Annotated in this window: 77 protein-coding genes, 3 tRNA genes and 1 pseudogene (1 of these 81 running past the window's edge); 44 read left to right on the forward strand and 37 right to left on the reverse strand. The window is 61.5% G+C overall.

Annotation, left to right across the window (positions count from 1 at the left end):
• Nucleotides 1-762, reverse strand: the 5' portion of a protein-coding gene (locus BHV64_RS11240) for a M23 family metallopeptidase (protein ID WP_149886066.1). 261 nt of this gene lie to the left of the window's left edge; only the first 762 of its 1,023 coding nucleotides appear in the window; it begins with the start codon at nucleotides 760-762; its stop codon lies off the left edge, out of view.
• A gap of 96 nt (nucleotides 763-858) precedes the next feature.
• On the opposite strand from BHV64_RS11240, the gene alaS reads away from it, so the two are divergent.
• Together alaS and gpmI are read left to right on the forward strand one after the other, a co-directional pair.
• Nucleotides 859-3,483, forward strand: coding sequence for an alanine--tRNA ligase (gene alaS / locus BHV64_RS11245; protein WP_193559071.1), 2,625 nt, complete (start codon nucleotides 859-861; stop codon nucleotides 3,481-3,483).
• Nucleotides 3,484-3,635: 152 nt separating this feature from the next.
• Complete coding sequence (gpmI, locus tag BHV64_RS11250) at nucleotides 3,636-5,162, forward strand: 2,3-bisphosphoglycerate-independent phosphoglycerate mutase (RefSeq protein WP_195635863.1); 1,527 nt, start codon at nucleotides 3,636-3,638, stop codon at nucleotides 5,160-5,162.
• A 51-nt stretch (nucleotides 5,163-5,213) separates the two neighbouring features.
• Here gpmI and BHV64_RS11255 read toward each other — a convergent pair whose 3' ends face one another.
• The 5 genes from BHV64_RS11255 to BHV64_RS11275 form a co-directional block, all read right to left on the reverse strand.
• The gene (locus tag BHV64_RS11255) at nucleotides 5,214-5,705 is read right to left on the reverse strand and encodes a prolyl-tRNA synthetase associated domain-containing protein (RefSeq protein ID WP_118406852.1); all 492 of its coding nucleotides are present in this window, start codon (nucleotides 5,703-5,705) and stop codon (nucleotides 5,214-5,216) included.
• Nucleotides 5,706-5,708: 3 nt separating this feature from the next.
• Entirely contained in the window at nucleotides 5,709-6,758 is a 1,050-nt protein-coding gene (locus BHV64_RS11260) for a glycosyltransferase family 2 protein (RefSeq protein WP_288115969.1), read from the reverse strand.
• 3 nt (nucleotides 6,759-6,761) lie between these two features.
• Nucleotides 6,762-7,706, reverse strand: coding sequence for an NAD(P)-dependent oxidoreductase (locus tag BHV64_RS11265; RefSeq protein WP_138265522.1), 945 nt, complete (start codon nucleotides 7,704-7,706; stop codon nucleotides 6,762-6,764).
• 87 nt (nucleotides 7,707-7,793) lie between these two features.
• On the reverse strand, nucleotides 7,794-8,531 hold the full coding sequence (locus BHV64_RS11270; protein ID WP_288115971.1) for a tRNA threonylcarbamoyladenosine dehydratase: 738 nt from the start codon (nucleotides 8,529-8,531) through the stop codon (nucleotides 7,794-7,796).
• A gap of 9 nt (nucleotides 8,532-8,540) precedes the next feature.
• Entirely contained in the window at nucleotides 8,541-9,161 is a 621-nt protein-coding gene (locus BHV64_RS11275; RefSeq protein WP_149887740.1) for a TatD family hydrolase, read from the reverse strand.
• A 335-nt stretch (nucleotides 9,162-9,496) separates the two neighbouring features.
• Here BHV64_RS11275 and BHV64_RS11280 point away from each other — a divergent pair, with 335 nt between their 5' ends.
• The 7 genes from BHV64_RS11280 to BHV64_RS11310 all read left to right on the forward strand — a co-directional run bounded on the left by BHV64_RS11280 (nucleotide 9,497) and on the right by BHV64_RS11310 (nucleotide 16,422).
• Nucleotides 9,497-10,852 (forward strand): Na(+)-translocating NADH-quinone reductase subunit A, encoded by a 1,356-nt coding sequence (locus BHV64_RS11280; RefSeq protein ID WP_015546001.1) that lies wholly within the window; start codon nucleotides 9,497-9,499, stop codon nucleotides 10,850-10,852.
• Between the two features lie 20 nt (nucleotides 10,853-10,872).
• Nucleotides 10,873-11,982: an NADH:ubiquinone reductase (Na(+)-transporting) subunit B gene (gene nqrB / locus BHV64_RS11285; RefSeq protein WP_015546002.1), complete on the forward strand. Its 1,110-nt coding sequence runs from the start codon at nucleotides 10,873-10,875 to the stop codon at nucleotides 11,980-11,982.
• An 11-nt stretch (nucleotides 11,983-11,993) separates the two neighbouring features.
• Nucleotides 11,994-12,845 carry an NADH:ubiquinone reductase (Na(+)-transporting) subunit C gene (gene nqrC / locus BHV64_RS11290; protein WP_138265519.1) on the forward strand — a complete coding sequence of 284 codons (852 nt, stop codon included), beginning with the start codon at nucleotides 11,994-11,996 and terminating at the stop codon, nucleotides 12,843-12,845.
• Between the two features lies 1 nt (nucleotide 12,846).
• Complete coding sequence (locus BHV64_RS11295) at nucleotides 12,847-13,494, forward strand: NADH:ubiquinone reductase (Na(+)-transporting) subunit D (protein WP_217727092.1); 648 nt, start codon at nucleotides 12,847-12,849, stop codon at nucleotides 13,492-13,494.
• Between the two features lie 11 nt (nucleotides 13,495-13,505).
• On the forward strand, nucleotides 13,506-14,114 hold the full coding sequence (gene nqrE / locus BHV64_RS11300; protein WP_044053949.1) for an NADH:ubiquinone reductase (Na(+)-transporting) subunit E: 609 nt from the start codon (nucleotides 13,506-13,508) through the stop codon (nucleotides 14,112-14,114).
• Between the two features lie 25 nt (nucleotides 14,115-14,139).
• Nucleotides 14,140-15,402, forward strand: coding sequence for an NADH:ubiquinone reductase (Na(+)-transporting) subunit F (nqrF, locus tag BHV64_RS11305; RefSeq protein ID WP_044053950.1), 1,263 nt, complete (start codon nucleotides 14,140-14,142; stop codon nucleotides 15,400-15,402).
• A 384-nt stretch (nucleotides 15,403-15,786) separates the two neighbouring features.
• Entirely contained in the window at nucleotides 15,787-16,422 is a 636-nt protein-coding gene (locus BHV64_RS11310; protein ID WP_147620120.1) for a hypothetical protein, read from the forward strand.
• Between the two features lie 149 nt (nucleotides 16,423-16,571).
• Here BHV64_RS11310 and BHV64_RS11315 read toward each other — a convergent pair whose 3' ends face one another.
• The 9 genes from BHV64_RS11315 to BHV64_RS11355 all read right to left on the reverse strand — a co-directional run bounded on the left by BHV64_RS11315 (nucleotide 16,572) and on the right by BHV64_RS11355 (nucleotide 31,850).
• Nucleotides 16,572-18,158 carry a beta-N-acetylhexosaminidase gene (locus BHV64_RS11315; RefSeq protein ID WP_288115975.1) on the reverse strand — a complete coding sequence of 529 codons (1,587 nt, stop codon included), beginning with the start codon at nucleotides 18,156-18,158 and terminating at the stop codon, nucleotides 16,572-16,574.
• Nucleotides 18,159-18,233: 75 nt separating this feature from the next.
• Nucleotides 18,234-20,450, reverse strand: a complete 2,217-nt coding sequence (locus tag BHV64_RS11320) for a DUF5689 domain-containing protein (RefSeq protein WP_217727024.1) — start codon at nucleotides 20,448-20,450, stop codon at nucleotides 18,234-18,236.
• A gap of 63 nt (nucleotides 20,451-20,513) precedes the next feature.
• On the reverse strand, nucleotides 20,514-22,946 hold the full coding sequence (locus BHV64_RS11325; protein ID WP_288115977.1) for a BACON domain-containing protein: 2,433 nt from the start codon (nucleotides 22,944-22,946) through the stop codon (nucleotides 20,514-20,516).
• A gap of 30 nt (nucleotides 22,947-22,976) precedes the next feature.
• Complete coding sequence (locus BHV64_RS11330) at nucleotides 22,977-24,494, reverse strand: RagB/SusD family nutrient uptake outer membrane protein (protein WP_022062085.1); 1,518 nt, start codon at nucleotides 24,492-24,494, stop codon at nucleotides 22,977-22,979.
• Nucleotides 24,495-24,505: 11 nt separating this feature from the next.
• On the reverse strand, nucleotides 24,506-27,610 hold the full coding sequence (locus BHV64_RS11335; protein WP_288115983.1) for a SusC/RagA family TonB-linked outer membrane protein: 3,105 nt from the start codon (nucleotides 27,608-27,610) through the stop codon (nucleotides 24,506-24,508).
• Nucleotides 27,611-27,618: 8 nt separating this feature from the next.
• The gene (locus BHV64_RS11340; RefSeq protein WP_015546008.1) at nucleotides 27,619-28,575 is read right to left on the reverse strand and encodes an endonuclease/exonuclease/phosphatase family protein; all 957 of its coding nucleotides are present in this window, start codon (nucleotides 28,573-28,575) and stop codon (nucleotides 27,619-27,621) included.
• A 13-nt stretch (nucleotides 28,576-28,588) separates the two neighbouring features.
• Nucleotides 28,589-30,337, reverse strand: coding sequence for a DUF5689 domain-containing protein (locus BHV64_RS11345; RefSeq protein WP_288115987.1), 1,749 nt, complete (start codon nucleotides 30,335-30,337; stop codon nucleotides 28,589-28,591).
• A 382-nt stretch (nucleotides 30,338-30,719) separates the two neighbouring features.
• A complete protein-coding gene (locus BHV64_RS11350; protein ID WP_288115988.1) occupies nucleotides 30,720-31,382 on the reverse strand; it encodes a hypothetical protein in 663 nt (220 codons plus the stop codon).
• A gap of 147 nt (nucleotides 31,383-31,529) precedes the next feature.
• Nucleotides 31,530-31,850, reverse strand: a complete 321-nt coding sequence (locus BHV64_RS11355; RefSeq protein WP_288115990.1) for a hypothetical protein — start codon at nucleotides 31,848-31,850, stop codon at nucleotides 31,530-31,532.
• 311 nt (nucleotides 31,851-32,161) lie between these two features.
• Between BHV64_RS11355 and BHV64_RS11360 the strand changes: the two genes are divergently transcribed.
• Nucleotides 32,162-33,838 (forward strand): DUF6377 domain-containing protein, encoded by a 1,677-nt coding sequence (locus tag BHV64_RS11360; RefSeq protein ID WP_288115992.1) that lies wholly within the window; start codon nucleotides 32,162-32,164, stop codon nucleotides 33,836-33,838.
• Between the two features lie 91 nt (nucleotides 33,839-33,929).
• Here the strand turns inward: BHV64_RS11360 and BHV64_RS11365 are convergent, their stop codons facing one another.
• The gene (locus BHV64_RS11365) at nucleotides 33,930-34,607 is read right to left on the reverse strand and encodes a potassium channel family protein (RefSeq protein WP_195635883.1); all 678 of its coding nucleotides are present in this window, start codon (nucleotides 34,605-34,607) and stop codon (nucleotides 33,930-33,932) included.
• A gap of 132 nt (nucleotides 34,608-34,739) precedes the next feature.
• On the opposite strand from BHV64_RS11365, the gene BHV64_RS11370 reads away from it, so the two are divergent.
• Together BHV64_RS11370 and def are read left to right on the forward strand one after the other, a co-directional pair.
• Nucleotides 34,740-34,813, forward strand: a tRNA-Met gene (locus BHV64_RS11370).
• A 101-nt stretch (nucleotides 34,814-34,914) separates the two neighbouring features.
• On the forward strand, nucleotides 34,915-35,523 hold the full coding sequence (gene def / locus BHV64_RS11375; protein WP_149887958.1) for a peptide deformylase: 609 nt from the start codon (nucleotides 34,915-34,917) through the stop codon (nucleotides 35,521-35,523).
• Nucleotides 35,524-35,537: 14 nt separating this feature from the next.
• Here the strand turns inward: def and BHV64_RS11380 are convergent, their stop codons facing one another.
• From BHV64_RS11380 to BHV64_RS11390, 3 genes are all read right to left on the reverse strand, one after another.
• Nucleotides 35,538-35,705, reverse strand: a complete 168-nt coding sequence (locus tag BHV64_RS11380) for a hypothetical protein (protein WP_288115995.1) — start codon at nucleotides 35,703-35,705, stop codon at nucleotides 35,538-35,540.
• Between the two features lie 184 nt (nucleotides 35,706-35,889).
• On the reverse strand, nucleotides 35,890-37,746 hold the full coding sequence (locus tag BHV64_RS11385) for a biotin/lipoyl-containing protein (protein ID WP_138265510.1): 1,857 nt from the start codon (nucleotides 37,744-37,746) through the stop codon (nucleotides 35,890-35,892).
• A gap of 157 nt (nucleotides 37,747-37,903) precedes the next feature.
• Complete coding sequence (locus tag BHV64_RS11390; RefSeq protein WP_217727009.1) at nucleotides 37,904-38,956, reverse strand: AI-2E family transporter; 1,053 nt, start codon at nucleotides 38,954-38,956, stop codon at nucleotides 37,904-37,906.
• A 365-nt stretch (nucleotides 38,957-39,321) separates the two neighbouring features.
• Between BHV64_RS11390 and BHV64_RS11395 the strand changes: the two genes are divergently transcribed.
• The gene (locus BHV64_RS11395) at nucleotides 39,322-42,594 is read left to right on the forward strand and encodes a TonB-dependent receptor (RefSeq protein ID WP_217727007.1); all 3,273 of its coding nucleotides are present in this window, start codon (nucleotides 39,322-39,324) and stop codon (nucleotides 42,592-42,594) included.
• Nucleotides 42,595-42,652: 58 nt separating this feature from the next.
• Here BHV64_RS11395 and BHV64_RS11400 read toward each other — a convergent pair whose 3' ends face one another.
• Nucleotides 42,653-43,255 (reverse strand): HAD family hydrolase, encoded by a 603-nt coding sequence (locus BHV64_RS11400; protein WP_217727005.1) that lies wholly within the window; start codon nucleotides 43,253-43,255, stop codon nucleotides 42,653-42,655.
• Between the two features lie 157 nt (nucleotides 43,256-43,412).
• Here BHV64_RS11400 and BHV64_RS11405 point away from each other — a divergent pair, with 157 nt between their 5' ends.
• On the forward strand, nucleotides 43,413-44,456 hold the full coding sequence (locus BHV64_RS11405; protein WP_217727003.1) for a DUF2776 family protein: 1,044 nt from the start codon (nucleotides 43,413-43,415) through the stop codon (nucleotides 44,454-44,456).
• A gap of 203 nt (nucleotides 44,457-44,659) precedes the next feature.
• Here the strand turns inward: BHV64_RS11405 and BHV64_RS11410 are convergent, their stop codons facing one another.
• Complete coding sequence (locus tag BHV64_RS11410; RefSeq protein WP_015546020.1) at nucleotides 44,660-46,876, reverse strand: sodium-translocating pyrophosphatase; 2,217 nt, start codon at nucleotides 46,874-46,876, stop codon at nucleotides 44,660-44,662.
• A 121-nt stretch (nucleotides 46,877-46,997) separates the two neighbouring features.
• Nucleotides 46,998-47,486 (reverse strand): large conductance mechanosensitive channel protein MscL, encoded by a 489-nt coding sequence (gene mscL / locus BHV64_RS11415; RefSeq protein ID WP_022062070.1) that lies wholly within the window; start codon nucleotides 47,484-47,486, stop codon nucleotides 46,998-47,000.
• A 171-nt stretch (nucleotides 47,487-47,657) separates the two neighbouring features.
• On the opposite strand from mscL, the gene BHV64_RS11420 reads away from it, so the two are divergent.
• Genes BHV64_RS11420 through BHV64_RS11450 form a run of 7 tightly spaced genes read left to right on the forward strand, consistent with a single transcriptional unit; the run spans nucleotide 47,658 to nucleotide 55,968 of the window.
• Entirely contained in the window at nucleotides 47,658-49,109 is a 1,452-nt protein-coding gene (locus tag BHV64_RS11420; protein ID WP_217727002.1) for a sodium:solute symporter, read from the forward strand.
• The gene (locus BHV64_RS11425; RefSeq protein WP_288116001.1) at nucleotides 49,099-52,086 is read left to right on the forward strand and encodes a golvesin C-terminal-like domain-containing protein; all 2,988 of its coding nucleotides are present in this window, start codon (nucleotides 49,099-49,101) and stop codon (nucleotides 52,084-52,086) included. The genes BHV64_RS11420 and BHV64_RS11425 overlap by 11 nt, the downstream gene beginning before the upstream one ends.
• A 10-nt stretch (nucleotides 52,087-52,096) precedes the next feature.
• Nucleotides 52,097-52,744, forward strand: coding sequence for a GNAT family N-acetyltransferase (locus BHV64_RS11430; RefSeq protein ID WP_044054672.1), 648 nt, complete (start codon nucleotides 52,097-52,099; stop codon nucleotides 52,742-52,744).
• A gap of 34 nt (nucleotides 52,745-52,778) precedes the next feature.
• Nucleotides 52,779-53,228 (forward strand): GatB/YqeY domain-containing protein, encoded by a 450-nt coding sequence (locus BHV64_RS11435; RefSeq protein ID WP_015546025.1) that lies wholly within the window; start codon nucleotides 52,779-52,781, stop codon nucleotides 53,226-53,228.
• A 1-nt stretch (nucleotide 53,229) separates the two neighbouring features.
• Nucleotides 53,230-54,138, forward strand: coding sequence for a hypothetical protein (locus tag BHV64_RS11440; protein WP_015546026.1), 909 nt, complete (start codon nucleotides 53,230-53,232; stop codon nucleotides 54,136-54,138).
• On the forward strand, nucleotides 54,135-55,328 hold the full coding sequence (locus tag BHV64_RS11445) for an MFS transporter (protein WP_015546027.1): 1,194 nt from the start codon (nucleotides 54,135-54,137) through the stop codon (nucleotides 55,326-55,328). Before BHV64_RS11440 ends, BHV64_RS11445 begins: the two co-directional genes overlap by 4 nt.
• Complete coding sequence (locus BHV64_RS11450; protein ID WP_118406233.1) at nucleotides 55,318-55,968, forward strand: CatB-related O-acetyltransferase; 651 nt, start codon at nucleotides 55,318-55,320, stop codon at nucleotides 55,966-55,968. Before BHV64_RS11445 ends, BHV64_RS11450 begins: the two co-directional genes overlap by 11 nt.
• Here BHV64_RS11450 and BHV64_RS11455 read toward each other — a convergent pair.
• On the reverse strand, nucleotides 55,939-56,304 hold the full coding sequence (locus BHV64_RS11455; protein WP_015546029.1) for a DMT family protein: 366 nt from the start codon (nucleotides 56,302-56,304) through the stop codon (nucleotides 55,939-55,941). The genes BHV64_RS11450 and BHV64_RS11455 overlap by 30 nt on opposite strands.
• Before the next feature lie 45 nt (nucleotides 56,305-56,349).
• On the opposite strand from BHV64_RS11455, the gene BHV64_RS11460 reads away from it, so the two are divergent.
• Complete coding sequence (locus BHV64_RS11460) at nucleotides 56,350-57,150, forward strand: SDR family NAD(P)-dependent oxidoreductase (protein ID WP_171024688.1); 801 nt, start codon at nucleotides 56,350-56,352, stop codon at nucleotides 57,148-57,150.
• On the opposite strand, the gene BHV64_RS11465 is transcribed toward BHV64_RS11460, so the two are convergent.
• Together BHV64_RS11465 and BHV64_RS11470 are read right to left on the reverse strand one after the other, a co-directional pair.
• Nucleotides 57,147-57,806, reverse strand: a complete 660-nt coding sequence (locus BHV64_RS11465) for an HAD family hydrolase (protein WP_015546030.1) — start codon at nucleotides 57,804-57,806, stop codon at nucleotides 57,147-57,149. The genes BHV64_RS11460 and BHV64_RS11465 overlap by 4 nt on opposite strands.
• Before the next feature lie 63 nt (nucleotides 57,807-57,869).
• Nucleotides 57,870-60,359 carry a DUF5686 family protein gene (locus BHV64_RS11470; protein ID WP_217726994.1) on the reverse strand — a complete coding sequence of 830 codons (2,490 nt, stop codon included), beginning with the start codon at nucleotides 60,357-60,359 and terminating at the stop codon, nucleotides 57,870-57,872.
• 82 nt (nucleotides 60,360-60,441) lie between these two features.
• Between BHV64_RS11470 and ybaK the strand changes: the two genes are divergently transcribed.
• On the forward strand, nucleotides 60,442-60,933 hold the full coding sequence (ybaK, locus tag BHV64_RS11475; protein ID WP_015546032.1) for a Cys-tRNA(Pro) deacylase: 492 nt from the start codon (nucleotides 60,442-60,444) through the stop codon (nucleotides 60,931-60,933).
• Nucleotides 60,934-61,224: 291 nt separating this feature from the next.
• Here the strand turns inward: ybaK and rfbB are convergent, their stop codons facing one another.
• Genes rfbB through rfbA form a run of 4 tightly spaced genes read right to left on the reverse strand, consistent with a single transcriptional unit; the run spans nucleotide 61,225 to nucleotide 64,581 of the window.
• A complete protein-coding gene (rfbB, locus tag BHV64_RS11480) occupies nucleotides 61,225-62,283 on the reverse strand; it encodes a dTDP-glucose 4,6-dehydratase (protein ID WP_288116005.1) in 1,059 nt (352 codons plus the stop codon).
• Entirely contained in the window at nucleotides 62,280-63,140 is an 861-nt protein-coding gene (gene rfbD, locus BHV64_RS11485) for a dTDP-4-dehydrorhamnose reductase (RefSeq protein ID WP_015546034.1), read from the reverse strand. Before rfbD ends, rfbB begins: the two co-directional genes overlap by 4 nt.
• Nucleotides 63,137-63,700: a dTDP-4-dehydrorhamnose 3,5-epimerase gene (gene rfbC / locus BHV64_RS11490; protein ID WP_015546035.1), complete on the reverse strand. Its 564-nt coding sequence runs from the start codon at nucleotides 63,698-63,700 to the stop codon at nucleotides 63,137-63,139. Before rfbC ends, rfbD begins: the two co-directional genes overlap by 4 nt.
• Nucleotides 63,697-64,581, reverse strand: a complete 885-nt coding sequence (rfbA, locus tag BHV64_RS11495; RefSeq protein WP_015546036.1) for a glucose-1-phosphate thymidylyltransferase RfbA — start codon at nucleotides 64,579-64,581, stop codon at nucleotides 63,697-63,699. Before rfbA ends, rfbC begins: the two co-directional genes overlap by 4 nt.
• A gap of 160 nt (nucleotides 64,582-64,741) precedes the next feature.
• On the opposite strand from rfbA, the gene BHV64_RS11500 reads away from it, so the two are divergent.
• Genes BHV64_RS11500 through BHV64_RS11510 form a run of 3 tightly spaced genes read left to right on the forward strand, consistent with a single transcriptional unit; the run spans nucleotide 64,742 to nucleotide 67,850 of the window.
• Nucleotides 64,742-65,134: a WbuC family cupin fold metalloprotein gene (locus BHV64_RS11500; protein ID WP_149885882.1), complete on the forward strand. Its 393-nt coding sequence runs from the start codon at nucleotides 64,742-64,744 to the stop codon at nucleotides 65,132-65,134.
• Nucleotides 65,131-66,219, forward strand: a complete 1,089-nt coding sequence (locus BHV64_RS11505) for a nucleotidyltransferase domain-containing protein (RefSeq protein WP_288116008.1) — start codon at nucleotides 65,131-65,133, stop codon at nucleotides 66,217-66,219. Before BHV64_RS11500 ends, BHV64_RS11505 begins: the two co-directional genes overlap by 4 nt.
• Before the next feature lie 50 nt (nucleotides 66,220-66,269).
• Complete coding sequence (locus tag BHV64_RS11510; RefSeq protein WP_288116010.1) at nucleotides 66,270-67,850, forward strand: hypothetical protein; 1,581 nt, start codon at nucleotides 66,270-66,272, stop codon at nucleotides 67,848-67,850.
• A gap of 91 nt (nucleotides 67,851-67,941) precedes the next feature.
• Here the strand turns inward: BHV64_RS11510 and BHV64_RS11515 are convergent.
• A tRNA-Lys gene (locus BHV64_RS11515) sits at nucleotides 67,942-68,017 on the reverse strand.
• 279 nt (nucleotides 68,018-68,296) lie between these two features.
• Here BHV64_RS11515 and BHV64_RS11520 point away from each other — a divergent pair.
• The 9 genes from BHV64_RS11520 to BHV64_RS11560 all read left to right on the forward strand — a co-directional run bounded on the left by BHV64_RS11520 (nucleotide 68,297) and on the right by BHV64_RS11560 (nucleotide 82,270).
• Entirely contained in the window at nucleotides 68,297-69,487 is a 1,191-nt protein-coding gene (locus BHV64_RS11520) for a saccharopine dehydrogenase family protein (protein WP_015546040.1), read from the forward strand.
• Between the two features lie 427 nt (nucleotides 69,488-69,914).
• Nucleotides 69,915-71,054 (forward strand): carboxynorspermidine decarboxylase, encoded by a 1,140-nt coding sequence (gene nspC, locus BHV64_RS11525; protein ID WP_288116023.1) that lies wholly within the window; start codon nucleotides 69,915-69,917, stop codon nucleotides 71,052-71,054.
• A 33-nt stretch (nucleotides 71,055-71,087) separates the two neighbouring features.
• The gene (locus BHV64_RS11530) at nucleotides 71,088-72,380 is read left to right on the forward strand and encodes a cysteate synthase (protein WP_022062338.1); all 1,293 of its coding nucleotides are present in this window, start codon (nucleotides 71,088-71,090) and stop codon (nucleotides 72,378-72,380) included.
• 151 nt (nucleotides 72,381-72,531) lie between these two features.
• A complete protein-coding gene (locus BHV64_RS11535) occupies nucleotides 72,532-74,514 on the forward strand; it encodes a TonB-dependent receptor plug domain-containing protein (protein ID WP_288116026.1) in 1,983 nt (660 codons plus the stop codon).
• Between the two features lie 188 nt (nucleotides 74,515-74,702).
• Nucleotides 74,703-76,403: a glutamate formimidoyltransferase gene (gene ftcD, locus BHV64_RS11540; protein WP_149885879.1), complete on the forward strand. Its 1,701-nt coding sequence runs from the start codon at nucleotides 74,703-74,705 to the stop codon at nucleotides 76,401-76,403.
• Between the two features lies 1 nt (nucleotide 76,404).
• Complete coding sequence (locus BHV64_RS11545) at nucleotides 76,405-78,444, forward strand: urocanate hydratase (protein WP_217727508.1); 2,040 nt, start codon at nucleotides 76,405-76,407, stop codon at nucleotides 78,442-78,444.
• Nucleotides 78,445-78,475: 31 nt separating this feature from the next.
• Nucleotides 78,476-79,957 (forward strand): histidine ammonia-lyase, encoded by a 1,482-nt coding sequence (gene hutH / locus BHV64_RS11550; protein WP_022062334.1) that lies wholly within the window; start codon nucleotides 78,476-78,478, stop codon nucleotides 79,955-79,957.
• Nucleotides 79,954-81,198, forward strand: a complete 1,245-nt coding sequence (hutI, locus tag BHV64_RS11555; protein ID WP_195579894.1) for an imidazolonepropionase — start codon at nucleotides 79,954-79,956, stop codon at nucleotides 81,196-81,198. Before hutH ends, hutI begins: the two co-directional genes overlap by 4 nt.
• 226 nt (nucleotides 81,199-81,424) lie before the next feature.
• Entirely contained in the window at nucleotides 81,425-82,270 is an 846-nt protein-coding gene (locus BHV64_RS11560; RefSeq protein ID WP_118406243.1) for a bifunctional methionine sulfoxide reductase B/A protein, read from the forward strand.
• Between the two features lie 206 nt (nucleotides 82,271-82,476).
• Here the strand turns inward: BHV64_RS11560 and BHV64_RS11565 are convergent, their stop codons facing one another.
• Nucleotides 82,477-83,325, reverse strand: coding sequence for a glycosyltransferase family 2 protein (locus tag BHV64_RS11565; RefSeq protein ID WP_288116029.1), 849 nt, complete (start codon nucleotides 83,323-83,325; stop codon nucleotides 82,477-82,479).
• Nucleotides 83,326-83,647: 322 nt separating this feature from the next.
• Here BHV64_RS11565 and BHV64_RS11570 point away from each other — a divergent pair, with 322 nt between their 5' ends.
• Complete coding sequence (locus BHV64_RS11570; RefSeq protein WP_217727505.1) at nucleotides 83,648-84,526, forward strand: DMT family transporter; 879 nt, start codon at nucleotides 83,648-83,650, stop codon at nucleotides 84,524-84,526.
• A gap of 66 nt (nucleotides 84,527-84,592) precedes the next feature.
• Here the strand turns inward: BHV64_RS11570 and BHV64_RS11575 are convergent, their stop codons facing one another.
• From BHV64_RS11575 to BHV64_RS11585, 3 genes are all read right to left on the reverse strand, one after another.
• Nucleotides 84,593-85,429 (reverse strand): endonuclease/exonuclease/phosphatase family protein, encoded by an 837-nt coding sequence (locus BHV64_RS11575; protein WP_044053960.1) that lies wholly within the window; start codon nucleotides 85,427-85,429, stop codon nucleotides 84,593-84,595.
• Between the two features lie 64 nt (nucleotides 85,430-85,493).
• A complete protein-coding gene (locus tag BHV64_RS11580; protein WP_149887318.1) occupies nucleotides 85,494-86,657 on the reverse strand; it encodes a MalY/PatB family protein in 1,164 nt (387 codons plus the stop codon).
• A gap of 59 nt (nucleotides 86,658-86,716) precedes the next feature.
• Entirely contained in the window at nucleotides 86,717-87,637 is a 921-nt protein-coding gene (locus tag BHV64_RS11585) for a helix-turn-helix domain-containing protein (protein WP_022062328.1), read from the reverse strand.
• A gap of 154 nt (nucleotides 87,638-87,791) precedes the next feature.
• On the opposite strand from BHV64_RS11585, the gene BHV64_RS11590 reads away from it, so the two are divergent.
• From BHV64_RS11590 to BHV64_RS11600, 3 genes are read left to right on the forward strand one after another with little or no spacing between them, the layout of a single operon-like run.
• Nucleotides 87,792-88,805: an efflux RND transporter periplasmic adaptor subunit gene (locus BHV64_RS11590; RefSeq protein WP_015546053.1), complete on the forward strand. Its 1,014-nt coding sequence runs from the start codon at nucleotides 87,792-87,794 to the stop codon at nucleotides 88,803-88,805.
• Nucleotides 88,802-91,852: an efflux RND transporter permease subunit gene (locus BHV64_RS11595; protein ID WP_217727504.1), complete on the forward strand. Its 3,051-nt coding sequence runs from the start codon at nucleotides 88,802-88,804 to the stop codon at nucleotides 91,850-91,852. Before BHV64_RS11590 ends, BHV64_RS11595 begins: the two co-directional genes overlap by 4 nt.
• Nucleotides 91,852-93,141: a TolC family protein gene (locus BHV64_RS11600; RefSeq protein WP_195525694.1), complete on the forward strand. Its 1,290-nt coding sequence runs from the start codon at nucleotides 91,852-91,854 to the stop codon at nucleotides 93,139-93,141. Before BHV64_RS11595 ends, BHV64_RS11600 begins: the two co-directional genes overlap by 1 nt.
• Before the next feature lie 52 nt (nucleotides 93,142-93,193).
• On the opposite strand, the gene BHV64_RS11605 is transcribed toward BHV64_RS11600, so the two are convergent.
• The 3 genes from BHV64_RS11605 to BHV64_RS11615 form a co-directional block, all read right to left on the reverse strand.
• The gene (locus BHV64_RS11605) at nucleotides 93,194-93,397 is read right to left on the reverse strand and encodes a DUF6132 family protein (RefSeq protein ID WP_015546056.1); all 204 of its coding nucleotides are present in this window, start codon (nucleotides 93,395-93,397) and stop codon (nucleotides 93,194-93,196) included.
• A gap of 273 nt (nucleotides 93,398-93,670) precedes the next feature.
• Nucleotides 93,671-93,744: transfer RNA gene (locus BHV64_RS11610), tRNA-Asp, on the reverse strand.
• Nucleotides 93,735-94,142 (reverse strand): hypothetical protein, encoded by a 408-nt coding sequence (locus BHV64_RS11615; protein ID WP_288116033.1) that lies wholly within the window; start codon nucleotides 94,140-94,142, stop codon nucleotides 93,735-93,737. Before BHV64_RS11615 ends, BHV64_RS11610 begins: the two co-directional genes overlap by 10 nt.
• A 325-nt stretch (nucleotides 94,143-94,467) precedes the next feature.
• Here BHV64_RS11615 and BHV64_RS11620 point away from each other — a divergent pair, with 325 nt between their 5' ends.
• The 5 genes and pseudogenes from BHV64_RS11620 to BHV64_RS11640 all read left to right on the forward strand — a co-directional run.
• Nucleotides 94,468-95,043, forward strand: coding sequence for a hypothetical protein (locus BHV64_RS11620; protein ID WP_217727502.1), 576 nt, complete (start codon nucleotides 94,468-94,470; stop codon nucleotides 95,041-95,043).
• Nucleotides 95,044-95,409: 366 nt separating this feature from the next.
• On the forward strand, nucleotides 95,410-96,699 hold the full coding sequence (locus tag BHV64_RS11625; RefSeq protein WP_288116035.1) for a site-specific integrase: 1,290 nt from the start codon (nucleotides 95,410-95,412) through the stop codon (nucleotides 96,697-96,699).
• 2 nt (nucleotides 96,700-96,701) lie between these two features.
• Nucleotides 96,702-97,652 (forward strand): hypothetical protein, encoded by a 951-nt coding sequence (locus BHV64_RS11630; RefSeq protein ID WP_288116037.1) that lies wholly within the window; start codon nucleotides 96,702-96,704, stop codon nucleotides 97,650-97,652.
• A 178-nt stretch (nucleotides 97,653-97,830) separates the two neighbouring features.
• Nucleotides 97,831-98,154 (forward strand): DUF3853 family protein, encoded by a 324-nt coding sequence (locus BHV64_RS11635; RefSeq protein WP_288116039.1) that lies wholly within the window; start codon nucleotides 97,831-97,833, stop codon nucleotides 98,152-98,154.
• Nucleotides 98,144-98,504, forward strand: a pseudogene (locus BHV64_RS11640) (VapE domain-containing protein); the annotation flags it as partial. The gene BHV64_RS11635 and the pseudogene BHV64_RS11640, both read left to right, overlap by 11 nt.

The following is a 98,504-nucleotide window of genomic DNA, read 5'->3' on the forward strand; positions in this document are numbered from 1 at the left end:
CAGCACCTGCTTGCCGTAGCCGCCGTTGAAGCCGCTGGCCGAGGCTGTTTCGACCACGGCGTCGCCCGTGGCGTAGACCGGAGTGCCGCGGTCGCAGCCGAAGTCGATGCCCGTGTGGGGGCGGATGTAGCCCAGCACGGGGTGCATGCGGCGCGCGCTGAAGGCGCCGATGTGGTTGTTGTGCAGCGCCGAGCGGTCGATGGGCCAGATGGCCGGGACGGCTGCCGAGAGCTGCTCCTTGTTCTTCGAGAACTGCTGCAATTCGTCGAACGACACCGATTCGAGGTAGATCGTCCGGGCCAGCGCGTCCAGCTGCCGCCATGTCCCGACCATCAGCGGGGCGTAGTCGTCGGCGGCGAGCGGGGCGTATTTCGAATCGGGGTAGGGTTGCCACACGCCCGGGATCGAGAGCGTGTCGGTCGAGAAGAGCGAGCGGTAGACGTAGTTGTCGCGGTGGCGTATTTCGTCGACGCGCTGCTGGGCGGTGCGGATGCGGTCCTGGAGAATGCGGTATTTGATCACCGTCTCGCGGTTGTCGCGCAGGATGCGGTACATCTTGGGCGTGTAGAAGAAGTAGGAGAAGAGGACGTTGGCGATCGACACGAGGATGAATCCGATCAGGATCTTGCGGATCAGGCGGTAGGTGCGGAGCCGGAACGGGGCCGTCATCACGCCGTGCGTGAGAACCTGCGCCTCGTGTGTCAGCTCCTCTGCGCCTGTCCGAAGCGTTTCGGTTCCGAATCTGTGTCCTTTTTCGCCCATCGCGGAAAAATCTCCTTTAATAGGATGCAAATTTAGTTTAAAATGTGTAATTTTGCAACCCGAAATCAAGAACGTGAAAATAGGATAAATCAATATATCATGGAGTCAAATAAAATTCGTCAGGCCTTTCTCGACTTCTTCGAGTCGAAAGGGCATGCTATCGTGCCTTCGGCCCCGATGGTTGTCAAGGGCGACCCCACGCTGATGTTCACCAACGCGGGCATGAACCAGTTCAAGGACATCTTCCTGGGCAACGCCCCCCGCAAGTATCCGCGTGCGGCCGATACGCAGAAATGTCTGCGCGTTTCGGGCAAGCACAACGACCTGGAGGAGGTCGGCCACGACACCTACCACCATACGATGTTCGAGATGCTGGGCAACTGGTCCTACGGCGATTACTTCAAGAAGGAGGCGATCGAGTGGGCCTGGGAACTGCTCCACGGCGTCTACGGACTGCCCGCCGAGCGGATGTACGCCACGGTGTTCGAAGGTTCGGAGGAGGACGGCGTGCCGTTCGACCAGGAGGCTTACGACTACTGGCTCCGGTACCTGCCCGCGGACCATATCATCCGCGGCAACAAGCACGATAATTTCTGGGAGATGGGCGAGACGGGACCCTGCGGACCCTGCTCGGAAATCCACTTCGACCTGCGCGACGAGGCGGAGATCGCCGCCAAACCGGGCCGCGAGATGGTCAACGCGAGCCATCCGCAGGTGATCGAGATCTGGAACCTCGTCTTCATGCAGTTCAACCGCAAGGCAAACGGCTCGCTGGAGGAACTTCCCGCGCGCAACGTCGACACGGGCATGGGCTTCGAGCGCCTCTGCATGATCCTCCAGGGCAAGAAGTCGAACTACGACACCGACGTTTTCCAGCCCACGATCGGCCGCATCGCGGAGATGTCGGGCAAGAAATACGGCGAGGACCGGAAGGCCGACGTGGCCATGCGCGTGATCGCCGACCACCTGCGCGCCATCGCCTTCTCGATCGCCGACGGCCAGCTGCCGTCGAACGTCAAGGCGGGCTATGTCATCCGCCGCATCCTGCGCCGCGCCGTGCGCTACGGCTACACCTACCTCGGCTTTACCGAGCCGACGCTCTGCCGCCTGGTTCCCGGACTGGTCGGGCAGATGGGCGGCCAGTTCCCCGAGCTGAAGGCCCAGCAGGGACTGATCGAAAAAGTGATCGAGGAGGAGGAGTCCTCGTTCCTGCGCACGCTCGCCACGGGCATCAACCTGCTGGACGGCGTGATCTCCAGAACCAAAGGCGAAGGCAAGGAGCTTATTTCGGGCAAGGACGCCTTCGAACTCTACGATACGTTCGGTTTCCCGATCGACCTCACGGAGCTGATCGCCCGCGAACAGGGCGTCGGCGTGGACCTCGCCGCCTTCGAGAAGGAGTTGCAGGCCCAGAAGGAGCGTTCGCGCAACGCCGCCGCCGTCGACACCGACGACTGGGTGGAGCTGTTCCCCATCCGCGAGAGCGTCTTCACGGGCTACGACACGCTGACCGAGAAGGTCCGCATCGCACGCTACCGCCGCGTCACGTCGAAGGGCAAGACATCGTACCAGCTGGTTTTCGACCGCACGCCGTTCTACGGCAACTCGGGCGGCCAGGTCGGCGACATCGGTATGATCGAGAGCGCCAACGAGCGTATTCCTGTCGTGGCCACCGAGAAGGAGAACGGCCTGATCATCCATATCGTGAACCAGCTCCCGGAGAACCCCGCGGCTGAATTTACGGCCCGGGTGGACCCCGAAAAGCGGCAGGCCGCAGCCAACAACCACACCGCCACGCACCTTATGCACGAGGCGCTGCGCAAGGTGCTCGGCGCGCATGTCGAGCAGAAGGGTTCGCTGGTGACGCCCGAAATCCTGCGTTTCGACTTCTCGCATTTCCAGAAGGTGACGCCCGAGGAGCTGCGCAAGGTGGAGCAACTCGTCAACCGGGCCATCCGCGCCAACTATCCGCTCGTGGAGAACCGCGAGGCTACGAAGGAGGAGGCCGAGAAGTGCGGTGCGATGATGCTCTTCGGCGAGAAATACGGCGACAAGGTCCGCATGGTCCGCTTCGGGTCGTCGGTCGAACTGTGCGGCGGTACGCACACCGGCGCCACGGGCAATATCGGCTTCTTCAAGATTCTCTCGGAGAGCGCCATTTCGGCCGGCGTGCGCCGTATCGAGGCCGTCACGGGCGAGCAGGCCGAGAAGGTGCTCTATGCCGCCGAGGACACGATGCGCAACATCGCCGAATACCTCAATAACCCGCAGGTCGTGCAGGCCGTGAAGAAGATGCTCGAAAGCAACGAGACCCTCTCGAAGGAGGTCGAGTCGATGCGCCGCGAGCAGGTGGCCCAGTGGGCCGACAAGATCGCCGCATCGACGCCCGAGCGTCACGGCATGCAGCTTTTCGCCACGCAGACCGACCGCCGTCCCGACTTCGTGAAGGACCTGGCCTACAACCTGCGCCAGCGTTCGCCCAGGCTGGTTTTCGTCGTGGGTTCCGTCTGGGACGGGAAGCCGACGCTGACGGTGATGCTGGGCGACGAGATCACGGCCTGCGGCGTGAATGCCGGAGCCGTCGTGCGCGAGGCCGCGAAGCTGATGCAGGGCGGCGGAGGCGGACAGGCCTTCTTCGCGACGGCCGGCGGCAAGAATCCCGACGGTTTGCAGGCCGCCATCGACAAGGCCGTGGAGCTGATCGGGGCGCAGGTGAAATAATTGTGTGGTCTCCGTCCGCATTCCGGTCGCGATGCGATAAGCCCTTCCCGAGGGAAGGGTTTGGGATGGGGTCAGACTTGTAAACGGCGCCACAGGCGACGAATGCAGCCTCCGGAGGCAATAAAACGGTAGTAATTAAAACAGAGTAAGATATGAATAACAAGGTATTACTTATGATCCTCGACGGCTGGGGAAACGGCCGTCACGATAAGGCGGACGTCATTTCGACCGTGCATCCCGAATACATTTCGGCCATGACCGAAAAATACCCCCATGCCGAACTGCGCACCGACGGCGAGAACGTCGGCCTGCCCGACGGACAGATGGGCAACTCGGAGGTGGGACACCTCAATATCGGCGCCGGCCGCGTCGTTTATCAGGACCTCGTGAAGATCAACCGCGCCTGCCGCGACAACTCGATCATGCAGAACCCGGAGGTGAAAGCCGCGTTCGAATACGCCAAGAAAAACGGCGTGAACGTGCATTTCATGGGCCTCGTGTCGGACGGCGGCGTGCACTCGTCGCTGGAGCATCTTTTCAAACTCTGCGACATCGCCGCCGAATATAAGATCGAAAATACGTTCGTGCACTGCTTCATGGACGGCCGCGACACCGACCCGCGCAGCGGCAAGGGCTTCGTCGCCGACCTCGAAAAGCACATGGCCGCATCGACGGGCAAGGTGGCCACGGTCATCGGCCGTTATTACGCCATGGACCGCGACAAACGCTGGGAGCGGGTGAAAATCGCTTACGACGCGCTGGTCGACGGCGTCGGCGAGAAGGCGTCAGACATGGTCGAGGCCGTGCAAAAATCCTACGACGAGGGCGTTACGGACGAGTTCATCAAGCCCGTCGTGCGCGTCGACGCTGCCGGACAGCCCGTCGGCATGATCCGTCCGAACGACCTGGTGATCTTCTTCAACTACCGCAACGACCGCGCCAAGGAGCTTACCATCGTGCTGACGCAGGAGGATATGCCCGCCGAGGGAATGCACACCATGCCGCTCTACTACTGCTGCATGACCCCCTACGACGCCAAGTTCACGGGCCTGCACATCCTTTTCGACAAGGAGAATGTGCCCGACACCATCGGCGAGTGGGTTTCGAAGCAGGGCCTCAAACAGCTGCGTATCGCCGAGACCGAGAAATACGCCCACGTGACGTTCTTCCTGAACGGCGGCCGCGAGGAGAAATTCGACGGCGAGGAGCGTATCCTCGTCGCCTCGCCCAAGGTGGCGACCTATGACCTCCAGCCCGAAATGTCGGCCCCGGAAGTGGCTGAAAAACTGGTCGCTGCGCTGGGTGAAAAGAAATTCGACTTCATCTGCCTGAACTTCGCCAATGGCGACATGGTGGGCCACACGGGCGTCTATGAGGCGATCGTGAAGGCCGTGAAGGCTGTCGACAAGTGTGTCTCCGAGGTCGTGGAGGCCGCCAGGGCCAACGGCTACGAGGTGGTGATGATCGCCGACCACGGCAACGCCGACAACGCCGTCAATGCCGACGGTACGCCCAACACGGCGCACTCGCTCAATCCGGTTCCCATCGTGGTGGTGTCGGACCGCGTGAAGTCCGTCCGCAGCGGTATTCTGGCCGACGTGGCTCCCACGGTGCTGAAGCTGATGGGGCTGGAGCAGCCTGCCGAAATGACGGGCAAAGCGCTGGTGGAGATGAAATAACCGCTCCCTGCATTGCGAAAAACCCCGGCCGGAAGGCCGGGGTTTTTAGTTTCAGTAGAGTTCGATGAATTCGTAGGAGTTGCCGACGGCGGCGAGGTATTTCAGAAACTCCTCCTGCGGGATGACCACCGTCGCGCGGTTGTCGTTGGGGTGGAACGAGTAGGCGGGGCAGTCGCGCAGGTTGACGTCGAGGAACAGGTGGACGTGGTTCTCCGGGTCGTTGATCAGCCCGAAGGGCGAGACCGAGCCGGGCCGCAGTCCCAGCCAGCGTTCCATGCGCTCGGGCGAGGCGAACGTCAGTTTGCCCTGGCGCAGGCGGGCTTCGAGGTCGCGGATGGCCAGCGACCGCTCCGAATCGAAACACACGAGGTAGTGGCGGTCGCCCTTGTGGTTGCGGAAGAAGAGGTTCTTGCAGTGTTTCGAACCGTCGTCGCGCCACCACTGGCGGGCGATTTCGATGGTCGGGGCCTCGGGGTGTTCATACCATTCGTAGCGGATGCCGCGGGCGTCGAGAAAGTCGAAAACAGGTTGTTTGCGGTCCATGATTCAGGCGTTAAAACGTCCGCGCAGGCGCAGCGACGACCTGCGCAGCGCGATTCGGAGATAGAGGAGCGTGCGACACTCCCTTCCCTTCAGAATGCGGTCGAGCAGCGGGCGTTTCAGCAGCGGATGCCAGCGGGGCGCGTAGGTCTCTGCGCCGAACAGCTCCGGGCGGGCGGCAATGGCTCCGAGGACGCTCCGGCGGTCGCCGAAACGGATGTTGTTTGCGGCCCGTAGCAGCGTGTCGCGGACCAGATTCTGCCGCAGGGCGAAGAGGTATGTCTTGTCCGTGATGCCGAAGCGTTCGGCCAACTGCGGGATGAAGCGGTCGAGCCGCTCGGCGGCCTCGACGAGTTCGCAGGCCGGCATGGGGCGTGTGCTGAGCGTGTTCCGTCCGCGGCGCATGTAGTGCATGTAGAGGCCGCTGCGCCAGACGACCGACTGCATCCGGCTGATGCAGGTGAAGAAGAAAAGGTGGTCTTCGCGGGAGCAGAGGTGTTCGATGAAGCGGATTCCGAGGCGGCGGAGCGTCTCCGTGTGGTAGAGTTTGCAGACGCTGCATCCGTCCTGCAGAAACCGCTGTCCCACGGCTGCCGAAGGATCGTCGCCGATGGCGAGCGCCCCGTCGTCGTAGCTGAAAAACGCCTCGTTCGGCCCCGGCGGCTCGGCCTCCGAAAAGTCGAGCAGTATGCCTTGCATGACGATCGTTCCCGGACCCGGGGCGGGATCGCGGAAAAATTCGGCCAGAAACTCCTTTTCGGCCCAGTCGTCGGCGTCCATGAAGGTGATGAAACGCCCGCGGGCGTTGTCGATGCCCGCATTGCGGGCCGCCAAGACCGACGCTTCGTCGAGCGTCAGGGTGCGGATGCGCCCGGGGTGTTCCGCGGCGTAGCGGGCGCAGCGTTCCCGCGAATCGTCCGACGAGCCGTTTTCGACCAGGATGAGTTCGAAATCGGTGTAGCTCTGGGCCAGCAGGCTCTCCACGCATGCGCCGAGGTGGGGCGCTGCATTGTGGACCGGGATTACGACCGTGAGGTTGGGTTCGGACTGGGACATCGGCTATTGGTTTTGAGGAGTATAGAAATCCCGGATATTCCGTGCGATGCACTCCACGAGTATTTCGATCGCCTCGACGGGCGACCAGGCGTTGTGGGGCGAGAGCAGCAGGCGGTCCGGTTCACGGACCGAGAGCAGGGGATTGCCCGCTTCGAGCGGTTCGTGCGTGAAAACATCAAGCCCCGCCCCGGCGAGCCGTCCGGCGTCGAGGGCCGCGGCCAGCGCCGCTTCGTCCACGATGCCGCCGCGCGCCACGTTGATCAGGATGGCCGAAGGCTTCATCAGCGCCAGTTCGCGCGCGCCGATCAGATTGCGCGTGCGGTCGTTCAGCGGGGCGTGGACCGACACCACGTCGGCCCATCGGAGCAGTTCGTCGAGCGGCTTTTCGGGATAGGGTTCCTCGCGCACGACGCCCGAGGTCGAGGTATAGGCGATGCGGCATCCCAGCGCCTCGGCGACGCGGGCGACGCTGCGGCCGATGTTGCCCAGCCCGACGATGCCCCATTTCGAGCCGTAAAGCTGGTGTGTGGTGCGCCCGAAGTGGTATTGCAGGGGCGATCCTGCATATGCGGTCTTGACGTAGCGGTCGTAATAGACCGTCTGTCGCAGCAGGCCGATGGCCGCGCCGATGGTGGTCTCCGTCACGGCGTGGGTCGAGTAGCCCACGGCGTTTTTCACTGCAATGCCCAGTTCGGCCGCGGCCTCGAGGTCGATATGGTTCATGCCGGTCGCCGCCACGCAGATCAGCCGCAGGCGGGGGAGCTGCCGGAGGGTTTCGCGGCGGAAAACCACCTTGTTGGTGATCACCACGTCGGCTTCGCGGCAGCGGTCGGCGACCTCTTCGCGGGCCGTGGTCCGATAACCCGTGTAGTTGCCCAGCGCGCGGATGGACCCGAGGTCGGCGTCGCCGAGCGAGTATTCGTCCAGAAATACGATGTTCGGTTGCATATCCTTTGTGTTTTTGTAAATTGCGTTCGGCGGCGCGGACTCGGTTCCCGGATGCGGATTCGGTCCGCCGCCCTTTGAAGAGGGCTTTCAGCCCTCCAGTTCGCCGATTAAATCCCTGATCACCACGGAAGCGCATCCGATTCCGAACAGCGCGGGGATGTAGGAGATCGTTCCGACGTTCGACTTCTTGTTCTGCTCCTCGCAGAGGATTATGGCTCCTTCGCGCATCGGCTCGGGAGAGAATACGGCCCGGAACCCCCGGCGGATGCCGATCTTGTGGAGCCGCTTGCGCAGCATGTGGGCCAGCGGGCAGTGGTGGGTTTTCGAGATGTCGGCGATTTCGAGTTTGGTGGGGTCGGTTTTGGCTCCGGCGCCCATCGAGCTGACGAGCGGCAGCCCGCGCTCCAGCGAGGCGGCGATCAGCGCCAGTTTCGGCGAGAGGGTATCGATGGCGTCCACCACGTAGTCGTAGCGCGCGGCGTCCAATAAGATATAGGTCTCCTCGTCCTTGATATATTTGTCGACCACCGTGAGTCCGATTCCGGGGTTGATGTCGCGCAGGCGTTCGGCCAGCACCTCGGCCTTCGGGCGGCCGACGGTCGAATGGAGGGCCACCAGCTGGCGGTTGATGTTGGTCGCGTTCACCGTGTCGGCGTCGGCGACGGTCATGCGTCCCACGCCCGCCCGGGCGATCATCTCCGCGGCATAGGCTCCCACGCCGCCCAGCCCGACCACGAGCACGTGGGCGTTGCGCAGCAGCTCCAGTTTTTCGCTGCCGAGCAGCAATTCGGTTCTTTCCAGCCAGTTATGCGTATGCATTTCCATTTGTCATTGTCATTTGTCGCCCTTCGTCCGGCCCGGTCCTTCGTACTCGCCGCCTGTGAATATTCGTTTGTAATTATCTAAAATTGCCCGTTGCAGCTCCTCCTCCGGCACCCCTTTCGCCTCCGCCGCCCGGGCGTAAATTTCCGCGATGGGCACGGGGCTGTCGTCGGTCTCCAGAAAGAGCTGCGAAAGCGGCGTCTCGCGCAGCGCCGCAAGGGTCTTGGGCGATGCGAACGTGCGTTCGCCGAACGAGAGGCAGTAACCTTTCGCTAGGGCCTGCCGCGCCTGCTCGGGCGAGCCGATGAAGCCGTGGAAAATCACGGCCCGGGGTTCCGAGGCCGCCAGTTCGCGCATCAGCGGCTCGAAGGCCCTGACGCAGTGGAGCACCACGGGTAGTCCCCGCTCGCGGGCCAGCCGCAACTGCGTCCGCAGTGCGGACAGCTGGGCCGCACGGTCGGCGCCTCGCACGAAATCCAGTCCCGTTTCGCCCACGGCCTGCGCCCCGCCGAGACGCTGGCCGAGCGTTGCGGCGTCCTGCGTCGCGGCGTCCCACGGGTGCACGCCCGCCGTGCGGAGTTCGATCCCCGAACCGGTCGGGCGATGGGTGTGTATGTTGACGTAAGGGAGCATCCGGATTGCAAATGTAGGAATTTTAGCGGGAGCATTGCGAATTTGGAGCCAATTTTTTAACCTTCGCTTCCGGCTGCCGGCCGGCGGGACGCGGGGATGTTTTCCGGAGGTTGTTTTCGCTCCGGATTCTTTCGAAATTCTTTCGCATCGGAAGCATTCGTAAGGCCTTTATTTTGTCCCGAAAGCGGGCGCTCCAAATCTTAATTAAATTTAAGAAATAATGGTTTGCGCATGGGGAATTTCGGGAAAAATTTCGTACTTTCGCACGCGAATTAATTGTTAGCTCACTAACAGCCGAACTTGAATTCCAAACATAACAATCAAAATCATTAACCATGTCGAAAATCATTACACTACGCAAGGGTTTAGACATCAATCTGGTGGGCAAACCCCAGGAGTCGCTCGCGGACGCGCCGCAGGCTTCGGAGTATGCCCTCTCGCCCCTCGATTTCGAGGGCGTGACTCCCAAGCTGCTGGTTAAGGAGGGCGATCGGGTGAAAGCCGGCACGCCGTTGTTCTTCAACAAGTACAACGAACGCGTGCTCTTCACGTCGCCCGTCAGCGGTACGGTGGCTGCCGTCAACCGCGGAGAGAAGCGCAAGGTCCTCTCCGTGACGGTGACTCCCGACGCCTCCCAGGAGTACGAGGAGTTTGAGAAGACCGACCTCGGGTCGGCTTCGCGCGAGCAGATCGTCTCCCTGCTGCTCCGGTCGGGCCTTTGGCCGATGATCGTGCAGCGCCCTTACGGCATCATCGCCGACCCCAGCGACACGCCGAAAGCGGTCTTCATCTCCGCCTTCGACTCCGCGCCGCTGGCCCCGGATTACAATTTCGTGCTGAAAGCCGAGCAGAAGAACCTCCAGACGGGTATCGACGTGATGCGCAAACTCACTCCGGGCAAGGTGCATCTCTCGGTGCGCGCCAAGGCCGAAGGGCAGATGCCCTCGCTCAAGGGCGCCGAACTCCACGCCTTTGCGGGCAAACACCCCGTCGGCAACGTCGGCGTGCAGATCCACCACGTGGACCCGGTGAACAAGGGCGAAGTGGTGTGGACGGTCAACGTCCAGGATCTGGCCATCATCGGCCGCCTGTTCAACGAAGGCCGCGTCGACATGACGAAGATCATCGCCGTGGCCGGTTCGGAGATCGAGCGTCCGCAGTACGTCCGCATGGTGGGCGGCGCGAAGGTCGACTCCCTGGTCAAGGGCAACGTGAAGCGACAGAAGGAGGGCGACAGCGTCCGCTTCATCTCGGGCAACGTGCTCACGGGCACCCGGACCGCGCCGGACGGCTTCATGGGCTTCTACGCCAATCAGCTGACCGCCATCCCCGAGGGCGACAAGTACGAACTGCTGGGCTGGGCGATGCCCCGTTTCGGGAAGTTCTCCGTGTCGCGCGCCTATTTTTCGTGGCTCTGCCCGAAGAAGGCCTACAACCTCGACACCAACATGAACGGCGGCGAGCGTCCGTTCGTCGTGACGGGGCTTTACGAGCAGTACCTGCCGATGGACATTTACCCGATGTACCTGCTGAAGGCGTGCCTCGCGGGCGACATCGAAAAGATGGAGAACCTCGGCATCTACGAGGTCACCGAAGAGGACTTCGCGCTGTGCGAGTTCGTCGATCCCTCGAAGATCGAGATTCAGCAGATCATCCGCGACGGTATTAACTTAATGATCAGGGAGGCTTAAAGATGGGACTTCGTAAATTCATGGACAATATCAAGCCCACCTTCTCCAAGGGAGGCAAGCTGGGCTTTCTGGAGTCGACGTTCGATGCGTTCGAGACGTTCCTCTTCGTACCCAACACCACGACCTCGAAGGGCGCGCACATCCGCGACTGCAACGACATGAAACGTACGATGATCATGGTCGTCGCGGCGCTGATGCCGGCTTTTCTGTTCGGTTGCTACAACACGGGCATCCAGGTCGGACTCGAAGGCTTCACGGCCTTCTTCTACGGACTGGTCCGCGTGCTGCCGATGGTCTGCGTTTCCTATATCGTGGGTCTGGGCATCGAGTTCGGGTTCGCGCAGGCGCGCGGCCACGAGGTCAACGAGGGTTTCCTCGTCACGGGTCTGCTGATCCCGATGATCTTCCCGGTGTCGACGCCGCTCTGGATGGTCGCGCTGTCGACGGCTTTCGCCGTGGTCTTCGGCAAGGAGGTCTTCGGCGGTACGGGCATGAACGTCTTCAACCCCGCGCTGCTGGCGCGCGCCTTCGCCTTCTTCGCCTACACCCCTTCGATGTCGGGTGAGACGGTGTGGTACTCCGACTGGACGATGATGGGCGCGCAGGTCGACGGCATCACCGGCGCTACGGCCCTCGAACAGCTCGGCACGACCGGCGCGATGAACTACTCGCCGCTGGACGCCTTCCTGGGCTTCATCCCCGGATCGTTCGCCGAGACTTCGACGCTGGCCATCCTTCTCGGAGGCGCCATCCTCCTGTTCACGGGCATCGCCTCGTGGCGCACGATGGCGTCGGTGTTCGTCGGCGGACTGGCGATGGGTTACCTCTTCCAGGCGCTCGGCGTGACGACCTATCCCGCCTGGTATCACCTGATCGTCGGCGGCTTCGCCTTCGGTGCGGTCTTCATGGCCACCGATCCCGTGACTTCGTCGCAGACCAACACGGGCAAATACATCGTCGGCCTGATGACCGGCGCGCTGGCCGTGCTGATTCGCGTGGTCAACCCGGCCTATCCCGAGGGCATGATGCTTTCGATCCTCTTTATGAATGCGCTGGCGCCGCTGGTCGACTACTACGTGGTCGAGGCCAACATCTCGCGCCGCCGCAAACGTGTCAAACTCGCAAAATAGGGGAGACTGTTATGGCAACGAAAAAATTCAAATGCAACGTCTGCGGCTACATCCACGAAGGAGACGCCGCGCCCGCTAACTGCCCCGTCTGCGGAGTTCCCGCCTCGGAATTCACCGAGCTGAAGCCGGAGAAGAAGGGCCTGTTCAGCGACAAGAACGGCAATGCCTATATTATTATGTACTCGACGGTGATGGTCGTCATCGTGGCCACGCTGCTCGCGCTGGCCGCGCTGGGACTCCAGAAACGCCAGTACGAGAACGAACTCAACGAGAAGAAGCACGCCATCCTCGCGTCGCTGTCGGCCGGTGACCGGTCCTACGACGAGTTCATCGACGCCTATGTCGTCGACAAGGACGGCAGGCGCGTCGACGGCGAGGATGTCTTCGCGCTGCTCAACGACCTGCCGGGAACCTTCGAGGCGGGCAAGTTCCCGATCTTCGAGGCCCGGGACGGCCGGGTGGTCATTCCCGTGACCGGCATGGGTCTCTGGGGACCCGTCTGGGGCTATGTGGCTCTCGAGAAGGACATGAACACCGTCGCCGGCATCATCATGGCCCACAAGGGCGAGACCCCGGGTCTCGGCGCCGAGATCGCGACGCCCAAGTACCAGGCCAATTTCGTCGGCAAGACGATCTTCGACGGCGACAAGTTCGTTTCGGTGACGCTCCGCAAGGGCGGCGCCAAGGACCCCGCGCACGAGGTGGATGCCATTTCGGGCGGTACGAAGACCTCGGACGGCGTGACGGCGATGCTCTACAACAGCCTGGAGAACTACCTGCCCCTGCTGGAGGCCAAGCGCAACGCTGCGGCTCCCGCTCCGGCCGAAGTGTCTAACGAAGAAAACGTAGAAAACAATGAGTAAGATGGAAAAAGAGCCTTTGTTTTCGGCAAAGAACCTCAAATACCTGATCGGTCCGTTCTCGGCGAACAACCCGGTCATCGTGCAGATCCTCGGTATCTGCTCGGCGCTGGCCGTCACCGTACAGCTCAAGCCCGCCATCGTCATGGCCCTGTCCGTGACGGTCGTCACGGCCTTCTCGAACCTGGTGATGTCGCTGCTGCGCAACGGCGTTCCCTCGCGCATCCGCATCATCGTCCAGCTGGTGGTCATCGCCGCGCTGGTGATTCTCGTCGACCAGGTGCTCAAGGCTTTCGTCTACGAAGTCTCGAAGCAGCTGTCGGTCTACGTCGGACTGATCATCACCAACTGTATCGTCATGGGCCGCATCGAGGCCTTCGCGCTGGCCAACAAGCCCTGGGCGTCGTTCCTCGACGGTATCGGCAACGGTCTGGGCTACGGTCTGATTCTGGTCATCGTGGCCTTCTTCCGCGAGCTTTTCGGTTCGGGCAGCCTCCTGGGCTACCGGATCATCCCCGAGAGCTGGTACATGGCCGAGGGCGGCTTCTATTCGAACTGCGGACTGATGCTCTTCCCGCCGATGGCGCTGATCATCGTGGGCTGCATCATCTGGGTGCACCGTTCGCGCAACAAGGACTTACAGGAAAAATAGGAGGATAACGTATGGAATCATTGAATATCTTTATCCGGTCGATCTTCATCGACAACATGGTCTTCGCCTTCTTCTTCGGCATGTGCTCCTACATCGCCGTGTCGAAGAGCGTGAAGACGGCCCTGGGACTCGGCGCCGCCGTTACGTTCGTGATGGTGATGACCGTTCCGCTGAACTACCTCTTGTACGAATATGTGCTGAAGGCCAATGCGCTCGTCGAGGGCGTGGACCTGAACTTCCTGTCGTTCATCGTCTTCATCGCCACCATCGCGGCGTTCGTGCAGCTGGTGGAGATGATCGTCGAGAAGTTCTCGCCGACGCTTTACAGCCAGCTGGGCATCTTCCTGCCGCTGATCGCCGTGAACTGCGCCATCATGGGCGGCTCGCTGTTCATGCAGCAGAAGGTCGACGGCGGCGAACTGACGTCGCTCTGGCAGACGATCGTCTACGGACTCGGCTCGGGACTGGGCTGGTGGCTGGCGATCGTGATGATGGCCGCCATCCGCGAGAAGACGACCTATTCGCACATCCCCGCGGCGCTGAAAGGCCCCGGCATCGCCTTCATCATCACCGGTCTGATGGGTATCGCCTTTATGATTTTCTCGGGCATTCAGTTCTAACCTTTAAAAAAAGAGATTCCGATAAATGACTACAACGATTTTAATAGCGATTGCGGCCTTTCTGGCCATAACGCTCGTGCTGGTCGCACTGCTTCTCTATGCGAAGGCGAAACTGACCTCCTCGGGCGACGTCGTGATCGACATCAACGGCGGTGAGAAGGTCATCACGACCGAAAGCGGTTCGACGCTGCTTTCGACGCTGGCCAACAACAAGGTGTTCCTGCCTTCGGCGTGCGGCGGCGGCGGCTCGTGCGGCATGTGCAAATGTCAGGTGCTCGAAGGCGGCGGCGACATTCTGCCCACCGAGACGGGCTTCATCTCGCGCAAGCTGGCCAAGGACCACTGGCGTCTCGGCTGCCAGGTGAAGGTCAAGGAGAATATGAAAATCCGTGTTCCCGAGGCCGTGCTGGGCGTCAAGAAGTGGGAGTGCACCGTGGTCTCGAACCGCAATATCTCGACTTTCCTCAAGGAGTTCGTCGTGAAGCTGCCCGAAGGCGAGAACCTCAAGTTCCGCAGCGGCGGTTACATCCAGATCGACATTCCGAAGTACGACGCCATCAAGTTCTCGTCGATGGACGTGGACGAGAAGTTCCGCGCCGACTGGGACAAATTCAAGATGTGGGATCTGGTGACGACCAACCCCGAACCGACGTTCCGCGCCTACTCGATGGCCAACCATCCGGCCGAGGGCAACATCATCATGCTCAACATCCGTATCGCCACGCCTCCGTTCGACAAGGCCACGGGCGGTTTTATGAAGGTCAACCCGGGTATCTGCTCGTCGTATGTCTTCTCGCGCAAGCCGGGTGACAAGATCACGATTTCGGGTCCTTACGGCGAATTCTTCCTGCCGGACAATCTGCCCTCGACGCAGGAGCTGATCTTCATCGGCGGCGGTGCGGGCATGGCTCCGATGCGCAGCCACCTGATGCACCTGTTCAAGACCGAAAAGACCGACCGTCCGGTGTCGTTCTGGTACGGCGCGCGTGCGCTGAAGGAGGTTCCCTATCTCGACGAGTTCCACCAGATCGAGAAGGATTTCCCCAACTTCTCGTTCAATCTGGCCCTCGACCGTCCCGATCCCGAGGCGGACGCCGCCGGAGTGAAGTACACGCCGGGCTTCGTGCACAACGTGCTCTACGAGAACTACCTCAAGAACCACCAGGCTCCCGAGGACTGCATCTACCTCATGTGCGGACCTCCGATGATGATCGCTTCGGTCGTCAAGATGCTCGACAACCTCGGCGTGCCGCCGGAGAATATCTTGTACGACAACTTCGGCAGTTAGTGAGTGCAATGACCACCAAAACGCCGTAGGCGAATAAAAGAGGAAGGACGGAAGATCGAATTGATTCGAAACTTTCGTCCTTACTCTTTTATTGATCCCGCAGGGATTGTCGGTTCATTGCCGAACGCCGTCGAAGTCACGGAGCGCGGTTATCGCGAGCGGAGGCGAGCGATGCGACGTAACTTGCGTTCGGTGTGAGGATTCATTGCCGAACGCCGCCGAAGTCACGGGCGGCGGGGCGAAAATCGGCGATGACGGAGGCGGGATGGTGCGGCGACGGGATGGTGTACGGCGGATGAGGGCGCGAATGGAACTTTCGGAGCCTCGGAATTTGGCGGATCGGAAATAAAACCGTAAATTCGGATAAACTTCAAATAGGGTGCTATGAGACTTGTCCTGGCGTTTGTCGCATTGTTGCTGTCGCTTCCCTTATCCCCGCAGGCAAGGCCGAAGGGATATGAGTTGGACTATTATCGGGTTCGTCTGGAATCTGTCGAGACCGATGGCGCCCGGGGCGGCGTTATCGGCAATCCCGAGAATGAGCAGGGATTCACCACGCCCGGCTACCGGGATTCCACGATCCGCGTCGTTTTCACCTTCGAGCCGACGCATGTCGATTTTTCCCTGACCAACGAGAGCGATTCCGACTTCGGAATCATCTGGGACGAGGCCGTCTTCGTGGATGGAGTTTCGAATGCCGCAGAGGGGGTGTTTCACCGGGGTGTGAAGCTGCTCGACAGACACGACGCGCAGGTTCCTTCCGTGGTCGTGAAGGGAAGCTGTGTTTCGGAGTCGCTTGCCGTCAAGAACCGGGTTTTTTACAGTCGCGACCTCAAACGGTGGGTATTCGAGAATCTCCTGCGGGATGCGGATAAGCTTACGCAGATAAAAATACTGTTGCCGATCGAAACCGCCGGAGGGCGTCGGGACTACCTGTTCGTGTTTTCCGTCCACTGGGAGAACCGGAAGGTCCGGGCCGAGTTCGATACGGGCCGGTGGTTTTACGTATCGGAGAAATAGCCGCTTTCGGCCGGGACGCTTTCGCGTGCCGACGTTCCCATGGCTGCGTCCGGGGCGTTGCCGGGGCTTTGGGCGGGCGGCGCATGGAAAAACACCCCGCAGGTCACAGGACCTGCGGGGTGTTCGGCTTCGGAAGCGCTGCCGGCGCGTCATTCGATGCCCTCGAACAGATAGGGGGCGTAGTTGTAGCCTTCGGCCTTGTAGACGGCGACCAGTGCCGGAATCCGGCGCACGAAATCGTTGTAATCCTTGCGGTCGTTGGCCCAGCCCGTCTCGGCGAGAGCCGCCATGCGCGGCAGGACCATGTGCTGTGCGTGGCGGATGTCCGCGATGTACTCCGTCCAGAGGTTGCACTGCACGCCCCTGATCCGTTTCTGGTCGGGCAGCGTGAGCCGGTCGCAGGGGTCGAGGCGGTAAGCCTGCCGCACCGAGACGTAGCGGGTGTTGCCCAGCGGTTCGTAACGCTCCGGGTCGGAGGTCTGGCTGTAATCGAAGTAGCAGTACCATTTCGGCGTCATAATCACCGGGTTTCCCCGCTGTGCGGCCTTGATTCCGGGGTCGCTTCCGTTCCACGACATGATGTTCGCGGTTTTCGAAATGCCGCCCTGGAGGATTTCGTCCCAACCGATGATCTCCCGGCCGTGGGTATGCATCCAGCGTTCGATGCGGTGGATGAAGTAGCTCTGCAACTGGTATTCGTCCTTGAGCCCCTCCTCGCGGATGCGCTGCTGGCAGAGGGGGCACGCCTTCCAGCGTCCTTTGGGACACTCGTCGCCGCCGATGTGGATGAGCTTCGAGGGGAACAGCGCGAGCACCTCCGTGAGCACTTTCTCGATGAATTCGAACGTCGTCTCCTTGCCCGCGCAGTAAACGTCGTCGCTGATGCCCCAATGGGTCCATACGGCATAGGGACCTCCCGTGCAGCCGAGCCACGGATAGGCGGTCAGCGCCGCCAGCCCGTGCCCGGGCATCTCGATTTCGGGAATCACCTCGATATGGCGCTCTGCGGCGTAGCTGACGATCTCGCGGATCTCCTCCTGCGTGTAGAACCCGCCGTAGGGTTTGCCGTCGTAAACGCCCTCTTTGTTCTTGTCGTAGCGTCCGACGAGCGTTTCCGCACGCCGGGACCCGATCTGGGTGAGCAGCGGATATTTTTTGATCTCGATCCGCCAGCCCTGATCGTCGGTCAGATGCCAGTGGAATTTGTTGATCTTGTGCAGCGAGAGGATGTCGATGTAGGTCTTCACGTCCTCGACCGGGAAGAAATGGCGGCAGACGTCGAGCATCGCCCCGCGGTAGGCGAACGTGGGCTTGTCGCGGACGACGCAGGCGGGAATCTCTCCTCCGGCGACCAGCTGCTGGAGGCTGCGAAGCCCGTGCAGCACCGCCTGGGGCGTCGATGCCGTGACCGTTATGCGCTGTCTGCCGACTTCCAGAAGGTACTCTTCGGCTTCGTAGCCCGGTTGCAGTTGCAGCGTCACGGCATGTTTTTCGGGTGCGGCGGTGACGGCGGGGTCGGTTCCGGGGAGCTTGCCGACGGCGCGGGCGAAAATCTCCGCGGGCGTGCGCAGCTGTTCGTCCGTGATGACGACGGGCGTTCGGGGCGTCAGCCGGAACGATCCCGGCAGTTCTTCGACCTCGGCGGGGCGGGGTACGATGCGGACGCGTCCGTCGCAGGCTGCGAATCCCGGCAGACAGGCCTGGACGGCGAAAATCAGGAATAGAAGGTGTTTCACGGTTTGGATTCTGGTTGAGCGGTTAGGGAAGCCCCGCCTGCAAAACGTTTGCAGGCGGGGTGCTTCCGGATAGGGTTATTTGTTGTAACGTACGCCGATGTAGGAGAAGGCGATCTCTCCGGTGGTGATGGTCTGGTCGTCGAACTCGCCGTCTTCCTTGCCGCCGGCTTTCTTGTTCGCGGCCGAGAAGCGGATGCATACGTCGTCCTTGCCGAGCAGTTCGAGCGGCAGAGGTACGTTGATGTACTTGTAGCCGGCGCACTGCCAGTAGAGGGTGTAGTTCCAGTTCACGATGTCGGGGACCTGGAATTCGGTGATCGGGTTCCAGTCGTCGCGGTTGTTGTCGCCGTGTTCCGACCAGTCGACCCTGATGTAGCGGGGGCCTCCGATGCTGCGGTTCTGCATGGCTACCTGCATCGAGAGCACATCGGTCGAGATGCCCTGCGTCGAGAAGTGGAGCAGCCATGCTTCGCTGCGGTCGGTTTCGGTGTTCCACCACTGGCACTTGTTGGTCCAGGCCGAGAATTCCGCGCTCGTCAGGTTTCCCTTGCCGTCGTGGTTGGTTCCGGGGTCAGAACACATTTGTTTGCCGTTTTCGACGACGCCGTTTCCGTTGATGTTGCCTTTATTGGTGCCGCCCCAGGGTTTCTCTTTGTCGGGGTTGGATTCGTTGCCGATGGGGCCGAGGTAGCTCGGGTCGCTCACGCCCCAGCCTGCGTCGCCCGATTTCTCGTCGGGATGGGTGAAGGTCAGGTAGCCGTTGTCGCCGGTCGTGGGGCGGAAGATGTGGCTTTCGAGCTTGCCGTAGCGGTATTCGGTCAGGAGGGCCGAGAAGCTGTTCTCGAAATCCTTCTCCAGCGCGATGTCTTCGCGGGTGAGGTGGCGGATCTGGTAGCGGCCGATGTCGCCCATGTCCTTCGATCCCATCCAGACGAAGCGGTCGTGGGTCTCGTGAACCAGTACGCCCGAGATGTTCCCCGAACCGTAGGGCAGCATGCTGCCGTCGCGGCGGTATTTGCAGGTGGTGTTGGTCAGCATGTAGAAGCTGTCGCCGTTCTTGTCGCGCACCAGCATCGGGTATTTCGTTTCGCGGTTGGCATTGGTGCTGCGTGCATAGCCTTCGTTGATCGGCGTCAGGCTGCCTTTGCGTACGGGAAGTTCGCAGTCGGCCAGCGTTACCCAGGTGTATACGTCCATGTCGGTCAGCTCGTTGTAGCGCTTCACCTTCTGCGGAATGTCGGCCGCCGAGCCTGACACCGAGGACATGACCATCGCCGAGGTGACTTTCTTGAGAATGTAGCGTTCGGGGTTCGACTCCGCTTCGACCGTGACGCCCTTGAGCAGGATGCGGACCTTGCTGTAACGTTCGAAGATGTTGTCGTCTTCGGTCACGGTCTTGATCATAAAGCCCTGCGAACCGTCGAGGCTCTGGATGTAGGCCGTGCGGTAGGTCTCGGTGTAGTCGATCGAGGTCTGTCCCGTCATCATGTTCTCGCCGTTGTTGCCGTTGCCGATGTCGCTGATGATGCGTCCCTCGATGTAGACGTCCTTGTTGACGATGCCCACCAGGTCGCGCACCTCGCTGAACGAGATTTCGTGCCCGAACTCGTTCTTGGCGTTGGCCTGCGTGAGGTAGACCGTCGAGGAGATGGTCCGGTTCCACCCGTCGCGGTAGCTGAGGGTGATGCGGGCGTTGCGCAGGGCTTCGGGGTCGGCGTTGGGGTCGGTCTGGAGAATCAGGAACCCGTTGCTGATGTCGAGGTCCGAAATCCATCCGCCCTCGTCGGCGCTCGTGTAGACGATCGACTGCCGGAGGTCCTCCAGTTCGAGGTTGGTGGAGAGCTGCGCCGTCGCCTGTCCGCCGTCGCCGAGCACCATGATGCTGCGGGTCGAGAAGTCCAGTTTCGGGGTGATGAAGCCCTCCTGTTTGATGTATACGGTATCCGCGCGGTTGTGGGTCCAGAGGCGGATGCCCTCCATGCGGGGGAAGCCGTCGTTGGTCGTGGCCTGGAATTTGAAATAGTCGTCGCCCGTGAAATGCGTTCCGCGGCCCTCGGTGTCGAGCGTGAGCCATCCGTTGTCGGGATTGATCAGTTCGATGTCGTAGGGTTGGTTGGCGAGGACCGGAATGCTCCCCGTGCCGCCTTTCCAGGGGGCTATGATCTCTTTCTTGTAGGGGCCGAACTCGGAGACGCGGGTCTCTTCGCCGTTGTCTTTTTCGCAGGCCGTGAGCGCCAGCCCGCCCAGCAGCGGGAGCAGCAGCCTTCGGTACAATGATTTTATCTGTTTCATCGTGGTCTGAATTTGGTTTCGCGCATCGGCGGGGGAGGGACGCGCCCTCCCCGCCTGAGCGGTTTATTTGTTACTCTTTACGGCTATGGTTCCGAAACGCATCGGCGAACGCTTGTTGGCCGCCATGTCGGATGTGATCGTGCCCGTGTCTCCCTGGTCCACCGTGGCGGTGTTCGAGGCGATGCACTGCGTGCTCCGGGCCTTGATCAGCAGCGTGACCTCCGGGCGGTTGCGCAGGGCGTCCGGCAGGATGAACACGCGGTCGGCGTAGCCCGGGACGGCGCAGTAGGAGAGGTCTTTGCCGCCTGCTCCCTGCCAATAGACGAACGGCCGGCAGCAGAAGCCCGATTCGGGCAGCACGGTGAAGTTCACCCCGTCGGTCGAGTACTCCACCTGCCAGTAGACGGGGCCGTAGATGCTCGTGCCGCCGGCGTTGCCCTGCGAGTTGGTGAAGTTGAGCGAGAGGTTTGCGCCGGCGCCCTCGGTCGAGAATTTCAGCGCCACGGCGTAGCCCGTGTTTTCGGCGAAGTCCCACCAGTAGGTGTTCTCGAATTTCAGGGCGTTCTTGTTGTTCAGCCCGGCGCTGGTCGTGAGTCCGTTGTACTCGTTGTCCAGGAGGTATTTGGCTGCGGGGTCGGTGCACCAGAGCGAGCCGTTGCCCCTATCCGGGGCGATCGTTCCGTCGGCGTTGGTCCTGACCTCGGCGTTGTTCCAGTTCCACTCCACGAGCGTCTGGCGGATGGAGCTCGATTCCGAAGCGGCGAGGTCGATCTCCTCCTTTTCGAGCACGCGGACCGAGTAACGGCCGATGTACCCCTCGTTGGTGTAGCCGTAGCGGGGCTGGAGGTCGTGGACGATGACGCCGCTCAACGTGCCCTTGCCTTTGGGCATGCCGCTGCCGTCGCGCCGCCAGGGAGTCTTGTTGTTGACCAGCATCGAAATCGCGCCGCCGTCCTTGTCACAGAGCGTTCGGGGCACGCAGCTGGTGTGGTTGGCCGTTCCGAAATAGCCTTCGTTGACGTTGGTGTAGCTGCCGTCGGGCAGGGCGAATTCCACCTCCCGGAGCGAGACGTAGGTGTAAATGTCCTCGTCGGTGAGCTGGCCGATCGACTTCTCCTTGCGGATGAGGTCGCTGGCCGTTCCGGGCGTCTGGCTGACGATGTTGGCCGCCGTCAGTCCGCTGAGCGTGTAGCGTTCGGCGGCCTCCTTGGTGAGGGTCACGCCGTTGAGCGAGATTTTCACCTGCGAGTAGCGTTTCAGCGTGTTGTCGTCCGCCGCGTCGAATTGCAGGCGGTATCCGTAGCTGCCGTCGAGCATCTGCACGTAGGCCGTCTTGGCGTTCACCGTGTAGTCGGTGGCGTTGCGTTCCGTGTTGGGCGTCGTCTCCACGTTGGCGTTGTCCTTGTCGCTGATCACGATGCCCTCGAAGCTGGCTTCGGGATTGTTGATCACGACCTGTCCGCTCTCGCCCTTGATCAGCGTGCGGTAGTCGGCTTCGTAGGTCTGTTCGACGACGAACGGCGCCGCGGGCGTAAGCTCTCCGGCCGTTCCCGGCAGCGAGAAGGCGATCGACGCGCTGCGCGGGCCTTCCGAGTCGTTCTCCTTCACGTCGAACGACAGCACTTTATCTTCGAGCGTGATGTTCTCGATCCAGTCGGCCGACGCGCCTTCGTAGGCCGGCGTGCAGACCACCTTGCCGAGCAGGCTGCCCAGGTTGTGCTTCAGTTCGACCTTGATGGTCGTGGCCTTGCGTGTGGTCTTGGCGCGGTCGGGCGTGAAGGTCATGCAGGCCTCTTCGGTCGCCTGCGTGACGGTCAGCGTGACGGCGTGTTTCTTCTCCTTGGCGTCGATATAGGTCAGCGTGATCGCGGCCTGCCGTTTGCGCGGCGAGTTGTTCTTCAGGGTGCTGAACGTGACGGCGTCGGTTCCGACGGCCAGGTTTTCGATCCACTCCTCGTCCGGCTCGGGCGTTTCGTCGTCGTCCTCGTCGGGAATCACCGAATAGACGATGGTGTCCCGGATCTGTTTGTAATCCTCCCGGAGGTTGTTGTCAAGCCCGATGCGGAGGTCCCAGGGGTTGCTGAAAATCTCGATGCGGCTCTCCTCCAACGACAGGATGGGGTCTTCGCCCTCCTGCGTCATGCGTACCGCCTGTTCGAGTCCGCCGCGGGTGAAGATGATGTCCACGGTGCGCGGCACGCCGTAGTTGGCGCCGTATTTGAACAGTACGGGGGTGTTCCCCGAGCCGTTCAGGCGGTTGATGGAGGCCCATTCCACGTCTTCCGACAGACGGACCGACCATTCGCCGGTGGAATAGATCCGCACCTGGGTGGAGCCGGCGTCCGAAGTCAGCGTGTATTTGTTGGAATCCACATTCAGCGGCAGGTCCATGTCCGAATCCATTTCGCATCCGGTCAGCAGGAGCAGCGCCGTGACGAGGGGCAGGATGCCCGTGCGCCACGCTTTGTAGATGCTGTCTGTAAGGTTATTTTTCATCGTTGTGTTTTTTTGTTCGTTCCGTCGGCCTTACATGCCGTATTCGTTATAGGCCTTGTTGTCGAGTGCGCCGCCCGAATAGACGACCTCCTTGTCGGGGATCGGGTAGTATTCGTGGCAGGGGAGCATGTTGTCCTTGAGCGTCGGGTAGTTGGTGTATTCGTAGGTCATCTGATACCAGATTCCCCAGCGTACCAGGTCGAACTTGCGCTGGAATTCACCCAGCAGTTCGCGTCCGCGCTCCTTCTGGATCTCCTCCAGAAGCGCATCTTTGTTCTTGAAGACGTAGGCGGTGGTTCCGGCGCGTTCCCGGACCATGTTCAGGTAGCGGACGGCCTCGTCGGAGTCCTCCGTCTCGGCGTAGCACTCCGCCATCATCAGGATGGCGTCGGCATAGCGGAATACCTTCTGGTTGGAGAAGTCGGCGGTGTTCTGCATCCCCGGACACCAGAATTTCGGGCCGAGCCACGGACGGGTTCCCACGCCCGAGAAGGGCTTGCCGTCGTATTCCCACGCCATGTTCAGCGTTTTGCGCTTGTCGTTGCTTTTTTTGGTCTGGAGACCGTCGCAGAAGTAGCTGTTGGGGCGCATGGAGGTCCAGGTGGTCATGCCCGTGCCCATTTCGGGAATCTCCACGCCGTCGTAGATGCCCTTGCCGTTGTGGTACGGAGTGGTGATGGCTGCCACGTTGGTCGTGACGGACAGTCCGCCGGGCGTGTAGGTGCGCTGCACCTCGAAGATCGACTCCGGGGTGTTCTTGTTGCGGAACATGATGTCTTCGAGCGGATACTGTTGCAGGTCGCCGTAGATTTTCTCCAGTTCGCCGAGCGCCTCGAGGGCGTCGTCCCAGCGGTGGTTCCACTGCGCGAGCTTGGCAATCATCATCCAGCCCATCGCGGCGCCCATGCGGTTGTCCGCGACCTCCGACGAACGCACCTGGTCCATCGAGGGCACGTAACGCTGCAATTCGTCGATCAGGTAGTCGCGGGTCTCCTTTGCCGACATGCGGCCCATGTGGGCGATCTCCTGCATCACCTGTTGGTCGGCGACCTCCTTGGTGTAGAAGGGCACGTCGCCGAAGATGCAGGTCAGCAGCCAGTAGTAGAACGAGCGGATGACCACGCCTTCGGCCAGCAGCGGCAGCTTGTCGGCTTCCGAAGACTCCTTGATGTCGTTCAGGGGCGAACGTTCGATGGCGGCGATGGTCGAGTTGCAGTACATGACGCCCTTGTAGCACTGGGTCCATATCTTCTGGCCGTTGAGCGGCTTCGCGGGGGATATGTCGAGCTGGGCGTCCTTGGTCCCCGAAGCGATGTACATCAGGTCGGTGACGCCTTCGGTCATAATCAGGAAACAGTAGTCGTAGATGCTGTTGATCGGTATGTAGCAGGCGTTCAGGCCCGCCAGGCATTGCGCCCGGGTCTTGTAGTACTCCTTGGGTCCTACGAACGACGTGGGGTGTTCGTCCAGGTCGCACGCGCTGAACAGCAGGGCGGCGGTTGCCGTGGCTGCCAGCAGGTATTTTTTCAGGAAACTGTATGATTTCATGGTCTTGGCTGTTAGTATCTGATCTGGAGGCTGAAAATAATGGTCCGGGGCTTGGGGTAAGCGCCGATGTCGACGCGCCGCAGGGCCGAGTTGGAACTCGATGTCGAAACGTCCGGGTCGAATCCGTTGTATTTCTTCCACAGGTAGAGGTTCTCGCCGCTGACGCTTACGCGGATGTCGCGCAGGCGGTTTTTGGTGACCTTGCGCATGTCGAACGTGTAGCTCGCGGAGATGTTCTTCAGCCGCAGGTAGCTTGCGTCGTGCACCAGCCGGTCGCTGGGCAGGGCGTCGTAGCTGCCGGCCATCGGCAGGTTCGAATTCGGGTTGCGGACCGGATGCCAGGAGTTCTGCATGTACTTGTATTGGTTGGTATAGGGCGAACCGTTGCCCATCCAGAGTTCGGCGACGTTGTAGATCTTGCCGCCGATCGAGTAGTTGAAGAAGAAGCTGAATGTGAAGTTATGGATGTTGAACGTGTTCTGGATACCGCCGTAGAGGTCCGGGTCGGCCGATCCGAGGTAGACCAGGTCGTCGCTGTTCAGCGCTCCGTCGTGGTTGATGTCCTGATAGCGGGCGTATCCGGGCTTGAAGGTGTTGCCGCTGGCCGAGGCGTAGGCCTTGGTGATCTTGTTGCGCTCGACCTCTTCCTGGTTGTGCCATACGCCGCCGTAGCGGAATCCCCAGAGGGCGTTGAGCGTGTAGCCCTTCTTGTAGCCGTACATCATGTAGGTGGTTCCCGACGACGACGGCGACGAGTAGGCTGTCACGAAGTCTTCCGAGGCGATGTCGTCCACCATCTGCCTGTTGCGCGACAGGGTGAGGGTCGTCGACCACTGGAATTTCGGACGGACGATGTTGCGGCTTTCGACGGTGAGTTCCCACCCCTTGTTGGTGGTGCGTCCGGCGTTGGCGAAGTAGTTGGTGTAACCCGTCTGCGAGGCTACCTGTACGGTCAGCAGCAGGTCGCGGGTCTTGATCAGATAGGCGTCGGCCGTGACGTTGAGCCGTCCGTCGAACAGCGAGATGTCGGCTCCGAGAGTATACTGGTCGGAGGTTTCCCACGTCAGGTCGGGTGATGCCAGACGCGACGGGTAGACCGCCAGTTGCTGCGTGCCTCCCATCAGGTAGCCGCTCGTCGAGTTGCCGACGGCTGCCAGCGAACGGTAGGCCGAGATGGCGTCGTTACCGGTGCGTCCGAGGCTGGCGCGCAGGGCCAGTTCGTCGATCCACTTGGCTTTTTGCAGGAACTTCTCGTTGGCGATGTTCCAGCGGAGGGCCGCCGAGGGGAAGAATCCCCATTTCTTGTTGGCGGCGAAGTTCGAGGCGCCGTCGTAACGGGCCGTGAACGTAACGTAGTAACGCTCCTTGTAGTTGTAGTTCAGACGTCCGAACACCGACATCTTGGTCCAGTCCGTGTGGTTGGTGCTGATCGAGGTGTTCTGCTTGTCGGGAACCGCGGCCATGTTGTTCCAGGTGAGTTCGTCGAGCGTGTAGCCGCGCCCGGTGATGCTCAGGTTGTTGTCGTACTTGATCTGCGCGGTGTATCCGCCCAGCACGTCGAAATTGTGGCCGCTCTTGGGGCGCAATTCGTAGTAGACCGTATTTTCGCTTGAGAAACTCGTGTCGTCGTACTCGTCGCGGCTGGCGTAACCGCCTTCGTTCTCCTTCTTGGCCGGCAGGTATCCCGGCTCGTAGTAGCGTCCGTGGCGCTGGTAGGAGTAGTAGGTGAACTGGCTGCGCAGCTTCAGCCCCTTGACGGGGGTCACTTCGACGAATGCGCTGTTGTTGAGCGAAATGCGCCGGGCGTTCTTGAGGCAGTGGTCGAGCATGATGCGCGGGTTGTTGAATTTCTGTCCCGAGTACCACAGGTCGTTCATGTCGGATGTGGGGGAGAGGAACGGGCTGAGGAACACGGCGGCGTTCCACCAGTTGGTTCCGCCGATGGTGGCCAGGTTTTCGTCCTGATCGCGGTAGGTGTAGCTCAGGTTCAGTCCGGCCTTGAGCCATTTGGCGAACTCGTGGTCGACCTTCAGGCGCGCCGAGTAACGTTTCAGCCCGCTGTTGTCGATGATTCCCTGCGTTTCGTTGAATCCGGCCGAGGCGTAGTAGGAGCTTTTCGCGGAGGCTCCCGAAATCGAAAGGTCGTAATTCTGATAGAGCGCCGTGCGCGTGATGGTGTCGATCCAGTTCGTGCCGACGCCTTTGGCCTCGGGGTTGGGGAAGGGGTATTTCGACATCGGCGAGTCGGGTTCGATTTTATCGTTGCCGTCGGCGCTTGAGAAGAAATAGGCGTAGTCGTTGCGGTAGCGGGCGAACTCCGTGGCGTCCATGATGTCGAGCTGACGCGGGAGCTGCGAAAATCCCAGGTCGGTCTTGAAGGAGATGTTGGGTCGTCCGTCCATGCCGCGGCCCTTCTTGGTCGTGATCACGATCACGCCGTTCGAGCCGCGCGCGCCGTAGATGGCCGTCGACGAGGCGTCCTTCAGCACCGAGATCGACTCGATGTCCGCGGAGTTGATGTCGTTCAGGTCGTGAATGCCGTCGATGACGCCGTCGACGATGATCAGCGGTTCGTTCGATGCCGAGATCGAGCGCGTGCCGCGGATACGGATCGAGGTCGTGGCGCCCGGCTCTCCGGTCGTGGCCATGATGTCGGCGCCGGCGATGCGGCCCTGGAGGGCCTGGTCGATCGAAACCACCGGCACGTCCTTGATGTCGCTCATCTTGACGTTGGCCACCGAACCCGTCAGGTCGGTTTTCTTCACCGTGCCGTAGCCGATCACGACCACTTCGTCGATGGTCTGCTTGCTCTGTTCGAGTTTCACGTCGACCTTCGTGCGCGCGCCGACCTTTTCGGTTTTGGCTTCATAGCCGATGTACTGGAAGGTCAGCGAAGCGCCTTCGGGAACCTGGATCGAATAATCGCCCGTGGCGTTGGTGCTGGCGCCGTTCGTCGTGCCCGTCACCAGTACGGTCGCGCCGATCAGCGGCTCGCCGCTCTGGTCCGTAACCTTGCCCGTTACGGTATGTTTGGTTCCGCTTTTCTGCGCGAAGGCAGGCGCTGCCGTCAGCGCTCCCGAAACCAGCAGGATCAGTAATATGATATATTGTTTCATGCGAATTTTTATTTAAGTGCAACTCCTGATGCTTGCTTCCCGGAGGGGTAGTGGCGGAATTCGATCATCACCGGGTAGTGGTCCGAATGCGTGGCGGTAAATTCGTCGTAGATGATGCGCGAGTCGGTTATTTCACGCATCACGGCCTGCGAGGCGTAGATGAAGTCGATCCGCCGTTGATCCGCCGTCGATTCGCCGTTGTAGGGGGTGGGAACGGTGTGGAAGAACTGGCTGTGGCGGTCGCGCAGGGCGTCGCAGTAGCCGCTCTTGAGTACGATCGAATGCGTCTCGAAATAGGTGTTCGCGGGCATCGCGTCGGCATCCTTGGGCGAATAGGAGTTGAAGTCGCCCGCCATCAGCCACAGCGGTTCCACCGGATAGCGGCGGATGGTGCTGTCGAGGATGCAGTTGATCTCCCGGTCGCGGTAGGTGTTGCCCGTCCCGGCTGCGCCCTGCCCGTTGGGATAGGTTCCGAAGGGATAGAGGTGCAGCACCACGACGTTGATGTCCTTGATGCGGGTGTGGATGGCTCCGTGCCAGAGGGGAACGTCTTCGAGCAGGCGGTTGCGCAGTTCGATGGGGTATTTCGACGTCAGCCCCACCGGAAATCCGCTCTCCTTGCAGAGTATGGCGTAGGGGTGCCCGTAGCGGCCGGCAAGGGCCGTGAGCGACTCCTCGGTGAATGCGTTGCACTCGCAGAGGGCCATGAAGTCGGGGTCCTTCTCCTTCACCCAGTCGACGAAGTTGTCGAAGTTCTGGGCTTTGTCGAGTTTCATGCCCTCGAGAATATTGTAACTGATGAAACGCAGGGTTTCGGGCTGGACGCTCGTTCCCGGATCGGTCGTCAGTTCCTCGTCCGGTGCGGCGGGATCGTCGTCGCAGGCGGGCAGCAGGGCCGTGGCCGTGAGCAGCGTCGCCCCGAAAGCCAGCCGGCGCAGCATCTGTATCGTGTCGTATGTTTTCATGTCGTTCGCTGGTTTATTTGTTGTAACGCAGGGCTGCGTAGGAGACGGTGAATGCGTTGGCTACCTGTCCGTTGGATGCGATGGTCGCGGTGTCGTAGGTCGTCGCCGTGCCGATCTTGTTCTGCACGGGGCGCAGGCGGATCCATGCCACGCTCTGTCCCAGAATCTCGGTGGGAACCTGCATCCACACGTTCTTGTCGCCCGAAAGCTGCTCGAGCTGCATGTTGCCCCAGTTGCCGTTGTCGGGAACCGTGAAATCGGTGAGCTTCTTCCAGTTGTCGCCGTCGAGCGAATATTCCGCCGTCCAGTAGCGCAGTCCGCCCTGTGCCGAGTGGTAGCGGCAGGTGAAGACGAAGGAGCATTGCGTGGAGCTGACGCCCTGCGTCGAGAACTCGAAGATCAGGGAGTTTCCCGTGTTCTTCGCCGTGTCCCACAGCTGTTTGTGGCCCCACGAGGCGTTGTTGATGGTCAGCCCGTTTTCGGCGGCCCGGTAGGCGCTGCCGACGGCCAGCCAGGCGTAGGTGCTCATAAACGAGAGTCCCGAACCCGTCGTTGCGGCCACGCAATGCGCCTGACCGCTGTCGGTTGCCGGATGCGGATACTGCGGGAATGCGTAAGCGCGGGGGTCCTTGCTGCCGTCGGGACTCCACTCCACGGCCACGGCCGAGAAGACGTTGTCGGCCGACTCGTCCAGCGCGATGTCCTCGCGCGTCACGTTGCGGATCTGGTAACGGCCGATGTCGCCGCCCCGCTCGAAGAAGGTGTAAGGCTCGTGTACGATGATGCCGGTGATCGTTCCCTCGCCGTCGGGCATCTCCTTGAAACGCCAGTCGCAGCCGTGGTTGGTCATCAGGTAGATCATGTCGCCGTGACGGTCGAGTACGGCCGCGGGGTAGTAGTTGTTGAAACTGTTGGTGTAGTTGATGTGCACGGGGATGAAACGTCCGGTGCGCACGGCCATCTGGCAGCGTTTGAGCGTCACCTGGGTGTAGATGTCGGCGTCAGTCAGCTGGTCGATGAAGCGTCGTTTCGCGGGCAGCTCTTCGGCCGTTCCGGCCTCTTTGGTGACGATGTGGTCCTGCGTCACGCCGCTGAGCGTGTAGCGTTCGGGGTTGCTCCGTTTGGTCAGCGTGAGGCCCTTGCACCAGAGTTTGAGTTTGTCATATCGTTGCAGGTTGTTCTGCTGGGCGTCGGTCGTGACGAGGGCGAGACCCAGCGAGGCGTCGGCGTTCTGCATGTAGGCCGTGCAGTCGTTGATGCCCAGATCGGGTTTTGCCGCGGCCTTGAGCATGGGGCTTCCGGCCATGTTGGGCGAGGCCCAGTCGCTGATGACCGTGCCGCTTACGGCGATGTCCTGATCGAGGGTGATCTCGCCTTCCGCCTCCGCGATCAGCCCGCGCAGCTCCTCGAAGGTCATCTCGCGGGTCTCCGCCGTACCGCCCGGGATACCCTGATAGGCTGTGAAATAGGTTGTGTGATCTTCGCCCCAGTCGTCCTGAAACCGGAGCCGGAACCGCGCCGTGCGAGGCTCGAATTTCTTGTTGTCGGCGATCCGGAACCGGAAATATTTGAAATCCTGGGCGTAGCTGACGCTGTCGGCCCACGGTTCGGCAGCGGAATTCTCGTCGTAAACGACCGTCCAGTAGATTTTTTTGGACAGCGGAATGTTGGTGTCGATCGCAACGGAGTCGATCGTGCTAACGGACGAATATTGTTTTCCGATGTACTTGAACTCCAGGAGCGGCGTCGTGCCGTACTGCATCAGGTAAATCGTGTCGACGACCTGCTGGCGGGCCGATGAGACGAGGATGGTTCCCTTGCGGGGAAGCGAGTTGTTGGTCCGGTAATTGAGGTTGAGCGAGCCGCCCGTTTCGCCGCTGTCGGCGCCGTCGACCGAGACCCAGAGTCTGGTCTCGGGCGTGAGCCGCGCCTGCCACGGTCCGGAGGTCTCTACCTTGATGGTGCGGGAGCCTGCGTCGCTGGAGACGAAGACTTCGCTGCTGACGCCTTTCGAGCCGATAGCCGGCTCCGTTTCATCCTCGCTGCACCCCCCCCCCGAGCAATAGGGCCGAGGCGGCGAAGGCGCAGATCAGGCTGAAGCGCTTGGTGTAGAATTTTTTCATCGTATGTCGTAGTTTGGGTTTTTAGTGTCGCGGGGCATTCTGTACCCAGGGGAGTTTGCCGAACAGCTCTTCGAAATCGTACCATTTCAGGCGCAGCACGTAGAGGTTGTCGATGAAGATGCGTGTGTTGCCGCTCTCCATCTCGTATTTGCCGGCCATCAGTTCCATGCGCGTGTTGCTCGTAAAGGGATTTTTGGGGTGGGAGAAGATGATGAACTCCTGCTGGGAGTTTTTCCACATGGCCGTCGGAAGCTCCGCAGCCGTGGGATCGAGGTGTCCCACACGGACGGTTTTCTCGGTGGTTCCGTCGGCGAACTGCCCGCCTCCCGTGATCCGCACAGTCAGTTCGTCGTTGTCTTTCGTGCCGTCGGCCGCCGCATAGGCGATGGCGTTGAAACGGACCATGGCGGCCGTGTCGTTCCGGATGCCCGGATCGTACGGGGTCAGCAGGTTGGCTCCGTGTCCGGCGTCGTCGCCGAGCTTGACGTAGCCGTTTTTGCCGTAGCAGTAGGCCGTGCCTCCCTCCTGTGCGGGCGTCGATTCCAGCCCCATTTTCTTCTGGTCGGCGGTCCAGCTGTCGATCGGCGTTTCGCCCCGGGTCTCCAGAGGTTCCGCCGAACCGTACTTCAGCCGGTCGAAGTTGCCCTCGTAATCTTTGGTGTATTTCGGGAATCCCTGCACCACAGCGATGAATTCATTGAGAAATTCGACGTCGGTGTGCAGCGAGATGCACCCTTTCCGTTCTACGTAGGACTCCGTGTGCGGGGTGATCAGCAGGACCAGTTCGTCGATTCCGGGCCTGACGCCGCGTTTGATTTCGTCGACGTTGAGTCACTCCTCGGCCGGCAGTTCTCCGGACTCTTCCTTTTCGCCTTCGAATCCGACCTGATAAGCCACATTGCTTCTGATATAGATGGACCTTTTGAACGGAGTGGCGTCCTGCTCTTTCGACGCTCTGACGGGGATGTGCAGGGTTCCCGTCAGCGCTTCTTCGAACTCGGGCGAGTTCGACCACTCGATGTGTTCCCTGCGGGAGTAGTCCTTGTCGTCGTCGCAGGCTGTGCCCAGAGATACCGTGCCGGTCAGCAGCAGTACCGCGATCAGCGGGGTGACGCTCCTCTTCGGGATTTTCAGAGATAGAGTTGTTCTCATAGCATTTAGGTTAATTGGTCTGAAAAAGTTTGGAAAATTTTAGCTAAATTTCGGGTGAATATTGAAAATATTTTCATTACAAAGATAGCCCTTAATAAATATGCGGAAAGGGCCTTGCGCGAAAATGTAAATGAATGTAAATCTTATCTTGTTTATTGTCAGCATGTTCGATTTTTGCACCCCCCGTGCGTTATGTAAATGCTGAAACTTTGATATTTTACTTTTTAATACATTTGTAATACGCAGACCCTTTCTTCTGATTTGCTTTTGTGTTATTAAAACGCTATGTTTGCATTAAACCGAAACCTGAAATGAAAATCCTCCTTCTTGCCGCAGCGTTGTTCTCCGCGCTGTCCGCGGCTCCGGCTTCCCCGGGTGAAAAGACCGACCTGCAGGAGCTGTTCCGCAGTCTCGATCGGGTGATCGCCCGCAGCGGCGAGTACACGGCGCGGCGCGAATCCCGCATTGATTCGCTCAAGCGCGCTCTGACCCGCGACGGGCTTTCGCTGCGCGAGCGTTTCGACCTGACCGAGCGGCTCGCCGAAAATTACAACTCCTACCAGAGCGACTTCGCGCTTCTCTACCTCCGGCGAACTCTTGCGCTGGCCGAGGAGACCGGCGACAACGACCTGATCATGCGTGCCCGCTCCGGGATTGCGCTCTGTTACAGCCTGGGCGGACGTTTCTACGAGGCCGAGGAGATCTTGAGCGGCATCCGCGACACGGTGCACGTCAGCCGCCGGGCGCTGCAATCCTATTATGTCGCCCGGCATCGCATGAACCGCGAACTCTACGCCCTGACCGAGCCGGGCGAACGCCGCGACCTTTTCCGCCGGCGCGAGCACTATTATGCGGTCAGCGCGGCGGAAATCAGCGAGGACACCTTCACGAGCCTGTACTACGGGTATATGGATGCCATCGTCCGCAAGGACTGGTCCGAGGCTTCGACCCTCTGCGACAGCCTGCTGGTCTCGGTCCCTTCCGATTCCCACTCCTACGCCAAGGCCGCCAACCACAAGGCGCAGCTCGAGGGGAAGGCGGGGCGTCCCGACGAGGAACTCGCCTGGTTCATACGTTCGGCCATGGCCGACATCCAGTCCGCCGTGCGTGACCACGGGTCGCTGTGCACCGTCTCCGAGGAGCTTTTCAACCGGGGCGACGTCGATCGGGCGATGGATTATATCCGCGTGGCGATCCGCGACACGCGTTTCTTCAACTCCCCGAGCCGCTCGTGGCGCGACATGGCCATCCTGCCGCAGATCGAGGCGGCTTACAGCGAGCGCAACGCCCGCCTGCACACGATGTACATCGTGCTGATCGTCGTCATCCTGCTCTTTTTCGTCTCGGCCGTCGCCGCGGGGCTTTACGTGCTGTCCCGCAACCGGAAGCTCTGCGCCGTGCAGCAAACCCTCCGCGAGTCGAACGACAAACTCAACGGTCTGGCCCGGAGCCTGCGCGAGACGAACGACCGCCTGAGCGCGCAGAACCTCCGGATCGCCGATGCCAACCGGATCAAGGAGGTCTATATCGGGGGCTTTCTCCAGACGATTTCGGAATATATCAACAAACTCTCGGGTACGTATCAGTATGTCAACAAGATGCTGCGCGACGACCGGATCGCCGAACTTCGCCGCGAATGCGCCCGCAGCAACATCCGCAACGACGAGCTGAAGGAGTTCTATGCGCTTTTCGACAAGACCTTCCTCGGGCTTTTTCCCTCGTTCATCGACGAGATGAACGGCCTGCTTGCCGACGAGGCCCGCACCGAGGGGCGTCACGACGGCGAGCTGACCACCGTGCTGCGCATCTACGCGCTGATCCGCCTGGGCATCACCGACACGGCGACCATCGCCGCGCTGCTGCACTGTTCGATCCGCACCGTCTACAACTACCGCTCGTTCACCCAGCGGCACTCGCGGCCCGACGTCGGCGACCTGGAACAGCGTGTGCAGCTGATCGGGTTGAACGGGATCGCCGCCCGGTCCTGACGGAGCCGCGTGTGCCGAAAAGCGTAAAATAACGCTGTTCCGGCAATTTTAACCTCCCGGCCGTAACAACGGCCGGGAGGTTTACAGAAGGCTACTCCCCCTTCTTATGGGTGTACTCCTGCAGGACATAGGTCGTGAAGATCGGAAAGAACATCATGCCCAACGACGGAAGCAGCACGCAGAAGACCTTGCCGACGGCCGTGACGGGGAAAATCTCCGCACCGACGGTCGTGACGTTCATCCACGCCCACCAGAGCGCATTGCCGAAGCCGTGGAGCTTGGGATTGACGAGCACCTCGTAGTCGTAGAACACCAGCCCGGAGATATAGGTAAAGATGACGACGGTGAAGATATAGGCGAAAAAGAGCCTCCGCATCCTGTTTTCGGAGACCAGCCACCGCACGATGATCACCATGGCCAGGAAGGCCCGGAGCAGCGGGATAAGCCCGACGAGCACGCCCCAGTCGTGGGTCATGCCGACGCCGCTCCACGCCAGGATGTTCAGGTAGGGTACGGAAAGCAGCAGGAACGGCAGGTTGCGCCAGAAAAAACGGCCCGGACGTTCGGCAGCGGCCCAGCGGACGAAGAAATCGCACAGGAAAACGAGGCAGACGACGAACTGGATCGCAAGATAGGTGCGGGACACGTGGACATGGTCGCCGGCAATGATCTCCCACGAGAGGGCCACGAGGAGCACCAGTCCGGCGATGAGTTTGACAACACCGAGCGCATCACGGATTCCGGCACGCGCCGATTGGGTAAGAGACATAGATTGCGGTTTTTCCGTAGTGCGCTCAAAATCAATGCCACAACCCGGAATCATAAATTTTACGGCGTTTTTTTGCCGAAAGATTTTGCACGATTGAAAATTTCTATTACCTTTGCACTCGCTTTCAGCAATGGCGGGTTAGCTCAGCTGGTTAGAGCGCATGATTCATAATCATGAGGTCCCGAGTTCAAGTCTCGGACCCGCTACGGAAGGAAACGGAGGTCTAAACGATCTCCGTTTTTTCGTTATCCGGAAAAACCCGGGCGAATTACCGGGAAAAGGCATATTCACAGAAACAGCGGCTATCATGGAAAAGAAAACGATACTGGCGGCCTGCGCGGCCGCAACGCTGGCGTTCGCCGGATGCTCCGGAGGGTTCAGCGCCGCAGAGGAGGAGACCATTCACGCCGGGAAGGGAGAAATCATGCGCATACTGACCGTCGGAAACCCGGCCGACTCGCTCGTCCTGCGTCAAAAGGCCGCTCCGGTGACCGGGCGGATGCTGCGGACAGACGACTACGCCGTCCTGCGCCGCAGGATGCTCGCGACGGTGCAGGACCCGCAGAACACGGGCGTAGGCATCGCCGCCCCGCAGGTGGGGATTCTCCGGCGGATGATCGCCGTGCAGCGTTTCGACAAGCCCGGAGAGCCGTTCGAATTCTACCTGAACCCGGAGATCGTCGAATCGTCGGCCGAAACCGCCCCGGGACGGGAAGGATGTCTCTCGATTCCGGGATTAGCGGGCAGGGTGGTGCGGGCGCAACGGATCGTATTGCGCTACCGCGACGAGCGGTTCGCCGAAAAAACGGAGACGATCGACGGATTCACGGCCGTAATCTTCCAGCACGAAACAGACCATCTCGACGGAATTCTCTACACCGACCGGACGGACGAAGCCCCCACGCCGGAAGAGTAGTCTCGCCGCACCGGTCAGACCAGTTCGCGGAGGTGTTTCAGATTGCTCGTGGCCGTCGCCACGGGCGCGACGGTCATGTCGTCGCACAAGACGCCGCAGATTTTCAGCCGGCGGTCGGAGGAACGTCCGGTCGGAACGTTCGCGCAGCATCGGAAGCAAGGCCCGCAAGGCGTCCTCCACATCCCCGGCAAGCCCCGGTCCGCCCCGGGCGCGGCGGCCGATGCGCTCGGGACAGCGTACTGCAATGCGGCAGGCAGCATCGTCGCGGAAGCCTCCGGGATCACGACCGAAGCCTCCGAAAAAAAGTTCCGCCCGCAACGCACCGGGCGCTGCGGACGGAATGGCGTCCGGAAAAAATGGATCGTGTTATTCGATCTCCATCAGAACGGCGTCGGTAGCCACGGTCTGCCCCTGACGGACCAGAATCTGCTTGACCGTACCGGCGAAATCGCTCGTGATGGCGTTCTCCATCTTCATCGCTTCGAGAACGGCGACCTCCTGTCCGGCCTTCACCGCGTCGCCGACCTTCACTTTGAGTTCGATGATGCGGCCCGGCAGCGGAGCCGTCACGACGTTGCCCGTGATCACGGCCTGCGTCTCTCCGGCGGGCGTCTCCCCGGCCTTGGCGGCAGGTTCGGCCGGCTTCGAAGCCTCGTAGGCCTTCACCTTCATATTGGTCAGGAACGTCTTGGCGACCAGCGGGAACAACTCCAGCAGCAGCACCTCCTTTTCATCGGCGGCGAGCTTCACGCCTCCGGCTTCGGGAAGCTCGGGATTGGGCTGCATCTGGTATTTCGAGGTGTCGTAGGGAGTCTCCTCGCGCACGCCGCAGATCTTGAACCGGAACTCGGGGTCGATCTTCACCGGCGTCTTGCCGTACTCGCCCTTCACGAGGCCCACGAACTGCGACGACTTGTTGGTGTACATCGGACGTCCGGCCTTCTCGTCGAGGGCGCAGTTGACGGCCTGCGCACCCACGATCTGCGAGGTGGGGGTCACCAGCGGCGGCAGACCCGCGGCCAGGCGCACCGAAGGGATCAGCTCCATGGCGCGGGGCAGGATCTCCTCGGCCTTGAGCTGCTTGAGCTGGGCCACCATGTTCGAATACATGCCGCCGGGAATCTCGGCCTTCTGCACCAGTTCGTTCGGAGCCGGGAAGCCGAAATAGGCCTCGATCTTGCGGCAGGCGTCGATCGTGGCGTTCTCGTCGTCGTGCTGCGCCGCGGCGATCGCCCGGTCGAACAGGGCGTCGATCTCGGCGGGAAGCGTGTCGGTCACCGGGTTGAACGCCTTCGGCTCGGGTTTCTCGACGCCGAAGACCGACTGGTTCAGCTCCTTGCGGATGTCCCGCAGCTGGGTGTTGATCTTGGCCACGGCCTCCATGTTCACGCCCGTTTCGATGCCCAGCTTCTTGCAGAAAACATGGATCAGCTCGATGGCCGGGGCGCCCGTGCCTTCGGCGAAGTACCAGCAGTTGGTGTCCACGACGTCGACCCCGGCGATGATGGCCGAAAGCACCGAAGCCAGTCCGTAGCCCGGCGTGCAGTGGGTATGGAAATCGACGGGAACCGAAAGGTTCTTCTTCAGCAGGCGCACCAGCGTGGCGACGCGGCGCGGCGGAATCAGCCCCGACATGTCCTTGATGGTGATCATGTCGGCGCCCAGTGCGGCCATCTGGCGGGCCTTGTCGAGGAAATAGGCGTCGGTGAAGACCGGTTTGGGGGCCGATTTGCCCGTCAGCCTGGCCCAGAAACCCGGTTCGGGGTATTTCGGGTCCACGGTGTAGCAAACCGCACAGTCGGCGATGCCGCCGTACTGCTTGACGTATTTGACGGTCGATTTTACGTTGTCGACGTCGTTCAGGGCGTCGAAGATCCGCATGATGCCCAAACCGCTCCGGATCGAGTTGCGGCAGAAGCCGTCGATGATTTCGTCCGTATAGGGCGAGTAGCCGAACAGGTTGCGGCCGCGCGAAAGGGCCGTGAGTTTCGAGACATCGCCCACTGCCTTGTGGATGGTTTCGAGGCGCGTCCACGGATTCTCGTTGAGATAACGCATCACCGAGTCGGGGACGGCGCCGCCCCACACCTCCATCGCATAGAAATTGGCATCTTTGTAGAACGGCAGGCAGCGGTCGATCTGCTCCTGGTTCATACGCGTCGCGAAGGACGACTGCTGGCCGTCACGCAACGTAAGGTCTCTGATTTTGAGATTTCTCGCCATTTTATAATATCATTTAAGGGTTCTTTGGCACGAATCCATTGTTATTCGAATAACAAAGGTAATAAACCCTCACGAATATGCAACTTTTTTCCGGGGAATTTTCAGGAAAAACGCCCCGGCCGCTTTCTTTCCGTAAAAAAGACGGGAAACAGAACGATCATCCGCCCGATCTGCCGCCGGGCTGGAACAGTTCCCGGTCGGGAAGCCCGTCGAGGTATCTGCGTTTGAAGACATTGACGCAGAAGACAAACATCGCCAGCATCAGCGGCCCGAAGATGACGCCCATAAAGCCGAAGAGCGACAGACCGATGAAGACCCCGAAAATGGTGATGAGCGGGTGTACGTCGGCCATCTTCTTCTGCATGACCATCCGCACGAGGTTGTCCACCTGCGTGACGACCAGCGTGCCGTACATCACCAGCCCGACGCCCTGCCCCCAGTTGCCGTCGAGGCTCATGTAGGCCGCCAGCGGCAGCCACACGAGGGCCGTGCCGACGATGGGCAGAATCGTGGCGAAGCAGGTCAGCACGCCCCAGAAAAGCGGCTCGGGAACGCCGAAGGCCAGGTAACCGACATAGGCCACCACGCCCTGCGAGACGGCCAGCAGCGGAATGACGATGGCGTTCGAGCGCACGATCATGTGGATTTCGCGCATCACGCTGCGCGCCGCGCGGCGGTCGAACGGCAGGATTTCGCGGCAGTAGGTCTCCATGCGCAGGCCCCCGATCAGCATGAAATAGAGCACGAAGAGCAGCACGACGAGGTTGACGGCGAAATTCACGATGCCGCCCACGAGCCACTGCCCCGCCCTGGGAAGGTAGCCCAGCACCGATTGCAGGTTGCTCTCGGACCAGAGGTCGTAGCCGGTTTTCTGCTGGATGAGTCCGGCGACGTGCCGGACGGGCGTGATGACCGACTGCGGATCAAGGGCCACGCCCTGGATTTTGTCGACGACCATCCAGACGATCAGGCTGATCGGAACGAGGAAGAAGAAGATCGCCTCGCCGAGCAGCAGCGACGCCGCAAGGCTCCGCCGCCACCGCCGCCGTTCGCTCAAGAACCACATCTGACGCCGCAGCAGCACGTAGATCGTCACGGCCCCCAGCAAACCGCCCAGAAACGGCGTCAGCTCGACGAAGATCGTAAGGCCCAGCCCCGCGATAAGCACGAAAAGCGAATAACGCCAGTATTTTTCACGCACCGAAAGCATACCCCGGCCCCGCGCAAGGAACGTGCCGCAGGCTTCCGGACCGGGAGGCCGGAATGTTGAAATATCGTCGACTGAAAATTTGCGCTATTCTATTGCGGCTCACAAATATTTGATATATATTTGCGTCATGGAAAGAATGGCCGAAATCGTCTGCACAGACACCCCGGAAATGAGTTCCCACGATTGGCGAAAAGCTCTTTCAGGACACACATACGACTGACGAGGGATGTTCCTGCAACAGGAATGTCTCTCGCCGTTTTCTCAAAACGGCCGAATCCGGAAACCGAAACGCCGCGAAAAAGAAAACAAACGATCCATCTACAACGAAACCCAAAAAAATCCCTTATTCACAAAAACCAACGTTTATGAAGAAATTTTTCCTTCTCATGCTCTCGGTCTTCGCATTTTGCGCAGCCGATGCGCAGGTGACGACTTCGGGAATGAACGGCACGGTGACCGACGCCGACGGACAGCCGCTCGCCGGCGCCACGGTCATCGCCGTGCACACCCCTTCAGGCACGCAGTACGGCGCCGTGAGCGACAAGAACGGCGGCTACAACCTGCAAGGACTGCGCACGGGAGGTCCCTACACGGTGACCTTCTCGTTCGTGGGCTGCCAGAGCGTCGAATTCCCGGGACTGATGCTGTCGCTGGGCCAGACCCTCAAGCGCGACGCTTTCCTCAAGGACAGCCAGCAGCTCGAAGCCGTGGTCATCACGGCCGACGGCAAGAACAGTTCGATGAACGTCAACCGCGCAGGGGCGGTCACCAGCATCTCCAACGAGCAGATCGAACTGATGCCTACGGTCAACCGCAGCATGAACGACATCATGCGCCTCACGCCGCAGGCCTCGTCGACCACCTCGGGACTGGCCATCGGCGGCGGCAACTACCGCCAGTCGTACGTGACGGTCGACGGCGCGGCGTTCAACAACATGTTCGGCATCGGCGGCAACCTGCCCGCAGGCGGTTCGCCCATTTCGCTCGACGCGCTGGAGCAGGTGTCGGTGTCGATAACCCCCTTCGACGTGCGCCAGAGCGGATTCACGGGCGGAGCGATCAACGCCGTCACCAAGTCGGGAACCAACGACCTGAAGGTCTCGGCCTACCTCTACTCCAAGAGCGACCAGCTCCAGGGCGACAAGTACGACGGCGGCAAACTGTCGCTGAGCGAGATGCGGAACAACACGCTCGGATTCAGCGTCGGCGCCCCGATCGTCAGGAACAAGCTCTTCGTGTTCGCCAACTTCGAGCGCGAGTGGAACACCACGCCGGGCAACTCCCGGCTGGCCCGCACGAGCGAAAGCCAGGATTTCGGCAAAGCCCTGCAATACAACCGCCCGACGACCGCGAAACTCGACGAGATGAGCCAGTTCCTGATCGACAACTACGGCTACAACCCCGGCGCCTACCAGAACTATTCGGTGAAGACGCCCGGCTACAAGCTCATGGCACGCGTGGACTGGAACATCAACCGCAACCACGCGCTGAACGTGCGGTTCAGCCGGACGCAGAACAAGTATTCGTCGGCCCCGTCGTCATCCATTTCGCCGCTCAACGCCGGCAAAGTGTACGACAAGGACGTTTACGGCCGCACCTCGGTCTACGCCATGTATTTCGGAAATTCGCGCTACTATCAGGAGCAGAACTTCACGTCGGTGGCCGCCGAACTCAACTCCCGCTTCATGGACAGCCGCCTGACGAACACGCTGCGCTACACCTATTCGCACCAGTACGAGCCGCGCAGCTACGACGGCGGCATCTTCCCGACGGTGGACATTCTGAAGCCTGCCGAGAACGGCGCGAGCGCCCTGTACGCCTCGTTCGGACTCGATCCCTTCACCGAAGGCAACCTGCGCGAAGTGTCGACGCACATCCTGACCGACGAGATCGGCTACACGCTGGGCAAGCACCGGCTGGTGGCCGGTTTGCAGTTCGAGCACAACCTGACCACGAACGGCTACTTGCAGGGCGGCGCGGGATACTACGTCTACGAAAGCTGGGACGACTTCAAGAACGACAAGGCCCCGCTGGCGTTCCGCATCGCACACGGCAACAACGACGACCTTTCGCAGGCGTTCCCCCAGTTCTCCCACATGCAGTACTCGGTCTACCTGCAGGACGAGATCAACGTAAGCGAGCGTTTCAAGGCGACGGTCGGAGTGCGTTTCGAGGTTCCGGTCTATCCGTCGATCTCGGGCAACGAAAATAAGGACTTTACGGAGATCTTCGCCGACCACGGCGGCTACAAGACCTCGGACATGCCCAAGGCGCGTCTGTCGGTGGCTCCCCGCGTGGGCTTCAACTGGGACATGACCGGCGAGCGCAAGTATATCCTCCGCGGAGGTACGGGCGTGTTCAACGGCCGCCTGCCGTTCGTATGGCTCGTATCGGTGGCCGGAAACAGCAACACCATCCAGAACGGACTCACGCTTTACAGAAACGAAAAGGGCGACAACATGCCCAAATTCCACACCAATGTCAAAGACATGCTGGAAGACGTGTACAAGGGAACCTACAAGGGACATGACCTGGCGGCCAACACGCAGCCGACCATTCTGGACAAGAACCTCAAAATGCCTTCGACGTGGAAAAGCTCGCTGGCGCTGGACCTGAAACTTCCGGGCGACGTCAACCTCAATATCGAGGGGATCTACAACAAGGACTTCAACTCGGTGACCGTCACCAAACTCGGCATGGTCGAGAAAGAGGGCGGCATCCGGCTCCCGGGCGAACCCGAGGCGCGCACCTATTGGGAAAGCGGCAATATCAGGAATAAGGACGGCGAGACCGTCAATCCCTACCTGATCAACAACACCGACGACGTGGACGGCTACTACGCTTCGGTCTCGGCGCAGGTGTCGAAAACCTGGGGCTTCGGTCTCTCGCTGACGGCGGCCTACACCTATTCGAGCGCCAAGAACGTGATCGACGGCATCGGCGATCAGGTGACCTCGGCATTCAGCACCAACACGTTCAACAAGAACGGTTCGAACGTGCCCGAACTGGGTTACGCATCCTACGTGTCGCCCCACCGCATCCTGCTCAACGTCGGCTACCGCCTCGCGCACAAGAGCGGCGCGTCGAACTTCGGGCTTTACTACGAGGCGTTCCGCCAGGGATATATCGGTTCGTACTCCTATTCGCGCTACTCCTACACGATGTACGTGCAGAGCGGCAAGTACCAGAACCCCGTGACGAATGACCGCGGCGCGGTGAACCTGATCTACATTCCGACCCGCGAGGAACTCGACGGCATGCCGTTCACGTCGGACGAGAACAGGGAGGAGTACTGGAAATTCATCCGGAACGACGACTATCTCTCGAAGCACACCGGCGAATACTCGAAGCGCGGCGGCGCCGTGATGCCCTGGCAGCACATGCTGAACTTCCGCTTCTCGCAGGACTTCTACGTCAACGTCAAAGGCCGGCGCAACACGATTTCGCTGGGACTCGATGTCAACAACATCGCCAACATGCTCAACCGCGACTGGGGCAACGTCAAACGGATCAGCACGACCAACATCCTGAAATACGAGAACGGCGCCTACACGTTCAACAAACCCACATGGTCGAAGTACGCCGGCACGATTTCGACCTGGTCGGCGATGTTCAGCATCCGCTACACCTTCAACTGATCTCCCGGAAGAGGCTCAAAAAGGAAGAGACCGGTTTGCGCCGGTCTCTTTCTTTTGTTTATATGCAGTCCGATTGCAACAACCGCCGGCGCAGGGCGTCGCACGCCGCGTCGGGATCGCGGTGATCGAAGACGAAGCCGTGAATGCCCAGAGCGGCGGCCGCCTCGATGTTCATCTCCCGGTCGTCGATGAAAAGCGTCTCGGAAGGGGTCAGGCCATAGCGTTCGAGCAGAATCTCGTAGATGCGCGGCTCGGGTTTCACGGTGTGCTCCTCGCAGGAGACCACCTCGCCGTCGAAAAGCCCGTAGACGGGGAAGCGGCGCAGGAAGTCGATGAACTCGCGCGACATGTTCGAAAGCACGTAGAGCCGATAGCCCGCCGCTTTCAGGTCGCCGACGAGCCGTTCGGTCGGCTTCACGGGTTCCTGCAGGTCGACGGCCAGCCGAAGGACGGCGGCACAGGTCTCCACGGGGCGGCCGGTCATCCCGCTGATGGTGGCGGTCACCTCTTCGAGCGTCGACGTGCCGCGGTCGTACTCCTCCCAGAAGAGCGGCATGCGCGGGGTGCGGAGAAAACTGAAAAATTCGAGCAGTTCGGGGGTGCACTTGCTTTTATCACGGGCGAAAAGGACTCCGCCAAGGTCAAAAACGATGTTTTTCATAGGGACAAAGATACTAAAAAGTCGAATGGGGCGCAACACAAAATCGCGCGCAACTCCGTAAAACCTTCCGACTGGTAAAAGGATCGTTACGACCCCAAAGATACTAAAAATTTTGTTGGTGCGGGATTTGCAGGGTGTCCGGAAAACAATCAAGCCTATGAATCACGGTATAAGCATCCTTTTCCGCGCCATTCCGCTCGCAATGGCCGCCTTCTGCTTCGCTTACGGAGCCTATATTTTCGCGGCCGGAACCGACGCGGCTCGTCTGACGGCAGGTCCCGTCGTCTTCTACCTCGGGTCCATCTGCATCGCGCTCTACTGCACCGCCGCAACGATCATCCGCCAGATCATCGGGACCTACACGGCGGCGGCGAAATACCTCTTCCCGGCGATCGGCTACACGTTCGCCGTGCTGACGCTCATCAGCGGCGCATTCATCATCGCCTCGCACTGGCCCGGGGCGCTGGTCACCGGACACGTCGTCTGCGGACTGGGACTGATCACGGCCTGCGTGGCCACGGCGGCGACCTCGTCGACACGCTTCAGCCTGATTCCCAAAAACTCCGCCGACGACTCCTTCTCGGTCAACCCGGCCGGATTCACCCGCGCCGAGTCGTCGCTGCTGATCTTCATCGTCTCGGCAATCGCCGCCATCGCCTGGGTCTGGTGCATCCTGCTCTATGTGCGCGGAACGCTTCCGGCACACATCGTCGCCGGGAGCGTGATGTTCGGAATCGCCTGCGTCTGCACGTCGCTCATCGCGCTGGTCGCCAGCATCGCCCGCCAGGCCCGCGGCAGCTACACGATGGCCGAAAAAGGCAAATGGACGGGACTCGTGCTGACGATGGGTTCGCTGGCATTCGTGCTGGGGCTGATCCTGATTTTCGCCTATTGGGACCATCCGATCAACTTCGTGGGATTCGTGCTGATCGGTCTGGCGCTGATCTGCTGGAGCATTTCGAGCAAGGTGATTCTGCTGGCGAAAATCTGGCACGCCGACTTCCCGCTGGCCAACCGCATTCCGATCATCCCCGTGCTGACGGCGCTGGCATGCCTGTTCCTCGCGGCGTTCCTCTACGAGGAGGCCGCATTCCAGGCCAAATTCTTCGTCCCGGCGCGTGTGCTGTCGGGATTCGGCGCCATCTGTTTCACGCTCTACTCCATCGTCTCGATCCTCGAAAGCGGAGCCAGCAAGAAGTAATTAAAAATTCATTTTAAGGAAGAGCAGATTTTGCGCCCCTATTTTTGATCAGTGCGACGCAGATGCAAAAGCACCTATCGTGATTTTTGATTATCGCGGAGCAGATTTCGGCTTAACGCAGTTCGGCCCGGACGGGACATACAGAGGTATTTCCCGTTCGGGCCGGACAAGGCAGGGCGAAAGGCGCCCGTGAGAATCGAAAATCAGAATAAATGGAAGGCGACCGTAAGCCCCGCCATCACGATCGCGACCATCGACATCAGTTTGATGAGAATGTTGAGCGACGGACCCGACGTATCCTTGAAGGGATCGCCGACCGTATCGCCCACGACCGTGGCCCGGTGGCAGTCGGAACCCTTGCCGCCGAAGTGCCCCTCCTCGACCATCTTCTTGGCATTGTCCCAGGCGCCCCCGGCATTGGCCATGAAGACCGCCAGCACGAAACCGGAACTCAATCCGCCGACCAGAAGGCCCATTACGCCCGCCACCCCGAATACCAGTCCGACAACGACCGGAGCGGCGATGGCCAGCAGGCTCGGAAACAGCATCTCACGCTGCGCACCGCGGGTCGAAATGGCGACGCAGCGCGCGTAGTCGGGCGTTCCCTCGCCCGTGAGGATGCCCTTGATCTCGCGGAACTGGCGGCGCACCTCCTCGACCATGCTCTGCGCGGCGCGGCCCACGGCGTTCATCGTCAGCCCGCAGAAGAGGAACGACATCATCGCGCCGATGAAGACGCCGATCAGCACCGTGGGGTTCATCAGCGACACGCGGTAATATTCCATGAAATCGAGAATCGAGGCGTCCTGCACGAAGCGCATCGTCCCGTCGGACATTTCGAGCATCGTCACCCCGTTGTGGATCAGACCGATGCGGATCTCCTCGATATAGGAAGCCAGCAGCGCGAGGGCCGTCAGGGCCGCCGATCCGATGGCGAAGCCCTTGCCCGTGGCGGCCGTGGTGTTGCCCAGCGCGTCGAGCGCGTCGGTGCGTTTGCGGACCTCGGGGCCGAGGCCGCTCATCTCGGCATTGCCGCCCGCATTGTCGGCGATAGGCCCGTAGGCGTCCGTGGCCAGCGTGATGCCCAGCGTCGAGAGCATGCCCACGGCCGCGATGCCGATGCCGTAGAGACCCATCGACATATTCTGCGGAGCCATCATATTCTCGATGTCGAAGCCGATGGCGCAGAGGTAGGCAAGGATGATCGCCACGCCGATCGTCACGACGGGGATGGCCGTGGAGATCATTCCCGAGCCGATGCCGGCGATGATGACCGTCGCTGGGCCTGTCTGGGCGCTCCCGGCGATCTTCTGCGTCGGTTTATAAGAATGGGAGGTAAAGTATTCCGTGGCCTGCCCGATGACAATGCCCGCCACGAGGCCCGTGATGACCGAGAACGAGAGTCCGACCCAGTTCTCGACGCCCAGCAGGCAGAGGATGCCGAACGTGGCGGCGGCGATCAGCAGCGAGCTGAAATTGACGCCCACGCCCAGCGAACGGAGCAGTTCGCGCATCGTGGCCCCCTCCTTCGTGCGCACGAGGAAGATGCCGAGGATCGAGAGCAGGATGCCCACCGCGGCGATCAGCATCGGGGCCATCACGGCCTTGATCTGCAACGCCTCGGAACCGGCCGAGGAGAAGGCCGCGGCGCCCAGCGCCGCCGTGGCGAGGATCGAACCGCAGTAGCTCTCGTAAAGGTCGGCGCCCATGCCGGCCACGTCGCCCACGTTGTCGCCCACGTTGTCGGCGATGGTCGCGGGATTGCGCGGATCGTCCTCGGGGATGCCCGCTTCGACCTTGCCCACCAGGTCGGCGCCCACGTCGGCCGCCTTGGTGTAGATGCCGCCGCCGACACGCGCGAACAGAGCCTGCGTCGAGGCGCCCATGCCGAAGGTCAGCATCGTCGTGGTGATGACCACGAGCTTCTGCGGCCCGGCGACCTCGACGAAATGGTTCAGAATGACGTACCAGAACGAAATGTCGAGCAGGCCGAGGCCCACGACCACCAGTCCCATCACCGCACCGCTGCGGAATGCGACCTTCAGGCCGCGGTCCAGCGACTGCCGCGCGGCATTGGCCGTACGGGCCGAAGCGTAGGTCGCGGTCTTCATGCCGAAGTAGCCCGCAAGCCCCGAGAAAAAGCCGCCGGTGATGAAGGCGAAGGGAACCCAGCCGTTCTGCACCCCGGCGCCGTAGGCCAGCCAGGCGAAAAACAGCGCCAGCACCGCGAAGACGATGCCGACGACCTTGTACTGCTGGCGCAGGTAGGCCATGGCGCCCTTGCGCACGTGCGCGGCGATCTCGCGCATGCGCGGCGTACCCTCGTCCTCGCGCTTCATCAGGCGGTAAAACGCCCATGCGAAGGACAGGGCGACGACGGACGCGGCAGGCACGATCCAGAAAATCGAAGGAATGTTCATATCATAAATTATAGTTAGTTGGTTGTATGCCTCTGCAAACTAATCAAGTAAGGTGAAAACAAATATAAGAAAATATCCCGGCCTCAAAAAGCCGGGCTGTTTGGTTCCGGGATTTTCCCGCTTATTTCTTCTGCTCTTTCAGCAGGTCGCGGATTTCGGTGAGCAGCAGCTCCTCCTTCGTCGGTGCGGGCGGTTCGGGAACGGGAGCCGGAGCCTCTTCCTTTTTCTTCATCAGCCGGTTCATCAGCTTGACCATCAGGAACACGCAGAGCGCCAGGATCGTGAAATCCACGCACTGCTGGATGAATGCGCCGTAGTTCCAGTAGATCGGTTCTGCCGCTGCGGCAGCCTGCGCGGGATCGCCTCCTCCGGTCACCATGTCGCCCACGGAGTGCATGGCGTTCGACGTCACGTCGCGGACTTTCGAGATGTCGAGCCGCAGCTGCGAGAAGTCGGTGTTTCCGATCAGCGCGCCGATGGGCGGCATCAGGATGTCGTTCACGAGCGACGATACGATTTTGCCGAACGCGCCGCCGATGATCACGCCGACGGCCATGTCCATTACGTTGCCTTTGAGGGCAAACTCCTTGAATTCTTTGAGAAATGCCATATCGTTTAAGGGTTTGATGTATAATTAGTAGCAAAAATAACTGTTTTTTCCGGAAATCCAATACGACATACGATCTTCCGCATCCTGTTTTCGGGTTTATAAAATCCGCGCTTACCCGCCTTCGTGTCCGTCTTTTTTTATACCTTTGTGATTCGAACCCAAATACAAGTTATGACTCCTGCCGCCGTTACCGCCACCGTCCTGGGCTACATAGCCGTCCTTTTCGCCGTCGCATGGGCCTCGGGCCGCCGTGCCGACAACGCCGGCTTCTTCACCGGCAACCGCCGCACCCCGTGGTACATGGCGGCTTTCGCCATGATCGGCGCCGCGATGTCGGGCGTGACCTTCATTTCGGTCCCCGGCTCGGTCGCCGCCGACTCGTTTTCCTACATGCAGATGGTCGCGGGCTTCACGGTGGGGCAGTTGATTGTGGCTTTCGTCCTGATTCCCACGTTCTACCGCCTGCGGGTCGTCTCGCTCTACGAGTACCTCGATAACCGTTTCGGCGTAAAGTCACACCGCACCGGGGCGTGGTTTTTCTTCATTTCGAAGATGCTGGGCGCCGCGCTGCGCGTCTATGTGGTCTGTGCCGTGATGCAGCTGCTGGTCTTTTCGCACTACGGCTTCCCGTTCTGGGGCAACGCCCTCGTCACGATGTTTTTCGTCTGGCTCTACACCCGGCAGGGCGGCGTCAAGTCGCTGATCTGGACCGATACGCTCAAGACTTTCTGCCTCGTGGCGAGCCTCGTGCTGTCGATCGTCTTCATCATGCGGGGGCTGGGTCTCTCGTTCGCCGATACGGCCCGCGAGGTTTCCGCTTCGCCCATGTCGCGCATTTTCTTCTTCGACGATCCCGCTTCGGGCCGCTATTTCTGGAAAATGTTCGCCGCGGGTATCGTCCTGCTGGTGGCCATGACCGGACTCGATCAGGACATGATGCAGCGCAATTTGAGCTGCGCCACGCCGCGCGACTCGCAGAAGAACATCGTGCTGACGGCTGTGAGCCAGATTTTCGTGATCTTTCTGTTCCTCGTGCTGGGCGTGCTGCTCTATTTGTACATGGAGCGCAGCGGCATGGCCGCACCCGCCAAGAGCGATCAGGTCTTTTCGCTGGTCGCTGTCGAAGGCGGATTGCCGCTTATCGTTGGCATTCTGTTTGTTGTAGGACTTATTTCAAGTACTTATTCAGCTGCCGGGTCGGCCCTCACGGCTCTCACGACCTCTTTCACGGTGGATATGCTCGAAGGCACGAAACGCTATGGCGACGCACGCCTCACGCGCATCCGCCGCGGGGTCCACGTGGCGATGGCGCTCGGGATGGCCGGCGTGATCCTGGCCTTCGAGTACTGGGCCGACGACAGCGTCATCAATCTGGTCTACAAGGTCGCCAGCTATACCTACGGTCCGATTCTGGGCATGTTCGCCTTCGGGATGTTCACGCGCCTGAAGGTCCGCGACCGCTGGATGCCGCTGGTGGCCCTCGCGGCCCCGGCATTGAGTGCGCTGGTGCAGTGGTGGGCGCTGAAGACCTGGGATTATCAGATTGGTTTCGAACTGTTGATTTACAATGCCGCCTTTACGATGATCGGCATGCTGCTGCTTGTGAAACGCCATGAAAAATAAGGTTTTATACACTCTTATCTCACTCTTTGCTTTAGGTAATGTCTCCGCCGCGGAAATCGGTTCCGCGACGCGGCAGGAGATCGGCCGGACCCTTTCGCGCATCGTTTCGCGCGAGGTGACGAGCGGTTACCAGAAACCGGAGCCGATCACCGTGCGCGTTCAGGCCGTCAAGGCCTCGCGCAGCCGGGTGCGGATCTACGCCACGGCGGCGTTGGCCAACTATCCCTTCCGCGAGGAGAACCTGCGGGCCATGCGCGACTCGGTGCGCGCCCTGCTGCCGCATGAGTTCCGCAAGGCCGCCGTCGAACTTTACACCGACGGCCGCGAGGCCTCCGAGTTGATTCCGCTGGCCTGCCGCAACGCCACGCAGCTGCGCAAAGCGGTCGATAAGAAGAAGATCGTGCTTTTCACCAACCGCTCCGGGCGTCCGCTCGTGACGCGCCTTTCGGCTCCCGAGACCCCCGGACGGGGACTTTCGGGACGCCATATCGCCCTGTGGCAGAGCCACGGACGCTATTTCGACCAGACGGAGAACCGCTGGAAATGGCAGCGTTCGGCGCTCTGGCAGACCTGCGAGGACCTCTATACGCAAAGTTATGTCTTGCCGTACCTGGTTCCGATGCTCGAAAACGCCGGGGCATGCGTGCTGCTGCCGCGCGAACGCGACGTGCAGAAATACGAAGTGCTGGCCGACAACGACGCCGCCGGGCAGTATGCGGAGGAGGGGGCGTGGGAGAGCGGCGGCGCGGGCTTCGCGCACCTCCGGCAGGTCTATCATACGGGCGAAAATCCCTTCCGCGACGGCACGACGCGCCGTGTGCGGACCGTGACCGGCGGGGCCACGGTCCGTGCCGTGTGGCAGGCCGACATTCCCGAACGGGGCGAATATGCGGTTTATGTGAGCTATGAATCGACGCCCGAAAGCGCCGACGACGCGCATTATACGGTTCGCCACCTCGGCGGCGAGACCTCGTTTGCCGTCAATCAGACGATGGGCGGCGGGACGTGGATTTACCTCGGGCGTTTTCCCTTCGCCGCCGGACGGCAGGAGGTCGTGACCCTTTCGAACCGTTCGCGGACGGGCGGGCGCATCGTCTCGGCCGACGCGGTGAAGATCGGCGGCGGCTACGGCAACGTGGCCCGCACGTCCTGCGACTCGCTGCGCCTGCCCGGCGCGGAGCATGCCGGGGAGACCAGCGGTTACCCGCGTTTCTGCGAGGGTGCGCGCTACTGGCTTCAGTGGGCGGGATTTCCGGAAGAGGTCTATACGCCGAAAAACAACACCGACGACTACAAGGACGACTACATGTCGCGCGCCCATTGGGTCAATGCCCTGATGGGCGGCTCGGAGCGTCTGCCCGACTCCGCGGGGCTGCGCATTCCGGTCGACATGGCGCTGGCGTTCCACTCCGACGCCGGGGTGCGCGACGGCGACGGCATCATCGGCACGCTGGGCATCTTCTTCACCCGCGAGAACAAGGGCAAATTCCAGGGCGGGGCCGACCGCTACCGTTCGCGCGACCTGACGGACCTCGTGCAGACGCAGATCGTCGAGGATATCCGCCGCACCTGCGAACCGGCCTGGAGCCGCCGCGGGATGTGGAACCGCGCCTACTACGAAGCGCGCGTGCCGGGCGTCCCGACGATGCTGCTCGAACTCTTGTCGCACCAGAATTTCGCCGACATGCGCCTGGGGCACGACCCGCGCTTCAAGTTCCTCGTGAGCCGGGCTGTTTACAAGGGTATCCTGCGTTATGTCAGTTCGCAATACGATCTGCCCTATGTGGTCCAGCCGCTGCCGGTCGAGGCTTTCGCCGCGGAATTCGCCGCCGCCGGCGAGGTCGCGCTCTCGTGGAGCCCGGCGATGGACCCGCTCGAAGCGACCGCCGCGCCGACGGGCTATGTGGTCTACACGCGCGTGGACGACGGCGGTTTCGACAACGGCCGCTATGTCGACAAACCCCGCCTGACCGTCCGGCAGGAACCGGGGCGCATGTACAGTTACCGGGTCACCGCCGTCAACGAGGGCGGCGAGAGCTTCCCGAGCGAGACGCTCGCGGCCTGCCGCGTGCCCGACGAAAAGGGCTGCGTGCTGATCGTCAACGGGTTCGACCGCGTGAGCGCCCCGCAGAGCGAACGGAACGATTCGCTGGCCGGATTCCGCATGGACCTCGACGGAGGCGTTGCGGACCGGCAGGACATCGCCTTCATCGGAGCGCAGCGCGTCTTCGACCTCGCGCAGGCCCGCTGCAACGTCGACAGCGTCGCCCTCGGGGCCTGCGCGTGCGACTGGGAGACCGACGTGATCGGCGGCAATACGTTCGACTATCCGGCCCTGCACGGGCGTTCCGTCGCGGCGGCGGGCTACTCGTTCTGCTCGGCGTCGGCCCGGGCCGTGGAGCGGGGCGAGGTGTCGCTCGAAGCCTATCCGGCCGTCGACCTGATTCTGGGCAAGCAGCGCACCACGCCGCTGGGCCGCGGTGTGTGCGAGGCGGCCTTCCGGACCTTTCCGCCGGAGTTGCAGGCCGTCCTGCGGCGTTATCTGGCCGGCGGCGGAGGGCTTTTTGCATCGGGAAGCTACGTGGCGGCCGACCTCTGGGCCGAAGGGACCCCGGAGGAGGGGCGCGCGTTCGCCCGGGAGGTGCTCCGCATCGACTCCGACGGGGGACATCCCTCGGAGCGCGGACGGGTGCGGGTTATGACTTCGGACGCGTCGTTTTCGCGCGGCGAATACCGCTTCAATACCGAGTACCGCCGCGACCGTTACGTCGTCGAGCGGGCCGATGCGCTGAAGCCCGCGGGTGCGGGGGCTTTCGCCGTGATGCGTTACGACGACAGCGGCCGCACGGCGGCCGTGGCCTGCGATGCCGGAGGACGGACTTTCGTCGCGGGGTTCCCCTTCGAGTCGATCCCCGACGGCGTGCAGCGCGACCGGCTGATGCGCGACGTGCTGCGGTTTTTGTTTTCCGATAAATAAAATGGAAGCAGTGGAACTGAAATTGAGAACCGAACAGCCTGCGGATTACCGCGAGACGGAGAACGTTACGCGGGAGGCGTTCTGGAACCTCTATTCGCCCGGATGTTGCGAGCACTACCTGTTGCATGTCATGCGTGACAGTCCGGCGTTTGTGCCCGAGTTGGATCTCGTGGCCGAGCGCGATGGGCGAATCGTGGGCAATGTCGTTTCCTTGCGCGCGGTTCTCCACGGTGACGACGGAACGGACTGTGAGGTGTTGAGCCTCGGGCCGATTTCGGTCCTGCCAGAGTGCCAGCGTCAGGGCATCGGCGGCCGGCTGATCTCCCGGACCCGCGAACTGGCCCGGGAACTGGGATTTCGGGCCTTGCTGCTCTGCGGCGACCCGGATTATTATTTGTATCAGGGCTTCGTTCCCGCCGAGATGCTGGGAATCCGCACGGCGGATAACATGTATGCCATGGCCCTGCACGTCTGTGAACTGTACGACGGTGCGTTGTCCGGCATTCGGGGGCGCTATGTCGAGGATTCGATTTACGACATCGACCCCTCCGCCGCCGAGGCTTTCGACCGGGAGTTTCCTGCGAAGGGGAAAGTTGTCGGAACGGAGTCGCAGCGGCGTTTCGACGAGATTGTCGTCGTGCGGCGGCCTGCGGAGTGAGAAATTGGTTGTTTAACTTAAAAATAAGAAAGTCATGTCGTTGGAACAGCAGATTTCGAAAGGAATCATGGAGGCCATGAAGGCCAAGGACACGGTGCGCCTGAGCGCGCTGCGCAATGCGAAGAAATACATCATCGAGGCCAAGACCGCAGGTCCGGAGATCGCCGAACTGCCCGACGCCGACGTGCTGAAGATCATCTCGAAGCTCGCCAAGCAGGGAACCGACTCGGCGGCGATCTTCTCCGAGCAAAACCGTCCCGACCTGGCGTCGGAGGAGCTGGCCCAGGTGGCCGTTTTCCAGGAGTTCCTGCCCAGGCAGCTCACCCCGGAGGAACTGACCGCCGAGGTCAAGGCCCTGATCGCCGAGGTCGGCGCCACGTCGATGAAGGAGATGGGCAAGGTGATGGGCGTGGCTTCGAAGAGGCTCGCGGGCCGCGCCGACGGCAAGGACATTTCGGCCAAGGTTAGGGAGCTGCTGGCTTAAAATGCACCTGCTGGAACACCTGCACCGCAACGTGAAGACCGTCGCCATGCCGACGGCCATGGTTGTCGGGGCGTTGCTGTGCCGTCCGATCTCGGCGCTGGAGGAGCTGTCGGGGCAGATGATCACCCCGACGCTGATCTTCCTGATGCTGTTCGTCACCTTCTGCCGCGTGAAACCCAGCCAGATGAAGCCTTCGATGCTCCATGTGTGGCTGCTGCTGGTTCAGACGGTGGCCTGCATCGGGGTTTTTCTGCTGCTGCGTCCGCTGGACCTCATTCTGGCGCAGGGGGCGATGGTCTGCGTGCTGGCTCCCGTGGCGATGGCCGCGGTGGTCATCGGCGGCATGCTGGGGGCCAACGTCGCCACGATGGCTACGTACAGCCTGCTCTGCAACATGGCCGTCGCGCTGCTGGCGCCCGTGATTCTGACCTTCACGGGGACGGGGGCGTGCACCTTCGCGCAGATCCTGGCCCGCATCGCGCCGCTGCTGGTGATGCCGTTCGCCGCGGCGCAGTTCTGCCGGCTGGTCATCCCGAAGGCGGCGAAATGGGTCGGCGACCACAGCCAGATCTCGTTCTATATGTGGCTGGCGTCGCTGCTGGTCATCATCGGCCGCACGACGGCCTTCATCATCGACCTGCGCGACGCTTCGCTCGCGACGGAACTGTGGCTGGCCTTCGCCGCGCTGGCTATCTGCCTCGGGCAGTTCAAGGTGGGGCGCATGCTGGGCCGCCGTTACGGCGACGCTCCTGCGGGCGGACAGTCTCTCGGGCAGAAAAACACGGTCCTCGCGGTGTGGATGGCCCAGTCGTTCCTCGACCCGATCTCCTCGATCGCCCCCACGGCGTACATCGTCTGGCAGAACTTCGTTAACTCGTATCAGATATGGAGAAAGGACCGCGGGAAATGAACCGGGCGGGCAGGACGGTCTATCCGATCCTGCTGATGGTCTGCGCCACCCATCTGCTCAATGACATGATGCAGTCCGTCATTCCGGCGGTCTATCCGCTCCTTAAGGAGAAATTTGGCTTCACGTTTGCCCAGATCGGCCTCATCACACTGGTTTTCCAACTAACCTCGTCGCTTCTGCAACCTGTCGCCGGGCGGCTGGCCGACCTCCATCCGCGGCCCTATTCGCTGGCCGCGGGGATGTGTTTCACGCTGTGCGGACTGCTTGCGCTCGCCGCCGCTCCCGGCTTCGCCCTGATTTTGGTGTCGGTCGGACTGATCGGCTGCGGTTCGTCGGTCTTCCATCCCGAATCCTCGCGCGTGGCCCAGCTCGCCTCGGGAGGTCGCAAAGGGCTGGCGCAGTCGATCTTTCAGGTCGGCGGCAATGCCGGAAGCGCCATGGGGCCCCTGCTGGCCGCGCTGATCGTGATTCCGTTCGGGCAGGCTTCGATCGGTTGGTTCGCACTGGCCGCGCTGCTGGCTATCTTCATCCTCGTAAAGATCGGGAACTGGTACAAACGGCAACTGGCTTTGGCAGCCCGCAGGCCCGCCGTTGCGGCGGATACCACGGGGCCCGGACTCTCGAAACGTAAAATTCGGAATGCGCTCATTATCCTGGGCGTACTGGTCTTCTCGAAATATTTCTACATCGCCTCGATGACCAACTATTTCACCTTTTTCCTGATGGACAAATTCTCGATGTCGGTGCAGGGAGCGCAGTATGCGCTTTTCGCTTTCCTTGCGGCTTCGGCGGCGGGGACCTTCATCGGCGGGCCGGTCGGCGACCGCATCGGACGTAAATATGTGATATGGGGCTCGATCCTCGGTGCGGCGCCCTTTACGCTGATGCTTCCCTATGCCGGCCTGACCGGTACCATCGTGCTGGCCGTCATCATCGGACTGGTCATCTCGTCGGCCTTCTCGGCCATTCTGGTCTATGCCACCGACCTGATGCCCGGCAAGGTCGGCATGATCGCCGGGGTCTTCTTCGGGCTGATGTTCGGACTGGGCGGCCTCGGCTCGGCCTTCTTCGGGTGGCTGGCCGACCGGACGAGCATCGAATTTATTTTCCGGGTCAGCACCCTGCTGCCCCTGCTGGGCATCATCACGGGCTTTTTACCCAACATAGAATTGAAAAGAGATGAAAAATAAGATATATCCCCGCGAGGGGGACCGGCAGACGGTCTATCTGAAAGAGGTCGTCAGCGACCCGAATATCGAGGTGGGGGAGTGGACGATCTACAACGATTTCGCGGCCGACCCCGTCGATTTCGAACGCAACAACGTGCTGTATCACTATCCGGTGAACGGCGACCGGCTGGTCATCGGGAAATTCTGCTCGCTGGCCTGCGGCGCGCGGTTCCTCTTCAACAGCGCCAACCATACGCTCAAATCGCTGTCCACCTATCCGTTCCCGATCTTCTGGGGCGAGGAGTGGGGCATCGACAAGTCGGAGGTGGCCTCGGCGTGGGACAACCGGGGCGACATCGTTGTCGGCAATGACGTGTGGATCGGTTACGAAGCGGTCGTGATGGCGGGCGTTACGATCGGTGACGGGGCGATCGTCGCCTCACGGGCCGTTGTGACGCGCGATGTGCCGCCCTATGCCATCGTCGGAGGCGTTCCGGCCAAGGTCATCAAATACCGCTTCGATCCGGCGACGGTCGAAAGCCTGCTTGCGATAAAATGGTGGGAGTGGCCTGCGGAGACGATCCGCCGGGCTTTGCCGCTGATCCGCGGCGGGAAGGCCGAAGAGCTGGCGCTATTTGCGGAAAATGAAATAGACGGCTAAAACCAGGCAGAGGAATCCCGCGAGGTGGTTCCAGCGCAGGGTGTCGGATTTCATAAAGACCAGCGCGAAGACGGTGAAGACCGAGAGCGATACGACCTCCTGAATCACCTTCAGTTCCCAGATCGAGAACGGACCTCCGAATTCGGCGCTGCCGATGCGGTTGGCGGGGACCTGGAAGCAGTATTCGAACAGCGCGATGCCCCAGCTCAACAGAACGATGGCCGTCAGCCCGAAGCGTTCGAGCCGCGATTTGAAGGCGATATGCCCGTACCATGCCAGCGTCATAAAGGCGTTGGAGACGACGAGCAGCAGAACGGTGGCGAGACCCCGAAACATAGGATACAGATTTTTAAACCGCGCAAAAGTAGCAAATTATTCGATATGATCTCCTCCCGGCAGCGAAAATACGCATTGGTGACCGGCGCTTCGTCGGGAATCGGCCGCGAATATGCCGCGCAGCTGGCGGCAAAAGGGTATGATTTGGTAATGGCGGGCAACCGCGACGAAGAGAATCGCGCCGCGGCCCGGGAAATTGCGGCGCGTTACGGCGTGCGCACGCTGCCGCTCTGCATGGACCTTTCGGAACCGGATGCCGCCGTGAAACTCCATGCCGAAACCTCGGCGCGCGGCATCGAAATCGGGGTGCTCGTCTGCAATGCGGGCGTCCTGCTGTTCGGTCCGCTGGCCGCAGCCCCACCCGAACGCATCGGCCGCATCGTCACGCTCCATTGCACGACGCCCGCGCTGCTGTGCCGTCTCTACGGGGAGGAGATGCGGCGACGGGGCGAGGGGTATATCCTCGTGATGTCGTCAGCGACGGCGTGGATGCCTTATCCGACGATTGCGGCCTACGCCGCGACGAAAAGTTTCCTGCGCACCTTCGCCCGGTCGCTGAATTTCGAGTTCCGCAAATACGGCGTCCGCGTGACGGGTGTTTTCCCGGGGGCGGTCGATACGCCGCTGTACGATCTGGACGCCGCCTGCCGCCGCCGGCTGCTTCGCTGGGGCGTCATGTCTGCGCCGCAGGAGGTGGCGCAACATGGCCTCCGGGCCTTGTTCCGGGGCCGTAGCAGCTGCATTCCGGGTGTTTTCACGAAAATCTGCGTCTGTGTCTGCCGGCTGGTTCCGGCGTGGCTGATGCGGTGCGTGCTGCGTATTCCCGCCGTCGCCCGGCTGTTTTAGGCCAGCAGGGCGCCGATGTCGTCGATGTCGGCGAATGAGTCGATGATCCGGTCGGCCTGCGGTTCGCGCTCCAGCTCTTCGCGCGGCAGAGTGGTCGTGAGGGCCACGATCCGGCCTGCGCCGGCCCGCCTCGCTGCTTCGAATCCCGCTCGCGCATCCTCGAAGATCACGCAGTCGGCGGGCGAAACGCCCAGCGCCGCAGCCGCCGTGAGGTAGATCTCCGGGTCGGGTTTGCAGCGCGACACCATGTCGCCCGAGATCGCCGCATCGAAATAAGGCCGGATCGCACAGCTGTCGAGCACGAAATCTACGTTGGCCTTGCATCCCGACGAACCCACGGCGCACGGAATCCCCGCCGCACGGAGCCGTTCGAGCAACTCCTTCAGCCCTTCCACCGGGCGGATGTCCGGGGCGTATATTTCGCGGTAGATGGCTTCCTTCTCGTCGGCCAGCGCCGCGAGGCCCTTTTCGCGGATCACCTCCTCGGGCATCACCAGCCGCATGATGTCGTCGTTGCCCATGCCGAACCCGTTGGCGAGTTTCTCTCTCCAGTCGGTGACGCCGTAGCGGGCGCAAAAGATTTCGAAGGCCCGGATGTGTACCGGGGAGTTGGCGACCAGCGTGCCGTCCATGTCGAATATAGCTGCTTTCTTCATCGTCGGTTTCGTTTTCAGGGCCTAAAGATAGGCAAAATCCCCGACACGCACGGCTTGCGCCGGTCAGAATTTGAGTTGCAGGCTTAAATTGACGGCGAAGTTCTGAATCTCCTGTCCGGGTTTGGGACCTCGGTGTGTGAGCCGCCAGATGCAGTCCACGCGGAAGAGCCTGAAGATGTTCTCCACGCCGAATCCGGCCTCGACATAGGGGTCCGACACCGAGGTCATGCCCGCGGGGAAGAGAAGGTCGGCCTGCGTTCCGGCCGTCGACCCGTTGTTTTCGCGCGAAAGCGTGCCCCACACGCCCTTGCAGACCAGCACCTCGCGCCATTTCAGCTTTTTGATCAGCGGCAGGCGGCCCAGCAGCACGCCGTTGAAGTGGTGCTCCCAGAACCACGACATCCATGCGTCGGAGGCGAACTCGTAGAAATTCATGCACGAGAAGGCGTAGGGATCGTAGAAATAGGTGCCGTTGCCCTCGTGGAGTTTGAGCAGCTGGTAGGGGACCTTGCCGAAGATGCGCCCGCCCTGCACCGTGATGTCCGAATACCCCACGGGCGGCAGTTCCGGACGGTAGCGGATGCCGCCTTCGAGGCGGTAGTATTCGTAGCTGCCGTGCAGCGCGTCGGGAATCCCCGCCGAGAATCCGAGCGTCAGGATGGGGTAGACCGAACCCATCGACTGCTTGTCGAAGGGCATGCGGTAGACCGTTTCGTTTTTCGAGAGCCGCAGGCCGACGTGCACCGCGGCGTCGGAAACCGAGTTGACGGGCACACCGTCGGGCCGCAGCATCGGCACGTAACGGTTGGCGAAGATGCGCTGCATGCGCGCGCCGGCGAAGGTGCTCACGCCGTGACACCACTCGTGTTCGTAGACCGCCTCGCCGCGGTTGACCATCGAGAGCCGCTGGTCGCCGCGCGAGAGTATCGACGAGAGAATGTTGCTCTCGGTCAGCGCGTTCTGCCCGGCGCCGAGCTGCATCACGTCGTGCCGTGCCGTGAGGGTCAGTTTGCGCGTGAGGTGGCGGTTGAAGGCCACCTCGACGCTGCCGCCGCCCTTCACCTCCTCGTCGCGCGTGCCGTAGGCCACGTAGCCCCCGACGCGCACCGTGCGGCTCACGTTGGTCGTCGTGCGCCCGCCCAGCTGCATGCGGAAGCCTTCCAGCTTGTTGAAGCTGGCCAGTTTGTAGTAGGGACCGATGCCGATGTATTTCGTATTCCAGTAGCCGACGATCACTGTGTTGATGAGGGTGTAGATGTTGCGGTACAGCGGCACGTGCTGCACCGAGTCGACCATTGCGTAGATGCCTTTCTCCTTTTCGCTCAAACTGTAAGGGCGCACCTGCTCCCAGAACTCCTCCCGGCGGTGCCCGGGTTCCTCGTCGCGCACCACGACGTTGTTGTCCATGCGCAGCACCTCGTCGGGGATCGGCTCGCCGATGCGCACGTCGCTGTAAGCCACCTCGCGCGTGCCGATGAACGAGGTGAGTTTCGACGAATCGGCCGTCGAGACGGAGAATTCCGCCGACACGCGGTCGCGGACGCGAAACCAGCGTCCCTTGTCCGCCGGACGGTTCTCGTTGTCGAGCATCAGGTGCCTGATCCAGTTGACGTTCACGCCCTTGGGCATGCGCGCCGAGGCCGACTGGAGGGCGTAGGACGCCGAGTCGATGTTGACCTCTCCGTCGAGCACCGGGGTGGTGAGGCGCTTGGGGTGGAAGCGGATTTTGTAGACCTTGCGCCCCTCGGTCACCATGCTGTCCACCAGGAAATAGTTGTAGAACGCGCGTCCCCCGTCGGAGAGCGGGCTGGCGAAGCGCACGTTGAAGATGTCGATGAAGTTGTCGTAGAAATTCACGTCGCCGTGCATGCCTCCCGTGAACTGGGCCGCGGCGAAGTTGTCCTCGACGCCCGAGATGCGGCTGGCGCGGATCACCTCGCGCTTGAATGCCGGACGGCTGCTGCGGTAGAGGTCGGCCGTGGACTCGGAGATCATCGCCGGGAGATAGGCCTGGCCCGTGAGCGCCGAGGTGTCGACGTAATCGAAGACGAACCCGAAGTTGCGCTGGAGACGGCGGCTCCGGAACTGCGGCCTGATGTTCGTGAGGTCCAGCTCCATCTTGGTGTAGGTGCGGCAGCTGTACGTGTCGTACCGCTCGGGGTCGTTCAGCGGCTTGTTGCGGATCACGCCGTCGAGAATGGGGTAGGCGGGGTTTTCACCGGGGGTGATGACCACCTGTCCGATGCCGAACTCCACGGCTTCGAGGGCGAAATCCACGTGGTTGAAGGTCCCGGGCGTCAGCGGCAGGGTCCGTGTGGCGTAACCGACCATCGAGGCCTGCACGCGGCTCACGGTGTCGCGGGTTTCGAGGGCGTAGATTCCCTGCTCGTCGGTGGTGATTCCCGTCGTGGTTCCGGGGAATACGACGCTGACGAATTGCAGGGGCTTTCCGTCCGCGGCGTCGGTCACCTGCCCGCGCACGCGCGTGGTCTGCGCCGAAGCGCCTGCGGCCCAGAGAAGTCCTGCCAGAAATATGAGTGTCCGTTGCGCCATGATCGGGCAAATGTAGCAAAAATGCACACATTCGGGTAATTTAAACTACCTTTGCGGCAGATAAGAAGATAAAGGGAACAATATGGCACATCCCAAAGTCGAAAAGACGAATGCCGCGCGGCTGCTCGACCGCGCGAAGATCGCATACGAACTGGTTCCGTACCGGGTGGACGAAGAGCACCTCGCCGCGACGCACGTCGCCGAACAGCTGGGCGAGGATATAGCGACCGTTTTCAAGACCCTCGTTCTGAAGGGCGACCGTACGGGCTATTTCGTCTGCGTCGTGCCCGGCGACCACGAAGTGGACCTGAAAGCCGCGGCGAAGATCTCCGCCAACAAGAAGGCCGATCTGATTCCGATGAAGGAGCTGCTGCCCGTGACGGGCTACATCCGCGGGGGCTGTTCGCCGATCGGCATGAAAAAGGCCTTTCCGACCTACATCCACGCCACGGCCGCCGGCCTGCCTTTCATCTATGTCAGTGCGGGGGTGCGGGGGCTGCAACTCAAGGTCGCCCCTTCGGACCTGGCGGCCTGCGTCCGGGCGACGTTCGCCGAGATCAGCCGCAAAGGGTAGGTTTGATAAATACGGAGTTTTTCGTGGTTTTTTCTGAACGGAGTTATCGCATCTGCTTCCCGCCGCCACAAGCGGAGACTGATCCCGACTCGATGCCGCAGCCGTGAAACGCAGGGCGGCCTAAAAGCGCGAGCGGAGGGGGCGGTTTGTTTACAAACCCGCGAATAGTCGCCCGGAGCCAGCGTTAGGCCGCCCAAAGTAGGCGAAGGCATCTGTCGGAGAGTTTTTGGTACTTTTTGCGATCAAAAAGTACATAAGCCCCGGATCGTGAAACGATCCGAAAATATGCGTCTACCGCCCGGTATACATTTCCTGATAGTACCGCTCGTATTCCCCCGAGGTGATGTCGTCCATCCACTCCTGGTTGGCGAGGTACCACCGCACGGTCTTCTCGATGCCCTCCTCGAATTGCAGCGAAGGCTCCCAGCCCAGCTCCTCCTTGAGTTTGCGCGAGTCGATGGCGTAGCGCAGGTCGTGCCCGGCCCGGTCGGTGACGTAGGTGATCAGCTTCTCCGAAGCCCCTTCGGGCCGTCCCAGCAGGCGGTCCACCGTCCGGATGATCACCCGGATCAGGTCGATGTTCCGCCACTCGTTGAAACCGCCGATGTTGTACGTCTCGCCGTCGCGTCCCCGGTGGAATATCGTGTCGATGGCCCGGGCGTGGTCCTCGACGTAGAGCCAGTCGCGGACGTTTTCGCCCCGGCCGTAGACCGGCAGCGGCTTTTCGTGGCGGATGTTGTTGATGAACAGCGGTATGAGCTTCTCGGGAAACTGATAAGGCCCGTAGTTGTTCGAACAGTTCGTCACCACGGCCGGGAATCCGTACGTGTCGTGGAACGCCCGTACGAAATGGTCCGACGAGGCTTTCGACGCCGAGTAGGGCGAGTGGGGGTCGTAGCGGGTCTGCTCGGTGAAGAGCGTCCCGTCGAACGGCAGCGCCCCGTAGACCTCGTCGGTCGAGATGTGGTGGAAGCGTCTGCCTTCCCATGTGCCGTTCCAATGCTCCCGTGCGGCCTGCAACAGCGTCAGCGTCCCCATCACGTTGGTCCGCGCGAAAGTGAACGGATCGCGGATCGAGCGGTCGACGTGGCTTTCGGCCGCGAGATGGATCACCCCGTCTATGTCGTACTCCGCGAAGAGGCTGCGCATGGCGTCGTAGTCGCAGATGTCGCCTTTGACGAACGTGTAGTTCGGACGGTTCTCGACGTCCCGCAGGTTCGCGAGGTTGCCGGCGTAGGTCAGGCGGTCGAGGTTTATGATCCGATAGTCGGGGTATTTCCCGACGAACAGCCGCACGACGTGCGAGCCGATGAATCCGGCGCCGCCGGTGATCAGGATATTGCGTTTCATCGCAGCATGTTTTTCAGACAGTAGAGCATCGACTCCCGCCAGTGGGGGATTTCCAGCCCGAACGTCTCTTTGATTTTGCTTTTGTCCAGCACCGAGTAGGCCGGGCGGGCGGCCTTGGTCGGGAATTCCGCCGTGCGGCAGGGGCGGATGCGGCATTTGTCGTGCCCGGCGGCGGCGGCGATCTCCGCGGCGAAGTCGTACCACGACGCCACGCCCTCGTTCGAGAAGTGGTAGAGGCCCTCGTTCCCGGCGAAATAGCCGCCTTCGACGATCGAGAAGATCGTCATGGCCAGGTCCCCGGCGTAGGTCGGGGTCCCCGCCTGATCGAAGACCACGTTCAGACGCTCCTTTTCGGCCGTCAGCCGGAGCATCGTTTTCAGGAAGTTGTTCCCGTATTCGGAATAGAGCCACGCCGTGCGGAAGGTCAGGTATTTGCACCCCGACTCCGCGACGGCCCGCTCCCCGGCGAGTTTCGTGCGCCCGTAGACGCCCAGCGGTGCGGTCGGGGCGTCTTCCGTGTAGGGCAGGTGTGCCGTGCCGTCGAAGACGTAGTCCGTCGAGACGTGGATCAGCGTCGCGCCGTTCGCCTCCGCGGCCCGGGCGAGGTTCTCCGCCGCCCCGCGGTTCAGCCGGTCGGCCGCCTCCTCGTCCTCCTCGGCGCGCTCCACGTTGGTGTAGGCCGCGCAGTTCACGATCACTTCGGCGCGGGTCTGCGCCACGGCCTGCCGGACGGCCCCGGCGTCGGTGACGTCGAGTTCGGCCACGTCGGTAAAGGTGTAGTTGTTGGGCGATACGGCGCTCAGCCGCTGCATTTCACGGCCCAGCTGGCCGTTGGCGCCCGTTACGAGTATGTTCATGGTCTGTCGTATTCGAAAAGTTCCGGTGCGTCGGCCAGCTTCGGGTGCCGGCGGTCTTTCTCCGAGAGGAGTATTTCGCCGGCCGGAAGCCGCCAGTCGATCGCGAGCGCGGGGTCGTCCCACGCGATGCCGCCCTCGCTGCCGGGGGCGTAGTAGTTGTCGCATTTGTATTGGAAGACGGCCTCGTCGCTCAACACGGCGAATCCGTGGGCGAATCCGCGGGGGATGAACAGCTGCCGCTTGTTCTCTCCGTCGAGCAGCGCGGCGACGTGCCGTCCGAAGGTCGGCGATCCGCGGCGGATGTCCACCGCCACGTCGAGCACGCGGCCCCTGACCACGCTCACCAGCTTCGCCTGGGCGTATTCCCCCTTCTGGAAATGCAGGCCCCGGACCACTCCGTAGCGCGATTTCGACTCGTTGTCCTGCACGAACCGCACCGGCCCGACCAGTTCGTCGAACCGCCGCTGCGAGAAACGCTCCATAAAATAACCCCTTGCGTCCCCGAACACCTCCGGTTCGAGAAGCACCACGCCGGGGATCTCCGTTTTTATCGCTTTCATCGTTTCGATTCTTCGATTACCTTCAACAGATACCGTCCGTACTGGTTCTTGAGCATCTGCCCGGCCAGTGCGCGCATCTTCTCCTCCGTGATCCAGCCGTTGCGGTAGGCGATGCCTTCGAGGCAGGCGATTTTCAGTCCCTGCCGCTTCTCGATCACCTCCACGAAGATCGAGGCTTCGGCCAGCGAGTCGTGCGTGCCCGTGTCGAGCCATGCGAATCCCCGCTGGAGGGTCTGCACTTTCAACGCTCCGCCGGCGAGAAACGCCTGGTTCACCGAGGTGATCTCCAGTTCGCCGCGCGCCGAGGGACGGATGGATTTGGCCACCTCCACGACCTTGTTGGGGTAGAAGTACAGCCCCACCACGGCGTAGTTCGACTTCGGATGCGCAGGCTTCTCCTCGATCGAGAGGCAGTTGCCCGCGGCGTCGAACTCCGCGACGCCGTACCGCTCGGGGTCCTCGACCCGGTAGCCGAAGATCGTCGCCTTGCCCGCTTCCTCCGCGCTGCGCACGGCCTCCCGGAGCATGCCCGTGAAGCCCGCTCCGTGGAAGATATTGTCGCCCAGCACCAGACAGACCGAATCGCCGCCGATGAACTCCTCGCCGATCAGAAACGCCTGCGCCAGCCCGTCGGGCGAGGGCTGTTCGGCGTACTCGATGCTTACGCCGTAGTCCGAGCCGTCGCCCAGCAGCCGCCGGAATCCCGGGAGGTCGGCCGGCGTCGAGATCACGAGTATCTCGCGGATGCCGGCCAGCATCAACGCCGAAATCGGATAATAAATCATGGGCTTGTCATAAATGGGCAGCAGTTGCTTGCTCACACCTTTCGTGATGGGATACAGGCGCGTGCCCGAGCCTCCGGCTAATACGATACCTTTCATTTTCTTGCGTCGTTGACGTCGCCCGCGGGCCTTTTCTCCGGGTCTTCGGGCGGATAATTTCGATCGAAGGTACGGTTTTTTTGCGAAAATCCGATCTCCGTGCCTGTTTTTTTGCAAAGTATCGCTATCTTTACCGGGACTAATTCAAACCATAGACAGTATGATTCTCGACGATAAACTTCTGGACGAAGTGACCGCCCGGGCGAAGACGAGCGAACGCCTGCGGATGAATTTCAACCTTCACGACTCGCTCGACGCCAAGGCCCAGCGTCTGCTCAACGCCCTGGAGCCGGGCACGGCGCTGCCCGTGCACCGCCATCCCCACACGGACGAAACCTATGTCATCCTGCGCGGCCGCTTCGACGTGATTTTCTGCGACGAGCACGGCCGCCAGACGCAGCGTTTCGCGCTCGACCCGCTGAAAGGCGTCTACGGCATCCACGTCCCCAAAGGGCAGTGGCACACGCTGGAGGTTCTCGAAAGCGGCACGGTGCTGTTCGAGGTCAAGGACGGTCCCTATGCGCCGTTGGCGCCGGAGGACATGGTGCGATGACGCGGGCCGCCGAACGACTGTTCGCCCTCGTGCGGGCGACGCTGCGCAACCGTATGGACGACGCATCGCTGTTCGAGGGGACCGACGCGGCGCAGTGGCGTGAAATCTACGACCTCTCCTCGGTGCAGGGCGTGCTGGCCCAGGCGTGGGACGGGATGCAGCTCCTGCCCGAAGCGATGCGGCCGCCCAGGGCGCTGCGCCTGCAATGGGCCGTCAACGTCGAACGGATCGAAAAGGTCTACCGCCGGCAGGAGCGGGCCATCGCCCGCCTCGCGGCGTTCTACCGCGAGCATGCGATCCCGATGATGCTGCTCAAGGGCTACGGCCTGAGCCTTTTCTATCCCGTTCCGGAACACCGTCCCTGCGGGGACATCGACATCTGGCTTTTCGGGCGTCAGCCCGAGGCCGACAAGCTGGTCGCCCGGGAGTGGGGCGTTCCGGTCGACGTGCACAAGGAGCACCACACGACGTTCGACGTCGACGGCATCATGGTCGAGAATCATTACGACTTTGTCAATAAGGAGACGCACGCCTCCAACGCGCGTCTCGAACGGCTGTTCAAGCAGTATGCCGCGCAGCCCGGCGAGTCGGTCGCCGTTGCGGGCGTAGCCGTCTACCTGCCTTCGGAGCAGCTCAACGCCCTGTTCCTGCTGCGCCATGCCGCCGTGCATTTCGCGGCGATCAACATCGGCCTGCGGCATGTTCTGGACTGGTGCGTCTTCGTCGCGCACTGCCACGACCGGATCGACTGGCCGGCGCTGTACGCCGTGGCCCGGGAGACCCGGATGGTCGGGTTCCTGAACTGCCTCAACGCCCTCTGCGTCGACTGCCTGGGGCTGGAGGCCCCGTCGCTCCCGGATTTCGAACGCGACGCCGAACTCGAAAAGCGGGTGCTGGACGAAATCCTCTCCCCGGCGTTCTCCGGCGAGCAGCCCGAAGGGTTGCTGCGCGTGGTCCGGTTCAAGACCCGCCGCTGGTGGGCGAACCGCTGGAAACACCGGCTGGTCTTCGACGAGGGTCTTGCCGGCGCCTTCGTGCGTTCGGCCTGGGCGCACCTGAAACGTCCCCGATCCATCGCACACTGACGGGAGCCGGCTTATGCCGGCTCTTCCGTTTTACCGCATAACCCGATCGCATGATGAAGAAAAAGAGCCACCCGGAATTCGTGCGTGCCCTGAAGGCGCGGAATCTCAAAATCACGGTCGTCGGAACATACGAAAACTGCCTCTCCCGGGTTGCCGTAAGATGCGACGTATGCGGTTGGGAGTGGGCGCCGGTCGGGGGTAGCCTGTTGCGCGGCCACGGCTGTCCCAAGTGCGCGGGAACCATGCGGAAATCCCACGCGGAGTTCGTGGAGGAGCTAAAATCCCGAAGGGATGACGTGATCATCGTCGGCCCGTATGTGAAAGCGCTCGAAAAGACCCGGTTCCGGTTCCTGAAATGCGGACACGAATGGGACGTGACCCCTGCGCATATACTTAACGGCCGGGGATGTCCGCTGTGCGCGCATTCCCGCCGGGGAGCGTCCCAGCGACTGACGATGGAGCGTTTTTTGAAACGCCTCCATAAAATCGACCGGAATCTCGTCGTCCGGGAGGGCGGGAAATATGTAAACTATACGACGCCGATCCCTCTCCGCTGCAACGCCTGCAAATACGAGTACGAAGTAAAGCCGAGCGATGTTCTGCACGGCGGCGGCTGTCCGAACTGCCACAGGGCATGCACCTCCTTTCCGGAACAGTTTATCCGCCACGCCTTTGTCCGCATGCTCGGCGAATCGGAAGTCCTGTCGCGGGACAAGACTGCGGCAGGAGTCGAATTGGACGTCTGCATTCCCGCCTTGAGGGCGGCCGTGGAACCCGGTTCGTGGTACTGGCACCGGAATCTGGTGGAGAGGGATCGGGAAAAGCGTCTGCTGTGCGAAAGGAAAGGCATCCGGCTGATAACCGTATATGACCATTATGATGAAACGGCCGTTCCTTTCGACGATTGCCTGGTGACTCCCTGCGACCTTGCCTCCCGCCGGAATATGGACAAGCTGGTTGCGGTGACGAAAACCCTTTTCGGGGCGTTCGGGCTGGATTCGAACCTCGCCGCGGGCGAATGGGAGACGATCCGGAGGAGGGCCGAACTGGATTCGCGGCGGATGACCACCGAAGAATTCCGGGCGGAGCTGGCCGGGATCAATGATAAAATCGAGGTTATCGGCGAATACACGAGGGCCTCTGATAAAATCAGGGTGCGGTGCAAGGTCTGCAATCACGAGTGGTCCGTTGCGCCCACGACCCTGCGCCGGGGTTCGGGATGCGCCAGCTGTGCCGGCAGGTTGAAACTCTCGCATGAACGGTTCGTCGAAAGATTGAACCTGTTGCATCCGGAGATCGTCCCTCTGACCGAGTATGTCAACAGCCAGACCCGCATGACATTCGAGTGCAGGGCCTGCGGCCATGTATGGTCGGCGCAGGCGTATGGCCTCATCACGAAATCCCGCTCTTCCGGCTGCCGGAAATGCTCCGTTAGGGCGATGCTGCGACGACGAAGCCGGAAGGTAAGGTGCATCACCACCGGTGAGGTGTTCGACACGCTTCGGGAAGCCGCCGCCAAATACGGCGTCAGCCGCTCGGCGATCAGCCAGTGTTGCAGCGAGCCTCCGAAACTCAAACGTGCCGGCGGCCGGGAGTGGGAATACGTCGACCTGCTTTCCGGAGAGCGTTGACCTGACGCGGCCGATGCGCGGGAACCGGCCGGATAAAACCGGTCTCTCCTTCCCGAAAACGAAAAAAGGAAGGCCTCGACCTTCCTTTCTCTGGTGATCCCGCTGGGGCTCGAACCCAGGACCCCAACATTAAAAGTGTTGTGCTCTACCAGCTGAGCTACGGAATCTCCGTGTGCCAAAATGGGAATCGTTTCCGTTTTGGTGGTGCAAATGTACGGATTTATTTTTAAAATCCAATACCCGGCCTGCAAATTTTGCGCAAAAGTGTGTTTTTTGCCTTTCCGGCTGCCGGCTGCCGCCTGCAGGCGATAGGCGTCCGGGCATCTTCCGGCGGTTTCGGCCGGCCGGGATCGTGAAATTTGGCGCGCGGATTTTGTTTTGCCGAAATAAAAGGATATTTTTGTAGGCGTTAAGATGAAATCTAACTTTTAAAACCGAATAATTCTATGTGTAAAGCGCTGATAATCGGAGCCGGCGGCGTCGGAACGGTGGTGACGCAGAAAATCGCGGCCAATCCCGTCTTCACGGACGTGATGCTGGCCAGCCGTACCAAATCCAAATGCGACGCCGTTGCGGCCGCCATCGGCGGCAACCGCGTGAAGACCGCCGAGGTCGACGCCGACAGCGTGCCGCAGCTGTGCGAACTGTTCCGCGCGTTCAAACCCGACATCGTGGTCAACGTGGCGCTTCCGTACCAGGATCTCACGATCATGGACGCCTGCCTCGAATGCGGCTGCAACTACCTCGACACGGCCAACTACGAGCCGAAGGACGAGGCGCATTTCGAATACTCGTGGCAGTGGGCCTATCAGGACCGCTTCAAGGCCGCGGGACTCACGGCGATCCTCGGCTGCGGTTTCGACCCGGGCGTGACGGCCATCTTCACGGCCTATGCCGCCAAGCACCATTTCGACGAGATCCACTACCTCGACATCGTGGATTGCAACGCGGGCAACCACGGCATGGCTTTCGCCACGAACTTCAACCCCGAGATCAACATCCGTGAGGTGACCCAGAAAGGGCGTTATTACGAGAACGGAGAGTGGGTGGTGACCGAGCCGCACGAGATCCACAAGCCGCTCAATTATCCGGGCATCGGCGAGCGCGAGTCGTACGTCATCTACCACGAGGAGTTGGAGTCGCTCGTGAAGAACTATCCCACGATCCGGCGTGCGCGCTTCTGGATGACCTTCGGTCAGGAGTACCTGACGCACCTGCGCGTGATCCAGAACATCGGCATGGCGCGTATCGACCCGATCATCTACAACGGCGTCGAGATCGTCCCGATCCAGTTCCTCAAGGCGGTTCTTCCCGATCCCAAGTCGCTGGGCGCCAACTATCACGGCCAGACCTCGATCGGTTGCCGCATCAAGGGCCTGAAGGACGGCAAGGAGCGCACCTACTATATTTATAACAACTGCGACCACGAACAAGCCTTCAAGGAGACCGGCACGCAGGCTGTGTCGTTCACCACGGGCGTTCCGGCGGCTTTGGGCGCTTCGATGTGGGCCAAGGGCCTCTGGCGCGGCGCCGGCGTGTTCAACGTCGAGGAGTTCGATCCCGATCCGTTCCTCGCCGAGCTGGGCGAGCAGGGCCTGCCGTGGCACGAGCTGTTCGATGTGAATCTCGAAGTGTAGGTTTTTGAAGATTGCGGCGCAGATGCCGCACATCCCTCAAAATCCCCGGATGGATAGTGCCGAAGTACGTCCCATCCGGGGATTTTTCACGATGCACGACAGATGCGCCGCACCGATCGAAAACCGCAGCGGGATTTTCCGCTCCTCCAAAATCAAAACTGTCGTATCGTTTTCCGCAGAACCGCTTTTCCCGAAATGCCCCTGCCGGCGACCGGCTCCGATGCTTATTTCCGGACCGGGTTTCGCAAGCGATAAGTATAAATGCGTATTTTCCCGAAAACCAAGCCTGCGCAGCGTGGTTTTCAGGAGGTTTTTGCTACTTTTGCAACTGTTTTGGACGTTTTCGTTGAGCGAGGGCAGAGCCGGGCTTGCCCGGATTATGCCGAGCGGAGAAAACGAAGGATGAAATCCAACTAAAAACAATTCGATGATTGACTTTCTGAAACTGCCTTCACCGTGCTACGTCCTCGACGAGGAGCTGCTGGACCGGAACCTGGCGACTGTCGACCGTGTGCGCCGGGAATCGGGCGCCGAAATTATCGTCGCCCTGAAGGCCTGCGCCATGTGGAGCATTTTTCCCGAGCTGGCGAAGCATTCCGACGGTGCGACTGCAAGTTCCGCTGCCGAGGCGCGTCTCGTTTTCGAGGAGTTCGGGTGTCCCGCCCACACCTACGCCCCGGTCTACACGGACTCCAATATCGACGAAATCCTCAATTGCAGCGATCATATCACGTTCAATTCGCTGTCGCAGTTCCGCCGCTTCGGCCAGAAAGCCCTTATCAACGGCATTTCCTGCGGCCTGCGGATCAACCCGCAGTATTCGCCCGTCGAGACGGACCTCTACAACCCCTGCGTCCCCGGCTCGCGGCTGGGCGTCACGGCCGAACAGCTGGCGGCGCACGGCGGACTTCCGGCGGGTGTCGAGGGGCTGCATTTCCACGTCCTCTGCGAATCGCGCCCGGAGCATCTGCAAAAGGCGCTGGAGGCCGTCGAGACGCATTTCGGAGCGTATCTCGACCGGATCAAATGGCTCAACATGGGCGGCGGCCACCTGATGACGGCCTCGTGGTATGACTGCGACCGCCTGATCGCCCTGCTGAAGGCGTTCAGGTCCCGCCATCCGAACCTGCGGCTGATTCTCGAACCCGGCAGCGCCTTCACGTGGCGCACGGGCTTTCTGGTTTCGACCGTCGAGGACATCGTGGAGAACGGCGGGGTGACGACGGCGATGCTCGACGTGTCGTTCGCCTGCCACATGCCCGACTGCCTCGAAATGCCCTACAAACCCGCCGTCATCGGAGCGCATGAACCTGCCGACGGCGAAAAGCGCTGGCGCATGGGCGGCACGAGCTGCCTTGCGGGCGACTACTGCGGCGACTGGGCTTTCGACCGCGAGCTGAAGGTGGGGGAGCGCGTCGTCTTCGAGGACATGATCCACTACACGATGGTCAAGACCACGATGTTCAACGGCGTACACCATCCGTCCATCGTCATCGCGCGCCGCGACGGCCGCACTGACGTCATCCGCGAATTCGGCTACGAGGACTTCCGGAACCGCATGTCATAGACAATATTGAATTCAGATATACGAAACCTCTTCATGGAAAATTTCACACCTACCCCCTACACGTTGGAATGCGTCGCCACGGGCCGCGAATTCGAAGACGCCGGCTGGATGCTTGCTGACCCGCAGTGCAAGGAGCCTTCGCTCGTGCGCACCAAATACGCCCGCAAACAGATCGACGTGAAACCCGCCGACTGGGGCCTGTACCGTTTCTCGGACTGGATGCCCGTGCGGCGTATCCTCAAAGGTTCGTCGGCTCCCGTGACCTATAAGAGCAAGGGCCTCGCCGCGCACCTCGGGCTGGAAAACCTCTGGATCACCTTCAACGGCTGGTATCCGGCCATCGGGGCCACGATGTCGACCTGCTCGTTCAAGGAGACCGAGGCCTATTCGGTCTGCGGCCGCGCCGCTGCCGACGAACGGCGCGTGCTGGTGGTGGCTTCAGCCGGAAACACCGCCCGGGCCTTCGCCAAGGTCTGCTCGGACAATAACATCAGGCTGCTGCTCTCGGTTCCCTACGACAATATCGGCGCGCTGTGGTTCGACCAGCCGCTGAACCCCTGCGTGAAACTCATTTCGTGCGAGAAGGGCGGCGACTATTTCGACGCCATCCATTTGAGCGACATCGCGCTGAAAAGCCCCGGCTTCTACGCCGAGGGCGGCGCCAAGAACGTCGCGCGCCGCGACGGCATGGCCTGCACGGTCCTTTCGGCCGTGACGACCATCGGCCGCATTCCCGACTACTATTTCCAGGCCGTGGGCAGCGGCACGGGCGCCATTGCCGCCTGGGAGGCCAACATGCGTCTGGTGGAGGACGGCCGCTTCGGGCGGAATACGATGAAGCTGATGGTGGCGCAGAACGCCCCGTTCGTTCCGATGTACGACGCCTGGCAGGCGGCATCGCGCAAGCTGCTGCCTTACGACGACGACAAGGCGCGCCGCGACGCGGAGATCATCGACGCCAAGGTGCTTTCGAACCGCCGTCCGCCTTACAGCGTCACGGGCGGTCTTTTCGATGCGCTGAAAGCCACCGGCGGCGAGGTTTTCGTGGCCACGAACGCCATGGCGCGCAAGGCCCGCAAGCTGTTCCACGAACTCGAAGGCGTCGACATCTATTCGGCGGCGGGCGTTGCGCTGGCGTCGCTCGTCAATGCCGTGAACGCGGGTAAAATCGAGAAGGACGCCACCGTCATGCTCAATGTCACGGGCGGCGGCGAGGAGCACTTCAAGGAGGGCAAGGAGCTGTGGTATCTCAAGCCGAGCCATGTCTTCCCGCTCGAACCCGACGAAAACGACGTCGTGGAGAAGGTCGAGGCGCTGTTCAACTGAATGACAGCGGGTTGACTGATTGCTTCAGTGCGATTTACACAAACGGGCCTGTGTAGCCCGTTTTTTTTGTTACCTTTGCGCGTCCGAACCGGGGATCAGCAGCCGGACCCGGTTCGGACGTTTTTTCACTTTTAACCCAAATTTCAAACAAATGGAAAACATCCAAACAAAGCAGTACCCCTGCTTCAAGCGTTGGAGTCGCAAAAACTGGTCGGTTTTTGCCAGCCTCCACCGTTATGTGACTATCGGGGTCCTCTCTGTCGGGATGTCGATCCTGCTGCTTGCGACGCAAGGTGCGTCCGCGCAGACTGCCGACACGACCGCTGTTCTCAAGACATTGCGGATCCGGGAAGTCGGCGTCACCGGGAGTCAGACGGCTCCCGCGCGCAACGCCCAGTCGCACACCCCGCTTTTCGACCGGAAAGCCCAGGCCCCGGCGCCTGTCCAGACTCTGGAAGCCGCCCTGCGCCTTGCTCCTTCGGTCGATGTCCGCGAACGCGGAGGCAAGGGAACGCAGGCCGACATCTTCATCCGGGGAGGCTCTTTCGACCAGACCATGGTCCTTCTCAACGGCATTGATTTCACCGATGCCCGCACCGGGCATCAGTCCCACGCGCTGCCCGTCGACCTCGACTGCATTTCGGCCGTCGAACTGATCGACGGCGTTCCGGGCGTCGGAGCCTACGCCGGTGCGGTGAACATCCGCACCGCGCCGCTGCGGCCCACCTACCTGCGCCTCGAAGCCTCGGGCGGCCAGTACAGCTATGGCTACGGGAATCTTTCGGGCGCGGTGAGTGCGGGACGCTTCTCGGTGCTCGGCGCGGCTTCGTACCGCCGCAGCGACGGCTACCGGCACAATACCGATTTCTCCAACTACAACGCATTCGTACGGGCGACCTACGACGGCGGGCGGGCCGGGTTCTTCGACTTGCAGGCCGGGTGGCAGGACCGCGATTTCGGCTCCAACGGTTTCTATGCGGCCTACAATCCCGACCAGTGGGAGCATACCGCCACGGCCCTGGGGTCGCTGCGGTGGCTGAAAACCGCAGGCCGCTTTTCGCTGGGGGCCGCCGCGAGCTACCGCAAGAACTTCGACCGCTACGACTGGACGCGCGGCACGGCGATGAACCGCCACAACACGGACAATGTCGGAGCGAAGCTCTGGGCCGACTGCGACTGGGCGGCGGGCGTTACCACCGTGGGCGGAGACTATGCTTTCAACCACATTTACAGCACCAATCTGGGTGACAAGCTTTCGGTTCCCGAAGGCCATTACACCCATGCCAAGGCGCGCCACACGGGCAACCTGTGGCTGCGGCACGCCAAGCGGTGGCGGCATTTCGACGCGGCGGCTTCGGCGGGCGTGAGCCTCACGCCCTACGGCACTTCGGCCCTGTGGAGCCTTTCGGCGGGCTATGCCCCCGCGGCCGGGCTGCGCCTCGAAGCCGGGGCGTGGCAGTCGATGCGCCTGCCGACCTTCACGGACCTCTACTACACCTCCCCGGCGCAGATCAACAACCTCGATCTTACGCCGGAACACGCAGTCACATACCGACTTGGCGTGGATTACCTCAAGCGGAGCTGGAACCTTTCGGCGCAAGCCTATTACCGCTCCGGGCGCGACATCATCGACTGGGTCTGGCGCGAGGACATGGGCAGCAAGTGGCATTCCGAACAGACGAGCAGTCTCGATACCTTCGGGATCGAACTCGCGGGCGGCTATACGGTTTCGGAAGGCTTCCTGCGCCGCGTGACGCTCTCGTACGGCTACATCACGACCGACCGGAACGCGGACGTCATCGCCAAAAGCGCGATGGATTTCATGCGTCACAAGGCGGCATTGGCCGTGGAGGTGCATTTCCTGCGGCGGATGTCGCTTGCGCTGACCGGCTCGGTCTACGACCGCAACGGCAGCTACACGCATTACCCCGAACCGGGCAACGCCTCCCTTAACGAAGAACGCGACTACAAGCCCTATTTCCTGCTCGACGGACGTCTCCAGTGGGAGAAGGGCATCTGCCGCCTTTATGTCGACGCCACGAACATCACCGACACGCGCTACTGCGACATCGGCGGAATCCGCCTGCCGGGTTTCTGGTGTACGGGCGGGGTGACGCTGACCATCGGCAAATAACCTCTCTTTTCCGGGACCGGGGCGCTTCCGCCCCCGGATTTCGGTCCGGCTGCAATCCTGGCCCGGTGCATTTGTGCACCGGGCCTTTCTGTTTTTCGCAAAAAGCCGCCTGTTTTGTTACGGTTTTTTCGGATTTCTCCCGATTATTATTTATCTTTGAAGTATAAGAATTTAAATGCGACGATCCTATGTCCCAAAGAATCATTGAATGCGTTCCCAATTTCAGCGAGGGACGCGATAAGGCCGTGATCCGGCAAATCACCGCGGCCATCGAGGCCTCCGGGGGCGTCAAACTGCTCGACGTGGACCCCGGCGAGGCGACCAACCGCACGGTCGTGACCTTCGTCGGCGAACCCGAAGCGGTCGTCGAGGCCGCTTTTGCCGGGGTGAAGCGGGCGGCCGAACTGATCGACATGCGCCGCCACAAGGGGGCGCATCCCCGCATGGGGGCCACCGACGTGCTGCCGCTGATACCGATTGCGGGCGTCACGCTTGCGGAGTGCGCCGAACTGGCGCGCGCGCTGGCCCGGCGTATCGCCGACGAACTGCGCATCCCGACCTATTGCTACGAGGCTGCGGCCTTTGCGCCCGAACGGAAAAACCTCGCCGTGTGCCGCGCCGGGGAGTACGAGGCCCTGCCCGAGAAACTGGCGCACACGGCATCCGCGCCCGATTTCGGGGTGCGTCCCTTCGACGAGGGGGTTGCCCGCACGGGAGCCACGACCGTCGGGGCGCGCGACTTCCTGATCGCCGTGAATTTCAACCTGAACACCACCTCCACGCGCCGCGCCAACGCCATCGCCTTCGACGTGCGCGAAAAGGGGCGTCCCGTCCGCGAGGGCAACCCCATCACGGGCAGGGTGGTGAAGGATGCCGCGGGAAATCCCGTGATGCAGCCCGGAACGCTTCCGGCCACGAAGGCCATCGGCTGGTTCATCGAGGAGTACGGCATCGCGCAGGTCTCGATGAACATCACCGACATCTCCCGGACGCCGCTCCACGCGGCTTTCGACGAGGTGTGCCGCAAGGCCGACGCCCGCGGCGTGCGCGTCACGGGGACCGAAATCGTGGGGCTGGTTCCGAAACGGGCTTTGGTCGAAGCCGGCAAATACTTCCTCCGCAAGCAGCGTCGCTCGACGGGCGTCGCCGAGGAGGAGATCGTCCGCATTGCCGTCAAGTCGATGGGATTGGACGACCTGAAGCCGTTCGATCCTGCCGAGAAGGTGATCGAGTACCTGCTTGAAGCGGAGGTTCCGAAGAAGCGGCTTATCGACATGACCTGCAAGGCGTTCGCCGAAGAGACGGCGAGCGAATCTCCCGCTCCGGGCGGCGGCTCGATCGCGGCCTACATGGGTGCGCTGGGCGCGGCCCTCGGGACGATGGTCGCCAACCTCTCGTCGCACAAGGCGGGGTGGGACGACCGCTGGGAGGAGTTTTCCGACTGGGCCGAACGGGGGCAGGCCGTTCTTGCGGAGCTTCTGCACCTCGTGGACGAGGACACGGCGGCGTTCAACCGCATCATGGCGGTTTTCGCCATGCCCAAGTCGACCGACGAGGAGAAGGCGGCGCGCAGCGCCGCGTTGCAGGAGGCGACGCTCTATGCCACGGAGGTTCCTCTGCGGACGATGAAGGCCGCCTCGCGGGTTTTTGAAATCGTGCGCGCCATGGCCTCGGAGGGCAACCCCAATTCGGTCTCCGACGCCGGCGTGGGTGCGCTGGCGGCCCGCAGCGCGGTGCTGGGGGCGTGCCTCAATGTGAAGATCAACGCCGCGGGGCTGAAGGACCGTGCCGTGGCCGATGCGCTGACCGCCGAGGCCGAGGCGCTGGCCGCCGAAGCCGTGCGTCTCGAAGCGGAGGTCTTGCAGATCGTCGAATCTAAAATCGGATAATATGACACGCGAAGAGTTTCAGAACGACATTCGCGCGGGCATTCCCGACCGGCTGCCCGCCGCGAAACCCTATGACAAACAGATCAACCATGCGCCCAAACGCAAGGACATCCTTTCGGACGAGGAGAAGACGCTGGCTCTGAAAAACGCCCTGCGCTATTTTCCGGTCAGGCACCACGCCGTGCTGGCGAAGGAGTTCGCCGAGGAGCTGCGCCGCTACGGCCGTATCTATATGTACCGCCTGCGTCCCGACTACGAGATGCATGCGCGTCCGATCGGCGAATATCCCGCCCGCTGCCGGCAGGCGGCGGCCATCATGCTGATGATTCAGAACAACCTCGACCCGCGGGTCGCCCAGCATCCCCACGAGCTGATCACCTACGGCGGCAACGGCGCCGTGTTCCAGAACTGGGCGCAGTACCGCCTTGCGATGCAGTATCTTTCGGAAATGACTGAAAATCAAACCTTGGTCATGTATTCCGGGCATCCGCTGGGGCTGTTCCCGTCGCATCCCGACGCCCCGCGCGTGGTGGTTACGAACGGCATGGTGATTCCCAACTACTCGAAGCCCGACGACTGGGAGCGGCTCAACGCCCTCGGGGTGTCGCAGTACGGGCAGATGACCGCCGGGTCGTACATGTATATCGGGCCGCAGGGCATCGTCCACGGCACGACGATCACGGTGATGAACGCCGCGCGCAAACGCTTTACGGCCGGCCGCACCGATACGCGCGGGATGCTGTTCGTCTCGTCGGGTCTCGGCGGCATGTCGGGAGCGCAGCCCAAGGCGGGCAATATTTCGGGCGTGGTGTCGGTCGTCGCCGAGATCAACCCCAAGGCGGCGCAGAAACGCCACGAGCAGGGATGGGTCGACGAGCTGCATGAAGCGCTGGATGAGCTGATCCCGCGTATCCGCCAGGCTGTCAAGGCGAAAGAGGTCGTGTCGATGGCCTATGTGGGCAACGTCGTGGACCTCTGGGAGCGGCTGGCCGCGGAGGAGATTCCGGTAGACCTGGGTTCGGACCAGACCTCGCTGCACAACCCCTGGGCGGGCGGTTACTATCCCGTGGGGTTGAGCTACGAGGCGTCGAACAAGATGATGGCCGAGGAGCCGGGCCGCTTTAGAGAGTGTGTGCAGGAGTCGCTGCGGCGGCAGGTCGATGCCATCAACAAATTGACCGACAGGGGAATGTATTTCTTCGACTACGGCAATGCCTTCCTGCTGGAAGCCTCGCGCGCCGGGGCCGCGGTGACGGGCGAGGGCGGACGCTTCCGCTATCCCTCCTACGTGCAGGACATCATGGGACCCATGTTCTTCGACTACGGCTTCGGGCCGTTCCGCTGGGTCTGCACCTCGGGGAAGCCCGAAGACCTCGAAACGACCGACTCTCTGGCCGCCGAAGTGCTGGATGAGATCCGGAAGACGGCTCCCGACGACATCCGGGGGCAGCTGGACGACAATATTCACTGGATTCGCGAGGCCGGGCGCAACCGGCTGGTCGTCGGGTCGCAGGCGCGCATTCTCTATGCCGACTGCGAAGGGCGCGTGAAGATCGCCGAGGCGTTCAACCGGGCCATCGCCGAGGGCCGCATCACGGCCCCCGTGGTGCTGGGGCGCGACCATCACGATGTTTCGGGAACCGATTCGCCCTACCGCGAGACCTCGAACATCTACGACGGTTCGTGCCTGACGGCCGACATGGCCGTGCAGAACGTCATCGGCGATGCGTTCCGCGGCGCGACGTGGGTTTCGATCCACAACGGCGGCGGCGTGGGCTGGGGCGAGGTGATCAACGGCGGCTTCGGCATGGTGATCGACGGTTCGGAGGATGCCGGCCGCCGCATCCGCGAAATGCTGCTGTGGGACGTCAACAACGGCATCGCGCGCCGCAGCTGGGCGCGTAACGAAGGGGCCGTCGAGGCCATCCGCCGCGAAATGGACCGCACGCCCGGACTGCGTGTGACCCTGCCTGTTTTTGCCGACGAGAAACTTGTCCGCGAGGCGCTGAACGAACAGGGCGGCGCTTCGGATAAATTATGAATTTCGAATTATGAATTTTGAATTGTCATCCATGGAACATCACCATATCACCGCGGAGCACCTTTCGGTCGGGCGCGTCCGCGAAATCCTCGAACGGCGGCTGCTGCTCGCGTTGAGCGACGACGCCCGGGCGCGCATCGTCCGCTGCCGCGAGTACCTCGACCGCAAGATGGAGAACCCCGAGCGGCCGATCTACGGCATCACGACCGGTTTCGGGTCGCTGTGCGACATTTCGGTGGGCCGCGACGAGCTGTCGCGCCTGCAACAGAACCTCGTGATGTCGCACGCCTGCGGAACCGGGGAGCGCGTGCCCTCGGAGATCGTGCGGCTGATTCTGCTGCTCAAGATACAGTCGCTCGCCTACGGCCATTCGGGCGTGCAGCTGGCGACGGTGGAGCGTCTCGTGGAGTTTTTCAACCGCGGCATCCTGCCCGTCGTCTATCAGCAGGGTTCGCTGGGTGCTTCGGGCGACCTCGCGCCGCTGGCACATATGAGCCTGCCGCTGCTGGGGCTGGGCGAGGTGGAGTATAAGGGCGAGGTGCGTCCCTCGGCCGAAGTGCTTGCCGAACTGGGGCTGGAGCCGATCCGGTTGCAGTCGAAAGAGGGCCTTGCGCTGCTGAACGGCACGCAGTTTATGAGCGCCTACGGCGTCTGGTCGCTGATCCACGCCCGGCGGCTGAGCGAGTGGGCCGACCGCATCGGGGCGTTGTCGTTAGACGCCTTCGACGGTCGTATCGAGCCTTTCTGCGACGAGGTGCACCTGATCCGCGCCCACCGGGGGCAGCTCGCCACGGCCCGGAATGTCCGCGGGCTGCTCGAAGGCAGCGAACTGATCGCCCGCCCCAAGCACCACGTGCAGGACCCCTATTCGTTCCGCTGCATGCCGCAGGTTCACGGAGCCTCGAAGGACACGATCGACTATGTGGAGAGCGTGCTGACCACGGAAATCAACTCCACGACGGACAATCCGACGGTCTTCCCCGAGGAGGACATGGTCGTCTCGGCGGGCAATTTCCACGGACAGCCGATCGCTCTGGCGATGGATTTCCTGGCGATCGCCCTGGCCGAGCTGGGCAACATCTCCGAGCGTCGCACCTACAAACTGATCTCCGGGGCGCGCGAACTGCCCAAATTCCTCGTGGCGAACCCCGGGCTGAACAGCGGCTTTATGATTCCGCAGTATACCGCGGCGTCGATCGTGAGCCAGTCCAAGGGGCTGTGCATGCCCGCGTCGGTCGATTCGATCCCCTCGTCGCAGGGGCAGGAGGACCATGTGAGCATGGGTTCCAACGCTGCCACGAAGCTCTGGCGCGTGGTCTGCAACACCGAACGGGTGCTGGCCATCGAGCTGTTCAACGCCGCGCAGGCCATCGAGTTCCGCCGCCCGGCGCATACGTCGCCCGAGTTGGAGCGAATGCTGGCCGACTATCGCAAAGAGGTTCCCTTCATCGACAACGACGAGGTGATGTATCCCCATATCGAAGCCTCCGTCCGATTCCTCCGCGGCCTATGAGACTGCTGGTGAAGAACATCGCTCGCATCGTCGGCATCGAATCGACGGGCCGTCTGCGCTGCTGCGGCGCCGACATGAACAAGCTGGGCACGCTCGACGACGCGTGGCTGCTGGCTGAAGACGGCCGTTTCGCGGCGTTCGGACGCATGGACTCTCTGGGCGACATCGCCGCCGACGAGGTCGTCGACGCGGCAGGGGGCATGCTCTTCCCGTCGTTCTGCGACTCGCACACCCACCTGGTCTACGCCGGGAGCCGTGAGCGGGAGTTTCTGGACAAGATCAACGGTTTGTCGTACGAGGAGATCGCCCGGCGGGGCGGGGGCATTCTCAACTCTGCCGACCGGCTGCACGAGACTTCGGAGGACGAACTCTATGCGCAGGCGATGGAGCGCGTGCGCGAGATCGCGGCGATGGGTACGGGGTGCGTGGAGATCAAGAGCGGCTACGGCCTTTCGACCGGGGACGAGCTGAAGATGCTGCGCGTCATCCGCCGCATCCGCGAAAGCGTGCCGCTGGAGGTGCGGGCCACGTTCCTCGGGGCGCATGCCGTGGCGCGTGCCTACCGGGGACGGCAGGGGGAGTATGTCGATCTGGTGTGCAACGAAATGCTGCCCGCCGTGGCGGCCGAAGGGCTGGCCGATTTCGTCGACGTCTTCTGCGACGAAGGTTTTTTCACGGTCGAAGAGACGGCCCGTATTCTCAAGGCCGCGCGCAAACTGGGGCTGCGGGCGAAAATCCATGCCAACGAACTGGCCGTCTCGGGCGGCGTGCAGGTGGGCGTGGCCTGCGACGCCCTGTCGGTGGACCACCTCGAACGCATGGGACGGGAGGAGATCGAGGCGCTGCGCGGCGCGGCGACCATGCCGACGCTGCTGCCGGGCGCGGCGTTCTTCCTCGGGATGAGCTATCCTCCGGCGCGCGCGATGATCGACGCCGGGCTGGGCGTGGCGCTGGCTTCGGACTACAACCCCGGGTCGTCGCCCTCGGGCAACATGCGCATGGTCTGTTCGCTGGCCTCGATCCGCATGAAGATGACCCCCGCCGAGGCGATCAACGCCGCGACGCTCAACGGCGCCTATGCCATGGGGTTGAGCCGCGACTACGGAAGCGTCACTTTAGGTAAGGTCGCCAACTTTTTCATAACCAAACCGATGCCGTCGGTCGAATTTTTCTCCTATGCCTACCAGACGCCGCTGATCCGGCAGGTGTTCCTGCGCGGGCGCAAGATGTGCGGTTTATAGGCAGGGGCTGGCCGATACGCTTCGGAACGGGGCGTCCGCCCTTGTCATAACCCGGCTTTCAGGGGTGCGGGCGGGGCGAAACGGTCCGGACCCGAATCGGCGTTTGGGATCTTCTCCGGAATCCTGCTTTTTGCCCGGGCGGCGCAGTTTTTGATTGGAGATATTTATGAAAACCGTTATTCTGATAATTTGCCTCGCCCTGTGCGGGACCGTAAATGGACAAAATATGAAACCTTTGACACCGGAGGAGAAGCGGGTGATCGTGGACAAGGGGACCGAGGCCCCCTTCACGGGCCGCTACTACAAACACAAGGAGGACGGAACCTACGTCTGCCGGCAGTGCGGCGCGCCGTTGTACCGTTCGTCGGACAAGTTCGACGCGGGGTGCGGCTGGCCGAGTTTCGACGACGAGATTCCCGGAGCCGTGAAACGGACCGTCGATGCCGACGGGCGGCGCACGGAGATCACCTGCGCCCGGTGCGGCGGTCATCTGGGCCATGTTTTCACAGGCGAGGGTTTTACGCCCCGGAACACGCGCCACTGTGTCAACTCCGTGTCGCTGGAGTTCGTGCCCGCGGCGAAAAAGGAGCGGACCGAGACGGCGATCTTCGCCGGAGGCTGTTTCTGGGGCGTGGAGCATCTGCTTTCGAAGGAGCCGGGGGTGTTCGATGTCGTGTCGGGATACATCGGCGGACATACGGAGAATCCCACTTACGAGGAGGTGTGCAGCCACCGCACGGGACATGCCGAGGCGGTGCGGGTGACGTTCGATCCGGCGAAAGTCTCCTACGAAAAGCTGGCGCGGCTCTTTTTCGAGATTCACGACCCCACGCAGGTCGGGCGGCAGGGACCCGACATCGGCGACCAGTACCGTTCGGAGGTCTTCTATACGACACCGGCCCAGCGCGCGACGGCTGAAAAACTGATCGCCGAGCTGCGTGCGAAAGGGTACGACGTCGCCACGCGCGTCACGGCGGCCACGACTTTCTGGCCGGCGGAAGAGTATCACCAGGACTATTACGACCGCAAAGGCGCGCAGCCCTATTGCCACGCCTACACCAAGCGGTTCTGATCGCTGTAAGGGGCCGGGTAGAGGGGCGGGGTCCGCCGTTTCAGTCCCGATGCTTTTCTGTCCGGCCCGGTGCTTTCTGTCCGGTCCGATGCTTTTCTGTCCGGACCGGTGCTCTCTGTCCGGCCCGGTGCTTTCTGTTCGGCCCGGTGCTTTCTGCCCGGTTCCGCACTTCGGCCCGGGCCTTTGGTTGGGTCCGGGCCAAAGCGCTATTTCAACAGATTGTCCTCCTCGTCCTTGTATTCCGATTTTTTGAAAAACATTCCGCCGAGGCCTTTCAGCGCCTTGACGGCCCGCACGCGGAAACTGTCCAGCAGCGTGCCGTCCTTCGAGACGGTGCCGTAGCCCGTCACGGCGCGCGCCCGGCGGCTGCGGACGAAGGCGATGCGGCCGTACGGCTTGAGTCCGAGGGCCAGCGATCCGTCCTCGCCGCGGATGATGTCGGTGCGGATACCCACCTTGCGGGCCAGCTCGGTATCGTAGGCGAAAACCAGTCCGCGGACGCTCAATTCGGGGCGTTGGAACGACTGGAGCCACAGGTGCGTGTCGCGGGCCAGTTCGTAGAACCAAAGTCCGGCGGCGAAGTGGGCTGCGTCGGGAATGTAGCTCCACAGCGAACTGGCCGCCACGACGCCCCGGCGTTCCAGCGCGTCGACCATCGTTTCGACGTAGCGCGGCGGGTATATGGTGTCGGCGTCGATGTTGATGTGGTATTTTTCCCGGGCGCGGTTCAGTCCGCAGAGGCGTGCATGGCCGCATCCGGGCGTCGTTTCGCGCTGCCACGGCAGACCGAGGGTTTCGAAAATCTCCGCCGTGCGGTCCTTCGACAGGTTGTCCGTGGCGATGATCTCCATCGGGTAGCGGCATCGCTGTTCGGCGAGCGACCAGAGACAGGCCGTCAGCCGTTTTTCCTCGTTGCAGGCGATGACCGACACGGTCGCCAGCGGCCGGTCCGACTGTCGTTCGGCGAGTTTCGCGCGCACTTCGGCGACGGTCTCCGCGGGGACTTCGGCGAAGGGCTTTTCATAGACGGGGAGGTATTTCGAGTACCATTTCATGCGATCGGGGTTTATACGGCAAAGGTAGCATTAAATTCCGCACGGGCAAGCGATTCGGCGCTGATTGCCGGGCCGGGGCGGAGGCAGGCCCGGCGGACGGACCGGAAGCCTGCGGCGGGAAAGCGGCCGTCGTCGATTGCGGGGCGGAGGCAGGCTCGGCGACAGTCGGCCGGGCGGCGGGGAGTTCGGGACGGTCCCGGCGGCGGATTCCGGAACCCCGGCCGGGAAGCGGGGAAAACCGCTCTGCGGCGGCGCTTTTCACTCCGGGGCTGTGCGGAATGGCGATATATTTCTTATTTTTGCGGCTCCAAACGAGTTTTTTATGTTGCGTGTCAAAGGCATTCTCTGGGCGGCTCTCTCCTCGTCGACATTCGGACTGGCCCCGCTGTTCACCCTGCTGTTGCTGGGCGTGGGTTATTCGTCGTTCGAGGTCCTGACCTACCGCTGGGGGGTGGCGTCGTTGTGTCTGGGAGCCTACGGCCTGCTGGCGGGATGCGATTTCCGCCTCGGGAGGCGCGAACTGGGCACGGTGTTCCTGCTGAGCCTGTTCCGCGCCGCGACGTCGTTGAGCCTGGTGATCGCCTATCAGAACATCGCCAGCGGGGTGGCCTCGACGATTCACTTCATGTATCCGCTGGTCGTGGCCGTCGTGATGATGTGTTTCTTCCGCGAACGCGGTTCGGTGTGGACCTTCGCGGCGATCGGCATGTCGATCGTCGGCGCGGTGCTGCTGTCGCTGGGCAACGTCGATTTCTCGCACGGCGACACGACGCTGGGAATCGTTTCGGCGACCGTCTCGGTCGTTGCCTACGGCGGTTACATCGTGGGCGTGCGCCGGAGCCGCGCGGTGGAGATCGACTCCACGGTGCTGACCTGCTGCGTGATGGCCTTCGGTGCGCTGTTTTTCATCGCCGGGGGCCTGCTGACGGGCGGCGTGCGTCTTGAGACCGACCCGCATACGTGGCTCTATATCCTCGGTGTGGCCATTCCGGCGACGGCCGTCTCGAACATGGCGCTGGTGCAGGCCATCAAGAGCATCGGGCCGACGCTGACCTCGATTTTCGGGGCCATGGAGCCGCTGACCGCCGTGGTGATCGGCGTCTGGGTTTTTGCCGAGCCTTTCATGGCGAAGGGCGCCGCGGGCATCCTGCTGATCGTGGCGGCGGTGTCGGTCGTGGTCCTGCGCAGTCGGAAAGGGTAGCCGGGGCGGCCGGCGTGCGGCGATACGAAAAATCCCGGAGTTTGCGCTCCGGGATTTTTCGTGTTCTTAAAGTGTGAAGACCATCGCGATGGGGTAGTGGTCCGAAATGTAGGGCGCTCCGTAGTTGCCGTCGAGCGTGGCGAATAGCTGGCATTTGAGCTTGCCGCGGTAGTAGAGGTGGTCGATGACGATGGTGTCGGGAGCCGAGCCGAATCCGTTGAAAGTCCCCTTGTGGTCGGTCGTAGCGGCCTTGGCGCGGGCCGAGACCATATATTTGGTCAGGGGTTTGAAGATCGGGCTGTCGACCGGGGTGTTGAAGTCGCCGCCGACGATGGCCGGGGCTTTCTTGCCGGCGATCTCGTGGATCTTTTCGATGAGCAGCTTCACGCCCTCTTCGCGCGCCGCCTTGCCCTTGTGGTCGAGGTGGGTGTTGAAATAGAAGAACTCCTTGCCCGACTTCCGGTCCTTGAGTTCGACCCACGTCACCGTGCGGTTGCAGGCCCCGTCCCAGCCGCGCGACACCTTGTCGGGTGTTTCGCTGAGCCAGAACGTGCCGCTGTCGAGCAGCTCGAAACGATCGCGCAGGTAGTAGACGGCCATGAACTCGCCCTTCTCGGCGCCGTCGTCGCGGCCCACGCCCACGCGGGCGTACTGCGGGCACTCGGTGTCGATGTAGTGCAGCTGGTCGATAAGTCCTTCCTGCACGCCGAACACGTCGGGAGCCTCCCGGCGGATCATCTCCGGAGTGGCGTGACGACGTTTCATCCAGACGTTGTCGCCGTCCTTGCCGTGGCTGGTGCGCAGGTTGTAGGAGATCAGTTTGATCGGTTCGGCGCCGTCGGCGGCGAATGCCGGCATTGAAAAAGAGGCTGCTAACAGCAGCAGAAGTGCTATTTTCTTCATTTGGGTTACAGGTGTGATTAACTTGTGCAAAGGTAGCAATATTTTTCGGAAAGCCAACCGTTTTTCAGGTTGTCAGAACCCTTTTCAGGCGGTCGAGACCCTCGGCCAGCAGTTTGCGCGGGCAGGCGATGTTCAGGCGGATGAAGCCTTCGCCCGCGGCGCCGTACATGGACCCGGAGTTGACGTGCAGGCGGCCTTCGTCCAGCAGCCGTCGGGTGAGCGTGTCGGACGACAGCCCCGCGGCCCGGCAGTCGGCCCAGACGAGGTAGGTTCCTTCCAGCGGAAGCACCGGGAACTGCGGAAGATGCCGCGCGAAGTAGTCCCGCAGGAAAAGGTAGTTTTCCCACAGGTAGCCGTTGAGCGCGTCGAGCCACTCGGCGCCGTCCGTGTAGGCCGCCGTCAGAGCCTCGATGGCGAAGGGGCTGATCATGCCCGTCTCGTTGATTTCGAGCGACCGGGCGATCCGTTCCCGGAGGCCGGCGTCGGCGGCGAAGATGTTGGCCACCTGCACTCCCGCGAGGTTGAATGCCTTGCTGGGCGAGGCGCAGGTGACCGAGCGGCGCGCGAACTCCTCCGAAAGCGAGGCGAAGGGGGTGTAGCGGAATCCCGGCATCACCAGCTCGCAGTGGATTTCGTCGGCCACGACCAGTATGTCGCGGCGCAGGCAGATGTCGCCGATGCGGCGCAGCTCTTCGGGCGTCCAGACCCGCCCCGCGGGGTTGTGCGGGTTGCAGAGCAGCATCAGTTTCACGGCAGGGTCGGCGGCCCGGCGTTCCAGCGCGTCGAAATCGACCGTATAGCGGTTGTCGCCGTAAGTCAGTTCGCACTCCGCGGCGGAGCACCCGCTGTTGTCGATGGCGATGAAGAAGTGGTTGTAGACGGGCGTCAGCACCAGCACCCGGTCTCCGGGGCGTGTCAGCGCCCGGAGAATGGCCGAGAGCGCCGGGATCACGCCCGTCACGGGAAGTATCCAGTCCGCTCCGGGCGCCCAGCCGTGCCGCCGGGCAAACCAGGACGTGACCGCCCCGTAGTAGCTCTCCGGGACCGTGGCGTAGCCGTAGACGCCGTGCTCCACCCGGCGGCGGAGCGCCTCGACGACGCACGGGGCCGTGCGGAAATCCATGTCGGCGACCCACATCGGGAGGATGTCGGCCGCAGGTTCCTCGTCCCACTTCACCGAGTTGGTTCCCCGGCGCGGGATCAGTTGATCGAAATCGTATTTTGCCATATCGGAATGCACTTTATTTACAAAGATACGAAAAAGTCGGACCGCTGCAAAACCTCCGGCTATTTGCTCATCCGGTATGCCGACGGGGTCATGCCCGTGTGGCTGCGGAAATACTTGCCGAAAAACGACTGGTTGGGGAAATTGAGGCAGTAGGCGATCTCCTGAATACTCATCGTCGAATATTTCAGCAGGTTTTTGGCTTCGAGCACCACGTAGTCGTCGATCCATTCGGCGGCGGTGCGGCCCGAGGTCTTGCGGATGATCGTCGTGAGGTATTTGGGCGTCAGGTGCAGCTGCCCGGCGTAGAAGCCCACCGAACGCTCCTGCATGTAATGTTTGGTCAGTTCGCTCATAAACTGGTTGAAATACTCGTCGTTGCGGCTGCGGGCCGAGGTCTCCGGGGCGGGCTGCGACTCGATGTGCCGCCCGATGATGCGGCAGACCTTGTAGGCCAGCGTGCGGATCATCGAGCGCAGGATCTCCGGCGAATAGACGTCGCCCGGGCGGGGCAGGCTCTCGGAGCGGATTTCGGCGAACGAGCCGGTGATGCCGGCCCATTCGGCTTCGCAGAGCCGCAGGCAGGGCTGTTTCTCGACGCTTAAAAAGAGCCTCGAAAGCAGTTTGATGTCGATGTTGATGCGCCGGATGAACTCCTCTTCGCAGATCACCGTGTAGACCGAGGACTCCGGCCGGATGGATTCCACTTGCAGAATCGAGCCGGGCAGGAGGACGAACAGCATCTTCGCGTCGAGCGTGTGGCGGCGCAGTCCCGAGGTGAACGAAATCGAACCTTCGGAACAAAAAAGGATCGCGAAGGCATCGAGACGCGTCGGGTAGCGGAACAGGTCGATGTTGACCGTGTCCATGATCTTGACGCGCGAAGCGATCAGACAGCCATCGAAATAGAGGTCTTCCGGGCGCGGTTCGTTGACGGTGAGCAATGTTTCGAGCGAGAAGCTCTGAATCTCCTTTTCGTTCATTTTATCGGTCGTATTTCGGGCAAATATAACGAATTTGCCGAATACGATTTGTCGAAAGGTTGGAAATCGAACCAATCGGCTAATTTAACCGACACGGCGGCCTTTTCCGGAGGGAGCTAAAAGGGGAACTTTGCATCGAAAAATTGAAGAACCGATGAAACGAACTGTTTTCTGTGCCGCGCTGCTGCTGGCCGCCGGCTGTTCATCTCCGAAAAAGAACCGCACGGTCGATCCGCTGCGTGTCGAAACCATCGTGGCCGCGCCCTCGGCCGACGTCGGGGCGGCCGTTTATGTAGGTGCGATCGAAGAGGAGTCTTCGGCCGCCTTGAGCTTCCCCGTCGCCGGGACCGTCGCCCGCACTTTTGCGGACGAGGGCCGGCGCGTCGGCAAAGGTCACCTGCTCGCCGAGCTCGATCCCACCTCGGCGCGCCGGACTTTCGAGGCCGCCGAAGCCGCGCTGAATCAGGCGAAGGACGCCTGTGCGCGTCTGAAACAGCTCTACGACGCCGAGAGCCTGCCCGAGATCAAGTGGGTCGAGGCGCAGACCCGGCTGCGGCAGGCCGAGGCGGCCTTCGGGATCGCGAAGAAGAATCTGGAGGACTGCTCGCTTTACGCGCCCTTTTCCGGGGTGGTCGGCCAGCGGCGGATTTCGGCCGGGGAGACGGCCCTGCCGGGCGTTCCCGTGCTGACGCTGCTCGAAGTCGGACGCGTCAAGGTGCGCTTCTCGGTCCCCGAGCAGGAGATCGCCCGGCTCGGCGCCGACAGCCGGATCGGGGTGGGCGTCGCCGCGCTCGGCGACCGGGTGTTCCCCGCCGGGAAGATCGAAAAGGGCGCCGTGGCCAATCCAGCGGCCCACACCTACGACGTGCGCGCCACGCTGGACAACGCCGCTGGCGAGTTGCTGCCGGGCATGGTGTGCCGCGTGACGGTTTCGCCCGCAGAGTCGGCCGAGGAGATCGCCGTTCCGCTGCGCGCCGTGCAGCAGGCGGGCGACGGGAGCCGTTTCGTGTGGACCGTGCGCGGCGATTCGGCCGTGCGTACGGCCGTCACGACGGGGCGGCTGGTGAACAACGGCATCGTGCTGACCGGGGGCGTCGCGGCGGGCGACCGCATCGTCGTGGACGGCATGCAGAAGATCGGCGAGGGCAGTAAAGTCGTATGGCGATGAGAAGTTCGAATAGCGTAATAGCCTGGTCGATGCGGAATTTCCGCATCACCTTCCTGATCGTGGGCTGCCTGTTCGTGTTCGGAATCTACGCCCTTGCGCGCATTCCCAAGCAGGAGTTCCCCGAGTACACGATCCGGCAGGGCGTCGTCGTGGGCGTCTATCCCGGGGCGACGGCCGAGGAGGTCGAAGAGCAGCTGGCGAAGCCGCTCGAACAGTTCCTGATGACCTACAAGGAGGTGAAGCGTGCGAAGACCACCTCCACGTCGCAGAACGGCATGTGTTACGTGATGGTCGAGCTGAACGACGATGTGAACGACAAGGACGAGGTATGGTCGAAAGTCAAGCACGGGCTGGCGGCGTTCAAGATGCAGCTGCCTGCGGGTGTCGCGGCCGTGGTGACCAACGACGATTTCGGCGACACCTCGGCGCTGCTGATCACCCTCGAATCGGACACGCGCTCCTACCGCGAACTGAAAGGGTATATGGACGATTTGAGCGACCGTCTGCGCCGCATCGAATCGGTCTCCAACCTGCGCCCCTACGGCGTGCAGCAGGAGCAGATCTCGGTTTACGCCGATCCCGAACGGCTCGCGGCCTACGGCATCGGCGAGAAGACGCTCTCCGCGGCGCTGGCCGCGCAGGGGCTGATCCCGCTGGGCGGCTCGGTGAGCAATGCCGAGACCGAGACCCCGATCCACATCGCGCCGTCGCTGGCCGGGGAGCGGGAGGTCGCCGAGCAGATCGTCTGGAGCGATCCCGAAGGGCACGTCCTGCGGGTGAAGGACGTGGCGCGCGTCGTGCGCGAGTACGACGATCCGGACAGCTATATCCGCAACAACGGCCACCGCTGCGTGCTGCTGTCGCTGGAGATGCAGGCCGGGAACAACATCGTGGAGTACGGCCGCGAGGTCGACGAGGTGCTGCACGCCTTCATCGAAGAGGAGCTTCCCGCCGATGTCAGCGTGCAGCGCATCGCCGACCAGGCCAAGGTCGTCGGCGACTCGGTGCACTCGTTCCTGCGCGACCTGTTCGTGGCCATGGCCATCATCATCGTCGTGATGATGCTCCTCTTCCCGCTGCGGTCGGCCATCGTCGCCGCGCTGACGATCCCGATGTCGACCTTCATATCGGTGGGCATGATGTACCTCTGCGGCATTCCGCTGAACACCGTGACGCTCGCCGCGCTGGTCGTCGTGCTGGGCATGATCGTCGACAACTCGATCGTGGTGATCGACGGCTACCTCGATTACCTCGGGCGCGGCCATTCGCGGTGGTTCGCCGCCGTGGAGAGCGCCCGGGAGTTCTTCCCCTCGCTGCTGCTGGCCACGATCTGTATCTGCATGATCTTCTATCCGATCCTCTTCACGATGACGGGCATGATGGGCGACTTCTTGACCTGGTTCCCGTGGACGATCACCATTAACCTGATGGTGTCGCTGCTGCTGGCCGTGATGGTCATTCCGTTCCTCGAGATACTGATCATTCCGGCCGTTCACGTGCGCAGGGACGGCCGCAGGTCGTTCACCGACCGGGTGCACGACGTCTACCGCCGCGTGCTGGCGTGGACCTTCCGCCACGGGTGGCTGACGATCTCGCTCGGCGCCGCCTCGGTGGTCGTGTCGCTGCTGATCGCCACGCAGCTCAAGTTCCGCATGGTTCCCTTCGCCGACCGGGACCAGTTCGCCGTGGAGATCTACCTGCGCCCCGACACGCCGCTGGAACGCACCGGGGCCGTCGCCGATTCGGTTTACCGGGCGCTGCGAGCCGACGAACGGGTGAAGTCGGTCACCTCGTTCGTGGGGTGCTCGTCGCCGCGCTTCCAGATGAGCTACGCCCCGCAGATCGCGGGCAAGAACTACGCGCAGTTCATCGTCAACACCACGTCGGTCGGCGATACGGAGGCCATTCTCGACGAGTACGCCGACGCGTGGGCCGACCGTTTCCCCGAAGCCTACGTCAAGTTCAAGCAGCTCGACTACCAGAACGTGCCGTCGCTCGAATTCCGCTTCTACGGCAGCGACATCGACTCGCTGCGCGCCGCGGCCGACCGGCTGATGGCCCGCATGCGGCAGATGCCCGAACTGCAATGGGTGCATACCGATTACGAGGACCCGCGGGCGATCGCCGAGGTGCGGCTCGATCCCGTCACGGCGTCGCAGCTGGGTATCACGCGCACGGTCGTGGCCGCCAACATGGCCCTGGCGTCGGGTGACGTGGCCGTGGGTTCGGTCTGGGAGGGCGATTACAGGCTCCCGGTGGTGCTCAAGCGCGACGCCCGGCTGGGCGAACGCTCGCTGTCGGACATCGGGGACACCTATGTCTCCTCGCCCGTGCCGGGGGTGAGCGTGCCCCTGCGGCAGATCGCCGACGTGGAACCCGCGTGGAGCCAGTCGAAGATCGTCCACCGCAACGGCATGCGCTGCATCACCGTGACGGCCGACCTGAAACGCGGCGCCAACGCGATGCGGATGACCTCGCGCATCAGCCGGATGTTGAAAGACGAGATTCCGCTCCCGCCGGGCGTCGAGACCGAGCTGGGCGGCGCGCACGAGTTCGACGCCGAGACCCTGCCGCCCATCGCCGCGGGGTTGAGCATCTCGCTGGTGATCATCTTTTTCTTCATCCTCGTCAACTTCCGCAAATTCGGCATCACGCTGGTCGTCATGGCCTCGATGTCGCTGTGTCTGTTCGGCGCGATGGTCGGATTGTGGATCGCCGACTTCACCATCGGGCTGACCTCGGTGCTGGGTTTCATCACCCTGCTGGGCATGATCGTGCGGAACGTGATCCTGATGTACCAGCATGCCGAGGACAAACGCAAGGTCTGCCACTGGTCGGGCAAGCTGGCGGCCTACGACGCCGGAAAGCGCCGCATGGTCCCGATCTTCCTCACGACGGCCACCACGGCCGTGGGCGTCGTGCCGATGATGTTGGGAGGCAGTACGTTCTGGGCGCCCGTGGGTGTTACGATTTTCGCCGGAGGCATCGGCTCGCTGATCCTCGTGGTCACGATCCTTCCGGTTCTTTACTCCAAAATCTACAAGTGATGAAAAAGGCTCTCGTATATCTGATTCTCTGCTGCACGGCCCTTCCGGCCGGGGCGCAGACCCTGACGCTCGACGAATGCCGCGCGGCCGCCGCCGAGCACAACCGCACGCTCCGCGACGGCCGGTTCGAACTTGAAGCGGCCCTGCAAACGCGCCGCGAGGCGCTGACCGGCTACTTCCCGCAGGTCTCGGCCACGGGAGGCGTTTTCCAGGCCCAGCACGGACTGGTGCAGGCCGATTTCGGCATGACCATCCCGCAGCTGGGGACGATGAACCTGCCGCTGTCGATGGTCAAGCGGGGGATTGTGGGCGGCATCACGGCCGTGCAGCCCGTTTTCGCGGGGCTGAAGATCATCAACGGCAACAAGCTCGCCCGGCTGGGCGAGGAGGTCGGGCGGTTGCAGTTGCAGAAGACCGAGTCCGAGGTGCGCGAGCAGACCGACGCCTATTACTGGCAGGTCGTGTCGCTGCGCGACAACCTTTCGACCATCGAAGCCGTGGAACGCCAGCTGGAGGAGATTCACCGCCAGGTGGAACTCTCGGTCAAGGCCGGGCTGGTGACGACGAACGACCTGCTGCGCGTGGAACTGCGGCAGCAGGAGATCGCGTCGAACCGCCTGAAGGTCGAAAACGGACTGAAAGTCTCGAAGATGCTGCTGGCACAGCATATCGGTGTCGACTGGCGCGCTTTCGACGTGGCGGCGGCGGAGTTCGGCCAGCCCGAGGCGCCCGCGGCGTTCTACGTGCCGGTCGAGGAGGCGTTGGACAACCGGGCCGAGTACCGGCTCGCCGAGAAGAATGTCGAGGCTCAGAAGTACCGGAAGCGCATGGAGCGCGGCAAACGCCTGCCGACGGTGGGCGTCGGGGCCGGCTACCTCTACTACAACGTGACGGACAAGGATGTGGACGACGGGCTGGTTTTCGCCCAGGTGTCGGTCCCCATCTCCGACTGGTGGGGCGGGGCGCACGCCCTGAAGAAGGCCCGCATCCGGGAGCAGCAGGCCGAGAACGATCGGTTGCAGGCCCGCGAGATGCTGGCCGTGGAGATCGAGCGGACGTGGAGCGAGGTGCAGGAATCCTATGCGCAGATTCTGCTGACGCGGCGTTCCGTGACGTCGGCCGCCGAGAACCTGCGGCAGAACCGCAATTTCTACCAGGCCGGAACGGCTCCGCTCACCGACCTGCTGGACGCCGAGACGCTCTACACCCGGAGCCGCAACGACTTCACCTCGGCATGCGCCGCTTACCGGACTTCGTTGGCGCGTTACATGCGTGTGACGGGGCGATAGCGGTCGTCAGCCGCAAAAACGGGCGTCCGGAACCGACCGGACGCCCGTTTTTTCACTCTTTCCGGGGCGGTTTCGGTTCGAACATGCTCAACAGCAGTCCGCCCATGACGGCTCCCCACAGCGTGCTGTTGAGCGGCGAGGAGGTGATCGGGCACGTGCCGTCGGCGCACCCCACGAAATACCAGTAGAGATAGCCTCCCAAGGCTCCCAGCGCCGCTCCCAGCAGCGTCGGCCAATGTCGTTTCAGCAGTTTCATCTTATAACGGGTTTACGTTTTCCATTGAAATAACGTTGCGAAAGTATTGATTATTTTCCGATAAAACAAATTTCCTATGGAAAATAAATGGATCGGAGTCGGCGGATGTCGGAGCGGAGGAGGGATGGAAAGGTGAAAGGTGAAAAGTGGAAAGTGAAGGGGGGGGGCTGACAAGATGGGGTATAGATAGGATTTCACCCCTGCCGGAGAGATTTCTGACAGGGGTGATTTTCATTTTCGTGGGAACTTTTCCGAAAGTTCCTTTTGTTTCTGCGGTGCGTAGGGGACTCGAACCCCTGACCCCGTGCGTGACAGGCACGTATTCTAACCAGCTGAACTAACGCACCATTCCGGTTATTGCGAGTGCAAAGTTTTTTTTTGATTTTTTGTGCGGCGCGCCGGCGGTATTCGCACCAATCTGCTTAATTCTTAAGGACAAAAGCATTGAAATTTTTTTTGTCGCCTTCACGCTGTCTCGCCCTGTGAAGGGTGTTGACCGCCGTTTTGCGGCTGAAGCGTCTGAACGGCGGCGTGCCGGAAGGGCAAACCGGCGGCGGGGTGGGAATTTACCGAAGGTCCCTGGAAGGCCGAGGTCGAGGTCGGCAAGGAGTGGATCAAGCTCAACGGCGTGTTGGGCGGCACGGTGGAGGGATCGACCGGGTCCGAAATCCGCTTTACCTGTCAGCCCGCCGGTACGATCGGCGAAGATCAAAGCCGGTGCAGCATCATCCTGGTCCGCTATCACAACCTGTCGTGTTACCACCGCATCTTCGTGCGTCAGGGCTATGCCCCCATCCGGGTGGCCGGATCGGCCAAATGGCACACATTCAACCTGAAATATCAGGATCACGAGGCCGCCGCGCCCCTGCGAGGAGGGTTCGCTCTTCCGCTACGGCAATGTCGACCAGCCCATTGACGCCGTCAACAACCAGTTCGACCGGTTTGCCGACCATGTCACGACTCCGTTCCGGCTGGCTCCCACGAGTTCGGGGCTGACGGGAACCTGGAATGCGGTCCCCGGACAGACCTGGATAACGAGCAAGTCACGCAGTTCGGAGGGCTTCAGCAACATGCCGCAAACCATCGGCGGCAGGCAGTGCCATGTCGCTGAACTGGCGGATTTCGAGGTGTTACAGAAGAACTGCCAGTTTGCGTTCGGCGTGCTCTACGACGATGCTTCGACCGAGACTTCGCTGAACCTGTCGGACGTGAACGGCTATGCCTATTACAATGCGAGCAACACGAACAAGGGCATGCGCGGCTGTTTCGTCTTCAATCCTGCGGGAAGTCTCAATTCGGGCGGCGCCGGGGCCAATATCTTCTTCCCGGTGGGCGTGTCCGGATACGGTCGCCGGAAGCATTGCGCCCAGGAGAATGGAAAGTACGGCGTATTGCGTTACGCCGCCCGCAGCGCACTCTATACCTCTTCCGATGTACGTTATCGTCCGCTTTTCCATACCATCTACACCAATTTCGGGGGACTCTACTGGTGCAACCGGCAGTCGAACGGAACCTCCTCGTGGGACATCAATGTTTCGACATACGATTTCAACCATTTCGGGTCGAATGCGTTTCTGATAAGCGACTGGACCGCCGGCGACGGTCCCAATGTCAGCGACGCCTGCTTCGTCCGTCTGGTGGAGTAGGCGGGGACAGGGCGCCGGGTGCGATTTGCCGGAATTGATGCCCGCAACCGCCTTTTTGTCCGTTTGCCGGGGCCGATCGCATTCGCCTCGGGCATCCGGAATTTCGCGGAGGACGAATCCGGCATCCGCCGCGAACAACGAAAAAGCCTTGTAAACGATCCGTTTACAAGGCTTCTTTGAATTGGTCCTTCGAACTCTGCGGTGCGTAGGGGACTATCACCTATAAAATCTTGAAATATCACAAATACGCAAATATCTATTAATAAACAACATATTACAAGACATATGATATTTGAAATTCATAAAATATCTTTTGATATTTCAAAAATTGGGTGTATATTTGGGTGTTGATTTAACGATTGTGGCATGAATATCAAACGCAATATTATCTTCACATTAGAGAAACGCAGGAAGGCCGGGGTTATTGTTGCGGAAAATGTTCCGATCCGTATGCGTGTCATATATAATTGTAAGCGGGTCGAGTTTACTACCGGCTATCGAATCGATGCGGTAAAATGGGATGCTGCTAAACAGCGCGTGAAATTCGGCTGCACGAATAAACTCAAACAGAGCGCATCGGAAATAAATGCCGATCTGCTGCGTTATTATACGGAAATTCAAAATACCTTCAAGGAATTCGAGGTACGAAATACTATGCCTACTCCGGAACAGTTGAAAGAGGCGTTCAATCGGCAGCACGAAGACCCGGAAGTAGCAGTTGAAGTTCCCGAATCGGTTTCGTTCAAGCCGCTGGATGTCTTTCCCGAATTTATTAAAGAGTGCGGAATGCAGAATGGTTGGTCTGCTGCCACATATGAGAAATTTGCCGCAGTCAAGTCCCACCTGACCAAGTTCGATCCGGATCTGAGTTTCGAGTCGTTGGATGAATCGCGTTTGACGCAATATGTCCAATTCCTCGAAGAGCGGGAAGGATTGCGCAATACGTCGATCTTAAAACAGATCGCTTACCTGAAATGGTTTTTACGCTGGTGCAGTAAAAAGGGCTACTGCATGAACAATGCCTACGAGGACTTCAACCCGAAGTTGAAGAGCACTCCGAAAAAGGTGATTTTTCTGACATGGGAGGAACTGTCGAAGTTGCGCGAATATCCGATTCCCGCTACGAAACAATACCTCGAACGGGTGCGGGATGTATTCCTGTTTCAGTGTTTCACGGGCTTGCGCTATTCGGATGTCTTCAACCTGCGCCGCAGCGATGTCAAAGAGAACCATATCGAAGTTACGACCGTCAAGACGGCCGACGGCCTCGTGATCGAGCTGAACAATTACAGCCGTGCGATCCTCGATAAGTACAGGCAAGTGGCATTCGAGGGGGATAAGGTATTGCCTGTCGTCAGCAACCAGAAGATGAACGACTATCTGAAAGAGTTGTCGAAGCTGGCCGGTATCGACGAGTCGGTGCGGGAAACCTACTACAAGGGCAATGAACGCATCGACCTCATAACGCCGAAATACGAATTGATGAGTACGCACGCCGGTCGTCGCACCTTCATTTGCAATGCACTCTCTTTGGGTATTCCGGCGCAGGTGGTGATGAAATGGACGGGGCATAGCGACTATAAGGCGATGAAACCCTATATCGACATCGCCGATGACATCAAAGCGAACGCAATGGATAAATTCAATATGTTGTGATTATGGATCCGGACATTTATACTTCAATAACGGAATTGGCCGCTGTTTACGAAACACTCAATGAGCGCCTTGAGTCCGACCCCTGTACGACGGATGCCTATCAGGTCTACCGTCAGCAGACCTATCGGGATGCATGCGCCGCATTGCAGGCCATGCCCGTGGAGCCGATCGCTCTGCGCCTTATCGCCGAGGGTATCAGTGAACGGGTACTTACCCGTCTGCGGAATTTGATCCGGGAGAATATCCATATCTGCGAAACTCGTAAAGAGTTTTTCCGTCAAGTCTGTTTCGGCGATTTGTGCCGGCTTCAGGAAGACTACTTGTTTGCCGGAAAACGTAGATTGCTGTTGAACGATAGAAAAGAGATCGAAGAATATCCTTATCCGACGGAGCGGGAGCGCGAAGAATTGTTGCGGGAAAACCGTGCGGCGTTGAATGAACTCGATAACGAGCGCGCCGCATATCGCCGGGAAAATGCAGGTTGGATCGGCAGGGACTATTATACCGCTATCTATGAAATGAGCCGCTTTTCAGCCTCGGTTCTCGACAGCTATTTTCCCGTTGAAAAGAAAACGATAACAGCTGCACCGGCAACGATGGAAGCTGCCGATCAACCGACCGAGTTCAAAAGTATTTCGCCAGACGAAATCTTCCGGTCGCGGATGTTCGACAAGTTCAACGAACTGGAAAAGCGACTGGTCAAGTCTGGCGATCTGGGCGAAGATCTGCACTGGCAGGCGAAACACAAGAACGACAAACCGGATATCAAACGGCTGGTTGCGTTTTTGGCCGGACTTATCGACCACGATTATTTCCTTCCGAACCGCGATACGTCGATCAAGCGTTTTTTCGAGGAGCGTTACCGAATTCCGATCGGTCAGAATTTCGAACGGCGCCGCCGCGAACCGCTGATGAAAATCTACCGTACGATTTTTTACGACCTTCCCTTTTAACGGTTTCGCTACGATCGTAGTACGATTCCGTATTAAATATAATTTTTGCATATCATTCGTAGTCAGTACAGTTATCCTGCGCTGACTACGATTGCTCGTTCTCCGCTTTTCGGCGAATTACATTTGCAGCACGATCGACCGGCTGGCGATCGCATGTCTAACCAAATGTAATTCGTATATGGATATAAAAGCATTGAAATCGAAATTGCTCTGGCAGATGACGGGCGAAGAGTTTCTCTTTCTCCAGCAGAATGGCGGAGAGCAGCCGGAACGACAATCGTATGTCGTTGCTCCGTCGAAAAAGCACGTCTACGGCATTCGGGGAATCGCCGAATTGTTCGGGTGTAGTATTCCGACAGCCAACCGCATCAAACGAAGCGGAAAAATCGACCGTGCCATCACGCAGATCGGTCGTAAGATCATCGTGGACGCGGAACTGGCGCTCGAACTTGCCGGACGCAAAACCGGTGGCAGAAAAGTCGGTTCCCGCGATGGCAAATAAGTCGTCAGACAGCGTTGCAGCCTCCTGCAAGCAGTCCCGGAACGAGCGTATCGAGGAGTTCCTGCGGGAGCATTACGCCTTTCGCTACAACACGGTCAAAAGCCGTGCGGAGTTCCGCAGCAGCGACGGCGAGTTCCTCCCCGTGACCAAATACCGGCTCAACTCCTTCCGGCGGGAGCTCGACCGCACCATCGGCATCTCCACCTCGGCGGAGAACCTGCGCAGCATGCTCGAAAGCGACTTTTCCGAGCGTGTGAATCCCGTGCAGGCGTATTTTCATAAACTGCCGCCGGCAACGGGAACGCAGGCCATCGACGAACTGGCCGCGACCGTCACTGTGCGCAACGCCC

Origin of the sequence: Alistipes sp. 56_sp_Nov_56_25 (assembly GCF_001915285.1) — a bacterium.
GTDB classification, from domain to species: Bacteria; Bacteroidota; Bacteroidia; order Bacteroidales; family Rikenellaceae; genus Alistipes; species Alistipes shahii.

What these genes read in the sequence shown, in the direction of transcription:
- gpmI (WP_195635863.1), top strand. Translation starts at nt 3,636, where the DNA reads ATGAATAACAAGGTATTACTTATGATCCTCGACGGCTGGGGAAACGGC.
- BHV64_RS11255 (WP_118406852.1), bottom strand. Translation starts at nt 5,705, where the DNA reads ATGGACCGCAAACAACCTGTTTTCGACTTTCTCGACGCCCGCGGCATC.
- BHV64_RS11260 (WP_288115969.1), bottom strand. Translation starts at nt 6,758, where the DNA reads ATGTCCCAGTCCGAACCCAACCTCACGGTCGTAATCCCGGTCCACAAT.
- BHV64_RS11265 (WP_138265522.1), bottom strand. Translation starts at nt 7,706, where the DNA reads ATGCAACCGAACATCGTATTTCTGGACGAATACTCGCTCGGCGACGCC.
- BHV64_RS11270 (WP_288115971.1), bottom strand. Translation starts at nt 8,531, where the DNA reads ATGGAAATGCATACGCATAACTGGCTGGAAAGAACCGAATTGCTGCTC.
- BHV64_RS11275 (WP_149887740.1), bottom strand. Translation starts at nt 9,161, where the DNA reads ATGCTCCCTTACGTCAACATACACACCCATCGCCCGACCGGTTCGGGG.
- BHV64_RS11280 (WP_015546001.1), top strand. Translation starts at nt 9,497, where the DNA reads ATGTCGAAAATCATTACACTACGCAAGGGTTTAGACATCAATCTGGTG.
- nqrB (WP_015546002.1), top strand. Translation starts at nt 10,873, where the DNA reads ATGGACAATATCAAGCCCACCTTCTCCAAGGGAGGCAAGCTGGGCTTT.
- nqrC (WP_138265519.1), top strand. Translation starts at nt 11,994, where the DNA reads ATGGCAACGAAAAAATTCAAATGCAACGTCTGCGGCTACATCCACGAA.
- BHV64_RS11295 (WP_217727092.1), top strand. Translation starts at nt 12,847, where the DNA reads ATGGAAAAAGAGCCTTTGTTTTCGGCAAAGAACCTCAAATACCTGATC.
- nqrE (WP_044053949.1), top strand. Translation starts at nt 13,506, where the DNA reads ATGGAATCATTGAATATCTTTATCCGGTCGATCTTCATCGACAACATG.
- nqrF (WP_044053950.1), top strand. Translation starts at nt 14,140, where the DNA reads ATGACTACAACGATTTTAATAGCGATTGCGGCCTTTCTGGCCATAACG.
- BHV64_RS11310 (WP_147620120.1), top strand. Translation starts at nt 15,787, where the DNA reads ATGAGACTTGTCCTGGCGTTTGTCGCATTGTTGCTGTCGCTTCCCTTA.
- BHV64_RS11320 (WP_217727024.1), bottom strand. Translation starts at nt 20,450, where the DNA reads ATGAAACAGATAAAATCATTGTACCGAAGGCTGCTGCTCCCGCTGCTG.
- BHV64_RS11325 (WP_288115977.1), bottom strand. Translation starts at nt 22,946, where the DNA reads ATGAAAAATAACCTTACAGACAGCATCTACAAAGCGTGGCGCACGGGC.
- BHV64_RS11330 (WP_022062085.1), bottom strand. Translation starts at nt 24,494, where the DNA reads ATGAAATCATACAGTTTCCTGAAAAAATACCTGCTGGCAGCCACGGCA.
- BHV64_RS11335 (WP_288115983.1), bottom strand. Translation starts at nt 27,610, where the DNA reads ATGAAACAATATATCATATTACTGATCCTGCTGGTTTCGGGAGCGCTG.
- BHV64_RS11340 (WP_015546008.1), bottom strand. Translation starts at nt 28,575, where the DNA reads ATGAAAACATACGACACGATACAGATGCTGCGCCGGCTGGCTTTCGGG.
- BHV64_RS11345 (WP_288115987.1), bottom strand. Translation starts at nt 30,337, where the DNA reads ATGCAGTACGGCACGACGCCGCTCCTGGAGTTCAAGTACATCGGAAAA.
- BHV64_RS11355 (WP_288115990.1), bottom strand. Translation starts at nt 31,850, where the DNA reads ATGAGAACAACTCTATCTCTGAAAATCCCGAAGAGGAGCGTCACCCCG.
- BHV64_RS11360 (WP_288115992.1), top strand. Translation starts at nt 32,162, where the DNA reads ATGAAAATCCTCCTTCTTGCCGCAGCGTTGTTCTCCGCGCTGTCCGCG.
- BHV64_RS11365 (WP_195635883.1), bottom strand. Translation starts at nt 34,607, where the DNA reads ATGTCTCTTACCCAATCGGCGCGTGCCGGAATCCGTGATGCGCTCGGT.
- def (WP_149887958.1), top strand. Translation starts at nt 34,915, where the DNA reads ATGGAAAAGAAAACGATACTGGCGGCCTGCGCGGCCGCAACGCTGGCG.
- BHV64_RS11380 (WP_288115995.1), bottom strand. Translation starts at nt 35,705, where the DNA reads ATGTGGAGGACGCCTTGCGGGCCTTGCTTCCGATGCTGCGCGAACGTT.
- BHV64_RS11385 (WP_138265510.1), bottom strand. Translation starts at nt 37,746, where the DNA reads ATGGCGAGAAATCTCAAAATCAGAGACCTTACGTTGCGTGACGGCCAG.
- BHV64_RS11390 (WP_217727009.1), bottom strand. Translation starts at nt 38,956, where the DNA reads ATGCTTTCGGTGCGTGAAAAATACTGGCGTTATTCGCTTTTCGTGCTT.
- BHV64_RS11395 (WP_217727007.1), top strand. Translation starts at nt 39,322, where the DNA reads ATGAAGAAATTTTTCCTTCTCATGCTCTCGGTCTTCGCATTTTGCGCA.
- BHV64_RS11400 (WP_217727005.1), bottom strand. Translation starts at nt 43,255, where the DNA reads ATGAAAAACATCGTTTTTGACCTTGGCGGAGTCCTTTTCGCCCGTGAT.
- BHV64_RS11405 (WP_217727003.1), top strand. Translation starts at nt 43,413, where the DNA reads ATGAATCACGGTATAAGCATCCTTTTCCGCGCCATTCCGCTCGCAATG.
- BHV64_RS11410 (WP_015546020.1), bottom strand. Translation starts at nt 46,876, where the DNA reads ATGAACATTCCTTCGATTTTCTGGATCGTGCCTGCCGCGTCCGTCGTC.
- mscL (WP_022062070.1), bottom strand. Translation starts at nt 47,486, where the DNA reads ATGGCATTTCTCAAAGAATTCAAGGAGTTTGCCCTCAAAGGCAACGTA.
- BHV64_RS11420 (WP_217727002.1), top strand. Translation starts at nt 47,658, where the DNA reads ATGACTCCTGCCGCCGTTACCGCCACCGTCCTGGGCTACATAGCCGTC.
- BHV64_RS11425 (WP_288116001.1), top strand. Translation starts at nt 49,099, where the DNA reads ATGAAAAATAAGGTTTTATACACTCTTATCTCACTCTTTGCTTTAGGT.
- BHV64_RS11435 (WP_015546025.1), top strand. Translation starts at nt 52,779, where the DNA reads ATGTCGTTGGAACAGCAGATTTCGAAAGGAATCATGGAGGCCATGAAG.
- BHV64_RS11440 (WP_015546026.1), top strand. Translation starts at nt 53,230, where the DNA reads ATGCACCTGCTGGAACACCTGCACCGCAACGTGAAGACCGTCGCCATG.
- BHV64_RS11445 (WP_015546027.1), top strand. Translation starts at nt 54,135, where the DNA reads ATGAACCGGGCGGGCAGGACGGTCTATCCGATCCTGCTGATGGTCTGC.
- BHV64_RS11450 (WP_118406233.1), top strand. Translation starts at nt 55,318, where the DNA reads ATGAAAAATAAGATATATCCCCGCGAGGGGGACCGGCAGACGGTCTAT.
- BHV64_RS11455 (WP_015546029.1), bottom strand. Translation starts at nt 56,304, where the DNA reads ATGTTTCGGGGTCTCGCCACCGTTCTGCTGCTCGTCGTCTCCAACGCC.
- BHV64_RS11460 (WP_171024688.1), top strand. Translation starts at nt 56,350, where the DNA reads ATGATCTCCTCCCGGCAGCGAAAATACGCATTGGTGACCGGCGCTTCG.
- BHV64_RS11465 (WP_015546030.1), bottom strand. Translation starts at nt 57,806, where the DNA reads ATGAAGAAAGCAGCTATATTCGACATGGACGGCACGCTGGTCGCCAAC.
- BHV64_RS11470 (WP_217726994.1), bottom strand. Translation starts at nt 60,359, where the DNA reads ATGGCGCAACGGACACTCATATTTCTGGCAGGACTTCTCTGGGCCGCA.
- ybaK (WP_015546032.1), top strand. Translation starts at nt 60,442, where the DNA reads ATGGCACATCCCAAAGTCGAAAAGACGAATGCCGCGCGGCTGCTCGAC.
- rfbB (WP_288116005.1), bottom strand. Translation starts at nt 62,283, where the DNA reads ATGAAACGCAATATCCTGATCACCGGCGGCGCCGGATTCATCGGCTCG.
- rfbD (WP_015546034.1), bottom strand. Translation starts at nt 63,140, where the DNA reads ATGAACATACTCGTAACGGGCGCCAACGGCCAGCTGGGCCGTGAAATG.
- rfbC (WP_015546035.1), bottom strand. Translation starts at nt 63,700, where the DNA reads ATGAAAGCGATAAAAACGGAGATCCCCGGCGTGGTGCTTCTCGAACCG.
- rfbA (WP_015546036.1), bottom strand. Translation starts at nt 64,581, where the DNA reads ATGAAAGGTATCGTATTAGCCGGAGGCTCGGGCACGCGCCTGTATCCC.
- BHV64_RS11500 (WP_149885882.1), top strand. Translation starts at nt 64,742, where the DNA reads ATGATTCTCGACGATAAACTTCTGGACGAAGTGACCGCCCGGGCGAAG.
- BHV64_RS11505 (WP_288116008.1), top strand. Translation starts at nt 65,131, where the DNA reads ATGACGCGGGCCGCCGAACGACTGTTCGCCCTCGTGCGGGCGACGCTG.
- BHV64_RS11510 (WP_288116010.1), top strand. Translation starts at nt 66,270, where the DNA reads ATGATGAAGAAAAAGAGCCACCCGGAATTCGTGCGTGCCCTGAAGGCG.
- BHV64_RS11520 (WP_015546040.1), top strand. Translation starts at nt 68,297, where the DNA reads ATGTGTAAAGCGCTGATAATCGGAGCCGGCGGCGTCGGAACGGTGGTG.
- nspC (WP_288116023.1), top strand. Translation starts at nt 69,915, where the DNA reads ATGATTGACTTTCTGAAACTGCCTTCACCGTGCTACGTCCTCGACGAG.
- BHV64_RS11530 (WP_022062338.1), top strand. Translation starts at nt 71,088, where the DNA reads ATGGAAAATTTCACACCTACCCCCTACACGTTGGAATGCGTCGCCACG.
- BHV64_RS11535 (WP_288116026.1), top strand. Translation starts at nt 72,532, where the DNA reads ATGGAAAACATCCAAACAAAGCAGTACCCCTGCTTCAAGCGTTGGAGT.
- ftcD (WP_149885879.1), top strand. Translation starts at nt 74,703, where the DNA reads ATGTCCCAAAGAATCATTGAATGCGTTCCCAATTTCAGCGAGGGACGC.
- BHV64_RS11545 (WP_217727508.1), top strand. Translation starts at nt 76,405, where the DNA reads ATGACACGCGAAGAGTTTCAGAACGACATTCGCGCGGGCATTCCCGAC.
- hutH (WP_022062334.1), top strand. Translation starts at nt 78,476, where the DNA reads ATGGAACATCACCATATCACCGCGGAGCACCTTTCGGTCGGGCGCGTC.
- hutI (WP_195579894.1), top strand. Translation starts at nt 79,954, where the DNA reads ATGAGACTGCTGGTGAAGAACATCGCTCGCATCGTCGGCATCGAATCG.
- BHV64_RS11560 (WP_118406243.1), top strand. Translation starts at nt 81,425, where the DNA reads ATGAAACCTTTGACACCGGAGGAGAAGCGGGTGATCGTGGACAAGGGG.
- BHV64_RS11565 (WP_288116029.1), bottom strand. Translation starts at nt 83,325, where the DNA reads ATGAAATGGTACTCGAAATACCTCCCCGTCTATGAAAAGCCCTTCGCC.
- BHV64_RS11570 (WP_217727505.1), top strand. Translation starts at nt 83,648, where the DNA reads ATGTTGCGTGTCAAAGGCATTCTCTGGGCGGCTCTCTCCTCGTCGACA.
- BHV64_RS11575 (WP_044053960.1), bottom strand. Translation starts at nt 85,429, where the DNA reads ATGAAGAAAATAGCACTTCTGCTGCTGTTAGCAGCCTCTTTTTCAATG.
- BHV64_RS11580 (WP_149887318.1), bottom strand. Translation starts at nt 86,657, where the DNA reads ATGGCAAAATACGATTTCGATCAACTGATCCCGCGCCGGGGAACCAAC.
- BHV64_RS11585 (WP_022062328.1), bottom strand. Translation starts at nt 87,637, where the DNA reads ATGAACGAAAAGGAGATTCAGAGCTTCTCGCTCGAAACATTGCTCACC.
- BHV64_RS11590 (WP_015546053.1), top strand. Translation starts at nt 87,792, where the DNA reads ATGAAACGAACTGTTTTCTGTGCCGCGCTGCTGCTGGCCGCCGGCTGT.
- BHV64_RS11595 (WP_217727504.1), top strand. Translation starts at nt 88,802, where the DNA reads ATGAGAAGTTCGAATAGCGTAATAGCCTGGTCGATGCGGAATTTCCGC.
- BHV64_RS11600 (WP_195525694.1), top strand. Translation starts at nt 91,852, where the DNA reads ATGAAAAAGGCTCTCGTATATCTGATTCTCTGCTGCACGGCCCTTCCG.
- BHV64_RS11605 (WP_015546056.1), bottom strand. Translation starts at nt 93,397, where the DNA reads ATGAAACTGCTGAAACGACATTGGCCGACGCTGCTGGGAGCGGCGCTG.
- BHV64_RS11620 (WP_217727502.1), top strand. Translation starts at nt 94,468, where the DNA reads ATGCCGCAAACCATCGGCGGCAGGCAGTGCCATGTCGCTGAACTGGCG.
- BHV64_RS11625 (WP_288116035.1), top strand. Translation starts at nt 95,410, where the DNA reads ATGAATATCAAACGCAATATTATCTTCACATTAGAGAAACGCAGGAAG.
- BHV64_RS11630 (WP_288116037.1), top strand. Translation starts at nt 96,702, where the DNA reads ATGGATCCGGACATTTATACTTCAATAACGGAATTGGCCGCTGTTTAC.
- BHV64_RS11635 (WP_288116039.1), top strand. Translation starts at nt 97,831, where the DNA reads ATGGATATAAAAGCATTGAAATCGAAATTGCTCTGGCAGATGACGGGC.